General features: G+C 43.5%; 99 protein-coding genes, 2 tRNA genes, 5 pseudogenes and 1 other annotated feature. Of the genes and pseudogenes, 35 read left to right on the top strand and 71 right to left on the bottom strand.

Annotation, left to right across the window (positions count from 1 at the left end; translation table 11 throughout):
• From ACM0OZ_RS18615 to ACM0OZ_RS18605, 3 genes and pseudogenes are all read left to right on the top strand, one after another.
• Nucleotides 1-533, top strand: a pseudogene (locus ACM0OZ_RS18615) (serine/threonine protein kinase); the annotation flags it as partial.
• An 81-nt stretch (nucleotides 534-614) separates the two neighbouring features.
• On the top strand, nucleotides 615-1652 hold the full coding sequence (locus ACM0OZ_RS18610) for an aldo/keto reductase (RefSeq protein WP_414584307.1): 1038 nt from the start codon (nucleotides 615-617) through the stop codon (nucleotides 1650-1652).
• A gap of 705 nt (nucleotides 1653-2357) precedes the next feature.
• Nucleotides 2358-3947, top strand: a complete 1590-nt coding sequence (locus tag ACM0OZ_RS18605; RefSeq protein ID WP_414584306.1) for an alkaline phosphatase D family protein — start codon at nucleotides 2358-2360, stop codon at nucleotides 3945-3947.
• Nucleotides 3948-4244: 297 nt separating this feature from the next.
• Here ACM0OZ_RS18605 and ACM0OZ_RS18600 read toward each other — a convergent pair whose 3' ends face one another.
• The 13 genes and pseudogenes from ACM0OZ_RS18600 to ACM0OZ_RS18540 form a co-directional block, all read right to left on the bottom strand.
• Nucleotides 4245-4748 (bottom strand): N-acetyltransferase family protein, encoded by a 504-nt coding sequence (locus ACM0OZ_RS18600; protein ID WP_414584305.1) that lies wholly within the window; start codon nucleotides 4746-4748, stop codon nucleotides 4245-4247.
• A 241-nt stretch (nucleotides 4749-4989) separates the two neighbouring features.
• Nucleotides 4990-5432: pseudogene (locus ACM0OZ_RS18595) on the bottom strand (transposase); the annotation flags it as partial.
• 263 nt (nucleotides 5433-5695) lie between these two features.
• Nucleotides 5696-6088, bottom strand: coding sequence for a 50S ribosomal protein L7/L12 (rplL, locus tag ACM0OZ_RS18590; protein ID WP_073627325.1), 393 nt, complete (start codon nucleotides 6086-6088; stop codon nucleotides 5696-5698).
• Between the two features lie 62 nt (nucleotides 6089-6150).
• A complete protein-coding gene (rplJ, locus tag ACM0OZ_RS18585) occupies nucleotides 6151-6702 on the bottom strand; it encodes a 50S ribosomal protein L10 (RefSeq protein ID WP_414584304.1) in 552 nt (183 codons plus the stop codon).
• 68 nt (nucleotides 6703-6770) lie between these two features.
• Nucleotides 6771-6970 (bottom strand) — a sequence feature (ribosomal protein L10 leader region).
• Nucleotides 6971-7017: 47 nt separating this feature from the next.
• A complete protein-coding gene (gene rplA / locus ACM0OZ_RS18580) occupies nucleotides 7018-7734 on the bottom strand; it encodes a 50S ribosomal protein L1 (RefSeq protein ID WP_414584303.1) in 717 nt (238 codons plus the stop codon).
• A 114-nt stretch (nucleotides 7735-7848) separates the two neighbouring features.
• Complete coding sequence (gene rplK, locus ACM0OZ_RS18575) at nucleotides 7849-8274, bottom strand: 50S ribosomal protein L11 (RefSeq protein WP_041036644.1); 426 nt, start codon at nucleotides 8272-8274, stop codon at nucleotides 7849-7851.
• Nucleotides 8275-8279: 5 nt separating this feature from the next.
• Nucleotides 8280-8924, bottom strand: a complete 645-nt coding sequence (gene nusG / locus ACM0OZ_RS18570) for a transcription termination/antitermination protein NusG (RefSeq protein ID WP_414584302.1) — start codon at nucleotides 8922-8924, stop codon at nucleotides 8280-8282.
• Nucleotides 8924-9145 (bottom strand): preprotein translocase subunit SecE, encoded by a 222-nt coding sequence (gene secE / locus ACM0OZ_RS18565; RefSeq protein WP_414584301.1) that lies wholly within the window; start codon nucleotides 9143-9145, stop codon nucleotides 8924-8926. The genes nusG and secE overlap by 1 nt, the downstream gene beginning before the upstream one ends.
• 192 nt (nucleotides 9146-9337) lie before the next feature.
• Nucleotides 9338-9410, bottom strand: a tRNA-Trp gene (locus ACM0OZ_RS18560).
• Between the two features lie 148 nt (nucleotides 9411-9558).
• Nucleotides 9559-9921, bottom strand: coding sequence for a 50S ribosomal protein L19 (gene rplS / locus ACM0OZ_RS18555; protein WP_041036650.1), 363 nt, complete (start codon nucleotides 9919-9921; stop codon nucleotides 9559-9561).
• A gap of 530 nt (nucleotides 9922-10451) precedes the next feature.
• Nucleotides 10452-11843 carry a hypothetical protein gene (locus tag ACM0OZ_RS18550; RefSeq protein ID WP_414584300.1) on the bottom strand — a complete coding sequence of 464 codons (1392 nt, stop codon included), beginning with the start codon at nucleotides 11841-11843 and terminating at the stop codon, nucleotides 10452-10454.
• Nucleotides 11844-12666: 823 nt separating this feature from the next.
• A complete protein-coding gene (locus ACM0OZ_RS18545; RefSeq protein WP_414584299.1) occupies nucleotides 12667-16146 on the bottom strand; it encodes a LamG-like jellyroll fold domain-containing protein in 3480 nt (1159 codons plus the stop codon).
• 954 nt (nucleotides 16147-17100) lie between these two features.
• Nucleotides 17101-17226 carry a hypothetical protein gene (locus ACM0OZ_RS18540; protein WP_414584298.1) on the bottom strand — a complete coding sequence of 42 codons (126 nt, stop codon included), beginning with the start codon at nucleotides 17224-17226 and terminating at the stop codon, nucleotides 17101-17103.
• On the opposite strand from ACM0OZ_RS18540, the gene ACM0OZ_RS18535 reads away from it, so the two are divergent.
• The 3 genes from ACM0OZ_RS18535 (at nucleotide 17218) to ACM0OZ_RS18525 (ending at nucleotide 20169) form a co-directional block, all read left to right on the top strand.
• Nucleotides 17218-18570, top strand: coding sequence for a PrsW family glutamic-type intramembrane protease (locus ACM0OZ_RS18535; protein WP_414584297.1), 1353 nt, complete (start codon nucleotides 17218-17220; stop codon nucleotides 18568-18570). The genes ACM0OZ_RS18540 and ACM0OZ_RS18535 overlap by 9 nt on opposite strands.
• A 329-nt stretch (nucleotides 18571-18899) precedes the next feature.
• Nucleotides 18900-19553 (top strand): cadmium resistance transporter, encoded by a 654-nt coding sequence (locus tag ACM0OZ_RS18530; protein WP_414584296.1) that lies wholly within the window; start codon nucleotides 18900-18902, stop codon nucleotides 19551-19553.
• Nucleotides 19554-19695: 142 nt separating this feature from the next.
• Entirely contained in the window at nucleotides 19696-20169 is a 474-nt protein-coding gene (locus tag ACM0OZ_RS18525) for a GNAT family N-acetyltransferase (protein WP_414584294.1), read from the top strand.
• 165 nt (nucleotides 20170-20334) lie between these two features.
• Here ACM0OZ_RS18525 and ACM0OZ_RS18520 read toward each other — a convergent pair whose 3' ends face one another.
• A complete protein-coding gene (locus tag ACM0OZ_RS18520) occupies nucleotides 20335-20523 on the bottom strand; it encodes a ribbon-helix-helix domain-containing protein (RefSeq protein WP_073627333.1) in 189 nt (62 codons plus the stop codon).
• A gap of 143 nt (nucleotides 20524-20666) precedes the next feature.
• Between ACM0OZ_RS18520 and map the strand changes: the two genes are divergently transcribed.
• Nucleotides 20667-21506, top strand: a complete 840-nt coding sequence (map, locus tag ACM0OZ_RS18515; protein WP_414584312.1) for a type I methionyl aminopeptidase — start codon at nucleotides 20667-20669, stop codon at nucleotides 21504-21506.
• 96 nt (nucleotides 21507-21602) lie between these two features.
• On the opposite strand, the gene ACM0OZ_RS18510 is transcribed toward map, so the two are convergent.
• A complete protein-coding gene (locus ACM0OZ_RS18510; RefSeq protein WP_414584293.1) occupies nucleotides 21603-21734 on the bottom strand; it encodes a hypothetical protein in 132 nt (43 codons plus the stop codon).
• A gap of 61 nt (nucleotides 21735-21795) precedes the next feature.
• Nucleotides 21796-22029 carry a hypothetical protein gene (locus tag ACM0OZ_RS18505; RefSeq protein WP_414584292.1) on the bottom strand — a complete coding sequence of 78 codons (234 nt, stop codon included), beginning with the start codon at nucleotides 22027-22029 and terminating at the stop codon, nucleotides 21796-21798.
• A gap of 240 nt (nucleotides 22030-22269) precedes the next feature.
• On the opposite strand from ACM0OZ_RS18505, the gene ACM0OZ_RS18500 reads away from it, so the two are divergent.
• A complete protein-coding gene (locus ACM0OZ_RS18500; RefSeq protein ID WP_414584291.1) occupies nucleotides 22270-23244 on the top strand; it encodes an SGNH/GDSL hydrolase family protein in 975 nt (324 codons plus the stop codon).
• A 65-nt stretch (nucleotides 23245-23309) separates the two neighbouring features.
• Here ACM0OZ_RS18500 and ACM0OZ_RS18495 read toward each other — a convergent pair whose 3' ends face one another.
• Nucleotides 23310-24998: a serine/threonine-protein kinase gene (locus ACM0OZ_RS18495; RefSeq protein WP_414584290.1), complete on the bottom strand. Its 1689-nt coding sequence runs from the start codon at nucleotides 24996-24998 to the stop codon at nucleotides 23310-23312.
• Nucleotides 24999-25235: 237 nt separating this feature from the next.
• A complete protein-coding gene (locus tag ACM0OZ_RS18490; RefSeq protein WP_414584289.1) occupies nucleotides 25236-27422 on the bottom strand; it encodes a BamA/TamA family outer membrane protein in 2187 nt (728 codons plus the stop codon).
• A gap of 150 nt (nucleotides 27423-27572) precedes the next feature.
• Here ACM0OZ_RS18490 and ACM0OZ_RS18485 point away from each other — a divergent pair, with 150 nt between their 5' ends.
• Both ACM0OZ_RS18485 and ACM0OZ_RS18480 read left to right on the top strand, forming a co-directional pair.
• The gene (locus ACM0OZ_RS18485) at nucleotides 27573-28943 is read left to right on the top strand and encodes a lipid-A-disaccharide synthase-related protein (RefSeq protein ID WP_414584288.1); all 1371 of its coding nucleotides are present in this window, start codon (nucleotides 27573-27575) and stop codon (nucleotides 28941-28943) included.
• Between the two features lie 92 nt (nucleotides 28944-29035).
• Entirely contained in the window at nucleotides 29036-29836 is an 801-nt protein-coding gene (locus ACM0OZ_RS18480; RefSeq protein WP_414584287.1) for a Uma2 family endonuclease, read from the top strand.
• A gap of 5 nt (nucleotides 29837-29841) precedes the next feature.
• Here the strand turns inward: ACM0OZ_RS18480 and ACM0OZ_RS18475 are convergent, their stop codons facing one another.
• From ACM0OZ_RS18475 to ACM0OZ_RS18450, 6 genes are all read right to left on the bottom strand, one after another.
• Nucleotides 29842-30861, bottom strand: a complete 1020-nt coding sequence (locus tag ACM0OZ_RS18475; protein WP_414584286.1) for an aromatic/alkene monooxygenase hydroxylase subunit beta — start codon at nucleotides 30859-30861, stop codon at nucleotides 29842-29844.
• A 9-nt stretch (nucleotides 30862-30870) separates the two neighbouring features.
• Nucleotides 30871-31152: an MmoB/DmpM family protein gene (locus ACM0OZ_RS18470; protein ID WP_414584285.1), complete on the bottom strand. Its 282-nt coding sequence runs from the start codon at nucleotides 31150-31152 to the stop codon at nucleotides 30871-30873.
• Nucleotides 31142-31555, bottom strand: a complete 414-nt coding sequence (locus tag ACM0OZ_RS18465; protein ID WP_414584284.1) for a Rieske 2Fe-2S domain-containing protein — start codon at nucleotides 31553-31555, stop codon at nucleotides 31142-31144. The genes ACM0OZ_RS18470 and ACM0OZ_RS18465 overlap by 11 nt, the downstream gene beginning before the upstream one ends.
• The gene (locus ACM0OZ_RS18460; RefSeq protein ID WP_414584283.1) at nucleotides 31548-31796 is read right to left on the bottom strand and encodes a toluene-4-monooxygenase system B family protein; all 249 of its coding nucleotides are present in this window, start codon (nucleotides 31794-31796) and stop codon (nucleotides 31548-31550) included. Before ACM0OZ_RS18460 ends, ACM0OZ_RS18465 begins: the two co-directional genes overlap by 8 nt.
• A gap of 15 nt (nucleotides 31797-31811) precedes the next feature.
• A complete protein-coding gene (locus ACM0OZ_RS18455) occupies nucleotides 31812-33314 on the bottom strand; it encodes an aromatic/alkene/methane monooxygenase hydroxylase/oxygenase subunit alpha (protein WP_414584282.1) in 1503 nt (500 codons plus the stop codon).
• Between the two features lie 235 nt (nucleotides 33315-33549).
• Nucleotides 33550-34065 carry an RNA 2'-phosphotransferase gene (locus ACM0OZ_RS18450; protein ID WP_414584311.1) on the bottom strand — a complete coding sequence of 172 codons (516 nt, stop codon included), beginning with the start codon at nucleotides 34063-34065 and terminating at the stop codon, nucleotides 33550-33552.
• 339 nt (nucleotides 34066-34404) lie between these two features.
• Between ACM0OZ_RS18450 and ACM0OZ_RS18445 the strand changes: the two genes are divergently transcribed.
• Nucleotides 34405-34683, top strand: a complete 279-nt coding sequence (locus tag ACM0OZ_RS18445) for a hypothetical protein (RefSeq protein WP_414584281.1) — start codon at nucleotides 34405-34407, stop codon at nucleotides 34681-34683.
• Nucleotides 34684-34763: 80 nt separating this feature from the next.
• Here ACM0OZ_RS18445 and ACM0OZ_RS18440 read toward each other — a convergent pair whose 3' ends face one another.
• The 7 genes from ACM0OZ_RS18440 to ACM0OZ_RS18410 all read right to left on the bottom strand — a co-directional run bounded on the left by ACM0OZ_RS18440 (nucleotide 34764) and on the right by ACM0OZ_RS18410 (nucleotide 41127).
• Nucleotides 34764-35246 carry a DUF3368 domain-containing protein gene (locus ACM0OZ_RS18440; RefSeq protein ID WP_414584280.1) on the bottom strand — a complete coding sequence of 161 codons (483 nt, stop codon included), beginning with the start codon at nucleotides 35244-35246 and terminating at the stop codon, nucleotides 34764-34766.
• Entirely contained in the window at nucleotides 35243-35533 is a 291-nt protein-coding gene (locus ACM0OZ_RS18435) for a UPF0175 family protein (RefSeq protein ID WP_414584279.1), read from the bottom strand. The genes ACM0OZ_RS18440 and ACM0OZ_RS18435 overlap by 4 nt, the downstream gene beginning before the upstream one ends.
• Before the next feature lie 33 nt (nucleotides 35534-35566).
• Nucleotides 35567-36532 (bottom strand): threo-3-hydroxy-L-aspartate ammonia-lyase, encoded by a 966-nt coding sequence (locus tag ACM0OZ_RS18430; RefSeq protein WP_414584278.1) that lies wholly within the window; start codon nucleotides 36530-36532, stop codon nucleotides 35567-35569.
• Between the two features lie 13 nt (nucleotides 36533-36545).
• Nucleotides 36546-37406 (bottom strand): GNAT family N-acetyltransferase, encoded by an 861-nt coding sequence (locus tag ACM0OZ_RS18425; protein ID WP_414584277.1) that lies wholly within the window; start codon nucleotides 37404-37406, stop codon nucleotides 36546-36548.
• Nucleotides 37407-37432: 26 nt separating this feature from the next.
• Nucleotides 37433-38320, bottom strand: a complete 888-nt coding sequence (locus tag ACM0OZ_RS18420; RefSeq protein WP_414584276.1) for a GNAT family N-acetyltransferase — start codon at nucleotides 38318-38320, stop codon at nucleotides 37433-37435.
• A gap of 1 nt (nucleotide 38321) precedes the next feature.
• Nucleotides 38322-39572 (bottom strand): AAA family ATPase, encoded by a 1251-nt coding sequence (locus ACM0OZ_RS18415; RefSeq protein WP_414584275.1) that lies wholly within the window; start codon nucleotides 39570-39572, stop codon nucleotides 38322-38324.
• Nucleotides 39573-39924: 352 nt separating this feature from the next.
• The gene (locus ACM0OZ_RS18410) at nucleotides 39925-41127 is read right to left on the bottom strand and encodes an AAA family ATPase (protein ID WP_414584274.1); all 1203 of its coding nucleotides are present in this window, start codon (nucleotides 41125-41127) and stop codon (nucleotides 39925-39927) included.
• A gap of 754 nt (nucleotides 41128-41881) precedes the next feature.
• Between ACM0OZ_RS18410 and ACM0OZ_RS18405 the strand changes: the two genes are divergently transcribed.
• Nucleotides 41882-42343, top strand: coding sequence for a response regulator (locus ACM0OZ_RS18405; protein ID WP_414584272.1), 462 nt, complete (start codon nucleotides 41882-41884; stop codon nucleotides 42341-42343).
• Here ACM0OZ_RS18405 and ACM0OZ_RS18400 read toward each other — a convergent pair whose 3' ends face one another.
• From ACM0OZ_RS18400 to ACM0OZ_RS18380, 5 genes are all read right to left on the bottom strand, one after another.
• Nucleotides 42344-42778: a DUF2294 domain-containing protein gene (locus ACM0OZ_RS18400; RefSeq protein ID WP_414584271.1), complete on the bottom strand. Its 435-nt coding sequence runs from the start codon at nucleotides 42776-42778 to the stop codon at nucleotides 42344-42346. It lies immediately after the preceding gene.
• A 444-nt stretch (nucleotides 42779-43222) separates the two neighbouring features.
• Nucleotides 43223-44347: a response regulator gene (locus ACM0OZ_RS18395; RefSeq protein ID WP_414584270.1), complete on the bottom strand. Its 1125-nt coding sequence runs from the start codon at nucleotides 44345-44347 to the stop codon at nucleotides 43223-43225.
• Nucleotides 44348-44407: 60 nt separating this feature from the next.
• The gene (locus tag ACM0OZ_RS18390; RefSeq protein ID WP_414584310.1) at nucleotides 44408-45736 is read right to left on the bottom strand and encodes a hybrid sensor histidine kinase/response regulator; all 1329 of its coding nucleotides are present in this window, start codon (nucleotides 45734-45736) and stop codon (nucleotides 44408-44410) included.
• Nucleotides 45737-45944: 208 nt separating this feature from the next.
• On the bottom strand, nucleotides 45945-46376 hold the full coding sequence (locus ACM0OZ_RS18385; RefSeq protein WP_041036727.1) for a response regulator: 432 nt from the start codon (nucleotides 46374-46376) through the stop codon (nucleotides 45945-45947).
• A 310-nt stretch (nucleotides 46377-46686) separates the two neighbouring features.
• The gene (locus ACM0OZ_RS18380; RefSeq protein WP_414584269.1) at nucleotides 46687-49083 is read right to left on the bottom strand and encodes a PAS domain S-box protein; all 2397 of its coding nucleotides are present in this window, start codon (nucleotides 49081-49083) and stop codon (nucleotides 46687-46689) included.
• Between the two features lie 427 nt (nucleotides 49084-49510).
• On the opposite strand from ACM0OZ_RS18380, the gene ACM0OZ_RS18375 reads away from it, so the two are divergent.
• Nucleotides 49511-50230, top strand: coding sequence for a response regulator (locus ACM0OZ_RS18375; RefSeq protein ID WP_041036725.1), 720 nt, complete (start codon nucleotides 49511-49513; stop codon nucleotides 50228-50230).
• Nucleotides 50231-51151: 921 nt separating this feature from the next.
• On the top strand, nucleotides 51152-51424 hold the full coding sequence (locus tag ACM0OZ_RS18370) for a GlsB/YeaQ/YmgE family stress response membrane protein (RefSeq protein ID WP_414584267.1): 273 nt from the start codon (nucleotides 51152-51154) through the stop codon (nucleotides 51422-51424).
• Between the two features lie 161 nt (nucleotides 51425-51585).
• On the opposite strand, the gene ACM0OZ_RS18365 is transcribed toward ACM0OZ_RS18370, so the two are convergent.
• On the bottom strand, nucleotides 51586-51768 hold the full coding sequence (locus tag ACM0OZ_RS18365; RefSeq protein ID WP_041036722.1) for a CsbD family protein: 183 nt from the start codon (nucleotides 51766-51768) through the stop codon (nucleotides 51586-51588).
• Nucleotides 51769-52222: 454 nt separating this feature from the next.
• Here ACM0OZ_RS18365 and ACM0OZ_RS18360 point away from each other — a divergent pair, with 454 nt between their 5' ends.
• Both ACM0OZ_RS18360 and ACM0OZ_RS18355 read left to right on the top strand, forming a co-directional pair.
• Nucleotides 52223-53116 (top strand): TIGR02587 family membrane protein, encoded by an 894-nt coding sequence (locus tag ACM0OZ_RS18360; protein WP_414584265.1) that lies wholly within the window; start codon nucleotides 52223-52225, stop codon nucleotides 53114-53116.
• Nucleotides 53113-53535, top strand: coding sequence for a TIGR02588 family protein (locus tag ACM0OZ_RS18355; RefSeq protein ID WP_414584264.1), 423 nt, complete (start codon nucleotides 53113-53115; stop codon nucleotides 53533-53535). Before ACM0OZ_RS18360 ends, ACM0OZ_RS18355 begins: the two co-directional genes overlap by 4 nt.
• Before the next feature lie 73 nt (nucleotides 53536-53608).
• Here ACM0OZ_RS18355 and ACM0OZ_RS18350 read toward each other — a convergent pair whose 3' ends face one another.
• The 7 genes from ACM0OZ_RS18350 to ACM0OZ_RS18320 all read right to left on the bottom strand — a co-directional run bounded on the left by ACM0OZ_RS18350 (nucleotide 53609) and on the right by ACM0OZ_RS18320 (nucleotide 57260).
• Nucleotides 53609-54376 carry a ChaB family protein gene (locus ACM0OZ_RS18350; RefSeq protein ID WP_414584263.1) on the bottom strand — a complete coding sequence of 256 codons (768 nt, stop codon included), beginning with the start codon at nucleotides 54374-54376 and terminating at the stop codon, nucleotides 53609-53611.
• Nucleotides 54377-54502: 126 nt separating this feature from the next.
• Complete coding sequence (locus tag ACM0OZ_RS18345; RefSeq protein ID WP_414584262.1) at nucleotides 54503-55042, bottom strand: Dps family protein; 540 nt, start codon at nucleotides 55040-55042, stop codon at nucleotides 54503-54505.
• Between the two features lie 272 nt (nucleotides 55043-55314).
• Complete coding sequence (locus ACM0OZ_RS18340; protein WP_414584261.1) at nucleotides 55315-55677, bottom strand: hypothetical protein; 363 nt, start codon at nucleotides 55675-55677, stop codon at nucleotides 55315-55317.
• A gap of 33 nt (nucleotides 55678-55710) precedes the next feature.
• Nucleotides 55711-55935, bottom strand: coding sequence for a hypothetical protein (locus ACM0OZ_RS18335; protein ID WP_414584260.1), 225 nt, complete (start codon nucleotides 55933-55935; stop codon nucleotides 55711-55713).
• Nucleotides 55936-56249: 314 nt separating this feature from the next.
• Complete coding sequence (locus ACM0OZ_RS18330; RefSeq protein ID WP_414584259.1) at nucleotides 56250-56432, bottom strand: hypothetical protein; 183 nt, start codon at nucleotides 56430-56432, stop codon at nucleotides 56250-56252.
• Between the two features lie 7 nt (nucleotides 56433-56439).
• Nucleotides 56440-56973 carry an N-acetyltransferase family protein gene (locus ACM0OZ_RS18325; RefSeq protein ID WP_414584258.1) on the bottom strand — a complete coding sequence of 178 codons (534 nt, stop codon included), beginning with the start codon at nucleotides 56971-56973 and terminating at the stop codon, nucleotides 56440-56442.
• 101 nt (nucleotides 56974-57074) lie between these two features.
• Complete coding sequence (locus tag ACM0OZ_RS18320) at nucleotides 57075-57260, bottom strand: hypothetical protein (RefSeq protein ID WP_414584257.1); 186 nt, start codon at nucleotides 57258-57260, stop codon at nucleotides 57075-57077.
• A 135-nt stretch (nucleotides 57261-57395) separates the two neighbouring features.
• On the opposite strand from ACM0OZ_RS18320, the gene ACM0OZ_RS18315 reads away from it, so the two are divergent.
• Complete coding sequence (locus tag ACM0OZ_RS18315) at nucleotides 57396-57545, top strand: hypothetical protein (protein WP_414584256.1); 150 nt, start codon at nucleotides 57396-57398, stop codon at nucleotides 57543-57545.
• 315 nt (nucleotides 57546-57860) lie between these two features.
• On the opposite strand, the gene ACM0OZ_RS18310 is transcribed toward ACM0OZ_RS18315, so the two are convergent.
• From ACM0OZ_RS18310 to ACM0OZ_RS18300, 3 genes and pseudogenes are all read right to left on the bottom strand, one after another.
• A complete protein-coding gene (locus ACM0OZ_RS18310; protein WP_414584255.1) occupies nucleotides 57861-58250 on the bottom strand; it encodes an alr0857 family protein in 390 nt (129 codons plus the stop codon).
• A 42-nt stretch (nucleotides 58251-58292) separates the two neighbouring features.
• Nucleotides 58293-58436 (bottom strand): annotated as a pseudogene (locus tag ACM0OZ_RS18305) (HNH endonuclease); the annotation flags it as partial.
• A gap of 81 nt (nucleotides 58437-58517) precedes the next feature.
• Nucleotides 58518-58766, bottom strand: a complete 249-nt coding sequence (locus ACM0OZ_RS18300; protein WP_414584254.1) for a hypothetical protein — start codon at nucleotides 58764-58766, stop codon at nucleotides 58518-58520.
• Nucleotides 58767-58836: 70 nt separating this feature from the next.
• Between ACM0OZ_RS18300 and ACM0OZ_RS18295 the strand changes: the two genes are divergently transcribed.
• The 4 genes from ACM0OZ_RS18295 (at nucleotide 58837) to ACM0OZ_RS18280 (ending at nucleotide 62674) form a co-directional block, all read left to right on the top strand.
• A complete protein-coding gene (locus ACM0OZ_RS18295; protein WP_414584253.1) occupies nucleotides 58837-59172 on the top strand; it encodes a hypothetical protein in 336 nt (111 codons plus the stop codon).
• Between the two features lie 767 nt (nucleotides 59173-59939).
• Nucleotides 59940-60101, top strand: coding sequence for a hypothetical protein (locus ACM0OZ_RS18290; protein WP_414584252.1), 162 nt, complete (start codon nucleotides 59940-59942; stop codon nucleotides 60099-60101).
• Complete coding sequence (locus ACM0OZ_RS18285; RefSeq protein WP_414584251.1) at nucleotides 60064-62100, top strand: GAF domain-containing protein; 2037 nt, start codon at nucleotides 60064-60066, stop codon at nucleotides 62098-62100. Before ACM0OZ_RS18290 ends, ACM0OZ_RS18285 begins: the two co-directional genes overlap by 38 nt.
• The gene (locus tag ACM0OZ_RS18280; protein ID WP_414584309.1) at nucleotides 62069-62674 is read left to right on the top strand and encodes an SRPBCC family protein; all 606 of its coding nucleotides are present in this window, start codon (nucleotides 62069-62071) and stop codon (nucleotides 62672-62674) included. The genes ACM0OZ_RS18285 and ACM0OZ_RS18280 overlap by 32 nt, the downstream gene beginning before the upstream one ends.
• Before the next feature lie 96 nt (nucleotides 62675-62770).
• Here ACM0OZ_RS18280 and ACM0OZ_RS18275 read toward each other — a convergent pair.
• Nucleotides 62771-62843: transfer RNA gene (locus ACM0OZ_RS18275), tRNA-Glu, on the bottom strand.
• Nucleotides 62844-63236: 393 nt separating this feature from the next.
• Between ACM0OZ_RS18275 and ACM0OZ_RS18270 the strand changes: the two genes are divergently transcribed.
• Nucleotides 63237-65156, top strand: a complete 1920-nt coding sequence (locus ACM0OZ_RS18270; protein WP_414584250.1) for a cation:proton antiporter — start codon at nucleotides 63237-63239, stop codon at nucleotides 65154-65156.
• A gap of 5 nt (nucleotides 65157-65161) precedes the next feature.
• Here the strand turns inward: ACM0OZ_RS18270 and ACM0OZ_RS18265 are convergent, their stop codons facing one another.
• Nucleotides 65162-65812 (bottom strand): cytochrome b N-terminal domain-containing protein, encoded by a 651-nt coding sequence (locus tag ACM0OZ_RS18265; protein WP_414584249.1) that lies wholly within the window; start codon nucleotides 65810-65812, stop codon nucleotides 65162-65164.
• A 110-nt stretch (nucleotides 65813-65922) separates the two neighbouring features.
• Nucleotides 65923-66618: an esterase/lipase family protein gene (locus tag ACM0OZ_RS18260; protein ID WP_414584248.1), complete on the bottom strand. Its 696-nt coding sequence runs from the start codon at nucleotides 66616-66618 to the stop codon at nucleotides 65923-65925.
• Nucleotides 66619-67134: 516 nt separating this feature from the next.
• Between ACM0OZ_RS18260 and ACM0OZ_RS18255 the strand changes: the two genes are divergently transcribed.
• Nucleotides 67135-69054 (top strand): hypothetical protein, encoded by a 1920-nt coding sequence (locus tag ACM0OZ_RS18255; protein WP_414584247.1) that lies wholly within the window; start codon nucleotides 67135-67137, stop codon nucleotides 69052-69054.
• A 575-nt stretch (nucleotides 69055-69629) separates the two neighbouring features.
• Here the strand turns inward: ACM0OZ_RS18255 and petJ are convergent.
• The 5 genes from petJ to ACM0OZ_RS18230 all read right to left on the bottom strand — a co-directional run bounded on the left by petJ (nucleotide 69630) and on the right by ACM0OZ_RS18230 (nucleotide 73848).
• Nucleotides 69630-69983 carry a cytochrome c6 PetJ gene (gene petJ / locus ACM0OZ_RS18250; protein ID WP_414584246.1) on the bottom strand — a complete coding sequence of 118 codons (354 nt, stop codon included), beginning with the start codon at nucleotides 69981-69983 and terminating at the stop codon, nucleotides 69630-69632.
• Between the two features lie 364 nt (nucleotides 69984-70347).
• Nucleotides 70348-70776, bottom strand: a complete 429-nt coding sequence (gene petE / locus ACM0OZ_RS18245; RefSeq protein ID WP_414584245.1) for a plastocyanin — start codon at nucleotides 70774-70776, stop codon at nucleotides 70348-70350.
• A 612-nt stretch (nucleotides 70777-71388) separates the two neighbouring features.
• Complete coding sequence (gene psbV, locus ACM0OZ_RS18240) at nucleotides 71389-71880, bottom strand: photosystem II cytochrome c-550 (RefSeq protein WP_414584244.1); 492 nt, start codon at nucleotides 71878-71880, stop codon at nucleotides 71389-71391.
• Nucleotides 71881-72004: 124 nt separating this feature from the next.
• The gene (locus ACM0OZ_RS18235; RefSeq protein ID WP_414584243.1) at nucleotides 72005-72220 is read right to left on the bottom strand and encodes a hypothetical protein; all 216 of its coding nucleotides are present in this window, start codon (nucleotides 72218-72220) and stop codon (nucleotides 72005-72007) included.
• Between the two features lie 44 nt (nucleotides 72221-72264).
• Nucleotides 72265-73848 carry an RNA-guided endonuclease TnpB family protein gene (locus ACM0OZ_RS18230; RefSeq protein WP_414584242.1) on the bottom strand — a complete coding sequence of 528 codons (1584 nt, stop codon included), beginning with the start codon at nucleotides 73846-73848 and terminating at the stop codon, nucleotides 72265-72267.
• Between the two features lie 59 nt (nucleotides 73849-73907).
• Here ACM0OZ_RS18230 and ACM0OZ_RS18225 point away from each other — a divergent pair, with 59 nt between their 5' ends.
• A complete protein-coding gene (locus ACM0OZ_RS18225) occupies nucleotides 73908-74093 on the top strand; it encodes a hypothetical protein (RefSeq protein WP_414584241.1) in 186 nt (61 codons plus the stop codon).
• 400 nt (nucleotides 74094-74493) lie between these two features.
• On the opposite strand, the gene ACM0OZ_RS18220 is transcribed toward ACM0OZ_RS18225, so the two are convergent.
• From ACM0OZ_RS18220 to ACM0OZ_RS18205, 4 genes are all read right to left on the bottom strand, one after another.
• Nucleotides 74494-75702 (bottom strand): FAD-dependent monooxygenase, encoded by a 1209-nt coding sequence (locus ACM0OZ_RS18220; RefSeq protein ID WP_414584240.1) that lies wholly within the window; start codon nucleotides 75700-75702, stop codon nucleotides 74494-74496.
• A gap of 330 nt (nucleotides 75703-76032) precedes the next feature.
• Nucleotides 76033-76863 carry a carbohydrate ABC transporter permease gene (locus ACM0OZ_RS18215; protein WP_414584239.1) on the bottom strand — a complete coding sequence of 277 codons (831 nt, stop codon included), beginning with the start codon at nucleotides 76861-76863 and terminating at the stop codon, nucleotides 76033-76035.
• A 104-nt stretch (nucleotides 76864-76967) separates the two neighbouring features.
• Nucleotides 76968-77618, bottom strand: coding sequence for a Uma2 family endonuclease (locus ACM0OZ_RS18210; protein ID WP_414584238.1), 651 nt, complete (start codon nucleotides 77616-77618; stop codon nucleotides 76968-76970).
• 46 nt (nucleotides 77619-77664) lie between these two features.
• On the bottom strand, nucleotides 77665-78573 hold the full coding sequence (locus ACM0OZ_RS18205) for a carbohydrate ABC transporter permease (protein WP_414584237.1): 909 nt from the start codon (nucleotides 78571-78573) through the stop codon (nucleotides 77665-77667).
• A 597-nt stretch (nucleotides 78574-79170) separates the two neighbouring features.
• On the opposite strand from ACM0OZ_RS18205, the gene ACM0OZ_RS18200 reads away from it, so the two are divergent.
• Both ACM0OZ_RS18200 and ACM0OZ_RS18195 read left to right on the top strand, forming a co-directional pair.
• On the top strand, nucleotides 79171-80382 hold the full coding sequence (locus tag ACM0OZ_RS18200; protein ID WP_414584236.1) for a ScyD/ScyE family protein: 1212 nt from the start codon (nucleotides 79171-79173) through the stop codon (nucleotides 80380-80382).
• 304 nt (nucleotides 80383-80686) lie between these two features.
• Nucleotides 80687-81988 carry a ScyD/ScyE family protein gene (locus tag ACM0OZ_RS18195; protein ID WP_414584235.1) on the top strand — a complete coding sequence of 434 codons (1302 nt, stop codon included), beginning with the start codon at nucleotides 80687-80689 and terminating at the stop codon, nucleotides 81986-81988.
• A gap of 160 nt (nucleotides 81989-82148) precedes the next feature.
• Here ACM0OZ_RS18195 and ACM0OZ_RS18190 read toward each other — a convergent pair whose 3' ends face one another.
• Nucleotides 82149-82688, bottom strand: coding sequence for a phycobiliprotein lyase (locus ACM0OZ_RS18190; RefSeq protein WP_414584234.1), 540 nt, complete (start codon nucleotides 82686-82688; stop codon nucleotides 82149-82151).
• 695 nt (nucleotides 82689-83383) lie between these two features.
• Between ACM0OZ_RS18190 and ACM0OZ_RS18185 the strand changes: the two genes are divergently transcribed.
• From ACM0OZ_RS18185 to ACM0OZ_RS18175, 3 genes and pseudogenes are all read left to right on the top strand, one after another.
• Entirely contained in the window at nucleotides 83384-84751 is a 1368-nt protein-coding gene (locus ACM0OZ_RS18185; protein WP_414584233.1) for an efflux RND transporter periplasmic adaptor subunit, read from the top strand.
• A 57-nt stretch (nucleotides 84752-84808) separates the two neighbouring features.
• Nucleotides 84809-88108, top strand: coding sequence for an efflux RND transporter permease subunit (locus ACM0OZ_RS18180; protein ID WP_414584232.1), 3300 nt, complete (start codon nucleotides 84809-84811; stop codon nucleotides 88106-88108).
• Between the two features lie 6 nt (nucleotides 88109-88114).
• Nucleotides 88115-88534: pseudogene (locus ACM0OZ_RS18175) on the top strand (efflux RND transporter permease subunit); the annotation flags it as partial.
• An 82-nt stretch (nucleotides 88535-88616) separates the two neighbouring features.
• Here the strand turns inward: ACM0OZ_RS18175 and ACM0OZ_RS18170 are convergent.
• Nucleotides 88617-89141: pseudogene (locus ACM0OZ_RS18170) on the bottom strand (DNA methyltransferase); the annotation flags it as partial.
• Between the two features lie 267 nt (nucleotides 89142-89408).
• Between ACM0OZ_RS18170 and iscB the strand changes: the two are divergent.
• The gene (gene iscB, locus ACM0OZ_RS18165) at nucleotides 89409-90686 is read left to right on the top strand and encodes an RNA-guided endonuclease IscB (protein WP_414584231.1); all 1278 of its coding nucleotides are present in this window, start codon (nucleotides 89409-89411) and stop codon (nucleotides 90684-90686) included.
• On the opposite strand, the gene ACM0OZ_RS18160 is transcribed toward iscB, so the two are convergent.
• The 7 genes from ACM0OZ_RS18160 to psaA all read right to left on the bottom strand — a co-directional run bounded on the left by ACM0OZ_RS18160 (nucleotide 90609) and on the right by psaA (nucleotide 98603).
• Nucleotides 90609-91145, bottom strand: coding sequence for a DNA methyltransferase (locus ACM0OZ_RS18160; protein WP_414584230.1), 537 nt, complete (start codon nucleotides 91143-91145; stop codon nucleotides 90609-90611). The genes iscB and ACM0OZ_RS18160 overlap by 78 nt on opposite strands.
• A 77-nt stretch (nucleotides 91146-91222) precedes the next feature.
• Nucleotides 91223-91531, bottom strand: a complete 309-nt coding sequence (locus ACM0OZ_RS18155) for a hypothetical protein (protein ID WP_414584229.1) — start codon at nucleotides 91529-91531, stop codon at nucleotides 91223-91225.
• Nucleotides 91531-91737 carry a hypothetical protein gene (locus ACM0OZ_RS18150; protein ID WP_414584228.1) on the bottom strand — a complete coding sequence of 69 codons (207 nt, stop codon included), beginning with the start codon at nucleotides 91735-91737 and terminating at the stop codon, nucleotides 91531-91533. The genes ACM0OZ_RS18155 and ACM0OZ_RS18150 overlap by 1 nt, the downstream gene beginning before the upstream one ends.
• Nucleotides 91738-91873: 136 nt before the next feature.
• Nucleotides 91874-92410 carry a hypothetical protein gene (locus ACM0OZ_RS18145; protein ID WP_414584227.1) on the bottom strand — a complete coding sequence of 179 codons (537 nt, stop codon included), beginning with the start codon at nucleotides 92408-92410 and terminating at the stop codon, nucleotides 91874-91876.
• Nucleotides 92411-92412: 2 nt separating this feature from the next.
• Nucleotides 92413-93768 carry an AAA family ATPase gene (locus tag ACM0OZ_RS18140; RefSeq protein WP_414584226.1) on the bottom strand — a complete coding sequence of 452 codons (1356 nt, stop codon included), beginning with the start codon at nucleotides 93766-93768 and terminating at the stop codon, nucleotides 92413-92415.
• Nucleotides 93769-94005: 237 nt separating this feature from the next.
• Nucleotides 94006-96222, bottom strand: a complete 2217-nt coding sequence (gene psaB, locus ACM0OZ_RS18135; RefSeq protein WP_414584225.1) for a photosystem I core protein PsaB — start codon at nucleotides 96220-96222, stop codon at nucleotides 94006-94008.
• Nucleotides 96223-96344: 122 nt separating this feature from the next.
• Nucleotides 96345-98603: a photosystem I core protein PsaA gene (gene psaA / locus ACM0OZ_RS18130; protein WP_414584224.1), complete on the bottom strand. Its 2259-nt coding sequence runs from the start codon at nucleotides 98601-98603 to the stop codon at nucleotides 96345-96347.
• A gap of 457 nt (nucleotides 98604-99060) precedes the next feature.
• Here psaA and ACM0OZ_RS18125 point away from each other — a divergent pair, with 457 nt between their 5' ends.
• The 3 genes from ACM0OZ_RS18125 to ACM0OZ_RS18115 are packed head-to-tail and all read left to right on the top strand — an operon-like array spanning nucleotide 99061 to nucleotide 101284.
• Nucleotides 99061-99195 carry a hypothetical protein gene (locus ACM0OZ_RS18125; RefSeq protein ID WP_414584223.1) on the top strand — a complete coding sequence of 45 codons (135 nt, stop codon included), beginning with the start codon at nucleotides 99061-99063 and terminating at the stop codon, nucleotides 99193-99195.
• Between the two features lie 44 nt (nucleotides 99196-99239).
• On the top strand, nucleotides 99240-101057 hold the full coding sequence (locus ACM0OZ_RS18120; RefSeq protein WP_414584308.1) for a hypothetical protein: 1818 nt from the start codon (nucleotides 99240-99242) through the stop codon (nucleotides 101055-101057).
• A 59-nt stretch (nucleotides 101058-101116) separates the two neighbouring features.
• Complete coding sequence (locus tag ACM0OZ_RS18115; RefSeq protein WP_414584222.1) at nucleotides 101117-101284, top strand: hypothetical protein; 168 nt, start codon at nucleotides 101117-101119, stop codon at nucleotides 101282-101284.
• Between the two features lie 392 nt (nucleotides 101285-101676).
• Here ACM0OZ_RS18115 and ACM0OZ_RS18110 read toward each other — a convergent pair whose 3' ends face one another.
• Genes ACM0OZ_RS18110 through ACM0OZ_RS18100 form a run of 3 tightly spaced genes read right to left on the bottom strand, consistent with a single transcriptional unit; the run spans nucleotide 101677 to nucleotide 104538 of the window.
• Nucleotides 101677-103020, bottom strand: a complete 1344-nt coding sequence (locus tag ACM0OZ_RS18110) for an SCP2 sterol-binding domain-containing protein (protein ID WP_414584221.1) — start codon at nucleotides 103018-103020, stop codon at nucleotides 101677-101679.
• A gap of 53 nt (nucleotides 103021-103073) precedes the next feature.
• Nucleotides 103074-103538 carry a MarR family winged helix-turn-helix transcriptional regulator gene (locus ACM0OZ_RS18105; RefSeq protein ID WP_414584220.1) on the bottom strand — a complete coding sequence of 155 codons (465 nt, stop codon included), beginning with the start codon at nucleotides 103536-103538 and terminating at the stop codon, nucleotides 103074-103076.
• A gap of 55 nt (nucleotides 103539-103593) precedes the next feature.
• The gene (locus tag ACM0OZ_RS18100) at nucleotides 103594-104538 is read right to left on the bottom strand and encodes a glutaminase (RefSeq protein ID WP_414584219.1); all 945 of its coding nucleotides are present in this window, start codon (nucleotides 104536-104538) and stop codon (nucleotides 103594-103596) included.
• A 71-nt stretch (nucleotides 104539-104609) separates the two neighbouring features.
• Between ACM0OZ_RS18100 and ACM0OZ_RS18095 the strand changes: the two genes are divergently transcribed.
• Together ACM0OZ_RS18095 and ACM0OZ_RS18090 are read left to right on the top strand one after the other, a co-directional pair.
• Complete coding sequence (locus ACM0OZ_RS18095) at nucleotides 104610-106124, top strand: thioredoxin-like domain-containing protein (protein WP_414584218.1); 1515 nt, start codon at nucleotides 104610-104612, stop codon at nucleotides 106122-106124.
• 351 nt (nucleotides 106125-106475) lie between these two features.
• Entirely contained in the window at nucleotides 106476-106871 is a 396-nt protein-coding gene (locus tag ACM0OZ_RS18090; protein ID WP_414584217.1) for a KGK domain-containing protein, read from the top strand.
• The last annotated feature ends 36 nt before the right edge of the window (nucleotides 106872-106907 follow it).

Raw genomic sequence — 106907 nt, 5'->3', positions numbered from 1 at the left:
CTCCTACTCCTACTCCTACTCCTACTCCTACTCCTACTCCTACTCCTACTCCTACCCCAACCCCAGACGCTTCCACCCCACCTCCACAGCAGGAAAAAGAAAACACTGCAACTTCCAATACCACGAGTCGCAGCATTCCTACATTTCCCGTTGGCACGTCGGAAGATACTGTCAAAACAGCGTTGGGAAATCCTAGTAGGCTTTCCAGAGGTTTGTGGAAAACTCGTGCTTATGTTTATCAGCATGACCCAAACCGCGTTGATCTTGGTTATTTATTTGACCGTAAAACAGGAGTGCTGCGTCAAACAGAAGTTTCTTTTGCCCAATCTGTCGAACCGCAGGTGATGCAGAATACATTACAGGGAATATTGGGGGGTAATGCTTCTGGTGACATTAAGCAAGGACTGCAACAAGTCTATGAACGTAAAACGAATCAATACTCATTCAACGTTGGTGGATTAAAAGGGAGCATACAACGTAATTCAGAAGACCAAATTTACATTGCTGTTTGGGACTCCAACTTGCGTAAATAAGAAAATCTCTATCTACGGGTGGGGTTTTTTCTTGACAGTAGCGGTATGACAATACTGGGTAATGTTGACTGGAGTTGCATCATGACAAGCAATAAAAAGACCCGGCGCAATTTTCTCATAACCAGTATGGCTGTTGCTGGCGGAATTGTCGGCACTTCAGCTTGTCAACAATTAACCAACACCACGGAATCACCAGAAAATCCCAGTTCTACCGCTCAAACACCTCAAAACCAGCTCGCCTCTGCATCTAAAAAACCCGAGGCAAAGATGCCACAACGAATCCTAGGACGCACAGGCGTGTCATTACCCATTCTTGGTTTGGGAGGATCTGCATCACCTCTATCTCGTCCGCCAAAGGAAGAGGAGGACAAATCCATCGCAATTATAGAACGAGCATTTGAGCTAGGGATTCGTTACTTTGATACGGCTACCAATTACGGACCAAGTGAACAACGCTTGGGCAAAGTGCTTCCGCCACATCGAAAAGAGGTGTTTTTAGCCACTAAGACCAACATAAGAGACAGAGATGGGGCGTGGCGAGAATTAGAGCAATCTCTCAAACGTCTCAAAACCGATTATCTAGATCTTTGGCAGTTACATTCCGTTTCCTTTGATTGGAATCTAGATGCTATCCTAAATACCAAACATGGTGCAATCAGGGCTGTACAAGAAGCGAAAGAGCAAAAAATAGTGCGGTTTGTCGGCATCACAGGACACCATGACCCCACAATCATTGCTGAAGGGCTACGCCGCTATCCATTTGACACCGCTCTTATACCTATCAACGCTGCTGACAAACACAACCCAAAACCTTTTATTACTAAAGTCCTACCAGTGGCTCAGCAGAAAAATACTGGTATCATTGCGATGAAAGTACCAGCATACGGTCGGCTGTTCAAGCCTGGTGTTCTAGAGGGAATGCATCAAGCTATGGGTTATGCTCTCTCTCAAAGCGGTGTCGATTGTTGCATTATTGCAGCAGAAGATGTTGCTTTGTTAGAACAGAATGTGAGAGTCGCTCAAGCTTTTCAGACTCTCTCAAATGATGAAATTTCAGCTATTGAGCAACGTACTGCTGCTGTTTGGCAGGAGAATAGCTTTTTCCGTGAATGGGCTTAAATTTGATACAAAGCATCAGCGTAGTGTTGCGGAGTGCAAAAGCTTCATCGCTTGCGCGACACCATTTTCTGCTTCAATTTTTTCACCGAACACCTTATACCAATTCACGCATTCGCTCATTCATAAGGTACGGCATTAAGAAAGCCTAAGATAACGAGGCTTTGGGACTGTGTATCTGTCGCATTCTTTTTTCAAATTGATCTTAGTACATAATTGCATAAGTTCATAGGGAAAACTTAAACCAAGACTCTGCGTCACGAATGCGTTTACTTCAATGCTCAAGGCGTTTAAAAACATTACGAATTAATGAAATGCTGTACTTAGCACGTTGACGCATTCCTTGATCGTTGATGGCGGTAATGAAGGGCTGAACATTCCCACGAGAACCGATAGTCGGAATAGTAATGTGCATATATGTTATAAAAATTACATAAAAAATGAGACAGATAAATCAATTTAAGCCAACTTTAATAGCATCTTAACGAGTATTTGGTGCTGGATTGGTAATCTTTTGCTGCATATATTTTCTGGCAGGAAGAAATAAGTAGAACTCAAAGTCTTGCAGCATCTCGATCATGCCCTAGGAAATAAATTTCCTGGTTAATAGCTTAAGTCAGTTAAAGCTCACAATTTTGAGCTTATTTGGTTTTAGTTAGTCTCCGTACTTTGGCTGGTATTGTCAAATCTATAATCAACAATTGACACATGGAACGCCTGCATTTTGAGCGACTATTATCTACCCGCTTTAAGCGGCGCGACGTTTTACTAGGTGCTGGATTCTTAACAGGTTTGGTGGTCACAAGCCAGTGGTCTAGCAGGGTGAATGCTCAGCCTAAGTTTTCCGGTTACCCATTCAGCCTCGGTGTAGCTTCAGGTGAGCCGTATCCAAGAAGCGTTGTTCTGTGGACAAGATTAGCTCCTGATCCTCTCAATGGGGGTGGAATGCCGTCAGAAAATGTCCCCGTGCAGTGGCAGGTAGCTACTGATGAAAAGATGACGCAAGTTGTGCGAAGCGGGACATCATACGCAATTCCCGAACTAGGACACTCGGTACACGTGGTCGTTGATGGACTACAGCCTGAGCGATGGTACTGGTATCAGTTTAAGGTAGGCAGTGAAGTCAGCCCCGTTGGGCGCACCCGCACAGCGCCTGCTCTTGGAAAACCAATTGAACAGTTCCGCTTTGCGTTTGCTTCCTGTCAAAATTGGCAAGATGGCTACTTTGCGGCATACAAACACATGGCAGAGGAGGAACTCGACCTCGTTGTCCACCTTGGTGACTATATTTACGAGGGACCAGCACAGGCTGACCGGATCAGGCAGCACAACGGACCAGAACCCGTCACGCTCGAAGAATACCGCAACCGCCATGCCTTATACAGGACTGACACAAACCTACAGGCTGTCCACGCGGCTTTTCCGTGGGCAGTGACTTGGGATGACCACGAAGTAGACAACAACTGGGCAGACGAAATTCCTCAAGACCCTGAACTACAGCCACGAGACCAGTTTCTTGCACGACGCGCTGCTGCCTTCCAAGCATACTACGAGCATATGCCGCTGCGCCCATTCTCGAAACCCGAAGGCATCGATTTGCAACTCTATCGGCGTCTGACCTTTGGTGATCTGGTTGAATTCAACGTGCTCGATACTCGCCAGTACCGCACCGACCAGCCTTGTAATGACGGTATCAAGCCTCGTTGTGATGAAGCCTTTGACCCAGCTGCTACTCTCACTGGTGCTGAGCAGGAGAAATGGCTCTTTGAAGGTCTTGACCGCTCCAAAGCTCGTTGGAATGTCCTCGCTCAGCAGGTGGTCTTCACCCAACATGACTGGACAGCAGGTGAAGAGTCAGCTTTCAATGTTGACGCTTGGGATGGTTACGTAGCTGCCCGCCAACGCATCCTTGACTTTCTGAATCAACGCAGACCTTCAAACCCAATTGTCCTCACTGGCGATACCCATTCTAGCTGGGTTAGCGATTTGTTGGCGGACTTCAACAATCCCAGCTCTCCCGTAGTAGGTACTGAGTTTGTCGGTACCTCAATTACCTCTGGTTTCGGAGCTAGCGATAGAATTGAGGCTGCCTTGCCCGAGAGTCCGTGGGTGAAATATTTTAACGGTCGGCAGCGCGGCTATGTAGTCTGTGACCTCACTCGCGAACGCTGGCGAAGCGACTACCGACTACTGCCGCAGTCTGCACCCACCGGACCGACAGTCCCCGACCCCAACGCACCAATTACCACGGCTGCATCTTTTGAACTGCCGGATCGGGGGGTTGTGAGACGGGTGTAGTTTCATTCAACTTTGCGATTGTACGCAATGTACGTCAATAATCAAAATGCCAGATGAAAATCTGGCACATTCCTCTAATAGCCAAGGCGACCTCTCCCCGCCCTAGTAGTCTGCCATCTAACGCCTGCTGGGTAGTCCCTGTTATTGATAAGCTAATTAAAAACTAGGGAGCTTAGGTAGGTCGGCGTAAATATTTATTGTTGGGAAAAGGGACTCTTGCACTCTTGCATTTATAAGAAACAGTTTGAGTCTTGTTTATAATATAAGGGAATATGTTTGACCGCTTAGAAAATCTTCTTATTTAATCCGTAAAGACATAGACTCCATATCAAAATATTGCTCGTTAAATTTGTACGCCATTTTCTCGATTCCATATATTTGAAACCCAAATGATAAATAAAGTTGTTTTGCAGAGCTATTATTTGTAATAACATCAAGTAATAATATTTCTATCTCGTTAATAGCCTTTGCTCTTTCAATTAATTCATTTAGTAGTAATTTACCTATACCTTTTCCCCGATATTCTTGTTTAACATACATAGAGCGAATATATGCTTTATGCCTTACTTTTATTCTTGATTCTTGATAAAATGCGACTATTCCAATCAACTTTTTATTTTCATAGCAGCCCAATATACAGTTATTGTTATCGACTGGTATTCTATTTCTAAATTCATCTATCGTCTTGATTGCTTCTTCATGATACATTGTGCCAAATGAATCTGGACTGTTATATAAAGATTCTAATCTGATTTGACTATAATCTTCTGCATCATCTTTTGTTAATTTTCTAATTACCATTGGATTAAATATAAAGAAGAAACAATTTATTACTTCACTTCTCTAATAATATGACAATTTAATATTAAGTAGATGGGCGTAAATAAACATAACTATATTGCAATGGGTAAAGCCGTTGGGAAAAAGGGGAAAACCTTTACCCTTTACCCTTACAAAACGTTACATAGTTCGATTTAATTGTGCCAACCTACTTATTGTGGATGCGGTCTAACTAGTAGTCCACCAAAGCAACTTTGCTGAGTCAGACAGTTGGGTATAAGCGCTGCATCTTTCTCCGCGCATCCGTGGTTTGAAAGCGCCAATTCACACTTGCTCGTTCTTGCGGAACGCTGTTTCTCCCAAGTGGCAATTTCTAACTCCAAAGTTGAGCGCTCACCAATCCGTCTCTCTAAACATTGACGAGATAAAACAGACAATTCAATCTCTAAGAGATTCAACCAAAAGCGCGTGTTTGGGTGTGTAGTGAAACTCCAGTTTTTGTACAATCCGACGTGCTTCTTGTGGCTCAAAAACTTCATACAAGGCTGCTGGATTATGGATGTTGAGATTATCAACGACCAAACGAATAACATCGGCATCTCGACAATAAATGTCAACCAAATCTTTCATTTGTTTGGCAAAGTCTACTTTAGTACGTTGTTGTGTGACTTCGATATGTCGCCACCCAGCTAATGGTTGAAAATACTTCTTTGCCATGCTATTCCCTAGTTTTTAATTAGCTTATCAATAACAGGGACTACCCAGCAGGTGTTAGATTGGCAGACTACTAGACAAAAAAAAAGCAGCAGCCCAAGTCAAACTCGACATTGGGCTGCTAACTAATAATGACTATTCCCTTGTCGCCAGAAGATTACTTATTAGAAGACTTCCAAGACGCCAAGGAAAAGAGAGGTAATTTTGCACTCCTGATGGGAGTACTTCGTAGTAATTCGTAATTTAATTACAAATTACTTCACAGTTACCTTACCGCCAGCATCTTCCAACTGCTTCTTAGCAGCTTCAGCCGCATCCTTGGCGATCGCTTCCTTAACTGGCTTAGGCGCAGCTTCTACCAAGTCTTTTGCTTCCTTGAGGCCCAAACCGGTCAACTCGCGCACGACCTTGAGTACAGCAATTTTCTTATCGGCTGGGACGCTTTCTAGAATGACGTCAAATTCGGTCTGTTCTTCTACTGGTTCAGCAGCAGCAGGTGCACCACCAGGTGCTGCTGCCACAAAGCCTCCAACTGGTGCAGCAGCACTGACGCCAAAGGCTTCTTCAATTTGCTTCACCAATTCAGATGCTTCGAGCAAAGACAAGGTTTTTAGTTGTTCCAAAATTTGATCAGTTGCAGCAGACATGGATATAACTCCTGTAATGTTGATTAATGATTTGAGTTGTTCTAATTAGTACTAACGACTCACTAGGAAGCACTTTCTTCGCCTTCTGAGCCTTTTTCCTGATCCGCGACAGCCTGCAACGCACGAGCCAGCGAACCGGGAACTTCGTTGATACCCACAGCAATCTTGGTAGCCAAAGCGTTGATAGCACCAGCAATTTGCGCCATGAGTTGTTCTTTGGATGGCAAATCTCCCAATGCCTTGACATCAGGTTCTTTCAGCAGGCGACCTTCCATAACGCCGCCGCGAATTTCTGTTTTCTTGCTGGCTTTCTGGAAATCTTGGTAAGCCTTAATTGCAGCAGAGAAATCCTCTTGAACTAGCAAAAAGGCAGAAGAACCTTTGAGCAATTCCGACAGCACTTGCCATTTTTCATCGTCTTGAATGGCAATGCCCATCAGGGTGTTCTTAGTCACCTTGCAAACAGCCCCAGCGGGACGCAGCCGTCGCCGTAAATCTGTGATTTCAGCAACCGTTAGCCCTTGGTAGTCAATCACCAATGCGAGTTGAGACTGGCTCAAAGTTTCTTTGAGGTCAGCGACTATAGCTTTTTTGTCTTCTATCGTTCTTGGCATTTAGGTTGTTTCACCTCCTTTAAAAATGCTTTTCTTGCTAATGGCTCATTGCCTTTTGTGCTATTAGCTACAAAAACAACAAACCCCAGCTTTCACAGCCGGGGTTTTGCAGTAGAGACGCAGCAGAGAAATGCATCTGTACATTCTGATCCTTATGCAACAGTAGTCACACAATGCGCGTGAGGTACTTTTAGCAATTAGGGCGCAAACCTCGGCAGGATATTAAGCGAATAGCACCTGCTGTCTTTGGTTGTTGCTTATTTCATTTTCGTAATTTGTTTATAGCAAACGCAAACAGCGTTGACTACGAACCTACTATGCTGCTTCGGTCAATTTTGCATCGCGTAGGGCGTTAATATCTACCCTAATCGATGGTCCCATTGTGGAAGACACGTACACTGTGCGCCAGTAACGACCTTTAGCTCCTGAAGGACGGTTACGGTCGATTGTTTCTTGCAACGCCTTCAAGTTTACTAGTAAATCTTCTGGAGAGAATGATGCCTTACCAAACATAACATGGACAATGCCAGTACGATCAGCTCGGAACTCTAATTTACCTGCTTTGAATTCGCCGATCGCACTTGCCAGGTCGAATGTCACTGTCCCACCTTTGGGTGATGGCATCAAACCACGAGGACCGAGTAACTTACCAAGCTTTGCCACCTGAGGCATGATATCTGGTGTGGCAATGAGCTTGTCAAAGTCCATCCTACCTTTTTGAATTTCGTCAATCAGTTCTTCTGAACCAACGACATCAGCACCAGAATTGCTTGCTTCTGTTACTTTTTCCCCTCTAGCAATGACTGCCACCCGTACCGTTTGTCCTGTTCCTTTGGGCAGTACTACTGTTGTCCGCAGCTGTTGGTCAGTATATTTTGGGTCAATTCCTAACCGGATATGCGCTTCTGCTGCTTCGGGAAACTTTGCTGTTGCTGTTTCTTTAAGAAGGGATAAAGCATCTAGCGGTGCATAATCCCTGTCTTCAACTTTTTCTAGTAACGCCTGTATTCGGCGCGATACTTTCTTTGCCATTTTTTCTTTCTCCTGGGGTGTATTACGAAGCTTTGCCTCTCCCCCGAATAATTTTGCTTTTTTGGTCCTTTGTCATTTGTCTCAAGCGAATGACTAATGACTAATGACTAATAACTAATCCGTAACTGTGACGCCCATGTTTCTTGCGGTGCCTTCGATGATGTTCATTGCTGCTTCAACATCATTGGCGTTAAGGTCAGGCAGTTTTGTTTGAGCAATTTGCTTCAATTGCTCTCTAGTAATAGACCCAACTTTCTTTTTGTTGGGTTCACTAGAGCCTTTGTCAATTTTAGCTGCCTTAGTAATTAACACCGATGCTGGAGGAGTCTTGAGTACAAATGTAAAACTCCGGTCTTCATACACCGAAATTTCTACTGGAATCACTGTTCCAGTTTGATCTGCTGTTTTAGCGTTGTACTCTTTGCAGAACATCATGATATTAACGCCATGCTGACCTAATGCAGGTCCCACTGGCGGTGCTGGGTTGGCTTTCCCAGCATTCAGGGCCAATTTAATGACCGCTACTACTTTTTTCGCCATTTTTATTAGCTCTGTTTCTCTACCTGATTAAATTCCAATTCTACTGGTGTATCCCGTCCAAAAATCGAAAGCAAGGCTTTGAGTTTACTCCGTTCTGGACTGACTTCAATCACCTCACCTTCAAAATCCTTAAACGGACCAGAAAGCACAATTATCTTATCACCAGCAGCCATATCAATTTTGACAACTGGTTCCTGTTCGCTGGTCTGTTTGAAGATTCTTTCTACTTCTGTATAACTCAGCGGTAGCGGTTTTACGTGACCGCGACCCTTGCCACTACCACGTTTTTGTTCTGCTCCCACAAAATTAATCACATGAGAGGTGTTTCTGACCACCTGCCATGTGTCGTCATCCATCATCATCCTCACTAGCACATATCCAGGGAAGACTTTTTCTTCCGTATGCTGGCGACTACCATCTTTACGGATTTTCACTGCTGGTGTGTGTGGAATTTCCACTTGGATAATTTTATCAGCGACATCAAAGGTTTGAATGCGCTGCTCCAAGTTTGTCTTAACACGCTTCTCACAGCCAGAGGCTACTTGTACTGCATACCAGCGGGCTTCTGTTGAAGAAGCTTCTGACGCTGTTTCTGCGGCATCATCTGACTGCTGCGTCGCATTGTAATCTCCGTCTGTTGCAGAAGTCATTAGAACACCTGTTGTGCTGCCCAAATAAAGAATTTATCTACCAGAAATATCAAGGATGCGGAGAGAGTCACCATTAATAACACAGCGGCTGATTCACTTATCAGCTGCTTGCGACTCGGCCAAACGACTTTGTCGAACTCTTCCTTTATTCCATTAAAAAAGTTCGCTATGCTAAACCCATTGTTGGTCTCTGTCATTTGTGCTTCGTTTTTTTTGGCCACGGTCTTCTCTCGCCCCCATTTCTGAACCAGAAAACTATTGCCTGTTCATTTTATCTTTGTATCACAGCTACTACTCAAACCTACTTGTTTGAAGCAAAAAGCCGCATACACAAAAATTACACCCGAAATTTTCAATCATACTGCTATGTTAGCAGATCTTGCATAATTTTCGGGCTTTATTTTTGCTTTCAGCGCGCCCTGGAGGACTTGAACCCCCGACATCAGGTTTTGGAGACCTGCGTTCTACCAACTGAACTAAGAGCGCACAGGCTTGCTTTTATTCAGTTATTACACTTAATTTACCTTAGTTTAACGCAACTTGGCAAATTTTTTTAGTTGATTTTGGTCGAGGGAACTTAGGAGCGGCTCCCGCCGCTTTTTGTTGAACCCTTGAACCATATCTAGCTCTTAGATCAAAGAGCGCGGTCAAAGCGCTGCTTGATTCGGGTAGCTTTACCAACGCGATCGCGTAGATAATAAAGTTTAGCACGCCTTACCTTACCACGACGCAATACTTTGATGCTATCTATCCGAGGAGAATGCACGAGAAACACCCGTTCAACGCCTACGCCTTGGAATACGCGACGGACTGTAATGGTTTCATTGATACCGCCATTGCGTTTACCAATGACCACACCCTCGTACGGTTGTACGCGGTATTTGTCGCCTTCCTTAATTTTGACTCCGACTTTGACTGTATCGCCCACAAATATTTGGGGCAAATTAGATTTTAGTTGTTCCGCTTCAATAGAGCGGATTATTTCTTGAGTATTCATAGTTCACGGAAAAACTCACAATCAACAATAATAAATCGACAACTACCTTACAGTCTACTTATTTTAAAGAGAGAATTTTTTGACGACAACGTCATCGAAAACACAAAACTATTACAAAAAATACATAAAGGCTGTGCAAACAAGTGTGAGATGTATGAAATTTAATGTCGTTTTCATGAACTACAACCGCTTGAAGTTATTACAACGAGCTATTGATTCTGTCCTGAACCAGACTATACCTTGCGAACTGATTGTCTTGTGACGATTGTTCATTTGATAGCACCCAAGACTATGTGAAAAGTTTAAGCGCAAAGCTTTTATTTTTTGAAAATGCACCACGCGCCCGCTCTCGTCTACCGATGTCGCTAGGCTTAGGCGATGGGCAAAGCCCCGCATAAAGGCGATCGCACTGCAACAGAAGATGCAGTTATCTGCTGGTGAACAACAAGATTCCCGACTTCGGCGAAGTCGGGAATCTGAGCCATTAGTACTTATATAGCGCGTTCGTGCTTACTGCGATCGCCTAAGTTCTATGAGAACAGGTCCACGTTAGCTAAGGAACTGTTGTTAGATGCCAGCAATTGGATGATTTTATCCAACTTCTGCTCTATATTGGAAGTTTTCTGCTCCAATTGGATCACTTTAGCCTCTAGGTTTTGAATTGGATTTGCTTTAGCATCAGACAATTGGCGAATATCTCGACCAATACCCATCAGGGTGGGACGTTCCACATAAGTGACGCGGTGCAGCACCCGCCAAGCTTTGTTGGGTTTGCCTGCTTGCACTTGCCGCAAAGCACGCGCTTCTTCGTCATTGCTTTGCAGCCACTCAGGGTCGACTACATAGGTGAAGAAGTCATAGAAGTGTCTGGTGTCGCCTTCCAGGTAGAAGCTCATAAAGCGGTAGCGGTCTACTTTTTCCCCTGGCTGGATGGGGTTGTCGTTGTAGTCGGTGACGCCGATGCTTTCTACACCACTCAAATCCACGTTTAACTGAAAGGCTTTGCTACGACTTTCGGTTTTATTCATGGTTTGGGTCATGTTGACAGTCGCTTGTGCAGTTAGCTCAACTTTCGCTGCCACGACTCCAAATTTTGTGTCAGCACCGAAACCCCCATTGAATGCAAAGGAACCGCCGATGGAGTGTTCTACTGTATTGGCAAAGCTTTGGGCTTCTGTCCGCAGTCCGCCATCAGCATCCCAAACATAGGTATTGACAATATTGCGCTTACCAGCACGAATTTGGATAGCTTCCATCCTTTTCTGCCACCACTCAAAACTGTCTGTGGCTTGGACTCTTGTCTGTTGATCTTGGATCTTAGCCTTGATTTCTTCCTGCTTTTTGTTCGTATCTTCTTTTTGCTGAGTGAGGTTTGCTTGTGCTTCTGTTTGAAGACTCTTTGCTTTTTCCTCCTCTGCTTTTTTCTTCTCCTCCTCAGTCATTTCTGTCTCGGGTTGATCTTCTTCTCGGTTGACAGATATTGTCGCTGGAGCATCTCCACTGTCTATATTTCGCTTCAAAGAGGTTTCATCTACCAAACGCACATTAAATTGGGCAAAATAGGATTCTCGCCGCTTATCCTCTGCTTCAATTTGTTGTTTGAGGTCATAGGCTTCTCGGAGGCGATAGTAACTGGCAGGGTAGAGTGAGCCATACTGCGCCCGCATATCTGGAACCTCCTTGAAGAAGCGATCGCTCGTGGCATAGCTACCTGTCATCCCATCTAAGCTGCCGTTCATGGTATAAGCCGGATTGATCAAGAACGTGATGGTATTGACATCCGGTGGAATGCCATCGACAGGGCGAACCTCGTAGCCAATCATTTTCCCAGTCCGCTGGAGTCGGGTGATAAACACGTCTGCCAGACTAGAAACCACCAAGGCGTAGCCGACGTTTTTGGGGATATATCGCTTTCGTGACACTCCTACACCGACAAGAGCGGTACGGTGTAGGCTTCTGCCGGAAATTATCCGGAGCAGAAATTCGTTCGTGGTACTCCAACTGTTTCCCACTACCGCAGTTTATAGTCAGGCACGTGTCCCTCCCGACTTGAATGATTGAAAAACCATTCCCCTACGTTCCTTGAAGATTTTACATACTAGAGGCAGGAGTTAGCGTATAGCATATTTAAAACCCCACTTCCTAGTAAAACCCCTTATCTTCAGTTGTCTAGGTACAGATGGTTGACCAGAATTTTAGCCTTTGTCAACACCTCTCTATGTTAGCATAATGGGTAGATTTTGACTACCCATTATGAAAGAAGCACGATTGAATTTAAGGATATCAACAAAGCAGACTGAATAAGTTACGATTATATGCCTCAAGTAAAGATAAGACGATTACTCAAATTGTTGAAGACGCTTGTTGACTCTTTGCCCAACACGGAGATTAACAAAAACGAGGGTACCCCACTCCCGCGCTAACCTATGGTTAACATAGGTCGGGGATACGCCTCGTTTTTGTTCGGCTATTCATAAGGGCACCGACTCTTCGAGTACGGTGTGGGGCGCGTCTTTCCGTTCAAGCTAAATGAGGAAACTTGGGTTGCACTTCCGGCGTACCGCGCAACTCCAGTTTATCGGTCATACTCAGGGATGAACCGGATGTAATATTACTCTGATTCAGGAAATTGTAGTTGAAGTTAAGGTTGCCTTTGAACCCGAGGCGTGATACTGCTAGTCTTGAGGTAACGAATAAACCTGCCTCTGCTTCCGTTTCCGATCCTATAAATGTGTCAATAGTGGTTCACAAACCTGCTTCCTGTGCTCGGTTCCAGCTAAAGTTCACATCATCAGACATAGTCAATTCTACTGAAGTCGCGCCGTTGTAATTTTCCGAGACGGTTAAGTTTTCACTGGGGACTGGCGGCGGACCTTCGATGTAGCCTAAGAGAGTGGGTGCAAACTGGGCATTGCCAATCCACTTCAGTTCCAGTTGTTCGATTCGTTTGTCTGGCAGCACTGTCACACCATCAGCGGTAGGATAGGCGAACAAGCGCCGCATTATAGCAATCTTTTGCCCTGTACTAGGGTCTAGACCAACAGTACTGTATTCGCTGCTGACAACTGCATCACCTGTGATCTTAACGGTGCCAATAGTCTTAACGGTGCCAATAGGCGGTGCTGCTCCCCACCAGATGGCGTTCTGAATCTTGCCAGAGTACTGATTTCCCGTATAGTCTCGCACATCAGTTCCGGTGGCTTCAATCATAGGATAGTAAGCAAATAAACCCGGTTCGTTCCCCGTCAGCAGTGTTTTACTGTTGACTTGAATCTCTTCTTCACTCAGGGGTATTTGCCAAATGCGGACTTCTGCCAGTTTCCCAAATTGTTGCGAGCCGTTTTGAGCATTCCCTATAGTGTAAATATCCTTACTACTTTGGGCTGGCAATGTCACAGTCTCTGGGTTTCCAGAAAGGGTAGCTGGGGCTGCATTAGAGGAATAATCTTTTGCAGAGTTCTTGGCAAAACGCCAGTATCCCACCAAATCTGTCTCCTTGCTCGTTAGGGTTTTCCCAAAATCGGCTCGAATCTCTTGCTGAGTGCGAGTTCTCTTCCAGATACGGGCTTCTTGAATCTCACCTTGAAACCTAGTTGTTCCCGAAATTGCAGCAATTAGTAATTCTCCTGTTCCTTGATAATTCTCTGTAGCAGTGTCTTCAGCGACCTTTTCACCATCCTGGTAAATTATTCGCTTTTTGGTGTTGCTGTCATAGACACATGCCCAATGGTGCCATTCTGTGTCTGTGTAAGTATTAGGGGTATATAGATCGTTCCCGTGAAAAGCAAAGAAGAATTGATTGTTATCTTGCCAACCAACGCCCAATCCTTGGTTTGTGGTTCCTGATCCTTGAGAGAATACATATTGGTTTTTTCCAATAGCATCACGCTTTGCCCAAAATTCCACAGTAAAACTGGCATTGGCGAGATTAATTTTACTACCACAATTGACCTCATCATCCTGTCCATCAAACTTCAGGGCAGTTCTGGTTTGGACTTGACCGACTTGTTCGCCGTCAATATAGAAGCTGGACGTTGCTTTTTCGCCTTTCCCGCGTCCTACAACAGTCAAATGATGCCAGCCGGAAGACAACCCTTCCAGATTGTAGCCGCTGTCAGAAAAAAGACCGTTAACCAAAGTGCCTAACTGTTTTCCCTGATAAACGACGATATGGTGATCGGTAGTATCTTTAGCACCGACTAAGGTATTCCACACCGCTGTTTTTGGCAGGGGATAGAAAAACCAGGCTTCTATCGTGTATTCGTCAGCCAAGGGAATGGTGTTGTCCACAATGACGGCGCTGTTGTTTTGCTGGAGGTTTAAACAAGGGCGTAGAGCATCCGGAATCCACTGCTCAAAGGTAGAATTTTGACTGTCAGAAGTGGCGTCAAAGTTGGTAAGGCGCATCGTACCGCTGTCATCAAAGTAACTCAGTTGCACGTTGCCTTCGCAGGTTTCAATAGCAGTGAGTCGGCTGGTGGGACGAACAAATCCTAGTAATGCACCTTTTGTCAACAAATTCTTGTCGTCTTTAGCGACTTGCGGCAGGGTTTGCGGTGTCTGATAAGTGTTTTTGATACCGTTGAGCAGGTCAGTGTTTAAAGTGTTCAACTGAGTTTGAACTTGAGACAGTTGAGTGTTAACTTGTTGCAGGCGATTTTCCCAATCTTTTTTTTGGTCGTCGTCTGCATTTAATGCAGTTTGAAGTGGCTCTAATTCTTCCTGACTTGTTGTGAGTTCTTGTCGCTTGAGGTCTAAAGCTTCTTTGGCCTCATCGATTTTATTGTTTGTTGTGTCCTTAGTTTTCTTTAATTTCCACGTACAAGCATAAGTTTGAAGACCAGGCTGAGGAATGGGTATGTCAGCACGGACATTGTAATCTTTATCGCGGTAGGGGGCTATATATGCCCTTTTACCTATGTTCCTAATAAGATAATGCTGTTCATTATATGGCTTTATCTGCTTAAATTCCCAGTGGAAGTAATCGGGAATTTTATCCCTGTTTGTGTTGATAGCTAAAACATTAGAATTGTTCTCAGTAGTAGGGCGTAGCTCCGTGTTTTTGCCTTTGTTGAAAATGGAATAATAACCATTGCTCTGCTCTTCAAATTTGAAGAGGTAATCATCTGGAGTCTTCTTGAGGTCGCTATCGTCCGCTCTGACATAATAATAATCGCTTCTCTTCCAAGGGGCTATATGTCTTTTTGTGTCCACACTGTAAATCTGACACCAATAATTGAGAGGGCTTTCTACTTCCTGCTTGTATTTAGATTCTAGAGTTGCCACTTCGCTCTCAAGGTTTTTCACGTTTGAGTTTAAAGCCTCAACCGTTTTTCGTGTTTCTTCAAGGTTGGATAGTGCAGCAAGTTTAGCTTCGCAATCATTTTTGTCTTCAAGCAAAGCTGCTTCCTCACTTTCCTTGAGCCTCATTTGCTCTAATTTTTCTGACAACTGAGCTTGGTTATCAGCTAAAGTTGTCAAGGTGACACTGTCAGCGTACTTAACCTCTGTCACTGCTTCAGACTCCAAAACGATCTGATGCTTGCGGATCTCCAGAGTTTCCCAAGTGCCTTTGACATTGGCAATGCCAAAAGAGCGCACTAAGTTAATATCATCTGGCACGGTGAAGCGGTACGAGGCTTGATACCAGCCATTTTCCAGATTTTTAAAGTCTATGGCTTGTCCTTGAATATCAACGCGTTGCTCTGAACTTCGGTTGTTTTTCCCCCAACAGAAGAATTGAAAAATCTTGTTTTTTGCACCGTCGGCATTGTTAGGATCAACTTGTGGATTGGTTTTGAATTCAAAACTTTCCACATAAGTTGCCCTTTGGGTAACAGCAAACAGTTCATCATTGGCGTATTTGACAGCCTGTTTGCCATCTTTCAGGGTTCGTGGTAGCGTTACAGCATTGACAAATGCACCGCCATATACTGAGCCATCGTTACCGTTAGTGGAAAAATCAACAACTTTTCTTTCTTTGCCTTCCACAATGGCACCCAGACGCCAGTAACCCTCTAAACCAACTTCTGTTCCTGCCAGTTGCAGGTACATGGAGTCTTCAATTTCTTGCTGTGAGCGGGCGACTTTCCAGAGGCGAACATCACTCATCTTGGCTTGCAGATAACCATCACCAGAGGAATTGCTCTTACCAAAGTAGTTGTTTGTACGGTTGATGCTGTTGGGTAGCCACATTTGCCCAGAAGGCACTACGCGCGATCGCACAAAGTGCCCGCCAAGATGCGATCGCCCCCAAGGAGCGGGAGAAAAGCGCTATCGCGTCTTACCTCCCTTTTTTCCCAAATTCACATTTCCTCTACCTTGGCGTAAGTGTTACTGACTTTGACTTGTTGGTTTGCAAGTATCGTTCTCAGATTTACACCTAAGAAATGTGTATTGGCTCAAACTATCTCTCACACTGCTCTCCACCTTAATAGTCACGGCTTTTGGTGTAGAGTATTTTTCACTCAAGACGTGCGATTTCAAAACCACACTTACGTTTTCGCGTGATCTCCCCTTCAATGCCATACTGATAGGCATCAAGTAACTATCAAAGAAGTTGTTATTTCTGAAAAGAATAATAACCCAGAAGATTTTAAAAGTTAAATAGTATAAAAAATTACATATTTATGAAGCTTATAGAAGCTAAGTTGAGCCATTGAGTCATACAAAAATTTTTATACAAATAACTCAGTAATTATCTGTAATTTTTGAATTTACCTAAGAATTTTATAATTACATAAGCAAAATGTGAGAAAAACTAAAAATTCCTGTGGAATAAAGTATTGAATTTTACTTTTTTTATAGTTGTTTTTGGGAATCAAAATTTTGTACTTTTAGATACAGCAGTCCAGATTTTTAGCAACTCTAAAAATTTCTAAATTAATTGAAAACGGCTATTTTGCAGGACTCACTTAAGCAAGAGGTTGTTGTTTCAAAGTATCAGAAGAATGAATAAGAAGGTAAATTCACAATAATTATGGTATCCTACGATGCAACCGCTTAGAAGCCTTATCTAGTAATGGATAACCATAACTTTCAGGTAAATTATTAGTAACTATTGCCTATAGCAGGTTGACAAGGGCTTTTGTTGACTGCTATTTAGACACGGCGACTACATTAGGACCATTCTCTTATTCATAAATCCGTACACTATAAAGTATTAAATTATACAAAAATCTAAAAACCAAAACGCAGTGCCGTCCGCAATCCCATTCCTGCTTGAAGGCTTCCAAGCTGAACCTTAACACTACCTGCTGTCAAGTTACTATAGGGAGGGGTGGCGGGGTTGCTTGGATGAGTCATGCATTTCTGCGGTTAGTCTCCACAAGTGGAGAAACATCTTACTCACTGCTTCAAACCGGTGAGGTCGTTATTGGGCGCGATCGCAGTTGCCAAATTGTCTTGAATTCTAATGATTATGCCATGGTTTCGCGGCGTCATGCTATTATTCGCTCATCTAAAACGCCAGATGGCAGAACAAGCTATGTGCTGTGTGATTTGAATAGTGCCAATGGGATTTATTTAAATGGAGAGGTTTTACAGGGATGTCAGGAATTGCAGGCAGGCGATCGCATTAAGCTTGGCAATAGTGGTCCAGAATTGTTGTTTGAGTACCAATACAACTACCAAGGCGTTGACGAACCACACTCATCAGTAACAGTAACTCGGGTGACGATGAGTACAAATCCTCGGGCGTTAGTTAATACCGATACTGAGGCGAGTTGGTCGCAGATGCTTCCTATCCTTTTTCGACCAAAAGATTTCACTCGCAAGGCTTATTTAGTACCAGGAATCATCACAGTCATACTCGTGGTACTACTGTTTTTTGTACAAGGATTTTTATATCAAATATTATTAGGTGCGTACTTAGCAACTGCTGCCTTATATTTTGTTTACCAGTTGTGTGGTAAGCCGAAAGCTTGGTGGGTGCTAATTGCTTCTGCTGTTTTTACGATATTAATTTTGCTCAGTCCGGTTCTGAGTCTATTTTTTTTGGTGTTTCGCAGCATTCTTCCAGGAAGTATACCAGATAACCCTAGTACTGTTAGCTTTGGCGAGTTGTTTCTGCGATACTTTTTTGGTGCTGGACTGCTGGAAGAATTGCTTAAAGCTTTGCCAATTATCGGATTTTATTTTTTAGGAAGAGCATTTACATCTCCCACGCGAGAAGATATTGGCGTTGAGGAACCTTTAGATGGAATTTTGATTGGAAGTGCTTCTGCAGTTGGCTTCACCTTATTTGAAACTTTAGGTCAGTATGTGCCTGGTACTATTGCACAGGTTGCACAACAGATGGGAACAGATGCTGGTTTGCGGCTGGGGTTAGAACTCCTGATTCCGCGAATTTTAGGTGATGTGGCAGGTCATATGGCTTGGAGTGGATGGTTTGGATATTGTATTGGCTTGAGTATACTTAAGCCACGTCACGGTTGGCAAATTCTGGCTTTGGGATATTTCAGTGCGGCTGGGCTTCATGGGTTGTGGAATAGCAGTACAGGACTAGCAACTACCTTGGGAACCTTTGTTTTATTGTTGTTGATCGTAGTTGGTGGTATATCTTACGCTTTGTTAGGGGCAGCAATTGTTAAAGGGCGTGCTTTGTCGCCGTCGCGATCGCAGAACTTTGCCACGCGGTTTTATCGTTAGATTTTTGATGTCCTAAAGGCGATTGCCCAAGGGGCAGTGGCAAAGCCAATCGCACAACGCATTCCTCCCTACCTTAACCACGTTGAAGCCGTGCGAATTCTCCTTAAAAATTGGATTATTCATAACTTTTATTTATCGTTTTGAAAAAAAAGAAGATTTGCTTTGATTGAGTAGAAAGCCCTAAATTGTAGTCATGCGCTGCCAAGGTACCTGGCTCAGACAAAAATCACTAATTTGATTGACAATTGAACAATTTCCTGCACTGCCCTCGGTTTGAGAAGCAGAAAAGGACAACGAAGAACAGCATTGAATCATAGTGAATAACAGTTATGACTTGGCTAATTAGCACATTAGTTATTGGGATTTCTACGGCTTTAGCAACCACATTTGACGATAATTTATACTTGACAGCCTTCTTTGGAAAAGTCAACCGCACCTTTCGTCCCAAACATATTGTTCTTGGTGAATTTGTTGGATTCACTGCATTAGTGCTTGCTAGTCTCCCTGGTTTCTTCGGCGGTTTACTCATTCCAAGTACTTGGATTGGATTGCTAGGTTTGCTTCCAATCATTATTGGTATCAGTCATCTCATGAGTCGAGAAGACGGAGGAGAGGAAGTGCAAACGGTGTCAATGAACTTCACCTCTGGTGCCAAATCTCACCGCCATAAGAAATCACTATGGGCAACTCTACGCGATCGCCAAACCTACCGCGTTTCCGCAGTCACCATTGCAAATGGAGGGAACAACATTGGGATCTACGTGCCGTTATTTGCCAGCAGCAATCTGCCAAGTTTGGGTGTGATTTTGTGTGTTTGCTATGTGGCGATTGGAGTGTGGTGCTGCCTCTCTTACTTCATGACTCGTAATCCTCTGATGGCTCCCCTTCTCACTCGCTATGGTCGAAAAATCTTCCCCTTTGTGTTAATTTGGTTGGGATTCTCTATTTTGATGAAAAGTGAATCGTATCGGCTTTTTATCTAGTTTTAAGCTGTTATTGAATGAGGCGAAACCCATAATAAAATTTGTTTGTAGTAAGGACTTTAGTCCTTGCTTTCGTGCAAGAGGACGCGCATTCCTCACTACGAACTTCCCCACTTTGAAAATTGGAAGCCTGAACTGATTTATGTCAACTGTCTGTGTGGAAGTTGAAACTGTTTGTTCAGATGATGCGCTAGAACTGATTGAACAGCTTTCCTGTGAACTGGCAAAGCGTTACAACGAGGATGCAGAACAGGGCAAGGGAGGATTTGAGTTATCTGATATGGATGTGCCTGGTGCTGCGTTTGTAGTCGCCAGGTTAGATGGTCAGCCAATTGGGTGTGGTGCAATTCGTCCGTTTGATGAACGGGGCATAGCCGAAGTCAAGCGTATGTTTGTTATTCCAACTATGCGTGGGCGTGGTATTTCAAAGCAAATTCTGGCAAAGCTGGAAGATACTGCACGTAACTTTGGTTATACTGCTGCGATTTTAGAGACAGGTACACGTCAGCCAGAAGCTGTAGCGCTTTACGAGAAAGCAGGCTACAAGCGTTGTTCTTGTTGGGGCAAATACATCAACTCTTCATGGAGTATTTGCTATCGCAAGGAACTTACATAATTGAGAGAGTGAATGCAGCAACATAGCACTTCTCAATTGAATCTCATACAAATTGCTTGTAGGGGCTGTTGTTGCCGTGGTTCTACTGTATGGGTGTATTCTATGCAAGCGAGAATTGCTATAGGTCACGCTTTCTCCAAACAGAGGCTATGTTGCTTAGCGTAGCTAATCCTGGTTGCTCGCAGTCTTCACTGGTGATATTTTTTGTCGTCGTTCCTGAAGCTTATTTTCAATAAGTTTGGCAAGAAGCCAGGAAATAGAGCGTTCTTCCTCTTGTGCCCATGCCTCCAACTCTGCTTTCAGTTCCGGGGAAATGTAGGTTGTTACACCAGACAATAGAGTTTTGCCGCCCATTTCAAAATCTATATATTGCGTAGATAGTACTTACCATAGCATTTTACTATAGCTTTTATTGTCTTACCTTTAAATAAGCTATGCTATGCTATGCTACATTAGCATAGTGAATTTTTAGCATAGTGAATTTTACCTCTCTCGGCATGAATATCCTTGATAGCCTCTTCACCCAGCCCGTTACTCAACGGCAAAGTCGTGGTATTAACCTCAAGTCCCAACGTGAAATTGAAATCATGCGTCAAGCAGCTTCGATTGTTGCAACTGTGCTCAAAGAGATTTCTCAAATAGTGCAACCTGGGATGACGACTGCTGACTTAGATGCCTACGCAGAGAAACGCATCCGAGAAATGGACGCTACACCCAGTTTCAAAGGATATCACGGGTTTCCTGGCTCTATCTGCGCTTCGATTAATCATGAAGCCGTGCATGGCATCCCCAGTTCTAAGCGGGTGATTCGACCTGGAGATGTTTTGAAGGTTGATACAGCGGCTTGTTATCAGAACTTTCACGGTGATTCTTGTATCACTCTTGCCGTGGGTAAGGTGTCCCCAAAAACAGAAAAGTTGATTCAAGTTGCTGAAGAGGCACTCTACAAGGGAATTGAGCAAGTCAAAGCAGGAGCGTATCTGATGGATATTGCGGGCGCTGTTCAAGATTGTGTAGAGGCACACGGCTTCAGTGTTCTTGAAAACTACACTGGGCATGGAATTGGTCGCAATATGCACGAAGAACCTTCAGTGTTCAACTTTCGTACTCGTGAAATGCCAAATGTGAAACTCCGGGCTGGAATGACATTAACAATCGAACCGATTGTGACTGCTGGTTCTAAACAGACCCGTACGCTATCAGACCGTTGGACTGTAGTCACATTAGACAAATCCCTAGCTGCTCAGTTTGAGCATACATTGCTTGTGACTGACAATGGATATGAAATCTTAACTGACCGTTGTTGTTGCTCTCATACCATTTTAGGAAAAGGATGATACAAATCGGTAGTGTAGAGACGCGCCATGGCGCGTCTCTACAGAATTTCAATGTATCGCGATTAACGTGAAATGGTATCACTCCTCACCCAGCAACTAACTGGGGAAGATTTGGCGGCGACAGCGCAGTGCCGGCTGCGCTAACTGCCCGTGAACTGCCCGTGAGGGGTCTTTGTGGCCGTACTCGGCACCGCCAAATAAGCGCGTAGCGTTCCCCAGTTGCGTCACTTTCCCCCCTCAACGGATACGTCTTAGAGGGTCGCACCCCTGATTCGTCAGCAGTATCCTTTTAGGAGAGGGGGTGGGCGAGAGGTTCACCGAACCGTATTGCCACAGGTTTTGCTTTGCTATACTTGACGGCACGCACTGGCGATCGCCCCTTGGGCACTGACGGAGCCAATCGCCCTGACGACAAACCTAACACCGTATAAATTCGTACACCACAGCCTGCTTCTTGGATGCCGTACCACATGAGGTGACGCGAGTAGTTTTTGACAACAATAGGACTTCTTGCAAAAGTCAAAAAAAAGAATAATTAACCACAGATGGGCACAGATGGAATCTACTTACGCAAAAGGCTTAATAAAAATTGCTATAAGCAATATGCAAAAACCTTGAAGAGATTATAAATGCAATGTCGCCAAGCTTTACACAAATAGATACATAAATAAAAATAATGAGATAACTATTTAAAAATTTTCCTGAATTCAACTAATTAATGCTGTCAATAGAAAAAAGCAGTACGTCGAGGAGAGATATCAAGATGAGGGACCTTTATCTGTTGGCAGCAGGCTTGTTAACAGGATTGGTAATACCAACATCAGCTCTTCCACATCTGCCTAATGTCAACTTAGGAAATAGCGGAGTCATTTGGAATTTAAAAGACGATTTAAAGCCAAATGTCGGTGGAAAAATATTCTCTAATGCAGAAATTTTTCAAGCAGAACAGAGTAACTCTTGGTTGCCAAAGCCACTAGAATCGCAGCTTAGCCCAAAAACTCAACTCGTTTCTCGGCGAATTACATCTGGAAAGCAACTTTACTACGAAAGGTTAGCGGCGCTCAAAGCGGGTCAGATTTATCCAAGCTTACCAGAAGACAGCATAAAGTCATCGTTGATATCTACGAAGAACACTCAACTGACATATGAGGATTGGAAAAACTTATTGGCTATGGAAGCCAAAGCAATGGCTCAAAGTCAAGGTGACAATCGTTTGGGAATCCTACTGGGTGATTCTTTAAGTTTATGGTTTCCTAGAGAAAAATTGCCTGTAGGTAGATTGTGGCTCAATCAGGGAATTTCTGGAGAGACTTCCAACGGTATTTTAAAAAGGTTGTCTGTTTTTGCTCAAACCAAACCAGATGTCATTTATATCATGGCTGGAATTAACGACTTGCGGAAGGGTACGACAGACGAAACCATTTTAGGCAATTACCGCCAGATTGTTCGCAAGTTGCGACAAACTCACCCAAAAACCATAATTTTTATCGAATCGATTCTGCCAACTCGTTTGTCTGCAATCCCGAATACCCGTATTCGTCATCTTAATGATCAACTCGCCCTGATTGCCAGACAAGAAGGAGCTGATTATTTGAATCTTTATGATTCATTTACAGATTTTGAAGGTAACTTGCGCCAAGAATTGACCACAGATGGATTGCATCTGAGCGCAGAAGGGTACGAGGTTTGGCGATCGCTACTACATCAGGTAGAACAAACTGACTTACCACACGATTAGTCAATAGTCAATATTTAGTAGTTAAAAAAACTCTGGAATTTCCAGTTTTGATCATCAACTATGAACTAATTGTTATCAGTTTGTGGGTTTTGCAGCTCCTTATCTTCCTTGCGAGGTTGCACTTCGGTTTGAGTTTCAGCAGATGATGAATTTTGCTTGACTTGTTCTACTGTAGGAACGACTACAGCAGGAGAATCAGACTGCTTTGATTCCGCAGTAGATGGCTGTGCTGGTACAACAACAGGAGAATTATTCGATTGGCTGGGTGGGGGCGACGACTCAGAAGCGTCACGAGAAGACGGTGGGTTATTTACTGAAGATGGTGAAGAGGAAGTTCTGCGAGATTCGCGAATTGCCCGCAGTCGTTCAACTAATCGCGACGAAGAATCACTGCTAGGGGAAGGCGAAGCTTCTTGGGGTTCTTGTTGATATCGGCGGCGAGAGCGGGATTTTCTGGAGTAGGTTTGAGGCGATTCTTCTGTGACATTGCGACTGGGAGATTCTTCAGTTGAAACACGACGGATACGCCTACGCCGTGTGGAGGTGGGTGCAGATTCAACAGCCGACGAAGCATTATTTTGTTTCTGGGCAGTGTTAGTCTGTTGAGTTGAAGGCAATGGTGTAATCTTTATTTTAGGTGTTTCCTCGTTAGCATCACGCTTTTCTACAACAGGTTGTGGAAATGAGCGTGGCTGAGTTTTGGTAACTATACTTGTGACAGCAAAACCTGCTGTAGCAGCCACAAGAGCTATACCCGTGGCAATAAACACCTTAGGTGACGAAAGCTTGTTGACAACTTTGTTGAAATTGACATTCCCCAAAGGTGATGGGGTTGAGGTTTTGCTCAGAGCCGCCACTTGTTGCGGTGGCAAATCTGGGTATGGATCGACAGATAAATTGACAGTTGGCACTGTTTGTGTTAACACTGGCTGCTGTGTAGCTTCTCTATTGCCCGGTAACAGCACCAACCATTCTGCCACTGTCTGTGGACGAAAGCGAGCCTCAATTGCCATACCACGCATGACGGCTTGATTGACAGCAGCACTTAAGTAGGGTTGTAACTCGCGGGGAGCAGGCATTTGTTCGCGATCGCGTAGCAGTGCTGGCATCGGTACTTGTGCTGTCAACAGTGCATAAAGTGTTGCAGCCAAACCATAAACATCGGTTGCAGGAGTGCGGGTTGCTTGTGACAAATACTGCTCCATTGGGGAATAGCCCTCAGAAACAATTCCTGTGTGAGTTTGTCTGACCCCATTATTAAATTCGCGTGCGATGCCAAAATCAATCAGCACCACTTCAGCAGTTCCTTGACGGAGGATGATGTTGTCTGGTTTCACATCCCGGTGCAGCAAACCATTTTGATGCACCACCTGCAAGGCGGCTCCAATTTGGCGGACGTAATGAATTGCTGTCACTTCTGGTAAAGGCATCCCTGGTAAGATATATGCCTCTGCCAAAGTTTCACCTGGAATATATTCCATCACCATGTAGGGCAACCCATCTTCAACAAAAAAGTCGCTCACCCGGACAATATTTGGGTGGATACAAGTCGCCAATCGTCTCGCTTCATCCTGGAATTGGCGCTCAAACTTGACAAAATCAGGATGCTGTCGCAGCTTTTCATTGAGAGTTTTAATCACCACTATATGATTCAAGAAGTGGTGAGTTGCTTTGAACGTAATACCAAAGCCGCCTCGACCTATTTCCTGGTCTAAGCTATATTTGCCACCCTGCAAGGTTTTACCAGCTAACATATAGGGAGTCCTGAGTATTGAAGTGCTGAGTAACTATAATGAGTACTGCGTCATAAACTCAAGAGTGAAACAAAGCAAAGCTCCAGTCTTGAGTTTTGAGTCTAACGTGAATCCTAAGCGATATCAAATCTAGTTCATGACTCAGCATTCTTCAATGACCTCACTCCACAGACGACTGTTCCAAACTTTTTCTTCTCCATAATATACTCAGCACTCTCTACTCAACACTGTGCACTTTTAGAAGCGTTGACCGATACCAAAATGCAGACGGCTTTCTCCTTGGTCATTCAGTCCAAAGTCAGCCCGAATCAAGCCCAAGGGTGAGTCAAAGCGCACCCCCGCCCCATAACCAAAACCAGTACCAGGTTTACCACGAACTCCCGCAGGGTTTCCCAAGACAGTTTCACCAGTACCTAAATCTGAGCCAAAATCAGCAAAGAATACACCTCCTAATGCCTGGATAATCGGGAAGCGATATTCTGCGGAAGCCAGCACATAAGTACGACCACTGCCAACATCACCGCCATCGTAACCGCGTATGGAATTGGGACCGCCCAAATTAAAACTTTCATAAGGTGGTAAATCACCCAAAACTGTACCAGCTTGGAGATTCAAGGCAAAGACTTGTGGGTTTTTAGACTCAAATAACTTCACAGGCATAAACTGGCTGTAGTTTGCCTTGATGCGATTCATGGAAATGTTTCCCTCGCCAATAGGAATCGACTGTTCTGTACTAAGTTTGAGAACAGAACCTTGAGTCGGATTCAAAGGATTATCCCGTTCGTCTTTAATGGCGGTGAAGGATACAGTCGCCAAGTCATCTATACCCGTACCACTAAAAGACAGGGGATTCCCGTTTTCATCGGTGGGGGAAATTTTGCCGTCGCGATCGCGAAGGCTGACACGGGTATAGTTGAGTCCTAAGGAAGCATCCCAACCCTCAATTGGTTGCTCAAAGCTAAAACTTCCCCCAACTCGACCTTCGCGCACTCTGTCGCCATTTGCCAGCTTGACATCTCCATCCAAACTGTCAGAAAGTCCCCGCTTGCGGAAAGCATTCACACTGTAGCCAAAGGTGTCTGGATTGGTTTCTCGGTAAGGACTGGTAAACTTGGAATCAAATTGAAAGTCACGGGCACCCACTTCAAGATTGACACCGAAAGTATCGTTAACACCGCCAACATTCTGGTCTCGATAATTTAACGTGCCGACTATTCCCTGATCGGCGCTATAATTCCCACCCAAATTGATAGAACGCGCTCCTATCTCCTTGAGTTCGTAAATAACATCCAGTTTTGTTGCATCTCCTTCAAAAGCAACGTTAACATTTTGAAATAAACCAGTTTTATACAGTTGCTGTAAGTCTTGTTTAACCAAATTTTCTTGAAAGACTTGTCCTGACTTCAGCTTGAGCTGCTGCTGCAAGAAATCTGTTTTGGTGCGTCCTGCGACTGGCTTACCTTTGTCATCAACTGGCTTGCCTTCGTCATTAAGAAAACGAAACTTGATATCGTTGACGACACCTTCAGCAACATTTAAAGTCAGGATTCCTTCACGACTGGGTTGGATTGATATCACCCGTGCAATTTTATAACCATTGTCAGCGTACCATTTATTAATTTGTTGTACTGCTTCCTTGAGACCATTCGGGCTGATGACTTTTCCTATTTGAGGTTCGAGGCGTTCCCTGGCGACTTGATACGTCAGCGTATTAGCCCCTGAAAGTTGTAGAGAACGCACAATCACTGGTTCTACTTGGTACTCTACAGTTAAGCCAGTTGGTGTAGATTGGCTATTCACACGAGCATTTGTAAATAAACCTGTCTGCAAAATTGCTGTAACATCTTTCTGTAGCTGAGTTTGACTGGTTTCCCCACCAGCTTGAGTTTTGATCACACTGCGAATGATCTGCTGCAATTCTTCATTGGCTCCTACTATCTGCACTCCTGTAGCAGAGACTACTAAATCACTGTTCGTAGCTGGAGGGGAGGATGGAGAGGATGGAGAGGATGAGGAAGATGGGGAGGATGAGGAAGATGAGGAGGATGAGGAAGATGGGGAGGATGAGGAAGATGAGGAGGATGAGGAAGATGGGGAGGATGGAAAAGTAATTTCTCTTCCTACTTCTTGTGCTGTTCGTTGTTCCCGTGTCTGTTTGTTCTTTTGGGGAGCTATCACAACTGAATTATGACTACCACCACTTTGCACATTGCCCGATTTTTGCGAAAATTGTCCAATAACTACTGTTTCCGGGTGTGCAATCCCTTCTATCTGTGCAGGTGTTTCTTCAGTCACCGGCACCACTAAGTTATCATGTTTTTCAGCTTGTTCAGGAGTATCTGAGGGTGCAGCCAATGCTTGCTGACTAGCATTGCCAGCCGCTAAAGTCACTAAAGTAAAAATTGCAGCAGAAGAAACTCGCATAATAGTAGCCTAGTTCACTGGGAGTTAGTTTGTACTTCCGTACTGAGGTTAGGTAATGGGGATAATACTAACTTCCTGCTTTGCGCCGATTTATACCCCCATTCATTCCTCTTCTCCCAAAAGACACTTGTATTTAAGTTTTTGTTTCTCATGAGTGAATTATCACCTTTACCCCTAACCTCTAACTCCGAAGAAAGTTCTCGCTTGCGGTTACTTGTTTTAAGCAACGGACATGGAGAGGATGTGATCGCAGTCCGTATTTTGCAAGAACTTCAGCAACAACCGAACCCACCGGAAATCTTCGCTTTGCCATTAGTGGGAGAAGGACACGCTTACCAACAGTTGGATATTCGCCTCATTGGTTCGGTACGTACGATGCCCTCTGGTGGATTTGTTTACATGGATGGACGCCAGTTTGTACGAGATGTACAAGGTGGTTTGTTACAACTCACTGCAAGTCAAATAAAAGCTGTACGTCACTGGGTAAATACTCAGAAAAAATCAGGCAACAGGAAAGCTATTTTAGCGGTGGGCGATATTATACCGCTGTTATTTGCTTGGTTGAGTGATGCCAGCTATGCCTTTGTGGGTACCGCGAAATCAGAGTACTATGTGCGAGATGAAGTTGATTTATTAAAGCGGAAAAATAGAGGGGCATCGTGGGAAAACTTTTCCGGTTCAATTTACCACCCTTGGGAACGTTGGTTGATGAGTCGTCAACGTTGCAAGGCAGTGTTTCCTAGAGATTCGCTGACAGCAGAGATATTGAAAAAGTGGCCCATTCCCGCTTTTGATTTAGGCAACCCAATGATGGATGGTTTGGAACCATCAATTCCACGTCCAAGATTTTATAGTGCTGATGCCGAAAAGCAAGAATTAGCTCGACCTTTGATTGTGACTATTCTCCCTGGTTCGCGTCCCCCAGAAGCATACGGCAACTGGCACCAAATTATGATAGCCGTATCTGCAATGATGGCACTTTTTAGAGAGCGAGAGTTTGTAGGACACACTTCTGGAACAATGGTGTTCTTGGGAGCGATCGCCCCCAGTTTACACTTTGAAAGTATCCGCCAAATTCTTGAATCTCAAGGCTGGCATCCCCACGCTGAACCTCCAATTCAAATTCCTGATGCAGATACCTTGACATTTAAGCAAAAAAATGCATTTTTTATTTTGTCGCAAAATGCCTATAACGACTGCTTGCATTTGGGAGATATGGCGATCGCCATGGCGGGGACAGCAACAGAACAATTTGTAGGTTTAGGAAAACCAGCAATCACCATTCCCGGACAAGGACCCCAATTTACCTATGCCTTTGCGGAAGCACAAAGCCGTCATTTAGGACCATCTGTGATTTTAGTAGAAGAACCAACAGAAGTTGCCAAAGCAGTAAAGTCACTACTTGCCAACCCAGACACTCTACAAGCGATCGCGGAAAATGGCATACGACGAATGGGGAAACCAGGAGCAGCCAAACGAATAGCTGAGTATTTGATGGAGCTATTGTGGAATGAATATTGATTGTCTCAGCTTCAATATGCTTACTGCGTGAATCAGATGGAATACTTAGCTACATTATATTTACGCCCTCATGATTTCGGCGAGGTAATGTGATGGTGATTGAACCCAAGACCCAAGCCCTACCAGACCATACCCAGCTACCAGAGTCTGATGGTACCTTTGTGAAGAACTTTCAGGAACATCCCCAGAGTATTTTACTGACCGACTCGATTCAACCGCGCTTGCAAGAAATTCAGCCGGATGGGCAATATTGCATCGGGCAAGACTGTGGTATTTACTGGCGAATGACAGATCCACCAGAAAGAGGAGCAGAGGCACCAGACTGGTTTTATGTGCCTAATGTACCACCCACCCTCAACGGTGAAATACGGCGTTCCTACGTTCTTTGGCAAGAACTCATCGCACCTCTGATTGTTCTAGAATTCGTTTCTGGTAATGGGGAAGAAGAAAGGGATAACACCCCTTACCAAGGCAAGTTTTGGATTTACGAACAAGTGATTCGCCCGGCTTTTTACGGTATTTATGAAGTTAAAAAAGCATCAGTAGAAGTTTATCGATGGGTTGCAGGGCGCTACGAACGGATGAGTCCTAACGACAGGGGACATTATCCTATTGCCCCTATGGGCGTGGAATTAGGCATTTGGCGAGGTTACTATTTAAATGCACAGTTACCTTGGCTGCGTTGGTGGGATGAAGCAGGAAATCTGTTACTCACAGGAGAAGAACGCGCAGAAGCTGAACGTCAACGAGCCGAAACTGAACGTCAAAGGGCAGAAACTGAACGCCAACGAGCGGAAGCTGAACGCCAACGAGCGGAAACAGCAGAACAGGAGAATGCGCGTTTGCGCGAACAATTACGTGCATTGGGTGTAGATCCAAATGCACTGAGTTGAAAAGTTTAATCTAAATGACACTCGGTCAAAAATGCTTTATGAGCTGCAATAACACTTTGCGTCACATAAGCAGGTTCTATAGGATATGGCGCACTACCAAAGACAACAGCGAGTCCTTCAACTGCACGATAAGCCAGAGGTTTCCATTTGTTCACCCACGCCTGAAGGAGTTGTTGATTCTCCCCACGCCGTTCAACAGCATATTTCACCAGTTCCTTGGTCCATTCTTGGCTGCGTTGACTGTCGAGTTCAAAATCGCTGTTTATATATGCCGATAAATTATCATTGTTTTGTTCAGCAAGTTTTCCAAGTTGATTGAGCATCAGCTCGTCATACAAAGGCTTGGCTACCAGATTGAGAGCAGCAAAAGCCTCTCCCCAGTCGTACGCGATCAACAATTTCTCTAACAATTCGCGCATCGGTTGCCAAACAGGATCTGTTTCCCAAATCTGGCGTGTTTTCTCACTTGATGCCAAATCTGGGCTGTGGACGAGGGAAAGAGCTTTAGCTCGGTAAGCACTGCGCTGCAAGCTTCTGCACTGATCAGCCCCCTGAAAATGGGCAACGTTGGTGATGTAAGCAGAAGGTGCGATTTGCCCAATATATTGAGCAACCATTTGCAGTACATGAGTCGAAAAACGCGAGGGAATATAAAGCCTTTCTAAAATTTGTACCCAGTCCTTGCTTAGATGAGCGTCGCCATCTTTACGTTCAAACTCGTCAATGAGACTATCAATGTAAGTTTCACGTTCATGTTGTTGTTTAATGTAACTACGGTATGTCAACTGGTTAGGGTCACGGAAATCTTCCCAATCGTCTACTTGAAATGGTGAGCCTTCACGGTACTTTAAGTACCATTGATTTATCGGGGCACTCGGGTCTAGTTCAAAAGGAGCTGGGTCACGCCGAAAATGATAATGCAGCTTATGAGTAACAATTTCGTATTCACTGGGAACTCGTCGTAGTTCACCAAATTGGCTCCAAGTGCGCCGTTTTCTTCTCTGGAGTGGTTGTTGAGTTGACATTGCTAGCCTCTAATTTTCTAAATACCAAACAATCTCTTGATCACCAGATTGGATTCGCCCCGCGAAAGTCGCTAAAGCAGGCTCTATCTGCGAGAGAGGACAGGAACGACCTAGGGCTGCTTCCAGGCTTTTGCGAGTGACTCGGCAATATTTCTCAGTGTGGATGCGAATATATCCACCACGATCCTCGACATAGACTTCGGCATCTGGATTATCGCGCTCAATTGCTGTAATAAGTGCTTCTGCTATTTCGCCGTCACGTACGACAGGACCAACAAGTTTAGTTGACATGATAGTGTTTGTTTATTTTTGAATTTTGAATTTTGAATTTTGAATTTTGAATTGTTAATGTGGCGGTGTTTTCTTCCTGAGGTATGCCGATGTAAATCAGATTATTTTCCACTTTGAGTGGATAACTGAACAACTGACATTTTTCTGGGTTAATGCCTTTGCCCGTAGCAGCATCAAATTGCCACAGATGTGCTCGGCAAGTGATAGCTTTGCCATCGAATTTGCCCTCACTTAGTGAAATTCTCTGATGGGGACAGGTACTTTGATATGCTTGGAGTTTACCACCTGGGCAATGTACCAATAAGACTTCTTTTTCACCCAATTCGACATCCAGCATTTCGCCTTCCCAAATATCGTCGCAACTAGCAACCTCAACCCAGTTGAATTTGGGAGCGTTATTCATCGTAGAAAACCTCCACGAAATCAGTGGGTTGAATGTTTGCCGCCGCAACTGTCATCTCAGAAGCGAGAATGCGATCGCTATGTTTAACTTTCATTGGAGCTTTTTTCGCAGGTAGCCTTCTGCCGATGACATGATGGGCTACTTTCTGGGCAACTACGTCCATTGTGTCGGTATCTTCGACAACAACAGCCAAAATCACGAAATCGCCCCGAAATGCTGCTGAGAGTGGAACTATTGCCATAGTGCTTTTCCTATCTTAAGAAGCTTTGCGCTCACCCGTTTTTTCGCATCCGACGCCCGCCCATGCATATTTGTCTGCGTCGTCTCCAGCAACATCAGGCGTAATGCCCATGTAGGCTAACGCTCCTGCTAGGGTAGGGGGCTGGATGTGACCTGCAACCAAACGATCTACAATCGACAGATGTCCAGCGTATCGTTCTGGGTTTTGTTCAAAAATCCACTTGCAAGGCTCACAGCAGAATTGGTACACGCGTCCTTTGTGCTTAACCACTTTCGGTTTGGAAGCTTCAAGAGCCGACGCTGAGTTGACAATTGGCAGTTGACAAAGGTTGCAGATTGCTGGGAAAGTTTCTGGATAAGTCAGTTCGATGCGATTGTTGCGTATGTTCTCAGTAATCACATCCCAATATGAACCAAACTGTTTTTCCCAATTGGGATACTTTGACTGAAGCCATTCACGCTCAGCTTGGGAAACACCAGCATCTGGATTCCACCACAATGTTGGACGCCAAGTCCAGACACCCAAGTGTATCGCGTGATGATACCATTCCAATTCCTCAAGCAAAGTATCCCAATACCAGGGGAGCTCAAGACCCAAATCACGGAACAGATCTACGAACTGTTTGAGAATCCATTCTTCCATGAACTCTTTGAAAGACTGCTGGCGATGCTCCAGGGGTGTGTAGTAGTCCATCGACAAACCGGTCAGCAGAGCGAAGATACGCCATGAGCGCCAGAACATCGTATCAATTAGCTTCTGTGGTATCTCTTTGCCCTGTTTAAGGAGAATCTTTAGGGTTGGCTCACCTTGCTGAGCGTGGCGCGATTCATCCGTCTGAATGCTAGAGATGAGTGCGCCGAACTCAATATCGCCCACCTCAAGAGCATCCGCAGCCATACCCAAAAACTGCAAATTGGTAAAACCAGACTCTAAAGTAAAGGTTAACTGTAGTGCTGTTGCGATCGCATCGCTGGCAGTAAACATATCATCACAAAGATGACGGGCAGCAATAATTGCCCAATCATTTGTATGGACTCCCTTGTGAGTCCAGTCAAACTGGATGTCTTTTTCTAGGAGTCCATGAGCAAACAACAGCTGGATCTGGGTGTGGCGCGTCTCGTCAAGGGTGCCAAAAAGCGCCATGTTGCGCCAAGCAGCCGCTCTACCAAAGCGGCTCATACGCGATTCCGCCAACACTGCCAGAATTTCTGGAATTATCATAGCGCCGTAATGAGCTTTCAGCGAAGATACCCAACCTGGATCGAGATGCTCAAACAGTTTGGAGCGACTTAGCGCTGATTTGACAGAATACACACCTGCATCTTTTTCACATTGGTTATGGACGTATTCCCGGTAGGTGATTTTGTAAGACTCGTCCCATTCGTACCAATCCTTTTCTAGAATCTCAGAATCACCCGCGACTTCTTGAGGAAAGACTTCATCGTAGGTCACGTACTTGAAGTCCCAATTCATATCACGAGCCAAATCGTACCAGTCAGAGCGATTGAGCTTGGGCATAAAAATGAGTTCCCCATTAATTGAATTTATTTGCTCAAACTTGTTAATGATCAAGTTTGCACTCTTAGATAGCTAGGTCAACTTTAATCCGAGGTCTTAACAATTTCGAGTAATTTTACCCCGTTTTAAGCATTGACTAAAAGCTGATTATGTGACAAAAGTCTTAACAACTTATGGAAAGTTGGATAACTCCCCTTGTATATTTAATCGGTGTCAGCAAAAGCAACTTATGCACTTAAAGCTTTTGCAGATACTCTGGTGGCACATGATCCACGAGCCAAACACCATTCTCAGAACAATAGAAGATGTAACCTGCTTGATGCATCGCCGCTGCATCTACCGCAAACACCACAGGTTTTCCATGCCTTGCACCAACAGCTTTTGCTATGGCAAGATCTCGTGATAAATGGACATGATGGCGCGACATTTTGGATAATCCCATTTGGAGAATTGCCTCCACGCAACCTTGTGCCGTACCGTGATAAAGCACATCTGGAGGAACAACAGGTTCCAATTGCAAATCAACTTCTATGCTATGCCCTTGGTTAGCACGAATGAAAGTGCCTGTGGCGTCAAAGGAAAAGCGTTTTTTATCGTTGTTTGCAACAACTTTATTCAGTTCCTCACGGCTGATAGGAAACTGGTTTCTCGCACAAGCTGCTAACAGTTCATCAACAGGAACCCAGCCACCAGGAGCAAGTTTAATGCCAAGGCGATCGGGTTGATGACCAAAAAAGAACTCAGGAGTCAGAACTCAGAAGTCAGAATATTAAACGCGCTTTCTCGTCATGAATCAAGAGTTCTGGTTCCTGAGTATTGGTCTGGTGCCCCCGAATTTATTCGTGGAGAAAAAGAAAATTTTTCCATTCTTAAATCCCCCGGATTCTATCCGTGGGGATATTCTGAGTTCTGTGTTCTGCGTTCTGCATTCTTCTTAAGCAGGTGTTTACTGAGATATTTGCTGATTTTAACGAGGCGAGAATTGTCCATTAACTTGTTCAATCAAATCAATGCAATTTTCTGAGTGGCGACATAATTTGGGAAAATTAATTCAGTTTTGCTTCCCCCAAATTCATATAACACTGGATGAGTGGAAGAAAGGTTCAAGGGTGATGGAGTTGTCCAGTTTTTAGAATTAGCGGCTCATCGTATGATAGAACTTGTGACGATAGTGGACGCAATAATGGATTTCTTCAAACAGGCTGGTATATCTCTGCTAGGAGGCTGGATTATCGGCATTGCGGTTGCTGCAATGAAGTTACCAGCTCCGGTACCTCCGTTAATGGGGTTAATTGGAGCCGCAGGTGTGTTACTCGGTGGCTACTGTTACGAACTCATCATCCGACTCCTGTTTAGATCGTCCTCATGATATCAAATGGTCGCTGCAAGACTTGAAAAAGGTGGTCTATGGCGGGCGATCGCATCTCGAAGTGATGTCATAGCGGTAATTCACTCTCCTGCAACAGTCAAAGCTTGGTGATAAAGTTGTTGGCTGATGCGTGTACCGTTAGCAATGAGCTCGTCTAGCACTTCTTTAACGCAAGGAATTAGCCCCTGCTGTTTAGCTATCAACACAATTCCCACCGTACCGATAACAGGTAAGCCACGCCTTTGTGCTTCTTTTCGTGCTGCTAAATCATCAACTAAAACCCATGTTGCACCTATTTCTTCAGCAAGAGTTATTGCGGCACATTCACCTAAACCAAGCTTTGTAGTGGTGCGAAGTGTTTGCACTTTCTGTTTGTCAATGACTTGTCGCACCTCAATCCAGTTTTCTGAAGGTACTGCCGTAATAGAGGGGTTAGTTGCTGCTGTCAACTCATTGTAGACATCTTCGGGAATGATAATCCGTCCAGATACATCTCGTAGCAGTACTAGCCGCCCAACTTTTGCCAGTTCGCTTAAAGGGGTAGTATCAGAGACAACAATCACTCAGAAGATTTCCTCAAGTCTTTAAGATAGTCGGTTACCTCCCGTTGCAAATCTTCCAGCGTCATCGTGTCATCAAAAGGTGATATGTTGTACTCATACATCAATTCTGACAGTCGCGAACGGTTTACTCTTAATAACTCTGCTGCCCGTCCAGCGCTAATATCACCCTGACGCAGTAACTCCATCACAAACGCTTCATGTGCCTTGCGTTGGGCTGCTGCTCTATGTTCTTCAGGTATTTCAGTAAGCGCTACAGTAAACTTGATTTCAATCTGTGGTTCTGACATTTCTCTCACATTTATCTACAAGCATTTTATCTATCAAGAAAACAATTGACCCACTTTCGCCAAATCCACGTTCCCACCGCTGATAATCACCCCAATTCTAGCCCCCGGAGCTTTCACAACTCCTTCCAACAAAGCCGCTGCGGCTAACACCCCAGTCGGTTCAACCACAATTTTGAGGCGTTCCCATAAAAAGAACATGGTGCGTAAAATCGCTTCTTCAGATACCGTAACCATATCATGGACATATTGCAGCACCAACGGGAAAGTAATTTTACCCAAATAAGGAGTACGCGCACCGTCAGCAATGGTATCGGGATTGTTTACAGTTTGCAAAGTTTTGGTGTGAAAAGAGCGTGTCGCATCGTCAGCAAGTGCTGGTTCTACTCCTATCACGCGACAGTTGGGGAAAACGGCTTTAGTCGCGATCGCACAACCAGAAAGTAATCCACCGCCACCGCAACAAACAAGCAGCAAATCTAGTTCACCAACTTCCTCAATAAGTTCTTTGGCAGTAGTCCCTTGTCCTGCCACAATGTGAGGATGGTCATAAGGAGGAATGATCACACTTCCTCGCTCTGTTACTAAACTTTGGGCTAATTCCTCCCTGTTTGTTTGCTTGCGGTTATACAAAATGACCTCAGCACCATACCCACGAGTTGCAGCTAGCTTCACCGCTGGGGCGTCGTCAGGCATAGCAATAGTGGTAGGAATTTTTAGCAGTTGTCCAGCAAGTGCTATTCCTTGAGCATGGTTCCCAGATGAAAAGGTCAAAACGCCTTTTTGCTTTTGTTCTTCAGATAACTGTGACAGAGCATTGTATGCACCTCTAAATTTAAAAGATCCCGTGCGCTGGAAGTTCTCGCACTTGAAAAAGACCTGGCTATTGGTGCGTTGGTTGACTGTTCTTGAAGTCAGAACAGGGGTGCGGTGTGCAATACCAGCCAAACGCTTGGCTGCGGCTTCAACATCAGTTATGGTGACAGAATTATGCTGTGACATTGATGGCTATATTTTAAGTGAAAGAGTAATCGGACAAATCACCTACAGGCTTGTAGCCGATCGCCTGGTAAATGTGATTTGAAGTCGGGTTTGCCAAATCAGTGAACAAAAAGCAGTATCGATGTCCTTGGTCTAGCAATGTTTGGCTCAAAGCCGCCATGCAAGCACTGGCGTAGCCCTTTCTGCGGTGTTCTGGTGGTGTGTAAACCAAACTAACCCCTGCACCGTTGGGCGTTACACCAACATGACACGCCATTGAGACGGGGGTTTGATCTTCCCAAATGTAAGCACTACCCCGCTGCAAATGGCGTTCTACTGTACGTTCAACTCCTGGCTCAACATTACCCAAGGCTTCCAGCATAAAGGCTTCAAACCAACGGATAAGAAGTTGTCGCTCACTCTCAGTAGCAATACGTAAGTCACCTGTTGCTTGGGGAATTGCTTGCACCTGCTCCAATTGGAAAGCACGCAGCGACATTTTTAGTTGGTAGGATTGACCAGTCAGGGAATGCCAAGCCTCTGTAAACGCTTTTGCCTCAATGGTGGGGGCGTTGATTCCTGGTAATGGCTTTTGGGTCAGGTGGAGGTCTTGGGCGATACTCTTGCAGAGTCGCTCCGCGAACGCCTCAATAGCCACAAAATCCTGTATCTTTGACAACAGCAAGTTTCGCGGAGGTGTTCTCATCACCACTGCAACGATATCTCCGTCTACTTCAACAGTTGCCAAGTAGGGCTTTTGGTCGAAGCGTTCAGGGTTGTGAATTAAGGCGTTGCAAAGTGCAAGCAGCTTGTTATGGAGTGCTTCTTGTTTGAGCAAGTAGTCTTTTACCCGCTCGTAAAATTGGTTTGCATCTTCAAAACGATTGATTTTCATCAACATTACTTATGGTAGTAACAGAATTATGCTGTGATATCAATGGCAATGTTTTTGCTGAAAGAGTAATCGTTCCAATCTCCTACAGGCTGGTAGCCGATCGCCTGGTAAATATGATTTGAAGTTGGGTTTGCCAAATCAGTGAACAAAAAGCAGTATCGACAACCTTGATCTAGAAGGGTTTGACTCAAAGCCGCTACACAAGAAGTAGCATAGCCCTTTCTTCGGTACTCTGGGGGCGTGTACACCGGTCCAATCAACGCACTACTCGGTGTGAATAGTCTACTACGAGCCATTGATACTGGTACTTGATCCTGCCAAACATACAGACTCTTCTGGCTTAAATAATGTTTTATAGTGCGTTCTTCATTTCCCTCAACAGATCCAAAGGCTTCTATTGCAAATGCTTTGTACCAATCTTGTAAGAAAAGGGACTCATCCTCAATCGCCTGGCGCAAGTACCCACTTGAGTTAGAAATTGGCTGCACTTTGTCGAGTTGATGAATTCGTAATTGCTTCTCCAGTTTATAGGACTGACTGGTGATAGCTTGCCAAGCTTGAGCAAAAGCAAAAGCTTCCGCAGCTAAACCACTGACACCTGGTAACTGCTGCTGATCAGAATGCAAATCTTGGGCGATACTCTTGCAGAGTCGCTCCGCGAACGCCTCCACTGCTGCAAACTTTTCTATCTTTGATAAAATCAACCTGCGAGGCGGTGTTCTCATTGCCACTGCAACAATCTTGCCATCCATCTCTACACTTGCCAGGTACGGTTGGCAATCATACTGTTGTGGATAGTGAATTAAGGTGTTGCAAATTCCTAGTAACAAGCTATGCAATGCTTCCTGACTCAGCAAGTAGTCTTTCACCCGCTCATAAAATTGACTTGCATCCTCAAACCGATGGAGTTTCATCTCACTCTCCTGAATTTTCGCTCCTCTTCGTAGCTCCTGACTCAACAGTTACGCTATTCATTTGTTGTTGCAAAACAGCAAGTTGTAAAAATATGCTTTTCTCCATTTCACCAGCTTCCATTGTTTGCATCCAGTGCATCATAGATGAGATGATAAGTTCTTTAAGATAAGCAAAAGAAAAGCCATCCGTCTTCTCAGCAATCTGAGTTATTGTTGTTTCAGACAAGTGCATGGCAGGTTTAAATTTGTCGTTCCACAAGTTTATATATGCTATGCGTTCTGTCAAACTTGGTAACTCAAAATAATATTTGCGGTCAAAGCGACTGGGGCGCTCCAAAATTGCTGGTTCTATACGTTCTGGATAGTTAGTTGTGGCTAAAATCACTATCCCCGTATTGGTGGCAAAACCATCAAGTTCATTCAAAAAGAACGAGCGATTTTCACCATCTACCAGGGAATCTAGGTCTTCTAAAACCAGAATACACGGTGCGGACTGTCGCGCTCTTTGGAAGACTTGACGAATGTTGTGGTGAGGATTCTCGTACTCCGACTTTAAGCTTTTGACGTACAAGCACGGCTGCTGCATCTTATTAATCAAAGCTTTGACAGCGTGGGTTTTGCCATTTCCGGGAGAGCCGATAAACAAAATTCCTCGCTTCCAAGGTAAACCACAATCTTCGTAAGTTTCTTGTGAATCAAAAAACTTTGCCAAGTCGTCTTGAATTTCTTGTTTAAGAGCGCTGGGCAAAATCAGATTATCAAAAGTCGCGTTCTGAATTGACTCAAACAACTCTATATTTTTTGACCAATAACCCTCTTCAAATACCAAAATTTCGCTTCTAACTTCCGAGTTCCACTCACAAACAGCAGCAAAAAACTTTTCAGCAATGTCTTTGCTGTCAGCCAAAATCCAATAATATCTGGTTTTACAATAACCATCCTGAAAACTTATGAGCAGGACATCTAAGTTATATCCTTCCCATGTCACCTCAAAGTTGCCATTTTCAGTAGAGTTATCAATTTTGTTTTCCATGCCATCCCAACCAGAAATAATCTGATTATGGATGTAGGTATCAGATGTTTTAATAGTACAGAAATTTGCCTCAGCGTACCTCTCTAAATCAAAAGCATAATCACTACCTTCTAGCAGTGCTTTTTTCGGATAAAGTGCTGCTAATTCCTGACTGACATAGTAGGTAATGGCGTTAGTAGGAAGGTTAAGTGCTTCTAAAATCAGTTGTTGAGTTTTCACGAGTTTAAGTACTTTTAAATTTGTTCAAATACACGTTTATTTTAGGTGGGCAATGCCCACCCTACTTCTAAAGCGTATTGTCGGTTTCCTACTCCCTTCCCTGTGCATGATTACCTATTTTTTATTGGCGCTCTAGCCTACGGCACGCCGCTGCGCGTCTAGGCGTCTTGGCGGTTTTTTTAATAGGTAATCTTTTGGCGGGATAGGAGTAATTTGTTATCTTGTGGGAATAGATTTTCCTTACAATCTCTACAAAAGCTTTGAAACAAATTCCAGATATTTACTACAGAAGAATTCGCTTTTCTAACGTAAACATAATGACTTCAAGACGCTAGGTTGAGAAACCCATCCATTAAACAAATCGCTGCGTAAACTCACACATCAAATCCACTCTACCCTTACGTAACATTGCTGGGTCTAATCTTTCTGTGGTGTTGCAAGTCATCAACACAACCAATCGCTGTTGTATATGAATACCACCTTCATCAATGACACTTTGGTACAACGTTCCATCCAGCAAACTCAAAATATGTTCCGTTTTGTTACTGTATTGCGCCACCTCAGAAGCACGATTTTGTGCCAGGTTATCAGCTTCATTAATAATGATACAAATTCTTTCTAAGTATGTTGGCGGGACAAAGTTGGCGATCGCATCATGATCCAAAATAAAAATCACATACCCCAAAGGCATCAAAATTTCTTTTGCGACTGCTTGCGTCCATGCAGTTTTACCCGTACCTGGTTCTCCATGTACCAAAACCGCTAACTGCTTCTGATTAAGAATCGCCTGCTGTACTGAATCAGTAAAGCCTTGAATATCCGTGGGAAAACTCCGAATGGGAAATTGACTGTTAACTTTACCCACACGACTTTGATATCCACTCAGCATAATTGCCAGGTCGTATGTCGCTTTGTTAATCAGTGGAGTCAGATTTTTTGCCATCAAAGTATACTGCCGCCGTCCTCTATCAAAGGAATCTATTTGTAGCCAAACGTCATCCTTAGACCAGTAAGCATAAACGGTGTTAACAACGTCCAAACGCTCCCAGTTGACAAATTTCTCAACTGGCAGATAAAAATCCCGTTCCAAATAATATTGCGTGATGATATCAGGACGTCCTAAGACATCTAAAACGCGTAACACAGTAATTTCTTGAAGACGATTAAGAACATAATCAATTGGAATACTGTTACGGCTGACAAATTGGACGATAGGCGTTTCTGTACTTAAAACGTCTTTGTAACGATGATCTGGTGTTAGAGGGTCGGGTGTGATGTAATTCCAAAATTTTTCTACTTCGTAGCGCGTATTATCAGATACGATATTTAATATATTAGCCCACCAAGTATAATTATTCCGCCCCAAAATTTCAGCAACATTACTTGCTAGATTCAAACTTTTTTGAGTAAACTCCCGCGTGTCGTTAGACAACAGTTGCCATACAAACTCCCAGTCCAACTCTCTATGGAAGGGTCGCCAACCAGTTGCTAGTAAGCTTTGACGGTTACTATTGGCAGGACCGCCTTCGTTGTTTCTATAGTATTCAAAGTCCATATTGTCAGTTGTGCACTTCTTGGTGGAGTCATCCTCTCCTGATGTAGGAGATCTGGCAAAAGTTTTATCGTAATATAAACTACTTACGTCGAAGTTGCCACAGTCATCGTTTATCAGTTGAAAGGAACTCCACCGTAGATACTTGAAGGGTAGATCTTTAAGTTGAGTGATGACACACTCTTTAATCAATTTAGAAATTTTTAGTTTTTGTTTATTTCACCTTATATACTACTTAAATACTACATTATGTGTCAAGGAGGTAGACAAAATTTTTTATTTTTATACAGTCGTAGTAAATGAATAAGGAGTGTTGAGGCGCGCTTTCTTTATGCGGTATGAGGCTAAGAAGGTATGGGTGTAACGGATATTCTTCGCTTGCAGCCCTAAAAAGGCACTACACGCTACAAGCCAATACCCCGGTTTCCAAAGAGGTTTGGTGAACTTTGTATAACAGGCTGCCATGCAGATATGTATCTTCCAGGGTGTTACGTTAAATTATTATTAAATATATTAAGTACTTATGATTTATTTGCTAAACTTTTTATCCACTTTGCATATAATAAAAAAGTGTCTTCTCACTTTGTATGCTTGAGGTATTCTTTCCTTGGAGCTAATTGGGTGAGCAAAGATCATCAACTTGACAGAGTTGAGACACGAGCCAGTCTCATGTGAGCGCCAAAAGACCGCTCACGGAATGCCTCGTTTGTTCTCTCAAGACAGATGATGAACATCATATGAATCTTATGGAGAAGAAATGGAACAGGCACAAGTCGCTATCAGTGATCAAAAGAAGCACAAATGCCAGTCGCCTTTAATATTGGCGGTTGAGGATAATGAAGATAACTTACTGTTGTTGAGTTATGCTCTTGAGTCGCTTGGTTGTAAGCTAATATGTCAAAAGGATAGTTTAACAACAGTACTTGTTGCCAAAGAGTATCAGCCTGACTTGATACTCCTAGATATTTTGTTACCTGGTGTGAGTGGGATTGATATTGTGCGTTCTCTGAAACAAGAACCGCTAACGAGTAACATTGCAGCTATTGCAGTGACAGCATTGGCTAGTGCGGAAGACAGAGAACACATCCTGAATGCAGGCTTCAACGACTACATCAGTAAGCCTTACATGATAGAAGACTTAGAAGCTCTAGTCCGCCGCTACCTCTGTAAGAAATGGAATCCAAATTCAATTTTTGACTTATGTCAGGATGAATCATAATCACGCAGATTTTGGAGTCAAACTTGTGTCTGATAAAGTTCTTCTCCTTCCCTTGTGATTTGGAGTCGGAGTGCGAATACTAGGTGTATCCGTCAAAACAGCAATAATACCAGTACGACCAGTCTCTAATGTGGCATCGCTGAGTATTTCTATCACTGTAACATTTAAAGTTTCTTCAATCAGTGCCTTAAGTTGTGGCTGAATAGCATCATCTAAATCTGAGCGAACCTGTTCAGCCAGTTCTAGGCGACCGGTTTGAGCCAGCAAGAGTTCTGGTGCCGTGATCGAACCTTCCATGACAATCACAACATTTTGATCCGATAGCTGACAGATCACCTTACTGGGTTGATGTCCAAGTTGTTCACGATACAGAGCTTGAATACGTTGTGCTAATGTTCTTTCTACTTGACCGCGAGTTGGTGTTGATGTACTCATGTGTTTCTTTTTCCTAGAGATTTAGACCACTAACGACAAGCCAGAAAGTCATGTGATGAATTATGAGTTACTTAACTTCTGACGCGTCGCTCATACTTGGTTGGAGTTAAAACCCCAAACTACGTCTGTTTAGTTTTTGAGTTGTCGTTAGCAGTGTAGGTTTATCATTAAGTGTAAAAAAACTCAGGAATCCCAAATTACTGATAAAATTATATTGGGAAGAATTGCGGAAATTCACCATCCGAATGCAGTATTTCTCAAAAATTTCTATTTCACCTCTTGGCATAAGCGCTGATACATATATTCTTCAGCCAAAAGCTGCAATGGCGTGGAGCGCAGTGCGGTAGTCCGGAGCACAGGCTAAATTAACAAAGTAGCGTTTTTGCTACTGAGAAGCAAGCGCAATTTACCCAAGTCAAGCAGCCTTTGGAATGAGAGTTACACTCAAGCTTGCTTCGGTAAACGTACAGCGAAGACACTGCCCTTGCCAAGTTCAGAGAAAACCTCGATATTTCCCTTGTGTGATTCAATGATCCGGCTAGATAGATGCAATCCCAAGCCGCTGCCAGCACGTTTATTTTTACCTTGGCGAAAGCGCTCAAAGATTTTTGCTTGGTCTTCTTTTGCAATGCCGTATCCTGTATCTTGTACCTCAATGATCACCCAAGGATTACCGTGAGGGTTTGAGGGTGTTTCAGAAATAGTAATATTTACACTGCCTGTATCTGTAAACTTAATAGCATTTCCTATAAGATTGCTGATCACGCGCCGTAATTCTAGGCGATCGCCCTTCACCACACCAGCAGTTTCGTCTTGTGAATCTAACTTGCTCTTGTCTACATTCACAGCCAACCCTTTCTCAATCGCTAGAGAACTGAGTTCTTGAACAACTTCTTCAACGAGAAGCCCCATATTGCAGCTTTCCATTTGCAAAGTCTTTTTCCCCGCCTCGAAGCGGTAGACTTCTAGGAGGTTGTTCACCATTTGCAACAAATTTTGGTTGCTGCGCATCATGGCGGATATAGCGGATTTCATGTCCTCAGAAATTGGGCAGAATGTTTCTTGCTCAAACAAAAGCAGCATGCGATCTGCGGCGACTAAGGGAGTTCGCAAATCGTGAGTCAGACGTGAAACAAAATCCTCGCGTTGGCGTGCCATTTTTTGTTGTTCATCAATACTGTGTTTGAGTCGCAGCATTGATCGCACTCTTGCCAGTAACTCCTCATGATTGAATGGTTTGCGAATAAAATCATCTGCTCCTGCATCCAAGCCTTCGACAACACTTGCATCGTGATGTGCCGTTATCAGCAGTATTGGAATATATGATATTTCTGGATTCTTACGAATGCGGCGTGTCACTTCATAGCCATCCATTCCCGGCATCATGACATCTAGCAGAATCAGATCGGGTGGAGACTGAACAACTTGCTCTAAAGCATCCATACCATTGTCTACTAACCCAACTTCATATCCTTCAACCTCTAAAATTGTCTGTAGCAACACGAGATTATCAGGATTGTCATCAACGGCAAGTATACGTTCTACTTTGGAAGCTTCTTCGTCTAACATAGTTATTTGCTTTATAGAGAATAAAAATTTATAGTTTGATTTCGCTTTTCTATTTTAGAATTACCTGTCTCTACTCTTGTTTTGCAGACCTTCTTGAGCAAAGCGAGAATTTTCCTGCTTCCAAAAACTTTTTTTGGCGGACGCATGAGTATTTGATGCCCCATCTGCACCGTGTTGCATTGAGGATGATATTTGACGGGGGAGTTGAATCCGAAAGACAGAACCTTGACCTAACTGACTTTCAACGGTGATGTTACCACCCATCATTTGCACCAGCGCTTTTATGATTGGCAAACCCAGTCCTGTCCCAGGATACTTGCGAGTGGTACTTTGATCAACTTGCCGGAAAGCTTCAAAAATATTTTCGAGATCCGCAGGAGCAATACCTATACCAGTATCGCAAACCGCAATTTCCACTTGATTTCCTGGCACTTCCTTAAGTTCAACTGCAATACTGCCAGACTCTGTAAACTTGATGGCGTTTGAAAGCAGATTTGTTAGAATCTGTCGTATACGAGTTGGATCATTAAACACGACAAGGTTTTGCAACTCAATTTGAATCAACAAAGACAGATTTTTTTCCTCTGCCAGAGAACGCATCTCTTGCACGGTAGCATTGACGAGCTTTGACAAATCAAAGATTTCTGGTTTTAAATCTAACCTTCCTGCCTCTAATTTAGAAAAGTCGAGAACTTCATTGAGCAGCATCAGCAAATGCTTGCCATTGTTGAAGATACGCTGTATCATGTCTTGTTGCTTATCTGTCAGTTCACCACACTTAGGACGCAACAAGAGCTGAGAAAACCCAATGATGGCATTCATGGGAGTCCGCAATTCATGAGACATTGTTGCCAAAAACTGCGACTTTAGCCGTGATGCTTCAATCAGTTTCAAATTTTGTAGTTCTATATGTCGCCGCTGTGCTTCCAGTTCCTGGTTCTTACGAATGAGTAGCGAATTACTTTCGCGCAGTTGTTGATTTGCTAAAGCGACCTGCATTTCTGCACGGTGAACCCGGATGGTATTGCGCAAAATCTGTCCCAAGATTTCTGATGATAACCGCGACTTGGAGAGATAATCGCTAGCACCTGCTTTCATCAGTTCAACTGCTATCTGGTCGTCTCCTTGACCTGTAAGGACGACAACAGGCACTCTGATATTATTGGAACGTAGGTTTTGCAGTAGGCTTAAACCATCTTGGTCTGGTAAGCGATAGTCAAGAAAGACACAGTCATACGAAGTAGCATTATTTAGGAGAGCGATCGCACTTTTGCCATCGCCCACCTCAGACAGTTCCATTTCAACGCCTGCTTTGGTAAGCGCACGACGCACTGCGATTCGGTCTACTTCGTCATCGTCTACTACTAAAATTTTGAGTTTCTCTTCCATTACTTCTAGCCATTGCCATGACACACACTATTTTTCTTTATATCAGTTATCTTTTCTGAGCAAATGTCTAAAATTTTATTGTTAGAAGTTGCTTTAAAAAAAATTTAGTTAAATTTTATAGTCGAAGAAAGCTAGTTAAACAACCAACAATGGATCACTAACAACACTATTTCCAGATCTCAAACCTCATATTGCCCCAAATATTAGCTTAAGGCATTTCGCACAATGTCCAATACTTATTCAGCGTTGCCATGAGTTCAATAAAGTTCGCGAAAGTGACAGGCTTAAGGATATAGCCAGCAACGTTGAGGTTGTACGCTTCTACGCGGTCTTTATCTTGATTTGAGGTGGTCATAACTACCACAGGGGTTGGTTTTAATTGAGGGTCAGAACGTAATTTTTGCAGAAACTCTATTCCTCCCATTTTAGGCATATTTAAGTCTAGTAAAATCAAGCGTCGCTCTACAGGAACCTCAGGCGGCTCACCGTTTTTGCTACGCAACATTGCTAGCGCCTCAATTCCATTGGTAGCAACATAAAGTGGATTATTAATATTTACTTTCTTGAATGCCCGCTTTACATTCATGACATCAACTTCGTCATCCTCCACAAGTAGTATGTTAATCACTTTTTCTGACATTTCCTTTGATTGAATACAACTTGTTTGCTCTACATTCCAGCGGATTGATAAAAATTACTGGAATTAAGATGGCAGATAATTGCCTCTGGATGTGTCATAGCACTAAAGCACTAGGACAAACAGCCTAACTAGACTGAGAATGATTATCTAAAAAGCAGACACAGCCAAATCAGAGTAAAAGAAAATACCCCCTTTAGCTCATCATAATTCTAGACACACAGTGATGCAGCCGTCTTCAGCCCTTGGTCAGAAGTACAAATTAACTCCCCACAAGAGTGTGAAGCGACGACCAGTGGAATCAGACTCAGCACTATTGAAGTGGTTGCTTGAGCCAAGTGAAACGGAAAGTGCTTCCTACTCCTAAGAGCGACTCTAAGGTAATGGTACTGCCTTCTGTTTCAATTATTTTCTTAACAATTGCTAAACCAATTCCTGTGCTTTCTTTTTGGTCGCGAGCTTCTAGCGTTTGGAAGATTTGAAAGACCTTATCATAATACTCAGGGGCAATGCCGGGACCATCGTCACAGACAGCAAATTCATAGTACTGTCCTTGGTCTAGTACGGAAACTTTCACATGACCATCTGTTCTGTTGTGGTGCTTAATCGCATTACCAATCAAGTTGCTAAACACTTGGAAAAGAGGTAGTCGCTTGGTCACAAAGCTAGGCATTCCTGGTTCGACCTCAATCGTGAAAGTTTCTGGCGGGTCGAGGAAGTCAATCACTTCCCTCAGCAATGCGTTAACATTCACCATTGATGATGGAGTTTGAGTGCGTCCAACTCGTGAATATTCTAGCAAACCGTTGATCAGCCCTTCCATACGACTGACTCGCCCTCGTAACAGGCGCATCTGGTGTTGGTTTTCCTCTGGAAGTGTATCTGCGAGGTCTTCTTCTATCCATTCTGAGAGGCTGGCGATCGCCCGCAACGGTGCTTTCAAGTCATGAGACGCGACATAGGCAAACTGATCGAGTTCATCGTTACGTTTTTTCAACAATGTCGTCGTTTGCGCCAAGATTGTATTCATGCGCGTGAGTTCTTCTGCTCTCTGCTGGAGAGCAATTTCTACTTCTTTGCGATCGCTAATATCAATACACGAACCAATGTACCCAGCAAAACTGCCATCTGGATTCCATCGGGGAGTTCCTTTATCTAAAATCCAGCCATATTCACCATCAGAACGTTTGAGGCGGTATTCACGCGCGTACGATTCCCTCGCATCAAACGCACTGATATATGTCTCTAAACAATGCTCGATATCTTCAGGATGCACTCCTTCGGTCCAGCCATTGCCTAGTTCTTGTTCGATTGTACGTCCGGTAAATTCCAACCAACCACTATTAAAGTAAGTACGCAGCGTATCCGAACCAGACACCCAAATCATCACCGGAGCATTTTCTGCCATCGCTTGGAATCTTTCCTCGCTTTCCCGCAACGCTTGTTCTGACTGCTTGCGCTCAGTAATATCTGTAACTGTCCCAACGTAGCCAATCACCTGACCATCATCCTCAGTTTCTGGCACTGCTTGTGAAAATACCCAATTTATTCTCCCATTAGGATGCACAAAGCGAAACTCATACTTAAATGGCAGGTATTCTGGAATAATTTGCTTGACTTGCGAGTCGATACGCTCTAAATCTTTTGGATGGACAGCAGATCGCCAACCTTTTCCCAGAGCATCTTTTAGAGAAAGTCCAGCAATTTCACACCATCGTTCATTAACATAATGACAGTTTCCCGACAAATCTGTCCGAAAAATCCCCACAGGAGATATTTGTGCTAGAGTTGCCCACCTGCGCTCACTTTCTTGCAACGCCCGTTGGGCTTGCTTGCGCCCAGTAATGTTATCAAAGGCAATTCCAACACACCGATTTGGTAATGGAAACACTTTAACGCTGAAATAGCTACCGGGTATGCGTTCATCGCCGTAATAAACTTCATACTGATCTATTGTTCGACCAAAATAGGCAACCTCTGCGTACAGTTCCAAAGATGTTCTCCTTTGCACCAGCATATTAGGAAAACAATCAACAATTTGCTTGCCAACATCTTGTTCGAGAGATATTCCAGTCAGGCGCGATGCAGCAGGGTTTGTAGTCACTAACCGCAACGAGGTCATATCGTTCGGGTCTTCTAAATGCCACACAACCAAGCCGAATTGCATATTGTTGACAATATCCCTGTAAAGTTGGTCTTGTCCGTTAAGTGCCTCCAACTGTACTTGGGCTTGTTCACGCTGCAATTGTTCAACAATTCGGTGATTTGGCGAATGCTCTAAATCTCCATCAGGGAAAATGCGACCTTCTGCGACTAATAATACTATCTGCCCAGTTTCATCTCGCAATGGGTTAATATAGAAGTCAACAGTTGCGGGTGGATTGTTTGAGCGAGCGGCATTGACTTGACAGCGAATGCATTTTCCTTTGGCTGCATGAGCAATTGCTTCTCGTAAGATTGCCTGACCTGCTAAATCCCACCAGTTCACTTGCCAAAACAAGCGACCAATCACTTGGGCGTTCGTCAGTCCTCCAAATTCTAAGGCTGTTTGATTAGCTTCAACGAGAGTGCCATCTGGCTTCATTAATCCCATAAATTGAAAGGTCTGGTTGAAGATGGCACGAAAACGTAGCTCACTTTCTCGTAAAGCTGCTTCGACCTGCTCTAATTTCTCTGTATTGGTGTCAGCAGGTTTGAAATATTGAACCATACCTTTGTTTTTTGTTAAATTTTCTTAAAGATGATAGAAAAGAAGCGTTATAGTTGAATTTTCAGCCAGAGTTATTTAGTAGCGAAAAACGAGTAACAAATGCTTAATTAGGACTCAATGACTGGGAAAGACACATTCTTCGATCAAAGGTAATCGCTTTCATCCGTCTGGTAAATAGGTAGTTGCGTCATTTGAGGGGTACCAGTTGGAATGTGTACAAGTATTTCATAATATTTCATAAATATTCCATATATCCCAAGCTAGATATTAACTGTGTCAAATGGGAGGAAGATAGTAAGCCCCTTATTTCTATCGGTGGATGCAAGTTTGATAAAATATCATCTATCTTTGGTTTTGGAAAATAAAAGAAACACTTTGCAAAAGGTCGGCTCTTGACAGATGCAATTTACACAGAGTGAGTGTAGCAATGAGTGAAATTAGTATCGTTTTAATTGAAGATCATGACCTGACAAGAATGGGGCTAAAGGCTGCACTACAGTCAAATAGCACACTTCGAGTTGTTGGTGAAGCACCAAATGGGACAAAAGGGCTGAAACTTTTGGAAACAGCTAAGCCAGATGTAGCTGTTGTGGATATTGGTTTGCCTGACATAGATGGAATTGAACTCACCAGAAGATTCAGACAGCACCAAACAGAAACAAATGATTCATCAACGAAAATCCTTGTTCTGACAATGGATCATTCAGAAGATGCTGTGCTTGCGGCTTTTGCAGCCGGGGCTGACTCCTACTATATGAAGGATACAAGCATCGATAAGTTGACGGAAGCAATTCAAGCGACTCACACAGGTAACTCTTGGATCGATCCGGCGATCGCTAACGTGGTGCTGCAGCAAATGCGGCAAGGTATCCCAGAAAACCAGGCATCTGATAAGCCCAAGACTGTAAAAATTGAGGCGTTGTCATCTGAGTACGAGCAAGTTTTAGAAACTTATCCACTCACACAACGAGAACTGGAAATTTTAGAGTTGATTGTCGCTGGGTGTAGCAACGGACAGATTGCTGAGAAACTATACATCACAGTTGGTACCGTTAAGACCCATGTCCGCAACATCCTGAATAAACTGTGTGCCGATGATCGTACCCAAGCTGCTGTTCGCGCTTTACGTTCTGGCTTAGTCGCATGAAGCATATACTGATTTTGGATTGAGCTTTGTCAATCATCAAATTAGTCCAACCTGAATCACTTGCCTCAGCACCCTACTCTTAAGAGGAAATGCACTGTATAATTCTGACAATTGCAGTCACAATCTGATCACAGATTGAAATTCCCAACAAAAGTGCGCATACAAGAGTGCCTATAACCTTTCAGTTGAGTGATGAACACGAGTTCAAACACTCTAATCTACTTTGCATTTCCTCTGACGTGCTAGGTTCAATATCAGTCTTCCAAACACTCACTTGAGTACAGTGTGTTGTAGTGTGAATGCCAATTTGTAGATTTAGCGGTTTTCTTTTATCATTTCTCCTCTTGTCTGTTGTTTTGACTTATGACGAATAACTTAATGACTTTTATACAGCATCAATGACATTGACCACCGAAGAAATAAGAACTTGGTTTATGTCCTAGATAGCATTTAACTTTCGGACTGATATTTTGCAGCCTTCTCAATAATTCCTCATATCAGCTAGAAACTTCCAGTTTTTGGCTGATAATTTCTTTTTATTTTCATATCATTATATTCTTGCTAAATAACTCCAAAATTTTTATATCAGAACTTTCGATATCAGCCAAAAGTTAAGAATTTTTACCAGGAATTGAGCTGGTGTAATCGGTCAGTTTTGCCTGATTAAAAATATTGATAAGCAAAAGTATATTTAAGTAGATTTAATTTAAATATAATACAATACAGTTCAGTTAAGTGTGATTTGTGACACTTGCATAAGTGTAGTGAAAGTGCATACTACGTCTCTACAGAAATCATTAGGCTTTATTTCTAACAGTTATCTCTTGCGACGGAATTGCTACTGGACTTGCGGTAGAAGAGCCGTTTAGTTTGAATTGATAGATTAAAGATAGCACTATTAAGGAATTGGAGAATCAAAATATGAATATTATTGCTTGGATTGTTCTTGGTCTTATAGCTGGCGCAATCGGTAAAGCTATTTATCCTGGTCGTCAAGGCGGTGGAATTCTTTCCACTATGATCTTGGGTATTATTGGAGCATTTGTTGGAGGTAGCATAGTTAGCTTGTTACAGACAGGAACAATCCAACTAACTGCAGCTACCCTGAGTATTCCTGGTTTGATTGTTGCTATTCTTGGCGCAATGATTGCCATTTTCATATGGGGCTTAATCACTCGTCGCAGCGCTGTTTAGCTTGATGATAGTAGAAACAATGGTTAGAGCCGATTTTTTAGGGCTAACCTTTTTTTGTTCCAAGCTATCAAAATACTCCACTGTGTAATGTAGTTATACACAGTGGAATATTTCATAAAAAATTCCGTCACTAAACCTTTTAACTGAGTTACGCGAATAGACTATTCTAAAACTTTCTTCACCTCATCTTTTAAATTCTCGGTAGTGTGAATAACTTGGGCTTCAGCTTGCTTGGCTTGACCCTCAGCCTTATCTTGCGGATTGCCACTCAAGTCACCAACTACCTCTTGAATTTTGCCTTCAATATTTTTTGCTGTTGCTTCTATTCTCTTCTCAACGCTCATATCGTACCTCTTCTCTTAGCTATTATTTCTCTATATCAAAGAAAGTATCAGGATTTGGTTTGCTGGGTACCTATCAGAAGAAAGATTTGACGCATAAAAAAAGCAGAATTTTATTAATTTTTCTATAGAAAATGACTTGATATAAATTAATATAAAGTCCTATCTCATGATAGATGCAAGTAACAAATATCAAGTAAGATAAAAAATATCTTTTCCGGATTAAATGTTGTCAAAATTTCCTAATAAGTGGGCTGTGAGGAAATAAATGTAAACCTTTAAGGAAAGATAAAGGCTAATTTGTCGCTCAGGATAAATACCTTTGAAATAATTAGGGAAAGATGAGCAATGATTTCTTTGGCTTTATTAGCCGAGAAGTTGTGATACAACGCGTCTATAACAGATTTTTGATAACGAAATATTTACCATAAAACAAAGTACTCATGACAAGCAAAGTATGGGTGTAGGAAGAAAGCGTAGAAAAAATGTATGGGTCAATGAGATAAATGACATTATTCGGGGTGTATGTGGAGGTTTTTTGTTTGGCATTCCTTTGCTCTACACAATGGAGGTTTGGTGGATAGGATCACTGGCAAAACCTTCAATGATGATGTTGGCGATCGCACTAACGTTCGTTGTGATTTTCCTACTTAACCGCACAGAAGGTTTTCGCAGAAGCAGACGGAACTCACCAGCTTATGCATCAGTCACAGATACTGTAGAAGCAATAGCGATTGGATTGACTTGCTCTGCCTTTGTGCTGTTGTTACTCCAAGAACTAACACCTGAAACTCCCCTAAAAGAACTCTTGGGTAAAATCGTCTTTGAAGGTGTACCATTTAGCTTAGGTGTGGCATTAGCCAACCAGTTTTTAGGAGACACTCGTGATGCCAATGCTCCAGGGCGAACGGGCGCTCAAGCAAATGACGAAATCACAAAGAAACCAGACGAGTTATCCGCCACCTTTGCCGACATTGGTGCAACCTTGATTGGTGCAACTGTCATTGCATTTAACATCGCGCCAACAGATGAAATTCCTATGTTAGCAGCAGCCGTGACACCGCCTTGGCTTTTGGCAATTATTGCCACATCTGTGCTAATTTCCTATGGCATAGTGTTTGAAGCAGGCTTTTCAGATCAGCAAAAGCGCAGACAGCAACAAGGAATTTTCCAACGACCTATAAGCGAAACTGTGATGGCATACTTGGTTTCACTGCTAGCAGCAGCTTTTATGTTGTGGTTCTTTCAAAAATTAACTTTTGACGACCCCTGGACCATTTGGCTGGAACACACTTTGCTGCTGGGATTACCTGCAACTATCGGCGGTGCAGCAGGACGGTTAGCAGTATGAGTCAAACAGATGAATTAACGAATGGGAAAAAAGAACAACAGCAACCAAAGAGAACACCAGCTGAACGGGTAACTTTCGGTGCAGCTTCATTTCTCCTAGCAGTGGTTGTGAGTTTGGTAGGTTATACGTGGCTCAACGAAAAGCATCAACCCCCTGTCCTTTCTGTCAGCAACAAGACAATTCGGGAAGTGAATGGACAGTTTTATGTTCCTTTTGAGGTTGTTAATACTGGAGGAGAAACGGCTGAGTCGATTCAGATTATGGCTGAGTTGCAAATGAACGGTGATGTAGAAGAAACGGGGGATTTGCAGATTGATTTTTTATCTAGTGGTGAGAAGGAAGAAGGAGCGTTTATCTTCAGAACTGACCCTCGACAGGGTCAGTTAACAATAAGAGTTGCTGGTTACAAATTGCCCTAATAGCCAAAAGAGTCAATAGCCAACAGTTACTATAGGCTGTTGACTATTGACTGTTTTGACTATTACCAATTGACTAAACAGTCGCTTTCGCCTTAGACCAAACGCCATTCTCATCTTCATCATATTGCTGATGAACTGCTTCCCAAGCAGCTTGTTCAGCCTTGGTTTGGTCATTTGTCTCATTGAATGCAGTGTTATAGCGCTCAATAAATGTGCGCTGAGCTTGCTCAGAAAGATGAGAGCGAATCTCTGGAGACAAATCCTCTGGGCTGTTGCAGGCACCAGTACAAGCACGAGGCAGCGTCTGCTCGCTTGTGTGAACTTCTTCGCCACCAGCACTTTCTATCAGCAATTGGTATTCTCCAGCGCGATCGCCAGCAACTTCTGCCATCACCAAGAACTCACCAGCCTGCAAGCGGGTTTGGTAAACTGCGGCTTTGTCTTCTGGCATTCCCAATGTGGTGAGAACAGATACCAAACCAGCCCCTGCGCTGCCGGCGATCGCTCCACTTGCAGCCCCTAGCAACACTGCACCAATAGGACCTGCTGCTACAATCGGACCAACAAAAGGAATGAACAGTACCCCTACACCTGTAAGTAAGCTAAGGAAGGAGCCGAACAAGGAACCAAAGATTGCCCCGCTTCTCAAACCTCCGAGAATCACATCCCTCTTACTAATAAAGCCAGCAATTCGAGTTTCTGACTGGAAGTTTCTGCCCAATACCGAGATATGATCCCTGGAAACACCTCGGTCTAGTAAACGCCGAATCACATCATCAACTTGCTTCTGTTCTTTAAAAACAGCTGAGATGGTACGTTCTGCTGTATATGTTTCAGGCACTTAAAGACTCCTTGAATTTTGCTTTTCCAGTCGGCAGACTGAGGGGGGTAGATGCGGTAGATGCACGAAACCTCAGTCTGCCATTGTCAACTTAGACGCTATGCTTTGGGTTAAATCTGCTGCTGGCTACACGCCTACAGGGGTTTTGGTTTCTGCTATCTGGTTAGAACCGTCTGCTTGCAGTGACTGCCCTTCAATAAATGAGCGCAGCATCCAAGCCATCTGCTCATGCCCTTCCATTAGTCCTGTCAGGAAGTCAGAGGTTCCCTGATCGTGGAACTGCTCAGCAGTCTGATCCACATGATCACGCAGGTTCCGAATAACTTGCTCGTGGTCATCTACCAGTCGAGCCACCATGCCAGTTGCTGTGGGGACGTTACCAGCTTCTTCCTTGAGAGTAGCAATTTTGAGAAATCCTTCCAATGTACCAACAGGGTACCCGCCCAAGGCACGAACCCGTTCCGCTATGGAATCGATAGTTTCAGTCAGTGCTTGGTAATGCTCTTCCCAAATTTGGTGCAGGCTGCGGAACTGAGGTCCAACAACATCCCAGTGGAACTTTTTCGTTTTCACCAACAGTACATAGGCGTCTGCCAAATCTTGATTCAACAGATTAATCACACCTTGACGTTGTTCTTCCGTCAAACCAATGTTTATCTTGCGCATTACTTTAAATCCCTCAGCGAGCTTCTTTACTAACCTTCACAAATTCCATCCCCTACAATCATCAACCAAAGGAAGGATTGTACTTTTTTCATCAAGAGGAAAAATCAGACTTTTCTCATTAAATAGAAATAGACATCTTGACTAGGCAATCAAGATGTCTACTAAACGGTGATAACTATGCAAACTGCTCAAAACGCTAGAACATTGAGCAATAATTTATTTGTCACACCCACTTTCAAAACACACTGTCGCTAAAAACCATGAAATGCAGGTTACTTGTTACCTGTGAGTTTACCCAACGCGTTCTTAACTTGATCTTCTACTGTCTTTGCTTGTGCAGAATTCTCAGGACGCTTCATCTTCTCAATATCAGCAGCTCCCTGAATCTCGTTAAGTCCCTCGTTTGATCTCTGTTGTGTCTCTTCCAATCCTGGAGGTGCTTCTGTAGATAGTTGGTCTGTTTCTTTCTGAATTCCAGTTAGCTGTGTAACCTCATCTTCAGGATTGCTTGTTGTGCTACCGATCGTCGCAGCAGCGGGCAAAGCATAAGAGAAAATTAGTAAGGCACAAGTAAATGCCACAATGATAAAACGCACTGGACGCAACATAGATAAACCAAAACCAATATTCTTCATTTAAACTCCTCCAAAAATTAAGCCATCCAACACTCACGCCTGGTTACACCCTTGGCTGACAAGCATCATAAATACTGTCTGTTGTGAATCTTGGATACACTCTAGCTTACCCAATTTGGTATCTCTCGAGAAAGTTTTGAGCAGTGCTTGCAAAACAATCTTAACTTTCAACACAGAAGCGTATGCTTTAATTTTGTCAATTTGAGTGTTAAAATATGCCTGCGCTTCTATTTTTACTTGCTTGATTGCTGCTACCAACGAGATTTCGTTAAGGGTCAGGCTAATCTTCTTTCTACTTTGAATAAACAGACATATGAATCGACCTGTAGACTGAAATTTTATTTCTGTACTGCTATACAGAATCAACCTACAGGTAGATAAAAATTGTGCAATTTTGGCAAGTTAAGCTCTAATTGCTAATTGCATTAACTATGTAATTATTACTAATATAGTAAACAATCTTAACATATGAAATTTCTATGTAAATTTTTTATTTTTTAACAACAAACAGTAGATACAACCCCTAACTATCTAATCGCTAACCTCGGGCTATACCCAGCCATATAGTATTTTTATCGTAAATTAAAGGGTTTAAGACCACGAGCGTCTATAGGTAGTACGCCAGATGTCTCAAGTCGGGAAACCATGAAGGCAGAGCCGGCACGAGGGAAACCCTCCCGCAGTGCTGCCTCACCACGACACTGGCTCCTCAGTTTCAGTCGGGGTTGAAATCCAAGGAGTGAAACTGTCTTCAATTTTGAATTAAGAATATCGCGAATTTTGAATTGTTAAGTCCTTCCACCCATAAGCTAATTCTTTTAGCGTGACTCCACCACACTCAATCTGCTTTTCATACACCTTCTGACCCCCAAGGGCTTCATAAAATCTACATGCAGGATTATCGGCTAAAACCCAGACCAACATCGAGTGCAACCCTATCTCAAGGAGCCTTTCAACCACTGAGCAAGTCAGGCGGCGTCCAAGTCCCTGTCGCTGGTAGTCAGCTTGAATATAGATAGCGTATAACTCACCCTTATATATTGGGTCACTAGTTCGTTCTGAACCACCATTGGCAAAAGCAATAATCTGCCCAGTTCCGTCCTCGGCAACATAAATAAAATGCTGGTTCTCTGCTGCTGTACTGAGCATTTGTCTCCAGCTACTCTCTCGCTTTTCATAAGACAAATTAGCGAGGTATTCATCTGGTATAATCCCACAATATGTCGTTCGCCAAGTATCTACATGAACTTTGGCGATCGCCAACGCATCCTCTAACCTTGCTTCTCGCACAATCATAAGAATCTGTGTTTCTGATCTGTACCTAAAAAATTAGGTACAGATGTTTGGTGAAGCCAATGACCTATTCAGTTTTTAAGCTTCAGAAAAAGTGCTGGTATTTACAAAAACAACCGTCGTTCTTGGTAATAAACCTGTTGAATATTTTGTATCTCTTCGATTAGTTTTACTTTTGCCATTCTCTGAGCCTGTCTATCGAATTCATCATATTTGATGTGAGAAATATTTTTGTTTTTTGCCTCCTCTGGAGGCGGTCGGTGTTGATTAATTAAAGAGATGTAGAACATAAATCTTTAGGTTTAGAGGTTTAAATATTTTTGTATTACGTTTAATAGTTTTATGCTACAAAAAAACTACATTGAGTGTCAAGGGGTTGGGAAAAATTTTTTTTCAATTATCCAACCAAAGAACTTATTAAAACAGTGAACAGCTACCTACGCAGTAACGCCTGCTATGGTGGGGGATTTAAACCCGCCACCAACGCTTATGCCTACGGCACGTCTCTTGACGAACGGTGCACAGGAGTGTGGTGTTTCCCGCTGCGGATGAAACTGATAACTGATAACTGGTAACTGTTAAAGTTAGCTTTACGCCTGTGCTCTTTACAGCGCTTCTCAATTGCAGAAACGACAAACCACATGGTAGGGGCACAGCAATGCTGTGCCCGAAAAAACCAACCTGTGTTCTAACCAATTAAAAAACTGCTGTATTTATCAACAAGTGGAGAAATATAGCTGATGGCAATATTTTGTCATCAGGCTAAACAATAACACTCCAAACTTGCAGCAAATTATGAACAATTTGTGGCATTCAAACTACTAAAAATATAGAAATAGATTAATGACAACTGTTAGCTTTCAGCAACCAAGCTGAAAGCTAAAAGCTAATCATTCGCTTACGACAGAGGCTTTGTGTTGAGCTTGTTGCCAAAGTTTGTAAAGGAAGAACTCAGTGGCTTCACTGATTGCCGTGACAAACACACCCTCAGCATCCTGAGAACCATTTGATAGCCAACAACCCCGGAGAGTGACTTCCACGCATTCGTGATCACAACCGCACAAAGCAATGATTTCACTGTCTTCTTTTTTAACAAGAGTCTTAAGCATTTCTACTCCTGGCAAATGAACAGGAAGCAAAAAGGAAGCAGTACTGGGTTCAACGCATAGACATTGACCGACTCGCACTGCCAAAATCACTCGCTGCGTTACCCATTCTTCTAGCGACTGAGCTAAACACTCTAAGTAAAAGCTCGTTTCGGTGTATGTTAATTTCAGCATTCCTTATGCTCTCCTGTTATTCCAGGTTTGCTTGCACATTCTGCTTTGGATGTCCAAGTCTAGTGGCTCAGTCTTATTTGCCACTAACAGTACAATCGCCCGCTTAATATTAACCCGACATAGTGGCAAGTAATTTTGAAAAAACACTACCACCGATTGCTCTAAAACTTGCATCGCGCTTGTCACAGCTTGACTCCTTATAAACAAACCCCCGCTTCTTGTTTGCTGAAAGCGGGGGTTAGAATTTGACCTTTAAGTCTTCTGCTTCTATATCGGTACAGCATGCTGTTGTCTGTACCTCCCGCTTCGTTGTTTTAGTTTTCGTGCTGCATTCAGCACACCAATGTTGGCATATCGAGAATCATAATTACCCTCTGTGAGTTGCCATTTATTCCGGCTACCGTCTCCCATAAATAAATACTCCACTCCCACAGCGGCTGATTTCCAACTAAATCGGCAGTTGGCAACACGCAAGGAAGTAGAGATGGGGTAAACGGATTTCACAGAAAATTTCACCTATTGAACATTCCTTTAAACATACTACACTTGTATTACTATCCTGTCCATACTTTAAGGAGAAAAAGTGATGCATACAATAGCTCGCACACCAACCACCGACATGGAAGTCACCAGCATCCGCTTAGAACGGGAATTGAAAGATAAACTCAAAGAACTCGCTGGGAATCAGGGATATCAAGCTCTGATTCGAGACATCCTCTGGAATTACGTCCAGCAAAAATCAGGTGAGTGGAAACCCCGATTTTCGCGAGCCGATATTCGCGCTAGCATAGCCGCAACAGCACAACAAGAAGAACGCTGTGTACTCACAGGTCAACTCATTGCGCCGAAACAACCGATGTTGCTAGGACTTACAAGAAATGGCGAGATGGTTCCTCTAAGTGTCGAGAGTTTAGCTCCTTAAACTTTTGTTCAAGTGAATGCAGCCTAGTTGCGCCATGTGATATTGCAACTAGGCTGCATTCATTTTTGGCTCTATGGGGAATTCACCGATCCGCACGTAAGCGCTTGCGCGCACACTGAGCGCAGAGCGCCCCTGAAGCGGCGTACAAAGCAGCGTCTGGGCTACTGAGAAGGCATAGGACATAGTGGGGATTAGGGGCGAGGGGGAAAAGGGTTCTTAGGGTAATGACAAGTGTTCATCCGGACTTGATATGATGCTGTTTCGGCAGCAGGAGATCCAACAACAGTTGATAAAAACCTAAATATGAAAAAGAAGTAAAATATTGTAAAGAATATGAGTCAGAGAATAACGCCTAAAAAAATTTTTGGCTGTTTGGGGGAGTTGACCATAAAGGATCTGTGAAGCCTTACGCTCTCCAGTATTTTCTTTTCGCTAGTTCAATCGCTTCTTACTGATTCAACAAAAGGATGGCGTGAAAAAAATATTACTATTTTTTAATTTTAATATCAGTGTTAACGCGGATTAATTTTATGGGATTTTAGCTTGAATTCCAGAGAAATTACGGTTTATGTCTAAACGCAGACAGGATATCCTATCTCAAGGTGAGTAAGTCATTGAAGGCGAAGAACACCCAACCATTCTTTGGCTACAGGATCTTAAATAGATAGATTTTTAATATTTTTTTTCTAAAGAGAAATAGGTTGTTTAAGATACGAAGCATTTCATCATTTCGATTGGTCATCTCAAATAGAAAGGGGCTATAACAGGTGAGAGATAGTTTTAAGAAAAAATTTGCAATTCATCAGGGTGCAGTAGCACAAGCTTTGGGTGAAATATGCCGAGAGGTTGCTTACGAAGAAAATGAGGTCAATATTCAAGAGTGTGCCAAGAATGAACAAGCCTTTATTGCCGTCCAAGCGCCTAAATGAAGTAGAGCGACAAAAACAATACCCGCATGGAGCGCTGATGCAGCATCAGGAAGAACCTGCCTACCACTTAGTACAAAAAATTAATAAAATCATCGCCAATAGCTCAACTCCAAAAAGGATGCTGCAAGATATTGCCAAAGTGCTAGGAGTTGCCTTTAAAGTAGATTGGTGTAGCTTAGTCACAGTATCACTTGAGGTCTCGAGCGACGCAATCACGGCTAATTGGTCTGTCGAAGAGAATTTAGAGTTGTCTGAAACAGATGAAATGTTCTCTAGTGCGCAGCAATTAGACTTACCAGTGATGGAATGCGCTAGTGAAACATTGACTATTGAGGATATTTCAACAATTCAAAAAAGTTTGGCAATTGGGCGTCAATCTTTGCCACTGACTATAAAGGCAAAGGCTGTTTTGGCAATCCCGACTCGGTTAGGTGGTAAAAATAACGGCGTCATTGGTTTAATCAAATCGCAGCCATATAATTGGAGTGAATCCGAAAAAAAACTATTAAATGCAGTAGAACCGTGTTGCGCGATCGCATTCTCTCAAGTTGCACAAGCACAGCAGATTGCTGATCAAAATCAGTACGTGCAAACTTATGTCCAGCATCAAAGCTTAATCAAGCAACTCACTGTACTTAGTCGTAGCAACCTGGAGTTAAATCAAATGCTTCAGTTAGCGCTTGCTTCCACAGCAGAAGCTCTGCAAGCGGATCGTGGTTTGCTGATACTACTAAAATATACTGATCCGTTGTTTAGATCTCGAGCAAAAAAACAAATTCCCAAAGCAAAAGCGACGGTTGTAGGAAAATGGTATAAAGAAACAGAAATTGCCCTAACTCATCAGTTAGACACTTCAGAGACTTCCTTTTTTCTTGCCGACTGTAGTTTATGCCAGCGTGCCTTTTTAGACTCCGGAAAACCTTTAATCATCAATGATGATACAGATTTACAAGATACTTTAACAGTTGCCCCAGTATTTGCACTAGAAGTGCTGCCTGCAGTGCTATTAATGCCCTTAGAGATTCAAGGCAAAGTATTGGGATTTCTGGTGTTACAGCAAGCAGTTGCTCGCAATTGGCAATCAACAGAACTGAATATAGTACAAATGGTCTGTGCTCAACTTAGCAACGCCATAATTCAAACACAAACATTGCGGCAAGTACAAACGTTGGTAGATGAACGCACAGCACAACTGCAACGCAGTTTGGAAGTCCAAGCAAAACTTTACGAAGTTAAGCGCCAACAAACAGAACAGTTGCAGAAGCTTAACGATTTGAAGGATGAATTTTTAAGCAATATGAGCGATCGCTTGCGCCATCCACTTACAAGGATGCGTTTGGCTATCCGTAACTTACGTCAAATGGGGCAATTAAACGAGCGTCAAATGAAATACGCCGACATGATAGAGCAAGATTGCACCGATGAAATTAATTTGATTAATGATTTACTAACGCTACAGGAATTGGAAACTCGTCACGAGCGCCCGCAGTTAGAAACGACGGATTTAAATGCCAAAATTCATGATTTAGCAGCCGCTTTTGACACCAAACTCGCAGACAAAGGCATAAGCCTTTCCCTAGATTTACCAGATTCGCCACTCACACTCGAAACCGAAGTAGAGAGTTTTGACCGTATTCTGCAAGAGTTATTAACAAATGCTAGCAAATACTCGCAACATGACACTGTTGTGCATTTGCAAGCGACTCATCAGGTCAATCAACAAGTTGATCAAGTTATTATTAAAATGATCAATATCGGACATGGCATCTCAGAAGAAGAAGCCACTTACATATTTGATCGGTTCCGTCGAGGTAAAGGCAGATGGACTCCAGGAACGGGCTTGGGACTTGCGCTCGTCAAGTCTTTAGTGCAACATCTAAATGGGGCAATTGCAGTGGAGAGTACGCCCATTGATGATTCCAGCTTAAGCAAAATCTGCTTTACCTTGACGCTACCCCAATTTTCTACTGAAAGTGACTCATATTCCCAAAGTGACTGAAGAACACAACATCGAACAGGAACTGGATTTATCAGCCATCGGCGACGACACCGATCTCGATTTGAATTCGCCTGCTGATACAGATGATTTACAAGCTGTAGAAGTCCAAATTGAGAAAATAGCAGAACGACAGCGACAAATCACTGCTATGCTTCAAATTCCCCAACCAGTACAACAAGTCTGGAAAGTACTCACAGATTATGAAGCTTTAGTTGACTTCGTCCCCAACTTAACGAAAAGCCGCCTCCTTGAGCATCCTCAAGGAGGTATTCGTTTAGAACAAGTGGGATCTGGGCGCTTTGTTGGCTTTAACTTTTGTGCTCGTGTCGTTCTCGACTTAGAAGAATACTTCCCCAAGGAAATTAATTTCCGTATGGTAGAAGGAGATTTTAAAGAGTTTTCTGGTAGCTGGCAACTACAGCCTTATTCCCTTGATCACCAGAAAGCAACTCATCTGTGCTATACCGTGAAGGTTTGGCCGAAACGTACTATGCCAGTCGGAATCATTGAGCGTCGTCTCAGTAACGATATGCGCTTGAACCTTCTTGCAATTCGTCAAAGGGCGTCACAATAATGAAGAAAGAAGAGAAAATAATGAAAAAAGAAGAGAGAAAACTTATAGTTTCTATCTTCCCTCTTCTTTCTTCACTCTTCTTTTTTGCTTTTTTAGTACCCCCAGGGGAATTCGAATCCCCGTTACCTCCGTGAAAGGGAGGTGTCCTAGGCCTCTAGACGATGGGGGCGCAAGGTTCACACTTATATAAATCTACCGGTTTTCCTCGCTGATGTCAACAGCTTCCAAAAAAAAAATTTCTGAGTTTGTTCAGAAATTGGGAGATCCCAACTGCCTATAAGCAAAAATGCCTAAAAATGAGGAGGCAGAACTGAGATTTGAGAGTTTAGAATGGCTCAAGACTCCAAAAGAGGGGTTTCTTTGCAAGGTAGCTTCGTCTTTTACTGACAGGCGATGACCACTGCTGTTTCACAAAAAACAAAAAAATGCTGTAGTATATCAAACCAAGTATAAAAAAAGCTCGACTTAGTAAAGGACAGTGGGTGTGATGTTGCACCTAGTAGAGTAAAAATTTACTATCCTTTACAAAAGATTTTGAAATATATCACTCAAAATCTATCGCATGGAAGCATCTTTTGAAATCACCCTGCAGATTGTAATTACTGTCTTTGCAGGCATTACCGCCCAAGTGCTGGCTGCATACCTTCGGGTACCCAGCATCGTGTTTTTGTTGATGTTTGGCATCCTGCTTGGCTCTGATGGCATTGGGGTGTTGCACCCGCATATGCTAGGCATTGCGCTGGAAGTTATCGTCGCTTTAGCCACAGCAATCATTTTGTTTGAAGGTGGACTCAATTTGGATCTGCAAGAGTTAAGCAAAGTTTCGACGAGCCTGCAATTGCTCGTCACCCTGGGAACCATGATCACGCTGCTTGGCGGCAGTATGGCAGCTCACTGGCTAGGTGAATTTCCTTGGTCTATTGCTTTTCTTTTCGCTTCCCTCGTTGTGGTGACAGGACCAACCGTTGTTAGTCCTCTGCTCAAACACATCAATGTGGATCGACAAGTCGCAACGCTTTTGGAAGGGGAAGGCGTTCTGATTGACCCAGTGGGAGCTATCCTCGCCGTCGTGGTGCTAAACACGATATTAAACAACCACACCGACTTCATCACGGCAATGAGCAGCCTCGTAATGCGCCTTGGTATCGGTGGCGTGATTGGTGCAGCAGGCGCCTGGCTGATGTCCTTAATTAGCAAACGTGCCAATTTTCTATCATTTGAGCTGAAAAACCTGGTCGTCTTAGCGGGGTTGTGGGGCTTATTTGCCTTATCGCAGATGGTTCGCAGCGATTCAGGACTGATGGCAGTTGTTGTCGCAGGAGTCGTTTTTAATGCTTCCTCGGTGCCAGAAGAACGATTGTTGCGGCGTTTCAAAGGTCAACTGACGATTCTCAGCATTTCGGTGCTATTCATTTTGCTAGCCGCTGACTTATCTATTGCCAGTGTATTTGCCTTGGGTTGGGGCGGCGTATTCACGGTCTTGGTATTGATGTTTGTCGTTCGCCCGATGAACATCCTCTTTTGTACCTGGAACAGTGATCTTAATTGGCGACAGAAATTGTTTTTAAGCTGGGTTGCCCCAAGAGGAATCGTTTCTGCCTCCGTTGCTTCTTTATTTGCGATTTTACTAACGCAGCGCGGTGTCAACGGTGGTGAAGCCATTAAAGCCTTGGTGTTTCTCACAATTATTATGACCGTGGTTTGCCAAGGGCTAACGGCTGGCTGGGTTGCCAAGTGGTTGCAAATTACCTCAAAAGACGCCATTGGGGCGGTGATTGTCGGTTGTAATCCTTTGAGTTTATTGATTGCCCGATTGTTTCAAGAACGGGGAGAACCAGTGGTCATGATTGATACCGACCCGCAACGTTCTGAACAAGCCGAAGCGCAAAATCTGAGGGTGATAGCCAGCAGCGCCTTGGATAGTGGTGTTTTGGAAGAGGCGGGACTTGCCTCAATGGGAACTTTTCTCGCAATGACGAGCAATGGTGAGGTCAATTTTGTCTTAGCACAACGTGCAAAAGAAGAGTTTAACCCACCGCGTGTCTTGGCTGTTTTCCCGCGCGATCCACAAGCAACCACCTCTACCAATGAAAATCAGGTTAACCAGGCTTTCATTCCCGACTTACCAATTAAGACTTGGAATGAGTACGTGAACGACGGACGGGTGAAGTTGGGGACAACTACGCTCAATGAATCTGATTTTGACCTTCAACAGGCGCATATGCAGGCATTGATTAAAGCTGGCGAGTTGATACCGTTGTTGGTAGAACGAGACGAACATCTTCAAGTTATGCCTGCAGCTGAAGAATGGCAAGTAGGCGATCGCATCATTTACCTATTACACGATCCCAGACCACACCTTTTAAAACGCTTGTCGGGTGCAAGAGCATCCATTCCCCTGTCTGTAGAAAAATTACCGGAGGTCGAAGAAATACCGTTGGCAATATCTCAACTTTCCACCAGCGAGGCTCCCGCACCTTAAATTCGTTATCCTTCATTCAATTGTTGCTGTAGCTTACTAGTTTCCGGTATCGCTCCTTCTGCATACATTTTTTTGATTTGCTTTTCTTGCCACAGCACACTCAATAAATGCACCACAGCTAGAACTAAGGCAGCAACCGAGACGATATAACTGTGTATTGTGTAAAGGTGCTGGAGAGTTACGGTGCTAATTGCTCCACCACCAGTCAAAATGTCTCGCAACACAGAACCGATAAAAGGAATAGCTTCTATCGTTCCCAGTTCGATGCTAAAACGCCAAAACCCTTCTTGATCCCAGGAGAGGATCATCGCTGTCCAACCCAAGCCAATGGCACTTAAGGTAAATAAAATTCCACTTATCCAAGCAGTCAGCCAACTCTTGCGAAATTGTCTGCTGACAAACATAACTACAATTTGGATCAGGGCAATGGCAACAACCGCGTTACCAGCAATCTGGTGTGCTTTGTGGAACAACCAGCCGTATGGCACTTCCGTATCAATCATTTTCAATGACTGGTAAGCTCTTCCTGCTGCTGGTTCGTAGTAAAAGGACAACAAAATTCCAGTAGTCGCACCAATTAACGTCAGGGTGATAATAACTACCGATAATATCGTCGTTATTCGCCGCAGAACCACATCTGACCGAGTGTTGTGCATAACTGAGCGCTCCTTTTAACTCTTTATTTACTTTTATTACGAGTTTAACTAAGAATTATTAAGAATAGTTATTTTTTGAAGAGAACTTAAAATTCGTAACTTGCCATATTTTATACAAGATACTGCACCCAAGCTTGTAATGGTTCTGGTGAACCGTACCAGATTGGAGAACTTCTAGGGGAATGCTTGACTCCTTCAATGACAATATTTTCCGCCCCCTCAAGATGAGCAGCTTCAATGGGTGTAATTCCATCACCCCAAGTATTACCGTTACCGCAGGTTAACTGATAGCTACTGTAAGCGAGCCAACTTCCCCGCCGCCTTTGCCCAAAGATAGTTTTTCCGGCAACACAAACGTAGCGAACATTTGTGTAAAATGCTCCAGGATAGTTTTGATTCACAAAATCCAAATTCCAGCGCGTCCAGCGTTCTTGGCTGATATGAGGTGTACCCAAAGTGATTAGAGTCGCAACCAGAGGGTGAGCTTGCCATACAGATGATGTGACTTCACCGCGTCCCGAGTAAGGCTTTTCTCCCAGGTAGATGCGAGAAAGCCAACCTCCTGCTGAGTGACCAATCAAGTTAATTTGAGACGCATTGCATTGTAGCAATATCTGCTTAACTGTATGATCAACTTGCCGCAAAATAGGCGTCACAGATCTTCCACCAAGAGTGGGTATCCAGTCACGCCGTCGTAGTGGTACCGTGACCGTAGGAAAACCCAACTGTTGCAAAGATTTTTCTAGTGGAAGGTAGGCGATCGCGCTTTCTAGATATCCAGGCAAAATAACTGTTGGTAATGGCATTTGTAATTTTGGATAAGGGTATTGTAAGCGTAACTGCCAGTATGACCTGCAATTTATATAATCACAGAAGTAGAAACAGTGTTAGACTGGGCTGATATAGCGCTAATAAAAGTCAGTTGAGAATATGAGTAAGTTTGGCAGTTGTTTCAGCGCGCGGAATGCCAGAAAATAGTTAGCTCGTGGAAGTAAGCCTACCACAGATGCTTGTCTAGTCAGACTTAAACCATTGGCAGAACTTGAAATTATCTTTCGTTTCACTTTTACTTTTTGAAAGTTATCACAAGCTAAATAATAAAAAATGATGATTTTGTCAGCGTAGCGATACTCAAGTGCAACTGTTTAGTAGAATACCCGTCATTGGTGAAAAATATAACAAGTCTAAAAATTGGTATTCTTCCTGTTTCCAATTCCTAAGAGGAAGCTATTATTTGTAGAGGGGCGCTTCCGTTCTACTATTTATTTCAAAGATAAAATGACTAGATAACTGCAACCGAGCCGAGTGAACGATAAACAGCTATGTCCTACGTCTCCCTTCTGAAAAATATACCAGAATTCTTAAGCCAGCCTACTGGAATAGCAGCTATAGCATCTCTTGGGATTCACAGTGCGATCGCGTTCGTCCTGCCAATGGTGCCAATGGATTCCAAACCCAAACAAGAAGCATCATCAAAAAACAGCGTTGGACTTGTTGAATTAAGTCAGGCTGAAAAAAGCCGTCTGCCACAACCTGGCACACCACAACTCTCCTTACAACCCTTACAACCCCCAACACCTGTCTTACCACAAGTTCCGCCGATGAACTTGGCTAATCAATCAATTCCACCATTACCGCCGATACCAGCATCACCGAGTTCTACCGAGCTCATATTACCCCCGCTTCCGAAAACAAATAACGTAGCTATTGCTTCCTTGCCAAAAAGTCAGTCTTTGCCAATTCTTTCTAAGAGAGATTTGCAACCTGCTCCACCCTTAATAAGTACGAAAGTCAGACCGTTTACGCCTTATGTAGAAAAGGTAAAATTAGGGGAACCCAAGCCGCTGGAGTCTTCCAGAATTCCTTACAATGTGCCTCCAGTGCAAGCAGCTAACATAGCTCAGGAACAGGAACTGGTTAACAACTATGCTCCTCCTGTTTCTCCAGAACAGATGCCTGTTGCATCTTCGGCTGAAGGTGTCGCTCAACAAACGACTGAGCCTGTGGGTGTTCCTCAGAACCAGCAGCTCGTAACGCCTGTTGTTCAACCTCCACAAGTTGGCGATAATAGCATAGCTTTAAGAGGGCAAAACCTACCCCAATTGCCGCAAGGTTCCAATTTCCAAGCACCTAAGTTGCCATCACTGGTGCCTCAGTCACCTTCAGTTGTAACCGAGCAGTTGGCGTCGAAACCTAAAACTTTTGTGGAGCGTTTCACTGAAGCTAAAAACCAATATCCTAACCTAGAAACAAAACAACCCGTAGCTGCAATAGTCAATCCTAAAACGGGGCAAGAAGGCAACGTTCAAGGTGATTTAGTTGTCAATAGTGAAGGTAAAGTTGAATCTATAAACTTCGAGAATCACTCCGTTCCATCTGAGCTCAAAACAGAAGTTAGGGAATATTTCAGGGAATATTTCCAAAACAATCCTGCTCAGGCAAATGGCAAGCACAAGTTTTACCCATTTAACATTTCGTTCAAATCTAATAGCAGCAATATTTCTAAAACTCCTGCACCAGAACTGTCAACCTTATCTCGAGTCAATCAAACACAATCAATCACTAAACCACAACAAAGCCTGATTCTACGTTTACGCTCAGGTCAGGGCAATTCTCAAGCATCCAAAGAACCACAAAAAGTCAACCTGACTCAAGGTTCGCGTCCGGTTGAGGTCAATTTTCAACCATCCAAAGAACCACAAAAAGTCAACCTGACTCAAGGTTCGCGTCCGGTTGAGGTCAATTTTCAACCATCTAAAGAACCAGAAAAAGTCAACGTAAGTCGCCGTTTGCGTCCAGTGGAGGTCAATTCATTACCATCTCCACAAAAAGTCAACCTAACTCAGCCTTCTGCTTCATCGTCAGTCAATCAACGACTATCCCAAAGCAATCAGACTGCGTCTGCGCCGCAACCTGATCGAGAACAACAAACATCACGCCAACAGGAGGTTATTAGACAGACGACGTCTTCTTCACAAAGCGATAAAGAACAACAAACATCACGCCAACAGGCGGTTGTCAGACAAAGTACGTCTTCTTCACAAAGCGATAAAGAACAACAAACATCACGCCAACAGGTGGTTGTCAGACAAAGTACGTCTGAATCGCCAACTAAAGAACAAACTTCTCAGCAGGAAGTCAGTAGCAATCAGCCTTCTGCTTCTGTTGAAACAAGTAAAAAATTACTACAACAGTTGCGCCAAATTAGAGATCAAAGACAGGGTAGCAACCAAGAAAAATAAAACAGAATACAGAAGTCAGAAGACAGAAGTCAGAATACATTTCCCGTAGAGTTTTATAGCACTACGTGATTGTAGACTGCCTATATAGGACTCCTCCGCAGATTTTTGAAGACACGTAAGGGAGCCAGTACTGCAGGAGGGTTTCCCTCCGTAGGTATCTGGCGTTGGGCAGTGCGAACGCAAAACCCGGATGTAGTGGGCAAAATACGGTAAGCACTGCCCACCCTACAATACTTAAGATTTTTCATAAATCCTGCGCGGATTGCTATAGAAGTGCGGGTATTAAAACCGTTTATTCATCCGCCCTATGCTTACGGCACAGCTGCGCTGAACAGGTTCACCAGAACACAATGTAGAACTCTCGGATGGCGCGTCTCTACAGAGGTTATTTTTTACACATCAACCTTAACTGAACCGTATTGGTTTATAAAACAGTTGCATGAGAAATTGAGAATTTTTTTGTAGTAAGTGTTTACTACAAAGCAATAGCTGAATCTAAAATTCTTTGGCTTGCTTCCCAAGAAAAAAAACCCTCTGGGGTTCCAGAGGGTTTTCTTTTTCTCTTGGCAAATTTTTTAGCTATCTTGCCAGCCTTGTTCCGCTTTTTGGAAAACGTAAGCAGCGACTTCTAGAATCTCCTGTTCGTTTAACTTACTCTTGTATGAGGGCATAGCATTTTTACCATTTTGCACCTGGTAGATAATCGCTTGAATCGAGTCTGCATCATAATTCTCCAGGTACTTTGATAAAGCTTCCTTTTTCAAAGTTTTTTCAGCAATCAGGATGTTACCACCACCTATGTGACAAGAAGCGCAGTTAGCGTTAAAGATTTTGGCACCATTGGATACTTCGGCTGCAAATGCTAAATCAACAAATGTAAATTGGAACAGGGCGATCGCCAAGAAAACGACAGATAAAACTATTCTCAAGGGGTTCTCCTTACAACTAGCCTGCAGCCACTTAAAAAACTGTCTTCAGTAACTATTGTAAGGCTGCTAGAAGCCCTAAAAGAACTACTCTTTTATACAGTTGCCATCCCAAATGCTATTACCTTATGATGCTTCAAACTTCCTGTAGCTAACGCGACAATTTCTTTATTGAGATCCATATTTTCTCAAAATTAGCGGTGACGAGTTTATCCTCCTGCGTTGGGACTAACATCTACAGAAGAGGATACAACTTGTCACCACCGATGACTCCTTATATTCACTATCCTCAGATTCGGGGATGTGATATTGGAGCATATTTCGCGTGCTTAGCTTTTGGAAATCTAGCTTGTGTCAACCGATATCTCTAGCTTTCAGCAGACTCAACAACGACTTTACCAATCATGCCAGCACCACGGTGAGGTTCGCAGTAGAAGCTGTACTCACCTGGAGCCGCGTCTGCTGGGAAAGTGGTTGTCGTTTTTTGACCTGGACTCATCAGCAACTGCTTATGAGACAGAGATTTAGCAAAATCGGCGCTCTTTGTGGGGTTTTTAGCGCCATCAAATACAACATTGTGGGGAGGAACCTTGTTGTTCACCCATTCAATTGTGTCGCCTGGATGAATTGTCAACTTATTTGGTTGAAACGCCAGCGCTCCTTTATCAGTACCCATTTTTACAGTATATGTCTCAGCCGCAGCACTGGGGCTGAAAACTGCAAAGCTGCTAACAACTAAAAACATTGTTAACAATCCTAAACCCAAGCGCCGTAAACTTGACGCAACTAATTTCATAGCGTTCTCCTAACAGCAGGTTTTATTTCCCTTATTCATTTTAAATAAAATTTAGCCCAAATATGACAATATGTCGTAGATGAATTTTTTTTTAAACAATGGTGAGCCATAGTATAGTTAAACTGAGTGTAAGCAATCACTACTTGACTTGGATACACAAAAATGTATACTGCTGAATAAAGAAAAAGATAACCAGTAAGAAAATAGATTTTTCTTCTTAGTTAAGGAGTACTTAATGACTTTTCAAAAATCTTGAGTTCTTTAACTAGGGGCTTTTGGCGCTGTTGTCAGAACAAAAGCAGCTAAGCTTTCCAGATCGTGTTGGAATAATAAACAAAGCAGCTAGCTGAAAAAAAAATAAAAATTTCTTCACTTCTATCATACGTCATAGGTTGTCGCATCAAACCAACCCATGCATTAAAATTATTTCCCAGATTAGCACCTTTGAGTGTTGTCAAAGACAGCGAAGAATGCCAAGGGAAAAAATAAGTAATCTTAACCAGGAAGAAAGTAGTCACTAGTCTTTAGCTACTAGTCTTTAGTGCTTATTGAAAAGCTCTAATGACTAATGACTAATGACTAGTGACTAATGACTAAATCATCAAATCGGCTTTAGTAGTAAATTTTACCGCCACCCCATTTTTGACCGATAATCTTCGGTTGCAGGAGAATATGACCGGCGATCGCCTCCAAGTCATCATTAGTGAGATTTCTCATTTCTGTGAAAATATCTGCACTCTTGGTGCTGGGATGTATTTCGGCAATCTCCTCTACCCCGTCGTATGTAGTGGGGTTTTTGAGGTAGTCCACCAATCCTTCGACGTTGTTACGGTTTGGTGTCGCTAGGGCGAGTGATTCTGGATCGAGTCCTACGTTTTGGTTTGTCTTGGTGACACCCCCAGCATGACACTGGGCGCAAGCGTCGTTAAATAAGCGTTTGCCTTTCTGAACTTGTTTGAGGCTAAGGACAACGGTCTCACCATTCTCATTTAATGGTACCGTGCGGGTAGCTTCATCCAGTTCCACTGCAGTTGCGCTACCGACTATAAATTGAAACGTCAGCAAAACAGTAACCGCAAAAATGCCAAACAATCTTCTAAACATTTTTCCCCTTAACAATTTTGACGCTCAACACAGCTAAGATAACGATGCTCAATCTCATTCGTACTCATAGCTAATGGCTAATTATTCTTTGTCATTATCCATTAGCCAGAGCGCAAGATACCTGTTAGGTAACTTCGGTTTCTCCAACTGAGTTACTAGTATCTTCTGGGTGTGTTTCAGACACAATTTCGGAAATAATTGCCTTTGCATCCTCCAAAGCCAAACGGGTCTTAGGATTTTTATAGGCAATTAAGAGTTTGTCACATATAGACAGCACCTTTTCCACAGAAACACTGTAGTCAGCCGCTATCTCAGCAATTGACAGATCCGCAAAACCCATAACGCTTCAGGTAGAGATTGAGCTGCTGTAATACCAATATCACGTCAGGAGTGCAATTTGTTCCCTAAATTGAACCGTCCCCCGTTTATAAAACGGGGCGGTACGGCCACATCCTCGTTTGACTTTTCGCTCGATCCAGCTATCTGGTCAATGATTGGTGGCTCATTGGAGACCCGCTCTAAGGGAGAATCAGACTGCCTACTTTCAGACTTGCCTACTTGTTCGCGGGTTAAATAACGTTGGTGTGCCTCCAATAGGATTGGTTCCAACCCCAAATACTCGGATTGAGCATTTTGCAGCACCAACTTATCCTGATTGACCGACCTACTCAAAAATGCGCTGAACAAATCGCGGTGATGTTCTGGAATGCCCGTTACATCACGGTGAACTCGTTGTGACAATGGTTTCTTGATGCGACTACCATCCAAATGAGTTTGACTCAGTGCCGTTTTTTGAGTAGAGAACTTTGTGAATGAACCTCCGGCTCTCTCAGCCTTGAGCTTCAATTCTGATTGTACGAAACCTGGGGATTTGGCAGATATGGCTTTACCGTATCGCTTTTGCCATCCCTTTACCGATACGTTTTCGGTTTTAATATGCTTGCCATGCCTCAAAATCTCGTTAACAACCTGACGATTTTGGTTTTTGGCATAAGCAGTTTTTCTACGTTCTAGCTCACGCTTCTTAGCAGATGCCTTAAGGTAGTTGCTGGATTTCTTCCATTGAGCTTTACATGACTTGACCTTACCTTTTTTAACAACGGTCTTACGTCCCTTCTTTGCCTTGAAGTTAGGTTCAAAGTTGTCTGGGTTGTTGACACGTATTCGACGCTGCATCTTTCTTTGAAGCGCAGTTATCTCTTTTTGAAACGTAAGGACTTTATCAGCAAATGGTAGTAACTCAGCATGGTTATCACCGACAAAGGCAATGTTACTGACGTTAAGGTCTAGCCCAATCAAACCATCAGAAACGTAGTTCTTAGTTTCGGAGTACGGACTACCCTCATTGACCAGTTGAGCATACCAACGACGTTTACCATTCAAAATACGCCACAACAAGCGAACATATTTAACTGGAGATTCAAGCCCATGTCGAATAACTGGATTGATTGGGTCAATAATTGGCTTCAGTATGAGTTTGCCCCATACCAAACAATCATCTTTCCATCTAATGCCAGTTTTATTGGACTTGCCTTCCATTGAGCGGAAACGGCTTGGCACTTTGTAGCGCACATTCTTTGCAACGCCCAACATAACTCGTTCACTTGCCTTGAATGCTCGTGTAGCTAGTTTTTGTTGAGCCGTAGAGTCTATTTTTTCGGCTATCCACTTAGCGTTCTTGCTAGTTATGCTGGCGAAAGCGTGCAAATCATATTCAGAGTATCTGTATTGTTCACGGGCTTTCTTAAAAGCTTCGCTTCGTTCTTTCTTTTGAGTTCTAGAAATTTTCCTAGCAGTCTTGTATAGCTCGGAGTTGCGGACTAGTTCTAGCCGCTTCATCGCTTCATTTAAACAAGCATTATACAGTTGTCTTCCTGCTTGAAAACGAGACAGTAACTCTGCTTCTTGCTTGCTGTCTACAATTAACGGTATTTCTGTTATGAACGATGGAGTTATACTCCGAGCCACTTGACATCACCCCCTATTAATTTGCTAGTCTTTTTTTAGTATATAATAGATATTCTAAAATGGCTACAGGTAAAGGTCAAAAAAGAGTTAGGAATTCACCAGTTTTTTACAATGAACTCAAGAAAGTGCATCAACTAATGTTTACCCCGACCGCTTGGCAGAAATTACAAGAACGAGCAAAACAGCAAGGTATTAGTGTGAGTGAAATGATTGAAATTTGGATAAGGAGTTTTGACGCTGAATAAATGAGGGCGTGTCGTATTTCATCCCCGATATAAATAACGTGTGTCTGTCAATTCATTTAATTTCTTGACAGACACACTTCGGGGCTTTCATACTCCCGCGTTATTTTAGGTAAAACTATAGATTAAAAATTGTTTTTTGAATGTTGACTTTTGAACGTTTTTAGACATTTAGATCCTGACATACCTTTTTGCTTAACTGATACCAAGTTGCGTTCTGCTGTAGTAGCGCTTTAGGGGAGATTGCTTCCCGCCACGCCTTCGGCTCGCGGCTTCGGCTCACCCACTTCATTTCACTCGCAATGACAGGTACTACCTTTGATTGCAATTTGGTATGAACAACAAGATTCCCGACTTCTTGAAGAAGTCGGGAAGCTAAGTCTTAGACGCTTGCAGTAAACCTTTAAACACTCAAATGCACCTGCGTTATACCCTGGCGCAGTTCGTACTGTCGCTTCAGCCAAAATTGCTGAATTATTTTACGAAGTAAAGGAGCAAGTTGAATCAACACCCAACGCATCAGCGCATTTTTTCGCAGTTGTTCGCCTTGTGCGGCTTCTTCCATTTGGAGTTGCTGAATGCGGATAATTTCTGGTTCACGTTCCGCTTGAATACGGGCTAGTGCTGCGTCAATCTCTTCGTATCCAGCGCCTGTATGAAACAGCGGTACAAGATGATTAGCGGCGACAATGACATCACGCAATGCGACATTAATTCCTTGGGCGCGGACGGGAGACATTGGGTGTGCAGCATCGCCCAGAAGCAACACTCCTGGCACGTGCCAGCATGGACAACGACCAACCACAACTGATAGTTTAATGGGAGTTTCGATGGTGTCTGCATGGCTACGGAAATGCTCTGCCATCCATGAGGGGGATAGCGATGCAAAAATTTCTGCCCAGTTCGCTTGCTTCCAGTCGGTTTTGTCGTCTGTGTCATCTGCAAATACTGCCCAAGCGAGATGTAATTTCCCTTCCTCTGCCCCATGAAAGATGCTAAATACATGACCATCATTAACGATGGAACAAAATACATTGTCTGCCGCGAACCTCGGACTGGCAGCAAGTTTGAACCAGAGAACATCCACATTATTTGGCTGAGGCAGCAATTGTAACCCTGCCCGTTGTCGTACAACCGAACTCCGACCGTCTGTTCCAATCACAACTTTGGCGGAGATTTCGCGTCCATCGCCCAGTTTCACACCTGCAACTCGATTATTAGTCCACAGTAAATCCTTTACAACAACACCTTGTATAAATTCAAATCCAGGGTAAGCTTGAGCTTCCTTAATCATTGCTTCAAGCAACGGCGGTTGCGACACCAGTGTACACGGTTGAGCCGCCCCCATTGGCTCTTCAACTCGAAACAACAGCTTTCCATCAAAAATGAACTCCCATGCATCGAACTGTCGATGAGAAATACGTTCCAGTATCGCGGATAATCCCATTTGCTCAAGTGCATCCAACCCACTCGGCATTAACGCTTCGCCGCGAAACACTCGATGAAAATCCTTCGCAGCCTCAATCAATGTCACTGCAATACCGCGTTTTACAAGAAGTAAGGCAAGTGCTGCACCAGTCGGTCCTGCACCCACAATTAAAATCTGTGTCATAACATTCCCCCTGTGTTTATTAAACAAGACTGCACTCGTCAATGTTTATGAAAAAAAACCACAGATAAACACCGATGATTTATCTGTGTGCATCTGTGTAGCCTACGGCACGGCTTACGCCTACATCTGTGGTTCCAAATATCTTTCAACCGGACTTTTGCTAGAGTTCTACTCAATTGTTCGTACATTGTTCATTTGACAGCGGTTTGTGTAAGGTGGGCATTGCTCACCAATATCTCTAACGTTTATTACATGGGCTTTTATGAGCAATGCCCACCCTACGATTTATGGTTTAATATTTTTTGACAAGCGCTATAAATCTTGCATAACTTAACCCTTCCCTCCTGTAAACGTCACACTTTGAATAAAATACCTATTAAAAAATGCGTAAATAGCCAAGGCTGGCAAAGTAAACACCATAGAAGCTGCCATAATATAGTTCCAGTAACTAATAAATTGACCTTTAAAAGTATTCAACCCTAAAGGAAGAGTAAACATTTCTGGATCAAACAAAATAACTATAGGTAACAAGAAATTATTCCAACTCCCCATAAATACAAAAACTGCCTGCGCTGCTAATGCCGGTTTTGCTAAAGGTAGAACAATATGCCGAAAAATGCCCCAAGTATTTAATCCATCTAATTGAGCCGCTTCTTCTAATTCCCTGGGAAAATTGACGAAAAACTGCCGCATCATGAAAATGAAGGTAGCATTAACCATGCTAGGGACAATCATTCCTTGATAAGAATTTAGCCAGCCTAAAGCTTTCAAAATCAAAAATGTAGGAATGAGCGTTATTTGTGCAGGTACTGCCAACACTGCCAAAATGAGAAAGAACCAGAAGCGCCTACCTCTAAACCGCAGCCTTGCCAAGGCATAACCTGCCATTGAGTTGAACAACAAGTTTAGTACAGTGACGCTGATGGCAATAAATACACTATTGAACAGCCAGCGAAGAAACAATGGTTCTTGGAAAAAAATTTGTTTGTAGTTGTCGAGAGTAAAGTTTTTGGGAAAAAAATTAGGTTCTCCGCTGACAATTTCAGAAAGTGGTTTCAATGATGCTGAAAGCGCCCATAAAAAGGGAATGAGGGTGATAACTGCATACAGTGTTAAGAGAATGTATAGCAGTATCTTCCAACTTGAGAATAGACATGTCATGATTTGAATAGTATATTTGCCCAGGGTTAGGTTTCTCCCCACTATCACCCAGCTTCAAAGGATAAAAACTTATGAGTTAGTGTGTTCCAAGACACAAACACACCTTAAATGTTTTTGCTAATAATTTCTTTCACCCAAGCCCGAAAAGCTCTTATGGTCTTGTTTCTACCTACAGTTTTGCACTGTTCCAGATATTCTGGGATGACTTGCTGGAGGGGAAAATTAGGGAAGGTTGGGCTAGAGGTAGACTCAATATATTTACCGTTTTGCAAAACATTAATTTGTAATTTGCTTTTTTCAAAACGCCACAATTCAGGTACTGCTAATGCTTGATAGATACTAAGGTGAGTGCGGGAAGTTACATCAATTTCTAGCGCTAAGTCTGGGGGTGGGTCTACTGTTAAGTCGAGTCTGTCTCTGCCTCGAACGACTGCTTCATTTTGGATATAAAAACAATTGTCAGGTTCGATACCTTTGTTCATTAATTCATTTTTAAAAGTTGTAGAACCTAAAGGCAAAAATTCAATATCTAGTTCTTCAAGGAGAATTTCTACAAAGTTAGTAATAAAGACTTTATTAATTTCATGTTCAGGTAATGGTGTCATAATTTCCAGCATTCCATTTTCATAGGCTACCCTGGCGGCACGATGTTCTCCTAATTCTTCTAGAATGGCTTCAAATTCTTGCCAACTCACATCTCTTAACAGTACTTTCTGTCCTGGTGGGACTTCTAATCGCTTCAGTTCCAATAACATTTTTGACTCCATTAAAAATAAACAGCTTTAAGCTAAGAAATTTGTATTAAATTTTTTCGCCTCCAAAAAATCGGCGTTGTACCACAGTGACAACAATAATAACTGCTGCAAGCAAAAAGGCGATCGCCGCCGCATAACCCATCTGCAAGTTACGAAATACAGCTTGGTATATCAGTAAAACTACGGTCAGGGTGGCGTTGTTTGGTCCGCCAGTACCGTTAGAAAAAATGTAGGATTGGTCAAATAGCTGAAATGTACCAATTACTCCCATTGTGACTACAAAGAAGGTGACGGGTTTAAGCATAGGAATCGTGATATGAATAAACTGCTGCCAACTATTTGCGCCATCCAATTCTGCTGCTTCGTAGAGTGAACGGGGAATGTCCTGCAACGCTGCTAGGTAAATCACCATGTAAAACGGTGCAGTTGACCAAATATTCATGATCATGATGCCTTTAAGTGCAACTGCTGGATCTCCCAACCAGTTGTAAGTAGGTAACCCTACAAAAGCGAGAAAATCATTCAGCAACCCATTGGTGTTGTAAATCCACATAAAAATCAGCGTCAAAACGGCTGAAGAGGTGACTGTCGGCAAAAAGTAAAGGATACGCCACCAATTTTTCGCACGAATGCTGGAATTTAGAGTTACTGCCAGAATTAAAGCCAGAACTGTTTGGATTGGCACCACAATGGCAACGTATTGTGCTGTATTTCGTAAAGCAATCCAAACCCGTTCATCTTCAACGAGTCGGGTGAAGTTGCGAAAGCCAATAAATTGGTACTCAATACTGCCAAGAAGCTGAACTTTGTGCAGGGAAAGAAAAACAGCCCAGAGAATGGGTAGCACTACAAACATACCCAACACGAAAATCGTTGGCATCATAAATAAATACCCAGCCAAGTCTTCTGTTATGTTTAACCTGGCATTTCTCCGTCGCCTTCTAGCTTCAATCACAAATGCACCTCCGAACTTCAGGCTGCACCAACATAGCTGTAGCGATCGCGCTCTGCATGATTATTTATCGTAACTCCTGAGAGGAATGCATTGATTTCCAAACTATAGAGTAAGTTTTCAAGCTAGTATTTTTCAATTTCTAGCGGTTCTGGTGTTGCGTAGATTACGGCTAGGGGCACAGCATTGCTGTGCCCCTACAATCCTGCTTGTCTAATCTTGAACAATTATTTATTTGGTTTCATTATTAATAATTTTAAAGACATACATAGTATTTTTTGACAAATAGATAATTATGCTTTATATCTATTTTTATTTTTTATCAAAAATAACTAAATAATTATTAACAAAGCATAGAAACTATTCTTATTTTTATTGAAAAGTAAAAGTGTTTTGAGAAAAAGCTCCCTAACTAATAGGCATAGAAATGTATTATTATTGATAATTTTAAACAAATCTAAACAAAAATAATAGCTAAAGAAATATCAAGCTAATCAAAAGATTTCTCATTGTAATTGAGTAGTGATATTTTATAGCCTTTTGCACAAATGCACAATTTATCGAATCAAGAATACGTTGATTCTTGATTTCTAATTATTTATGTCTTTTCTGAAGAAATCCGCTTTTAGCTTTGCAGCTCTTACTTTTTGTTTTGCTGTTGTTCTTGAAACAAAACCAGCTGCTGCTACGACGGTTAGTGTAATTGCCGACGGTCTTGATAACGTCAGAGGTCTTAGCTTTGGTCCTGACGGTAGTCTCTACGTCACAGAAGCAGGTATCGGGGGAGACCAGCTATGTAGTGCATCATTTACTTTCCCAGGCCAGCAAGCTTGTATTGGTCCGAGTGGTGCTGTGACAAGAATTAAGGACGGTAAGCAAGAGCGTGTTCTCACAAATTTGCCGTCTTACGCATTATCACCCACTAGCGGTCAGGGAATTGGCGCTAATGACATCCAATTTGATGCAGCTGGAAATCCTTACCTTCTCATTGGTCTTTCTGCTGGTGTAAATTACAACAATACACCCTTAAATTCTCCGAATTTTGGAGAGCTATATAAAGTTGACTTTAACACCGGTGCGTTGACAAGTATTGCCGATATTTCCGGCTATGAATTCGCCAAGGATCCGACTGTGCTTTTACCTAATGGTGCTGTAGGTAGCAATCCTTACTCTTTTACAATTGAGGGTGATACTGCTTATATTGCAAATGCAAATAGGAACGAGGTTTTAAGTGTAAACCTTGATGGTAGTAATTTAAAGACGCTTGTTGAGTTTCCTGATCAAACCATAACTACTCCCACCCAAGAAATTAAATATCAAGCAGTACCCACAGGTGTCGCAATTGGTCCGGATAAGGCTTTATATATCAGCCAATTAACAGGTGTTCCTATCCCAGAAGGTAAAGCAAATATCTTTCGTGTTGGATCTGATGGTAAAGCAACAGTTTATGCTGATGGCTTTACGCAACTGACTGACTTGGCTTTCGATACTGAAGGCAATTTGTATGCCTTACAATTTGCCAATGAGGCATTTTATAAGGGGAATTTCGATGGTTCATTGATCCAAATAGCTCCTGATGGGACTCGTAGAACTCTCCTTAGTGGTAATGGACTAGAGTCGGCTACTGCTCTGACTATAGGTCCTGATGGTGCAGTTTATGTTTCCAGTAAAGGCGATCGCGCTAGAGTTGGACAAGTTCTGAGGATTGATCCAAAAGCAAAAGTTCCTGAATCAAGTTCTGCATTGGGCGTAGTAGCGTTTGGTGCTTTAGGAGTAGGTTCGTTTTTAGCGCGCAAACGCAGACAGAAGTAGGTAAACTGCGGACAATACCCACGAAAGCGATCGCTACATAACTGCTTGTGTATCAATTTAGTTGCAGTTCAACCAGGCTTGACTTAAACAAAACTGAAAGAAATGTCAAGCCTATCAAAAGATTCTTCATTGCATTCGGCTTTCAGGATTCTATACGCTGTTACTAAAAATACACATCTAAACACAATTTTCATATTCAAACAATAAGCTTCTGTATGAGGTTGGTACGTATTACCATCCTTACGGTAGATGTTTTTTTCAGTCAGTTAAAAAGCGACCTATAATTCTGACGCCTGATTGCCGTATGCGTTTCTCTCTACTTTCTAAATCAGCTATAAGCTTTGCAGCTCTTACTTTTTGTTTTGCTGCTGTTTTTGGAACCAAACCAGCAACAGCTGCATCGTTTAGTGTCGTTGCTGACGGTCTTGATAATGTACGAGGTCTAAACTTTGGTCCTGATGGTAGTCTCTACATCACAGAGTCAGGTGTAGGAGGAGATGGGCGATGCATTCCCGGACCTAGTTTGGAGGGTCTTGATTCATGTGCTGGTACAAGTGGTGCGGTGACCAGAGTTAAAGATGGTAAACAAGAGCGTATACTGACAGGGTTACCGTCTGTTGCATTAAGACCTGTTGGTGCTACAGGCGAAGGTCCTCAGGACATCCAATTTGATGCAGCAGGAAATCCTTATCTTCTGATTGGATACGGTGGTAATCCCACCATCCGCGATTTTCCAGAAAATGCTCCAGGTTGGGGACAACTCTATAAAGTAGACTTCAACACGGGTTCGTTGACAAGTCTTGGGGATTTCGCAAGATATGAATTGGCTAATAATGCCGATGGGGAAGCTGTGCTTGACACAAGTGGTGAAATAGCCAGTAATCCTTATGCTCTTGCCATTAAGGGTAATACTGCTTATGTTGTTGATGCTGCTGCGAACAATGTATTAACTGTGGGACTAGATGGCAGTAATTTGCAGTCGTTCACTGTGCTTCCCAAGCAAAAAATAACAAATCCTGTCTTCCCAACTCCTGGACCAGGACAAGTGCTACCTCCTGAAGCACCGCCACCTGACCAAATACCTGAGGAAGTTGAAATTCAATCAGTACCTACAGGTGCCGCATTTGGTCCTGATGGTGCTTTGTATGTCAGCGAATATACGGGTTTTCCTTTCCCAGTAGGTGAAGCGCGGATCTTTCGAGTTGCATCTAATGGTGAAGTTACAGTCTACGCAGATGGCTTTACCCAACTCTCTGATTTAGAATTCGATGCCCAAGGCAATTTGTATACCGTACAATACTCCAATGCACCCCAGTGGTTGGGCGTTGCAGATGCTTCTCTAATCCAAATAGCCCCTGATGGCACTCGTACAACTCTCTTGAGTGGGAATGGTTTGGAGTCTGCTACTGCCTTGACAGTTGGTCCTGATGGTGCAGTTTATGTTTCCAGTAAAGGCGATCGCCCGGGAGTTGGGCAAGTTCTGCGGGTTGATCCAAAAGCAAAAGTCCCTGAACCAAGTGCTGTAATAGGCATACTGGCATTTGCTAGTTTAGGACTTGTTAGCTTTGTGCAGCGCAAGCGGAAACACGGGAAGGGGCTAAGTTAACAATTCAAAATTCAAAATTCGCTCATTCAAAAATAATAATGTAGAGACGTAGCATGCTACGTCTCTACAGCCGTGTATTGTACTCGTGTCGTGTTTCCTCCTTGTGTCTTTAGACCAAAGAGGAAACACTCAAGAGAGATTTTTAGATCAAAAATGCTTTCTAATCTATTCTCTTTTCCAAATATTGACCAATCATCAACTGTTCGCCAGCACGAGAGATAATTGACTGGCGTGTGCGGTATTTGCTGCCAATCAGCTTTAACTCTTCCTCAAACACTGAACCATTGTATTCAGTCCGCAAACACAGTGTTTTGGCGTTGGGGAAGTGATACTCGGCGGTGACAGGTTTGCTTGTGGCAAAACCGCGATCGCGATACAAAATATTTCCTAAAGCACCAAATAGCGTTGACCCTTTAGACTCTTTCCTTCCCGTTACAGTATTCTCACTTTCCCAGATCACTTCAGCGCCACAGATCAAACTGACTGTATCAGGTAGACTGTGCATCTGAGCTAGTTTTTGCAATTCATCGCATCCCTGTGTCAAAAACCGAATGGTGATCATACTCACCATTTCCTTGGTTTCTCCATCCGGTAGTGTATAGTAGCGCCGTTCCGAACGCCACTTACCGACTGATTCTTGAAAAAACTCCGCCAGTAGAGATTCGTCAGCAATTTGTGTCAGTTTGAGCGGTGATGTCACTGGTATCCTTCCTCACGCAAAGTGAATTTATCATCGGGTCTGAGACTGACTACACTATCTGTGTCCCTAATACCAGATATCGTTACTTTTCTTAAGATTATCTTTATTTTACGAGAAGTGCTGATAGTTTTGCTACAATAGTAAAAATAAGTATTTTTATTTTTTTAACAACCATCTTAAGTAAGAAACCAAGACTGAGAAATTTGGTTTCTCCAAATTATGAAATATTGCAGTTGTTGGAACTTATAGACAGAAAGACTCGTCTGTATATATAAACCTTGCTTCCGCAGACATGATTTCTTGTCTTGCTGACTACCCATTGGTAAGCTGGCTTCTGCGTGTCTACGTCTGTAAAGTTGCCCTTGCAAACGACATGAGATAGCTGACCCTGAGGCAGAGTCAAGGAAAATTAAAAAATAGTTATAATAACTTCAACAAAAATTGCACCACTTTACGTAAAAATCGCTTTGTCCGGCAAAACAGCAGGAGGTAAAAAGGGCATTTGTCCTCTTTATGTATTAATTGTATGAACTTTTACTTAGGATACTAAGTTTTAGAGAATCGAATTATTGTCTTAACCCAAAACTGCCCCCTAACAGGAGCATGAGTAGGTGGTTTTGGAAGGAAATCAGCAGCTTAAAGTAGCACACAGCAAAAGGCAGAAAAATAGCGATTGTTTTTTCAAACAGCTAACAATGACCTCCAAAAAAATGCAAGTTAATAGGATTTTGATTGCTTCTGTACTCGGCGTAGGACTACTGACAGGAGGTTGCGGTTCACTTCCGAAGGAATCAGCTGAAGCTCAATCACAGCGCCCTGGCGGTAACCAAAGGGGAGGCGGTGCAACACCCGTGGATGCAGCAGTTGCCCGTACTGGCGTGTTGCGACAAGACCCAGAATATACAGGTAGTACTGTGCCATTCCGCACAGTGTCGCTGCGATCGCAAGTAGAAGGGCGGCTTTTAGCATTAAATGTGGATGTGGGTGATAGTGTCAAGCAAGGGCAAATCATTGCACAGTTGGATGATGCTCTCTTAAGAACAGCGCAAAATCAAGCAGAAGCAGAATTAGCAGCTCTCAAGTCAGAAGTAGCAAGGACAAATGCTCAGATAAGCAATGCTCGCGCCCAAGTCGGTAGCGCACGAGCAGAACTAGAGCAAGCACAAGCAGACGCACAAAGGCAGGAGAAACTCTTGAAAGAGGGGGCGATCGCACAACAAGCAGCCGAACAAGCACGCACCGAAGTCCGAACAGCTACCCAAGCACTCCGCGCTGCACAAGAGCAAGTCCGTACAGAACAGCAAGCCCTAGCAGCCGCCCAAGGTAGAGTCGTTGCTCAACAAGCTGTGGTAGCCGAAGCTAAAGAGCGCCGTTCTTATGCAAGGCTCACATCCCCGATTACTGGGACAGTTTTAGAAAAAGTCACAGAACCGGGAAATCTTCTGCAAGCAGGTAATGAAGCCTTGAGACTTGGTGACTTCAGCCGTGTCAAAGTCGTGGTTCAAGTTTCGGAATTAGAACTGGGGAAACTTCGCTTAGGGCAACCTGTCAAAGTACGGTTAGACGCCTTCCCCAATCAAACATACACTGGGCAAGTAACGCGTATTTCCCCAGCAGCCGACATGACAGCTCGCTTAGTGCCAGTTGAAGTCGTCATTCCCAACGGTGACGGTAAGATTGGCAGCGGTTTATTAGCACGAGTCAATTTTGAAACCCAGACACAAGCGCGAGTCATTATACCTGAGATAGCGCTTCAGGGGGAAGGAACAAGGGGACAAGGGGACAAGGGGACAAGAGGACAAGGGGACAAATCATCTTCCTCATCTCCCTCATCTCCCCAATCCCCAATCTCCAATCGTCAAGGGACGGTGTTTGTTGTAACGGAAGTAGATGGCAAGGCGAAGGTTACAGCTAGATCCGTAACGCTTGGAGAAAGGGCTAATGGCAACGTAGAAGTTTTATCTGGTTTGCAACCAGGAGAAAGATTTGTGGCTCGCAGTGGCAAACCGTTGAAAGATGGTGACACTGTGGGGCTTTCAATTCTTTCTGAGAAACAATCGTAGGGCTTTACCTACTATACCGACATCAGAATACTTAGCACTCAGCACTTAGTTAGTATCATGCAGCAGGTAAACCAGGTAAACCAAAGTAGCGGATTTAGTATCAGCGCTGTGTCCATCCGCCAGCACATTGGTACACTCATGCTTACGCTGGCAGTCATCATTATGGGTGTTTTTTTTATCATAAGATTACCAGTAGATTTGCTGCCATCAATTACCTATCCTCGTATTGGGGCACGTATAGAAGCACCTGGAATTTCTCCTGAAGTTGGAGTTGATGAAATCACCAGACCACTGGAAGAAGCTTTTGCTGCCACAGAAGGTGTGATTCAGGTATATTCTCAAACTCGTGAGGGACAGGTAAGCATAGATTTATTCTTCCAACCAGGAGGAAACATCGACCAAGCCCTTAATGATGCCACAGCAGCATTTAACAGAGCAAGAGGCACTTTACCAGAAACTATTGAAGAACCGCGCTTATTCAAAGTAGACCCTTCGCAATTACCTGTCTACGAATTTGCCTTAACTTCACCTTCGTTGAAAGGCGTTGACTTACGTGTATTTGCGGAAGAAGAACTCGCCCGTGAACTGAGTGTGGTGGCTGGGGTTGCAGGGGTAGACGTATCAGGAGGCGTTCAAGAAGAAGTCAGGGTAAATGTTGACTTAGACCGCTTACAAGCATTGGGTGTTGGTTTAACGAATGTACTTGATGAACTGAGAAACCGCAACCAAGATATTTCCGGCGGTCGGATTTATGGTCAAAATTCTGAGCCATTAACCCGTACTGTCGGACGCTTCCAGAAAGCCGAAGAAATCAGAAACCTTTTATTTGAAGTCTCCTCGTCCTCCTCATCTTCCTCCTCGTCCTCCTCATCCTCCTCATCTTCCTCATCCTCCTCATCTCCCTCATCCTCATCCTCCTCATCTTCCCCTACTCCCAGCCGACGCGTTTACCTGCGAGATTTTGCCGAGGTCATTGATGGGTCAGAAGAACAGCGAGTGTTCGTTACACTTAACAGCGACGAAGCGGTAAAAGTCAGTATCCAAAAGCAACCGGATGCCAACACAATTAACGTTGTCGATGGAGTCAAAAAGCGACTGGAACAATTGAGGCAGTCTGGTTTAATTCAAGAGGGAACTGTCATCACACCCACTTTGGATGAGTCGCGATTTATCCGCAATTCTATATCCAACGTTACCAGTTCTGGTTTAATTGGGGCAGGGCTTGCAGCAGTAGCAGTATTACTCTTCCTTGGTTCCCTACGTCAAACTTTTATTATTGTCTTCGCCATCCCCCTCGCCACACTTGCTGCCATCATCTTCATGGGGTTATTTGGCTTATCTCTTAACGTTTTTAGCTTAGGCGGTTTGGCGCTTGGTGTGGGTATCGTCGTCGATAACTCCATCGTGATGTTGGAGAATATTGCCGAGGGTGCTGGCGTGACTCCAGGTAAGAGTGCAAAAACTCGCCTGAACAAGGAGCAACTCATTAACAAAGCCGAACAAAGTAGTCGAGAAGTAGAATCGGCATTAGTTGCTTCTACCAGTACAAACTTGGTAGCAGTATTGCCCTTTTTGCTCATCGGCGGCTTTATCTCACTGCTGTTTAATGAGTTAATTCTTACCATTAGCTTTTCTGTAGCAGCTTCCATCTTGATTGCGGTAACCGTTGTGCCAATGATGACTTCTCGAATGTTGGCATGGCGTTGGTCAAGTCGCCTGACTGAGTTTTGGCTGCTACGAGAGTTTAATCGCCGCTTTGAGGCTGCTACTAGAGGATATGGTGGTTTATTAGGTAAGGTATTGCGTTATCGGTTGTTAGTGATTGGGCTTGCCATTCTCCTTTTTGGTGGTGGCAGTTTGTGGATGGCTCCTCAAATTCCTCAAGAAATCCTACCTCGAATTAACACCGGACAAGCTAACTTATCTGCCCAATTTCCTCCCGGTACACCTTTAGAAACAAACCGTAAGGTCATGGCTGCGGTTGATGATATTCTCGTTAACCAGCCAGAAACTGAGTATGTTTTCTCTACATCTGGAGGTTCTCTGTTTGGTAATAATACCACTGAAAACCCGCTGCGGAGTTCTAGCACCATTACCTTAAAACCAGGTACGGATGTAGAAGCATATACAGAACGAGTGACTGGCGAGTTTAACAAGCTGAACTTAGCCGGTATTCGCCTGCGTTTAAGTCCTGGTCAAGTACGGGGTTTGATTCTCTCTAACTCTCCTGTGCGCGGTGCTGAAGTTGATGTAATTTTGCAAGGAAATGACGCTGAAACGCTACAGCAAGCAGGGCGTCAAGTGTTAGCAGCAATGGAAGAACGAGTCACCGCAGCCAGATTTCGTCCTGATGCAGACCCCCGTCAACCAGAAATTCAAATTCGTCCTGACTGGGAGAGAGTTGCTGCTGTAGGGCTGACGACTCAAGAGATTGGCGACACAATTGCGACTGCTATTGAGGGAAGTATACCTACTCAGTTGCAACGGGGCAACCGTTTGGTAGATGTACGGGTGCAATTAAATAAAGAAGCCGTAAAATCAGCTTCCGAACTGGCAAGGATACCTTTATTTGTTACAAATAATCGTCAAGTACGCCTCAGCGATGTTGCTGATATTGTCGAAGGTCAAGCACCTGGAGAAATTCAGCGTATTAACCAACGCCAGGTTTTCATTATTGCAGGCAATTTAACCGAGGGAGCGAGTCTCAGTCAAGCATTAGAACAGGTAAATGGCGTATTGAACAGTTTAGATTTACCTGAAGGCATTAGCGTGTTGCCCAGTTCAGCAACAGAATCTAATCAGCAGTTGCAAGATTCTCTTAAATTGTTAGGGGGATTAGCTGCCTTTCTCGTGTTTGTGGTTATGGCAGTACAGTACAACTCACTGGTCGATCCGTTGGTGATTATGTTCACGATACCGCTAGCATTAGCTGGAGGTATTTTCGGACTTTACATCACCAAAACCGCGATCGGGGCAACAGTGATAGTCGGTGCCGTGTTGCTGGTAGGTATTGTGGTCAACAACGCCATCATCATGGTAGAACTGGCAAATCAAATTCGGGAACAAGAAGGAGTTGACCGTCAGACTGCTATTTTGAAAGCAGCACCGCAACGCCTGCGTCCTGTGTTGATGACAACCATTACCACTGTTTTAGGTATGTTCCCCTTGGCGCTGGGAATTGGTGAAGGTTCAGAGTTCCTGCAACCTTTAGGTGTTGTAGTGTTTTCAGGTTTATCGTTAGCAACAGTGCTGACGTTGTTCATCATCCCCTGTTTTTACACTCTCCTGCACGGTTTGCTCGATTTCAAATGGGCAAAGCTGATGTTAAATAAGGTGGATAAGTTGAGAAAATGGTGAAGGGAGCGATCGGCTTTAGGAATTGTCGTGTTCTTTGGGATGGCGATCGCCACACTTTTGACGCTGTTTATCATCCCTTGTTTTTACATTCTGCTGCACGATGTCCTAGGTGGAAAATGGGCAAAGCCCGTGTTCAATAGGCTGGATCGTCAAGTCGCCATCCTCAAAGCAGCTCCTCAGCGCTTGCGTCCGATTATGATGACTACAGTCACGACCATCTTGGGGTTGTTCCCCTTGGCTTTGGGCATTGGTGAAGGGTCAGAGTTTTTGCAGCCTTTGGGGATTGTCGTGTTCTTTGGGATGGCGATCGCTACACTTTTGACGCTGTTTATCATCCCCTGTTTTTACATTGTGCTGCACGATTTGCTGGATTTGAAATGGGCAAAGCCAATGTTCAATAGGCTGGATAAGTTGAGAAAATGGTGAATAAGTGGTCGCACCCCTTCAGCGCCAGCAGTATCCTGGGTTAGGTTTGCCTTATCCGAACCGTATTGAAACCTGTGTTACTTCAGGAATCTTCAAATCGGTAACGACTACCGATAATATAATCCTCATTAATTTCAAACGAAATCCATTGGCGTTGTAAAACTTCTGCAACAAAACCCGTTGTGTTGGAACCTGCAAATGGATCTAAAACAATATCACCTTCATCAGTCAAAAATTTGATGAAGAATTCTGCAAAACCTTGAGGAAAACGTGCAGGATGTGGTTTCATTCCTGCAGCTTTACAGCGACGCAAGTAACTGCTGTTGGATTCTGTATTCGCGATTTCTAGTAAATTTGGTGGAATAGCGCCTTTATTATCCTTCTGAAATTTGTCAGAAATATCGTGACCACTGGGACGGATTTTTGCCTTATAGCCATTTTTAAGTAATTGCTTCATACTTTGGCTATATGGCTTTAAAACTTTTCTATTGTCGGCTTTGGGGTGAGGCGTTTTGGACAACCACCACACCACATTTACTGAATCTTTAACACGAATCCGCCTAATTGTGACCCATTCAGCAGGTGTTGGGAGTCGCGCTGGATTATAGTCAGGGTTCTCTCGTTAAGTGCCAACCCCATGGCAAGATCGGCAGGGGCTTGTCGGTTGACTCACCTGACCAGACTACTCGTTTAGGGTAAGAGTTAAAGACCTACTTCAGGATGCTTGCTAGTCCTGAACCCTAGAACCGAGCGATTAAACAGGCTTACGGAGAATAAACCAGTGTCGTTCGGATAGTACCGACCCTAAACATTGTCGTTCGCGCAGCGTCTCCCCTTGGGAGAAGCAAACTTTACCCGCAAGGAGTATGCAGCAATGCAAAATTATGTTTTCGTTATCGACCAAAACAAACAACCTCTCAATCCAATCCCCCCAGCACGAGCAAGAGAGTTACTGACAAAGCAGAAAGCTGCCGTGTATCGAGTTTACCCCTTTGCAATCATTTTGAAACACGCGGTTGATAATCCCAATCCCAAGCCATTAACTATCAAGCTCGACCCCGGCAGTCGATTCACAGGTATTGCAATTGTTGACCACGATAAGGTTATTTGGGCGGCGGAATTGGAACATAGGGGATGGCAAATTAAGAATTCTTTGGAATTAAGACGCTCACTACGTCGTAGCCGTCGTAATCGCAAAACTCGTTATCGTCAACCACGTTTTGACAACCGCAAGCGCAAAGAAGGTAGGCTCCACGCTCCATCATTAATGCACCGCGTTTTAACGATTGAGACTTGGGTAAAACGGTTTTGTCGTTATGCTTCAATCGCTCAAATTGCTATGGAAGTAGCTAGCTTTGACACCCAAAAGATGCAAAATCCAGAGGTTGACGGTGTCGAGTATCAGCAAGGCGAACTTGCTGGATATGAAGTGCGAGAATATCTTCTACAGAAGTGGGGGCGTAAATGCGCCTATTGCGATAAAGAAGGTGTACCACTTCAGATTGAACATATTCACCCGAGGTCAAAAGGTGGTAGCAACCGAGTCAGTAATTTAACCCTGTCTTGTGAGCGGTGCAATACCAGAAAGGGGGCAAAATCTATTGATGACTTTCTGAAAAAAGATCCATCAAGATTAGAGAAAATTAAGAAGGAAGGAAAGCAACCTCTCAAGGATGCTGCGGCAGTCAATGCAACTCGCTTTTGTGTGTTTGGTACACTGAAAAGTATTTTGCCTACAACTACTGGAAATGGTGCACAAACTAAGTACAATCGCACTCGCCTTGGATTAAATAAATCTCATTGGATTGACGCAGCTTGTGTTGGAGATATTGAAACAATTCAATTGCTAACCCAGCAACCATTACGCATCAAGTGTACAGGCTGGGGAACCCGTCAAATGTCTGGTACTGATCGCTATGGATTCCCGACTCGCCATCGAGAACGCAAACAAATTCATTTTGGCTTTAAAACTGGCGACATCATCAAAGCTGTTGTCACCTCTGGTAAGAAAATGGGCAACTACGTTGGTCGTGTGTTGTGTCGCAAATCTGGCAGCTTCGACATTACTACTTCTTCAGGTCGTGTTGCTGGTATTAGTTATAGATTTTGTATACCTATTCACAAAAAGGATGGTTACGCATATGGATTTTAGAGTGCGAGTAAGGGGAATAAATTCCCCCGCCCCTTCCTCCCCATGTTTAGAAAACAGGGGCTTCCGGGGCGAGGAGGTTCGGTGATAAAATTCTTGAGCGAGAAAAAAGCCGACTTCCTTACACAATCTCACTAAAAGCTCATATTGGTAGATACTCCGAACTGGATGACCAGGAAGATAAGCTCCACCTAAATCTAAAATAAATGAGCCATTTTCTGCTAAAACTCTTTTAAATTCGTAAGCAAAAGGTAGAAACCATTCTATATATTTTTCTTCACTTTGGTTGCCGTATTCTTTTTGGCGTGTGAGTGCAAATGGAGGTGAAGTGATGATTAAGTTAATGCTGTTGTCTTCGATAAATTGAAGTAATTTTAGGCTATCACCTAAATATACAGAGCCGTTTTTTTGAGAATAGTAAGGCGTAAGATTTAGTATTTTTTGTGTTTGTTGTTCTATCAAAACTTATAACTAGGTGACAATTTAATTATAAAAATAACAGCGTCATTTAACAGTTATCAGTGAACAGTGAACAGTTATCAGTTAATCCCCATCAATACTTGATGGGGATTTAATAACGAAAATATTTTGTTTTTAACCATCAATACCTGATGGGGCTTGTACCAAACAAACCTGTTGTCTGATAACTGATAACTGAGTCGGTCAGAAGCATCTAAAATAAATTCCTCCGGACTAAGACTAATGATATTTTGAGACGAAATAAAACATAAAGTGACATCATTCCCAGTAGAGTCTACCCATAAAACCAAAGCCGGACGCAGCTTTGTTCCACTTAAGTCTGTAAACGGAAACGGAACTAAGACAAGATCTCCTTTTTGAAGGGACATTAAATAGGTTCTCCATCTTCAAGAGTATATAAGTCTGGTTCATAATATAGAAAATCAAATGCTTTACCATACTGTGCAAGTTGCATTAAGTCGCGGGTTGATGGATATGAGCTATCAAAAAATAGCTTTTCTTCTAAGAGAGAGCGCTCTTCTTCCGAAAGAGATAAGATGACTTTTACCAGTGATTCAACAAGTTTAGTATTCATATGTGACACACTCTGGGAATTATGCTTATGCGTTCTTGCCAGTTTGTCATTGTTCTGATCACTTACAACATAGCCTTATTGTAGGCGATCGCTTTCTTAATGAACTGTACAAAGCGTAAGCTACCTTCCACACCATTTAATTTTTCGCTTGCTTATATGCTCTTAGCCAATTTAAAGACCGTTTAGCGCCCAGCTTCTTCTGGATATCTTCTTGAGAAGAATAAGGACGATTATCTGAAATCAGTTTTGCATATCCAGACTTAACTCCTGGGATTGAAGTCAGATCAGACTTCTTATTGTTAATGAATTCTAAGAACTCTGTAATATCTTGAGCCTCGATGATCCTTTCATTAAGCTTTGACTGCAAAAGAGCTTGTTCTATGACTTTGTCTGCATCTGCTTGCTTGGCTGCGATGAGGAATACCCAAATTCGTTCAAGCCCAGCAGCAACAGCCGCCTCGTATATTGCTAGACCTGTCAATAAGTGATACTTATCTTCCTCATCTGTTATACAAACTATTGGCAGAGACAAGTTAAACCCGCTCTCTTTCAAATTTTCAGATACCTTGTTAATCACAGATTTTGAAGTTCCAGAAGTTTTTTGAGCGACTTCTATTTGATTTAAAACCAAAAGACTAGGTTGGCTCTCAATTCCTTTGTATAGCTTTACCATTTTTACATTCCTATAGAAGTTTCAATTTGTTGTATTTTTGACACTATCTCTTGGGTTAAAACTGAAAATTGATTGGCTACCTCACCTGCTCCATTATTCTGTTCTGCATATAAAGAAAGTGGTTGACGTGCCTTAGATGCTTGCCCTACGGCAGTTGCTCTCTTGATTTCTTGCAATATTGTTATACCCGGAAATGTTTGGCTTACTAACTGCTTAATAGTAGTATGAAGTTTAACGTTTTTTTCAGTCATCATTGGAACAATTCCAATAATCACTCCCCGCTTTGAGTTCTCTTCTTGAACTTCTCTAGCCCGTTTGATGGGGGTTCTAATCCCATAGACTGAAAGGTATTCCATTTGGGATGGGATTACCAAATATTGAGCCGCATACAGCCCATTGATTGCGATGGTAGTAGCACTTGGAGGGGTGTCAATAACTACATAATCATAATCATTAGCCATACTAGATTGTCGCAGTGCCTTGTCAAGTCGCTTTTCACGAATTCCACCTAAATTGGCTAGGGCAGCATCTACAGTTTTGTAGCTACTTGGTAAAACATCAACTTTTCCTGGACAGCCAGTCAAAGTTAGAATCTGGTTCAGTGTGGAAGATTGTATGTATTCTCTATAATTAAAATTTGCTAGATCGTAGTCTTTCAAAAACTCTACAACTTCTTTCCTATCCTTAAAAGATTCTAAGATTTGCTCAAACTCTTCCAAACTAGAAGCTTGGTCAAATTTATCAGCAAAGTTGACTCCTAAGGATAAACTGGCATTGGCTTGATCATCTAAGTCAATAACTAAAACTCTATGACCCTGCTTTGCTAGTTCATAGGCAAGATTGACAACTAGAGTCGTTTTACCAACTCCTCCCTTCGATGTGTGAATTGCAATTGTACGCATTTTAATCGAATCCAAAAAGTTTCTCAAAAAATCTGCTACAGGTTGAACTTGCTCTGGATTTTGTATATCGTACTTACACTTTAGGCTTACCTGCCATTTGGTGTATTCGTATATCTCAATTGAAAACGGATCAATGAGTATTCCAAATCTTGTGTTTGAGTATTTTAGATATTTCTCTAACTGAGCACGAGCATCATAATCAATTCGAGTATCCGCAGCCTTAACCTCAACTAACAAGTTGACATACCTACCAAAATCCTCTACGAGAAAATCAACTTCTTTTTCAGTCTGCGTTATCAGACCTTTTGCAGTAAGTCTTGGAACTGTTATTTTAAACTCTGGATGCCAGTGAGAATAGCCGCTTCGAGGTGGTAAACCTGCTATCCGCAGCATTTCTTGAACCAGATGTAGAGATACATAAGCCTCATTGTTCCATTCTGGAGATAATTCAGACATACTTAAGTCCTGAGCCGTTTTCCTTTGTAGCAGCAATCTGGTTTAAATAGCAAGGTATTTATTCATACAATTCTGCTGTTTAGCCTCTTCATTTTTTAGCCCGCCTTAGCGGGCTAGTTTGTATAGCCCCAGACTTCTAGTCTGAGGGGCAATCATTGTTAATTAACAAAACAAAAAATCCCCCACCTTGCGGCAGGGGATTTTATTTACTTACCTACTAAACTTCTAGCAGCGGGGTTAGCCGAACTTACCAGCAGTAGAGGCAATCAAGAACGCTGCGTAGGTGAGGACGTAGCCAACTGTAAAGTGAACTAGACCCGTCAACCAACCTTGAACAATGGACAGAGCAACGGGCTTGTCTTTCCAACGAACCAAGTTCGCCAAAGGAGTGCGCTCGTGTGCCCAAACCAGTGTTTCAATCAACTCTTGCCAGTAACCTCTCCAAGAGATGAGGAACATGAAACCGGTTGCCCAAACAAGGTGTCCGAAGAGGAACATCCAAGCCCAAACAGACAGGTTATTCGTGCCGTAGGGGTTGTAGCCGTTGATCAACTGAGCAGAGTTAGCCCACAGGTAATCACGGAACCAGCCCATGAGGTATGTAGAGGACTCGTTGAACTGAGCTACGTTGCCTTGCCAAATACCCAGGTGCTTCCAGTGCCAGTAGAAGGTGACCCAACCAACGGTGTTGAGTGCCCAGAATATGGCGAGGAAGAACGACTGTTCCCAAGCTGAAGTTTGGCAAGTACCGCCACGACCTGGACCGTCGCAAGGGAAGGTGAAACCGAAATCCTTCTTGTCAGGCATCAGCTTAGTACCACGGGCATCCAACGCACCCTTAACACAAATGAGGACAGTTGTGTGTATAGCGAGAGCGAAGGCGTGGTGTACTAAGAAGTCACCAGGACCAATGGTCAAGAACAAGGAGTTGGTGCCATTGTTGATAGCATCCAGCCAACCAGGTAACCAAGGACCGCCAGCCAAGGAAGCAGCGCTGTCAGGATTGGACAGTAGGGTGTTTAAACCGTACAGTACTTTCCCATGAGACGACTGAATGAACTGTGCAAACACAGGCTCAATCAGGATTTGCTTTTCGGGTGTACCAAAGGCAACAACTACGTCGTTGTGTACGTACAGACCTAAGGTGTGGAAGCCCAAGAACAGGGATACCCAGCTCAAGTGCGAGATGATCGCTTCTTTGTGCTTCAGTACGCGGTCGAGTACGTTGCCCTTGTTTTGATCTGGGTCGTAGTCACGTACCCAGAAAATTGCAGCGTGGGCAAAAGCACCAACCATGAAGAACACAGCGAGGTACTGGTGGTGAGTGTACAGAGCTGCCTGGGTTGTATAGTCCTTAGCGATGAACGCGTAAGGAGGCATCGCGTACATATGCTGCGCTACCAAGGAAAGAGCAGTACCTAGTGCTGCCAGGTGTATGGACAACTGGAAGTGTAGGGAGTTGTTATATGTGTCGTACAGTCCTTGGTGAGGCAGGTTGAACTGACCTTCGGTGTTGATGCCGAAGAAGTTCTTGGCGTTCAGCATTTCTTTGATGCTGTGACCGATACCGAAGTTGGTACGGTACTGGTGACCAGCAATGATGAAGATAACCGCGATCGCCAGGTGGTGGTGAGCCATATCGGTCAACCACAGGGACTCAGTCTGAGGATGGAAGCCACCCAAGAAGGTCAGAATTGCAGTCCCTGCACCTTGGGATGTACCAAACACATGATTCGCAGTGTCGGCGTTAGCAGCGTAAACACCCCAGTTACCTGTAAAGAATGGTCCCAATCCTTCTGGGTGGGGTAGGGTGGTCAGGAAATTATCCCAACCTACGTGCTGTCCGCGAGATTCGGGGATAGCAACGTGAATCAAGTGACCAGCCCAAGCCAAAGAACTTACACCGAACAAACCAGCCAAGTGGTGGTTCAAACGAGGTTCAGCACTCTTAAACCAAGCCAAGCTAGGACGGTACTTGGGTTGCAAGTGTAACCAACCAGCGAACAGGAACACTGCTGCCAAGATGAGGAGGAACACTGAACCTTGGTACAGGTCATTGTTCGTCCGCATACCGATGGTGTACCACCAGTGGTAAACACCAGAGTAAGCAATGTTAACTGGATAGTTAGCGCCGCCTTGAGTAAAAGCTTCTACTGCGGCTTTACCAAAGTGAGGGTCCCAAATCGCGTGGGCAATTGGGCGAATATGAAGAGGATCTTTAATCCACTGTTCAAAGTTGCCTTGCCAAGCTACGTGGAACAGGAGGCTGGATGCCCACAGGAAGATGATTGCCACATGACCGAAGTGAGTCGCGAAAATCCTTTGGTAAAGATTTTCTTCTGTCATGCCATCGTGGCTTTCAAAATCATTTCCCGTAGCCATCGCATACCAGATCCGACGCGTAGTCGGGTCCTGTGCGAGATCCTGGCTAAATTTTGGAAATTTTGTTGCCATACGTTCGATAAATCCTCTGACCTTCAGCCATCAGGTTCTTATAGTTCTGAGTTCTGAGTTCTGAGTTCTGAGCTTTCATTCAGCACTCAAAACTCAAAACTCATGAATCGTAAAGCTGATTTTTAGCCCAGTGAAATGATTCGTGCGTGGAAGAACGCCCAGGTGGTGACAATTCCTCCCAAGAGGTAGTGAGCCACTCCAACAGCCCGACCTTGAATGATGCTAAGAGCACGGGGCTGAATTGAAGGTGCTACCTTCAGTTTATTATGTGCCCAAACAATCGACTCAATCAATTCTTGCCAGTAGCCGCGACCGCTGAACAGGAACATCAAGCTGAATGCCCAGACAAAGTGACCGCCTAAGAACAGTAGACCATAAGCTGACAGTGCACTGCCATAGGAGTTAATGACTTGTACAGCTTGTGCCCACAGGAAGTCACGTAACCAGCCGTTGATCGTGATGGCACTTTGAGCAAAGTTCGCACCTGTGATGTGAGTTACAACACCATCTGCGTCTATAGTTCCCCAGACATCAGATTGCATCTTCCAGCTAAAGTGGAAAATTGCAATTGAAATGGTGTTGTACATCCAGAATAAACCGAGGAACACGTGGTCCCAACCAGATACTTGACAGGTACCGCCACGACCAGGACCATCGCAAGGGAACCGGAAGCCCAAGTTCATCTTGTCTGGAACCAGACGAGAAGAGCGAGCAAACAGGAATCCCTTGAGTAGAATCAGGACGGTGACATGAATTTGGAATGCGTGAATATGGTGGATCAAGAAGTCCGCCGTACCGAGCGCAATCGGCATCATTGCCACTTTACCGCCTACTGCGAGGATACCACCGCCGAAGGCATAGCTGACTGGTTCTAGTGCATTGGGCGCTGTTGCACCAGGAGCGACCGTGTGTAGGTTTTGCACCCACTGGGCAAACACTGGCTGCAGCTGAATTGCTGTGTCAGAGAACGTATCTTGGGGACGACCCAAAGCACGCATCGTGTCGTTGTGTACGTACAGTCCAAAGCTATGGAAGCCAAGGAACATACATACCCAGTTCAGGTGAGAGATGATTGCATCTCTGTGACGCAGCACCCGCTCCAGAACGTTGTTCTGGTTCACAACTGGATCGTAATCCCGCACCATGAAGATGGAAGCGTGAGCACCTGCACCAACGATCAGGAATGCCCCGATCCACATATGGTGGGTGAAAATACACAGCTGGGTAGCATAGTCAGTTGACAAGTACGGATACGGAGGCATCGCGTACATATGGTGCGCCACGATGATGGTCAATGAACCCAGCATTGCCAGGTTGACTGCCAACTGAGCGTGCCAAGAGGTGGTCAGGTTTTCGTAGATACCTTTGTGACCGTCACCAGTGAAGGGACCTTTGTGGTTTTCCAGAATCTCTTTGATGCTGTGACCGATACCCCAGTTGGTACGGTACTGATGACCCGCAACGATGAACAGTACTGCGATCGCCAAGTGGTGGTGAGCAATATCCGTCATCCACAAGCCGCCTGTCACTGGGTTCAGACCGCCCTTAAAGGTCAGGAAGTCCGCATACTGACCCCAGTTCAACGTCCAGAATGGCGTTAAACCATTGGCAAAGCTCGGGAAAAGCTCGGTGATCAAGTCACGATTCAAAATGAATTCGTGAGGTAATGGCACATCTTTGACAGCCACTCCCGCATCCAGCAGTTTGTTAATCGGCGCGGATACGTGAATTAAGTGACCTGTCCATCCCAAGGAACCCAAGCCCAATAGTCCAGCCAAGTGGTGATTGAGCATCGATTCCACGTTCTGGAACCATTCCAGCTTAGGAGCACGCTTATGGTAGTGGAACCAGCCTGCAAACAAGAACAAGCCTGCTAACACCAACCCGCCAATCGCGGTGCAGTAGAGCTGGAACGAGTTCGTGATACCCCAACCACGCCATATGTAGAAAAAGCCGGAGGTAATTTGAATACCGTGGAATCCACCACCTACATCGGCGTTTAAAATTTGTTGACCAACAATTGGCCAAACAACCTGAGCGCTGGGCTTAATGTTGAGGGGGTCGCTCAGCCAAGCTTCATAGTTGGAAAAACGAGCGCCGTGGAATATCATCCCGCTCAGCCAAATCGTCACTACGGCTAAATGGCCGAAGTGTGCCGAAAATATCTTGCGGGATATGTCTTCTAAATCGCTTGTATGTGTATCAAAATCATGGGCGAGTGCGTGAAGGTTCCAAATCCAAGTTGTGGTTTTCGGACCTTTGGCTAAGCTTCTGTCGAAATGTCCGGGTTTTGACCACAGTTCAAATGACGTTGGAACCGGATCATTATCGACTATGACTCTTGCCTTTTTTTCCTCTCGCTCCGGAGGACTAATTGTCATTCGACCTCCCCTCTTAACAGGATTGAGAAATCATGAGTACCACATAGTGCCTTCATGGCTTTAGTCAAGCTTTATCGCTTCCTCCAGAAATATACTTTGCTGGAGGCGCGACGAAGACCGTCTGTGGATATTGCTTTCTGTTGAATTATAAAGGCTTATCTCGTACATAGTTAGACAGATGTTAACAATAATTCAAAATCCTTGAATCAACTGCCTAATCTACTTTTGAGTTTTAAAACGCTGGCGAAAAAGTCAATACTTTATTCATTTATTTTACAAACTGCAACAATTCGCAAAATTGATATTGATACCACAAAAAGCTATTTTTTCGGTTTTCACTGCTTTTGCTTAATATCACTTAATATATGTATCAAACAAATTTTTTAGTCATAGCAGATAAAAGCTTTGATGAAATTCGTTCGCAAATTTTTGTAACAAATATGAGTTTTAAAAAGCCATGGCTGACATAAGTCATGGCAAAATCACATTTTTCGGAAATATTCAGGTCATTTGTCCGGACATAACATTGCTGTGCTTGTACCGGGTGGTGTATCTAACCGAGAAGCGCTATAGTGACCAGTGGACAGTTTGAGCCAAAATTATTACAAGTTTTAGGAGTATGACTGGGTGGAAAGCATGAACTTGTGGCGGAAGACCGCAATGGCTATCCTCAGGTTGCTAATGGTATCGGTGCTGGTGTTAACTTTGAGCAGCTGTGGAGAGAAAGCCGTTAGCCAAGAACCGTATGACGACAGCTTGCCTTCAAAAGCTCAACTTTCAAAGCAAATCTCAGAAGTTTCCCCACCAGCAACAATCCAAGAACTGCGCCAAGCCTTGGAAGTTTATCAGCCTCAAGTAACACTAGTGACTCCTAAACAGGATGAAATCCTGCAAGAAAACACAGTCACAGTTCGCTTTCAGGTCAAAGACCTACCTATATTTAAAGATCCAGAACTCGATCTTGGTCCTCATTTACACGTTATTGTTGATAACGAACCTTATATAGCCGTATACGACCTGAATCAACCCCTGGTTTTGCCAGACTTGTCCCCAGGTACGCATACACTACGTGTCTTTGCCTCGCGTCCTTGGCATGAAAGCTTTAAGAATGAAGGGGCTTACGCCCAGTCAACATTTCACATCTTCACTAAAACCGACGACAACAACCCTGATGCAACCAAGCCACTGTTAACATACAGTCGTCCTAAAGGCGGCTATGGTGCAGAACCAATTTTACTGGACTTTTACCTAACTAACGCCCCATTGCATCTCGTCGCTCAAGACAACCCCAATGACGACATAGCAGATTGGCGCATTCGCTGCACAATTAATGGTGAAAGCTTTGTTTTAGATCGTTGGCAAGCCGTTTACCTTAAAGGCTTTAAGCCAGGTAACAATTGGGTAAAACTTGAGTTTCTCGACGAACAGGGAAACCCGGTGAAAAATGTCTTCAACAGCACAGTGAGACTTATTACTTATGAACCCAAGGGGAAAGACACTCTATCTAAAATAGTTAGAGGAGATTTGTCAGCAGAACAAGTTCGCAGCATAGTAGACCCGAATTACAGTGCCAAAATACCAACTGCTGAACCCACACCTACCCCAACTGTAACGCCTACTGTTGAAGAAACACCTGAAACACAACCTAAGGAAGAAAAGCAACCCGTTCCTGAAACTGAACCTACACCTACCTCAACCTCAACGCCCACCGTTGAACAAACAACACCTGAAATACAACCTCAAGTAGAAAAACAACTCCTTCGTGAAACTGAATCTCAATCAGCCCCTCAAATACAGCCAAAGGTGACACCCCAAGCTGAAGCAACGCCTGTACCAGAAAAAGTTGCTCCTCTAGAAGAAAAACGCGGATTGCGTGGCTATTTCAATCGCCGCGCCCTTAAGATACCAACGCCACAAACTGAACCAACTCCCGGCTTACCTCCCACCTTGCCAGAGATTATTGAGACTCGGCAACCAGAAACTATAACCGAACCACAGCCAGAAGTGACACCCCAAGCTGAAGCAACGCCTGTACCAGAAAAAGTTGCTCCTCTAGAAGAAAAACGGGGATTGCGTGGCTATTTCAATCGTCGCGCTCTTAAGATACCAACGCCACAAACAACTGAACCAACTCCTGGCTTACCTCCCACTTTGCCAGAGGTTATTGAGTCCCCTGCACCAGAATCAGTTGCACCTCAAGGAGAAACCACGGCAGAACCAAAACCAGAGGTAACGCCAGAAGCTGAAACAACCTTACCTCAAAAAATCGCCCCCGATCCAGAAAAACCAGAATTGAAACGGTATTTCAGCCCCCGTCAATACCCAGGTGCTGCACCATCTCATACGTTGCCGCAAACTGCACCAGATGTGATTGAACCTCCATCAGTTCTTGAAAAATTAGAAAAGGCAACCACACCTGACCAGCAAAGCGAGGAAATCCAGGAGGCACAGTAATCAGCAGTACGAGAACTAAAACCAGATTTAAATTATGGAAATTTGACAAGGTTTGAACAGTGCGATCGCTCTTTAGGGCGATCGCACTATTTCTCGACCATCTCTTTGGGTTGGTTGTAGTAAACTATCACAACTCTACTGAAACCGTTTCCAGCACACTTAAAGGTGCTGTTATGACTCTTGAGTCGGTTTTAATGCGAGTCGCCTATCGAGAATATAACTGGTAGCAGTTAATCCAATTCCAATGCTGAGAATAGCGAGTAATACCAAGAAGAAGGGGTCATGATTGAGGAGATAGAAACTGATTAAACACACAAAGAAAAAGCTCCGCACAATTAGTGTTGTCGAATAAAGCGAACTGAGACGAAGCCGAATCATTTGCACAACAATGATTCCTAATCCAATCACGAACATACCCGTAGTACGCGGAAATATGTCTCCATAATCACTATTGGAGAACAGAAGTTTCAGAGCAAAGCGTGGTGCTAATAATAGCATAACCCCGCTTGGAATGAGATAGCCAGCCAAGTAAAACAAGCTTAGTCGTGTTCTTTCCATTGAAGTTCTTTAAATAAATGAGTTCATGTTCTTGCTCAACTAAATTGAGAAAGACAACGAATTAACTGGGAAAACACTTGGCAAATGCCTGAAGAAATTTGAGTGAACCATTGACGCGAATCTTGCGTCGCAACAACGCCCAAATTAAGTTCTGCTCTTTTGCCAAAAACCGAAGCCAAGTGTCGCTGTCGGCAGCCAGCGCGAGATTTGCCGTTCCTGTGTTACCCTCTTCCACTGCAATTGTTCGATTGCGAATGGTTACTGTTGCTGTGCGCTCCTCAGATCCAGTAAACGTAAAGTGGTATATCGCATCTAATCCCTTGGATTGCTCACGTTGAAACAGCAGGGGCAAGCCAAATAAAAAGCCTTGAATCGATTGAGGACGAATTCCATTGCCCACCCGTTTCACCGTTTTGTGGGGAAAGCGATGGGTAACGTAAGCCTCTGCATCCGAACCTGGGACTACGTAAATTGTTTCTTGCTTCTCCTGCAAAGGTTTGACAACCTCTTGAATAAATTCTTTGCGATTAGTTAAAAACGGCGCAATCACATCTTCGCCAGCCGGACAAGCAGCAACACAGTAAGCCGCTTTGTAATTCGATTTGAAAGATAGACTCTGCCACATTGACGCTGATTCAGAATCATCCACTGAGGAGCGATAGTCACGGGCATTTTTACTATCAGCGATCGCTTCTGCCCAATCAGTAAACCCGCCCATAAACTCGCGATAATTGTGGGTGTAGCACGCCGAGAAATCGAAGTGACCATCAGCACCAATTGCCCCAACTGGGCAAGCTACCACGCATAACTTGCACTCTAAGCAGGGATTGTAGTCAATAGGGTGCGTGTACGTACTCACTTGAGTATCCAATAGAATGGTTCCCAGCAGAATGAAGTTGCCAAATTTGGGATGAATTACATTGCGATGAATGCCCATGTGTCCAAGTCCCGCAGCCACAGCAACGGGTTTATGCGACACCACCCACACTTTGCCCGGAAATCGATCCATCTCCATTGGGAATGCTGCCGATGGATTCATCGCTCGCACCCCAATCTCTTCAAGCGTTTTCACGATGCTCCGCGCTACGTCATTCGTGTGGTCGTAATTAGCATGAAATTCCAGATTGGCAATGGATCGAGCAGGTGTGCGGACATTTTCCCGATTCATACGGCAAACAAAGCTAATCAGCGTTTGGGTGGCTGGAAACGCAGCCAAAATGTCTTGCTGTTGGTTGGCAATGGCAGGTCGGTCTAGTTCCACAAATCCGACATCATCAGCACCAGCGTCTAGACAGAGCTTCCGCAGCCGATCTGCATCGAGAACTGCGGGACTCGTTGCACGGTTTTCCAGAGCTATCTGCTCGCGCCAGCGTTTAACGGTTGGATGGTCGTCGAACTTAGGCATACTGTCCTCCAAAATCACGTTTTTTATGTATATACATATATTTGTTAAAATTTTTAGGGGGTATCCACCAACGATGGAGTATCACAAAGCAGCGAGAGTAATTCTTGCGATCGCTGTTGTCCAAATCGCGCTTGCACTTCGGCTTGAGCTTGTTCCCATAACGGTAAGGCTTGGGCTAAGAGCGCACGACCTTCAGGGGTGAGCGATACAAGCCTGATTCGTCGGTCTTCACCAGGTTCCATTATGACCAATTTCCGTTTTTCAAGTACTTTGAGATTCCTGGTTAAGGTCGTCTGATCTGTAAAGAGTTCTTGAGCCAAGCGAGTCACGGGCGTGGATTCTACTAAGTGAATCGCCACCAACAACGTAAATTGGTTTAACACCAATCCCACCGGACGCAGTGCTGCATCATAGATTTGCGTCACAATCCGCGAAGCTCGACGAATATGCATTCCCATGCAGCTTGACGGAATGAGGCTGACCTTAGTGAGATTGGATTGAGAATTTGGCTTGGTCATAAAATATGTATATACATAAATTTTAGACTTGTCAACTATTAAAAACTTTCGACTGCTAACCAAAAACACTTAACTGTAAACCTTGGGATAAAGCTTCAACAAAAGCGATCGCCCCTATAGAATTACCAATACTATCCAAGGCAGGACTGTAAACGGCGATCGCCCCTTGATTTGGTACTATCGCTAGCAGTGCGCCACTGATACCAGATTTCATCGGCAAACCAATCCGCCAAGCATACTGGGAAGAAGCTGCGTACAGCCCACAGGTTAACATCAGCGAGTTGACAATACGGCGATGCTGCGGCAAAATCAATTCACTTTCACAAGCCAAAAGCAAACCCAAACGGGCTAAATCTTCCACTCGTCCACAAATGGAGCATATTTCCTCATAATTGTCAAGAGCTATTTCAGGATTCTTTACATACCCTGCTTCAGTAAGATATTGCGTAATCGCTTGATTTGCTTGGGAGTCAGATGCTCGCACAGAAGCCAGCATAACTTCATCCAATTTGAGGTGAGAACCTGCGAATTGGTTGAGCCATTGACACAGTTGTTCACAGCGATCGCCGCTTGCGGCGCTGCGCTTTGCGCAATCGCCAGCGTCTTTTCCTGGTAACTTATCAGCAAGAGTGATTGCCCCACTGTTAATCATAGGATTGCGGGGTCGTCCATTATCGGCAACCAGTTGCTCTAGGGAATTGAAAGGAGCGTCCGATGGTTCAACCCCAACCCACTGAAAAACAGTTTCTGCTCCAAATTGTTCTAGTAGATACAGCAGCGAAAACGGCTTAATTGCGCTCATCAGGGGAAATACACAACTTGTATTGCCGTGGCTATAAGTTTGCCCTGAACGACAGCAGATGTAAACCGCAAACCAATCGGGATTAGCTAATGCCAATTTGGGAATACGGTTAGCAACTTGTCCTTGATGTGCCAAGACTTTGGCTTGTTGCGCCCAAGCTGATAACTTGGTAGTAGTTAGCCTTTCCAATCCAACCATATAAGTTTATAAATAATCTAAAACAGTAGTTTTTGAATTTTGAATTTTGAATTTTGAATTTTGAATTGTCTATGACTCCCCGTGTTAGAGCGCCAGAACTCCCGCAAAATAACCCTTGGTTCAATACCGAAAAACCACTGTCTCTTCAACAACTTAAGGGCAGAGTTGTGATTTTGGACTTTTGGACATACTGTTGTATCAATTGCTTGCACATTCTGCCAACGCTGAAATATCTCGAACAAAAATATAAAGACAGCCTTACAGTTATCGGCGTACATAGTGGCAAATTTGACAACGAAAAAGAAAGCGAAAACATCCGCCAAGCAATTCTACGCTACGATATCGAACATCCAGTTTTAGTTGATAGTGGTTTTAGAGTTTGGGAAGAGTATACTGTACGTGCTTGGCCTACTTTAATGGTGATAGATCCACAAGGTTATGTAGTTGGCTATGTATCTGGTGAAGGCGATCGCCATGTTTTAGACGAACTGATTCAAAAGCTGATTAACCAACATCAAGAAAAAGGTACCATCAATTTCCAAGAACTTAGCCTTACCTTGGAAAAACAGCGAAAACCATTAATCACACCTTTAGCTTTTCCTGGTAAAGTCTTGGCGACACAAGCAGGTTTGTTCATTGCTGATTCCGGACATCACCGCATTGTCGTGAGTAGCTTTAATGGGGAAATCATACATTTAATTGGAACTGGACAATCTGGATTAACCGATAGTTCCTTTGGCGAAGCGCAGTTTTTCGCACCCCAAGGAATGGTATTTGATCAAGAAAATCAAATTTTATACGTTGCGGATACAGAAAATCATGCTCTACGGCGAGTTGATTTGAAACGCCAAGTCGTCGAAACCATTGTAGGAACAGGTAAACAAAGCCGTAATATCCGTCCTCACGGTGGTGCTGCAAGAGAAACAGCGCTAAATTCTCCTTGGGATTTACAGCTATGGGGAAATACCTTGTTTATTGCCATGGCTGGTTCTCATCAAATTTGGGAACTGGATCTAGAAACTAGCATTGTGAGAACCTATGCTGGTATGGGAGCAGAAGCTTGTGTAGATGGCGAACTCAGTGAGTCTGCTTTTGCCCAGCCTAGCGGTATCACTACTGATGGACAAGAATTATACATTGCTGACAGTGAAGTTAGCTCAATTCGCGGTGTGCGACTCATTGAACCGCGACAAGTGAGAACCGTTTGCGGTAGCGGTAGTTTGTTTGGCTTTGGTGACGTTGATGGAGAAGGTTCCGATGTGAGGTTGCAGCATTGCTTGGGGGTAGAATATGCCCAGAATGACCTGTGGATAGCAGATACTTACAACCACAAAATTAAACTTGTTAACCCGCATACTGGCAATTGTCAAACACTTTTAGGTGATGGTTCGGTTGGTTTACAAGACGGACAAGGTAAAAATACCCGATTTTCTGAACCTTCCGGGCTGAGTATAATCGGTTCTCATTTATTTATTGCTGATACAAATAACCACGCTATCCGCCGCGTAGATTTGGATACTCTAACAGTAACAACACTTCAATTTCCAAATTTGTGCGCCCCAGATGTATGTATTCCACATACATAAGTCATAACTTCGTAGTGAGGACTTTAGTCCTTCTTACAAACAAGTTTTTTTATGGGTGATTTTACGAACATCATATAGCAATTTTATTTAATTTGTGAAAATTGAAGACACAGATCCCCGACTTCTCTAAGAAGTCGGGGATCTTGTTTTTTTACAAATGATTTCGGGTTCCTATATATCTGATTATCCACGTGCATCCGCGTTTATCTCCGGTTTGAGTGTTACTTTAATAACTTTCGATAAAGTCAGAAAGAAAGTCAGAAGTTTATAGCGTTTCTCTTATCAACATTTTCACTGACTTGATGTCAGCAAATTGGCAGAATATGCTATGAAGTAAGGTTAAATTATGAAGTGGATGTCACTCAATCAATGACTGAAACTGGCATTAATATGAATGAAAAATTTACACCACTAGAATGTGATGATGATGTCATACTCCTGGAAAAAGATTGTTTTAAAGTCAGTAGATTAAAAGAATTAATAGAGGAAGAAATTAGAAGTAAATTGCAGCAGCATATTTATGAATACACAAGTTTGTATCCTGGCGTTTCCATGCTGGAATTTTTAAGTAAATTATCTATTGGTCAAAAAAAGATAAATTTGAAAGAAATTCAACACAATTATGTGACAGATTGCCATGTTCTAAAAGTTGGTGGTCATTACTGGCAGAAAGGAAAGCTGAAAATTCAAATATGTACATCATCAGTCACTCCTTATCATAATCAACTCTATAGGATTCCTATTTGATTTTTGAAAAAAAAAGCGAGAAAATACGGAGGGGTG

Origin of the sequence: Scytonema sp. PCC 10023 (genome assembly GCF_963920835.1) — a bacterium.
Lineage (GTDB): Bacteria > Cyanobacteriota > Cyanobacteriia > Cyanobacteriales > Nostocaceae > Kalymmatonema.
Note: the sequence above shows the minus strand (reverse complement) of the source record. Positions and strands in the feature narration are given on the sequence as shown.

What these genes read in the sequence shown, in the direction of transcription:
- ACM0OZ_RS18610 (WP_414584307.1), top strand. Translation starts at nt 615, where the DNA reads ATGACAAGCAATAAAAAGACCCGGCGCAATTTTCTCATAACCAGTATG.
- ACM0OZ_RS18605 (WP_414584306.1), top strand. Translation starts at nt 2,358, where the DNA reads ATGGAACGCCTGCATTTTGAGCGACTATTATCTACCCGCTTTAAGCGG.
- ACM0OZ_RS18600 (WP_414584305.1), bottom strand. Translation starts at nt 4,748, where the DNA reads ATGGTAATTAGAAAATTAACAAAAGATGATGCAGAAGATTATAGTCAA.
- rplL (WP_073627325.1), bottom strand. Translation starts at nt 6,088, where the DNA reads ATGTCTGCTGCAACTGATCAAATTTTGGAACAACTAAAAACCTTGTCT.
- rplJ (WP_414584304.1), bottom strand. Translation starts at nt 6,702, where the DNA reads ATGCCAAGAACGATAGAAGACAAAAAAGCTATAGTCGCTGACCTCAAA.
- rplA (WP_414584303.1), bottom strand. Translation starts at nt 7,734, where the DNA reads ATGGCAAAGAAAGTATCGCGCCGAATACAGGCGTTACTAGAAAAAGTT.
- rplK (WP_041036644.1), bottom strand. Translation starts at nt 8,274, where the DNA reads ATGGCGAAAAAAGTAGTAGCGGTCATTAAATTGGCCCTGAATGCTGGG.
- nusG (WP_414584302.1), bottom strand. Translation starts at nt 8,924, where the DNA reads ATGACTTCTGCAACAGACGGAGATTACAATGCGACGCAGCAGTCAGAT.
- rplS (WP_041036650.1), bottom strand. Translation starts at nt 9,921, where the DNA reads ATGAATACTCAAGAAATAATCCGCTCTATTGAAGCGGAACAACTAAAA.
- ACM0OZ_RS18535 (WP_414584297.1), top strand. Translation starts at nt 17,218, where the DNA reads ATGAGTCATGCATTTCTGCGGTTAGTCTCCACAAGTGGAGAAACATCT.
- ACM0OZ_RS18540 (WP_414584298.1), bottom strand. Translation starts at nt 17,226, where the DNA reads ATGACTCATCCAAGCAACCCCGCCACCCCTCCCTATAGTAACTTGACA.
- ACM0OZ_RS18530 (WP_414584296.1), top strand. Translation starts at nt 18,900, where the DNA reads ATGACTTGGCTAATTAGCACATTAGTTATTGGGATTTCTACGGCTTTA.
- ACM0OZ_RS18525 (WP_414584294.1), top strand. Translation starts at nt 19,696, where the DNA reads ATGTCAACTGTCTGTGTGGAAGTTGAAACTGTTTGTTCAGATGATGCG.
- ACM0OZ_RS18520 (WP_073627333.1), bottom strand. Translation starts at nt 20,523, where the DNA reads ATGGGCGGCAAAACTCTATTGTCTGGTGTAACAACCTACATTTCCCCG.
- map (WP_414584312.1), top strand. Translation starts at nt 20,667, where the DNA reads ATGAATATCCTTGATAGCCTCTTCACCCAGCCCGTTACTCAACGGCAA.
- ACM0OZ_RS18500 (WP_414584291.1), top strand. Translation starts at nt 22,270, where the DNA reads ATGAGGGACCTTTATCTGTTGGCAGCAGGCTTGTTAACAGGATTGGTA.
- ACM0OZ_RS18495 (WP_414584290.1), bottom strand. Translation starts at nt 24,998, where the DNA reads ATGTTAGCTGGTAAAACCTTGCAGGGTGGCAAATATAGCTTAGACCAG.
- ACM0OZ_RS18490 (WP_414584289.1), bottom strand. Translation starts at nt 27,422, where the DNA reads ATGCGAGTTTCTTCTGCTGCAATTTTTACTTTAGTGACTTTAGCGGCT.
- ACM0OZ_RS18485 (WP_414584288.1), top strand. Translation starts at nt 27,573, where the DNA reads ATGAGTGAATTATCACCTTTACCCCTAACCTCTAACTCCGAAGAAAGT.
- ACM0OZ_RS18480 (WP_414584287.1), top strand. Translation starts at nt 29,036, where the DNA reads ATGGTGATTGAACCCAAGACCCAAGCCCTACCAGACCATACCCAGCTA.
- ACM0OZ_RS18475 (WP_414584286.1), bottom strand. Translation starts at nt 30,861, where the DNA reads ATGTCAACTCAACAACCACTCCAGAGAAGAAAACGGCGCACTTGGAGC.
- ACM0OZ_RS18470 (WP_414584285.1), bottom strand. Translation starts at nt 31,152, where the DNA reads ATGTCAACTAAACTTGTTGGTCCTGTCGTACGTGACGGCGAAATAGCA.
- ACM0OZ_RS18465 (WP_414584284.1), bottom strand. Translation starts at nt 31,555, where the DNA reads ATGAATAACGCTCCCAAATTCAACTGGGTTGAGGTTGCTAGTTGCGAC.
- ACM0OZ_RS18460 (WP_414584283.1), bottom strand. Translation starts at nt 31,796, where the DNA reads ATGGCAATAGTTCCACTCTCAGCAGCATTTCGGGGCGATTTCGTGATT.
- ACM0OZ_RS18455 (WP_414584282.1), bottom strand. Translation starts at nt 33,314, where the DNA reads ATGCCCAAGCTCAATCGCTCTGACTGGTACGATTTGGCTCGTGATATG.
- ACM0OZ_RS18435 (WP_414584279.1), bottom strand. Translation starts at nt 35,533, where the DNA reads ATGTCAGAACCACAGATTGAAATCAAGTTTACTGTAGCGCTTACTGAA.
- ACM0OZ_RS18430 (WP_414584278.1), bottom strand. Translation starts at nt 36,532, where the DNA reads ATGTCACAGCATAATTCTGTCACCATAACTGATGTTGAAGCCGCAGCC.
- ACM0OZ_RS18425 (WP_414584277.1), bottom strand. Translation starts at nt 37,406, where the DNA reads ATGAAAATCAATCGTTTTGAAGATGCAAACCAATTTTACGAGCGGGTA.
- ACM0OZ_RS18420 (WP_414584276.1), bottom strand. Translation starts at nt 38,320, where the DNA reads ATGAAACTCCATCGGTTTGAGGATGCAAGTCAATTTTATGAGCGGGTG.
- ACM0OZ_RS18410 (WP_414584274.1), bottom strand. Translation starts at nt 41,127, where the DNA reads ATGGACTTTGAATACTATAGAAACAACGAAGGCGGTCCTGCCAATAGT.
- ACM0OZ_RS18405 (WP_414584272.1), top strand. Translation starts at nt 41,882, where the DNA reads ATGGAACAGGCACAAGTCGCTATCAGTGATCAAAAGAAGCACAAATGC.
- ACM0OZ_RS18400 (WP_414584271.1), bottom strand. Translation starts at nt 42,778, where the DNA reads ATGAGTACATCAACACCAACTCGCGGTCAAGTAGAAAGAACATTAGCA.
- ACM0OZ_RS18395 (WP_414584270.1), bottom strand. Translation starts at nt 44,347, where the DNA reads ATGTTAGACGAAGAAGCTTCCAAAGTAGAACGTATACTTGCCGTTGAT.
- ACM0OZ_RS18390 (WP_414584310.1), bottom strand. Translation starts at nt 45,736, where the DNA reads ATGGAAGAGAAACTCAAAATTTTAGTAGTAGACGATGACGAAGTAGAC.
- ACM0OZ_RS18385 (WP_041036727.1), bottom strand. Translation starts at nt 46,376, where the DNA reads ATGTCAGAAAAAGTGATTAACATACTACTTGTGGAGGATGACGAAGTT.
- ACM0OZ_RS18380 (WP_414584269.1), bottom strand. Translation starts at nt 49,083, where the DNA reads ATGGTTCAATATTTCAAACCTGCTGACACCAATACAGAGAAATTAGAG.
- ACM0OZ_RS18375 (WP_041036725.1), top strand. Translation starts at nt 49,511, where the DNA reads ATGAGTGAAATTAGTATCGTTTTAATTGAAGATCATGACCTGACAAGA.
- ACM0OZ_RS18370 (WP_414584267.1), top strand. Translation starts at nt 51,152, where the DNA reads ATGAATATTATTGCTTGGATTGTTCTTGGTCTTATAGCTGGCGCAATC.
- ACM0OZ_RS18365 (WP_041036722.1), bottom strand. Translation starts at nt 51,768, where the DNA reads ATGAGCGTTGAGAAGAGAATAGAAGCAACAGCAAAAAATATTGAAGGC.
- ACM0OZ_RS18360 (WP_414584265.1), top strand. Translation starts at nt 52,223, where the DNA reads ATGGGTGTAGGAAGAAAGCGTAGAAAAAATGTATGGGTCAATGAGATA.
- ACM0OZ_RS18355 (WP_414584264.1), top strand. Translation starts at nt 53,113, where the DNA reads ATGAGTCAAACAGATGAATTAACGAATGGGAAAAAAGAACAACAGCAA.
- ACM0OZ_RS18345 (WP_414584262.1), bottom strand. Translation starts at nt 55,042, where the DNA reads ATGCGCAAGATAAACATTGGTTTGACGGAAGAACAACGTCAAGGTGTG.
- ACM0OZ_RS18340 (WP_414584261.1), bottom strand. Translation starts at nt 55,677, where the DNA reads ATGAAGAATATTGGTTTTGGTTTATCTATGTTGCGTCCAGTGCGTTTT.
- ACM0OZ_RS18325 (WP_414584258.1), bottom strand. Translation starts at nt 56,973, where the DNA reads ATGATTGTGCGAGAAGCAAGGTTAGAGGATGCGTTGGCGATCGCCAAA.
- ACM0OZ_RS18320 (WP_414584257.1), bottom strand. Translation starts at nt 57,260, where the DNA reads ATGTTCTACATCTCTTTAATTAATCAACACCGACCGCCTCCAGAGGAG.
- ACM0OZ_RS18310 (WP_414584255.1), bottom strand. Translation starts at nt 58,250, where the DNA reads ATGCTGAAATTAACATACACCGAAACGAGCTTTTACTTAGAGTGTTTA.
- ACM0OZ_RS18295 (WP_414584253.1), top strand. Translation starts at nt 58,837, where the DNA reads ATGCATACAATAGCTCGCACACCAACCACCGACATGGAAGTCACCAGC.
- ACM0OZ_RS18285 (WP_414584251.1), top strand. Translation starts at nt 60,064, where the DNA reads ATGAACAAGCCTTTATTGCCGTCCAAGCGCCTAAATGAAGTAGAGCGA.
- ACM0OZ_RS18270 (WP_414584250.1), top strand. Translation starts at nt 63,237, where the DNA reads ATGGAAGCATCTTTTGAAATCACCCTGCAGATTGTAATTACTGTCTTT.
- ACM0OZ_RS18265 (WP_414584249.1), bottom strand. Translation starts at nt 65,812, where the DNA reads ATGCACAACACTCGGTCAGATGTGGTTCTGCGGCGAATAACGACGATA.
- ACM0OZ_RS18260 (WP_414584248.1), bottom strand. Translation starts at nt 66,618, where the DNA reads ATGCCATTACCAACAGTTATTTTGCCTGGATATCTAGAAAGCGCGATC.
- ACM0OZ_RS18255 (WP_414584247.1), top strand. Translation starts at nt 67,135, where the DNA reads ATGTCCTACGTCTCCCTTCTGAAAAATATACCAGAATTCTTAAGCCAG.
- petE (WP_414584245.1), bottom strand. Translation starts at nt 70,776, where the DNA reads ATGAAATTAGTTGCGTCAAGTTTACGGCGCTTGGGTTTAGGATTGTTA.
- psbV (WP_414584244.1), bottom strand. Translation starts at nt 71,880, where the DNA reads ATGTTTAGAAGATTGTTTGGCATTTTTGCGGTTACTGTTTTGCTGACG.
- ACM0OZ_RS18235 (WP_414584243.1), bottom strand. Translation starts at nt 72,220, where the DNA reads ATGGGTTTTGCGGATCTGTCAATTGCTGAGATAGCGGCTGACTACAGT.
- ACM0OZ_RS18225 (WP_414584241.1), top strand. Translation starts at nt 73,908, where the DNA reads ATGGCTACAGGTAAAGGTCAAAAAAGAGTTAGGAATTCACCAGTTTTT.
- ACM0OZ_RS18220 (WP_414584240.1), bottom strand. Translation starts at nt 75,702, where the DNA reads ATGACACAGATTTTAATTGTGGGTGCAGGACCGACTGGTGCAGCACTT.
- ACM0OZ_RS18215 (WP_414584239.1), bottom strand. Translation starts at nt 76,863, where the DNA reads ATGACATGTCTATTCTCAAGTTGGAAGATACTGCTATACATTCTCTTA.
- ACM0OZ_RS18210 (WP_414584238.1), bottom strand. Translation starts at nt 77,618, where the DNA reads ATGTTATTGGAACTGAAGCGATTAGAAGTCCCACCAGGACAGAAAGTA.
- ACM0OZ_RS18200 (WP_414584236.1), top strand. Translation starts at nt 79,171, where the DNA reads ATGTCTTTTCTGAAGAAATCCGCTTTTAGCTTTGCAGCTCTTACTTTT.
- ACM0OZ_RS18195 (WP_414584235.1), top strand. Translation starts at nt 80,687, where the DNA reads ATGCGTTTCTCTCTACTTTCTAAATCAGCTATAAGCTTTGCAGCTCTT.
- ACM0OZ_RS18185 (WP_414584233.1), top strand. Translation starts at nt 83,384, where the DNA reads ATGACCTCCAAAAAAATGCAAGTTAATAGGATTTTGATTGCTTCTGTA.
- ACM0OZ_RS18180 (WP_414584232.1), top strand. Translation starts at nt 84,809, where the DNA reads ATGCAGCAGGTAAACCAGGTAAACCAAAGTAGCGGATTTAGTATCAGC.
- iscB (WP_414584231.1), top strand. Translation starts at nt 89,409, where the DNA reads ATGCAAAATTATGTTTTCGTTATCGACCAAAACAAACAACCTCTCAAT.
- ACM0OZ_RS18155 (WP_414584229.1), bottom strand. Translation starts at nt 91,531, where the DNA reads ATGTCCCTTCAAAAAGGAGATCTTGTCTTAGTTCCGTTTCCGTTTACA.
- ACM0OZ_RS18150 (WP_414584228.1), bottom strand. Translation starts at nt 91,737, where the DNA reads ATGAATACTAAACTTGTTGAATCACTGGTAAAAGTCATCTTATCTCTT.
- ACM0OZ_RS18145 (WP_414584227.1), bottom strand. Translation starts at nt 92,410, where the DNA reads ATGGTAAAGCTATACAAAGGAATTGAGAGCCAACCTAGTCTTTTGGTT.
- ACM0OZ_RS18140 (WP_414584226.1), bottom strand. Translation starts at nt 93,768, where the DNA reads ATGTCTGAATTATCTCCAGAATGGAACAATGAGGCTTATGTATCTCTA.
- psaB (WP_414584225.1), bottom strand. Translation starts at nt 96,222, where the DNA reads ATGGCAACAAAATTTCCAAAATTTAGCCAGGATCTCGCACAGGACCCG.
- psaA (WP_414584224.1), bottom strand. Translation starts at nt 98,603, where the DNA reads ATGACAATTAGTCCTCCGGAGCGAGAGGAAAAAAAGGCAAGAGTCATA.
- ACM0OZ_RS18125 (WP_414584223.1), top strand. Translation starts at nt 99,061, where the DNA reads ATGGCTGACATAAGTCATGGCAAAATCACATTTTTCGGAAATATTCAG.
- ACM0OZ_RS18120 (WP_414584308.1), top strand. Translation starts at nt 99,240, where the DNA reads ATGAACTTGTGGCGGAAGACCGCAATGGCTATCCTCAGGTTGCTAATG.
- ACM0OZ_RS18110 (WP_414584221.1), bottom strand. Translation starts at nt 103,020, where the DNA reads ATGCCTAAGTTCGACGACCATCCAACCGTTAAACGCTGGCGCGAGCAG.
- ACM0OZ_RS18105 (WP_414584220.1), bottom strand. Translation starts at nt 103,538, where the DNA reads ATGACCAAGCCAAATTCTCAATCCAATCTCACTAAGGTCAGCCTCATT.
- ACM0OZ_RS18100 (WP_414584219.1), bottom strand. Translation starts at nt 104,538, where the DNA reads ATGGTTGGATTGGAAAGGCTAACTACTACCAAGTTATCAGCTTGGGCG.
- ACM0OZ_RS18095 (WP_414584218.1), top strand. Translation starts at nt 104,610, where the DNA reads ATGACTCCCCGTGTTAGAGCGCCAGAACTCCCGCAAAATAACCCTTGG.